The following is a 112918-nucleotide window of genomic DNA, read 5'->3' on the forward strand; positions in this document are numbered from 1 at the left end:
GACGCCGGAAAAACCGCGGCCCCGGTCGCGTACCCGGGCGGGTACGGCCGGGGCCGTCGAACACCGTGCGACGGTATGAGACCGCCTCACTCAGATGATGGATCACGCGTGGGCCGAATGATCCATAAGGAACTGGATCAACGAACTGGATCAGCTCACCGCAGTGGATCGGGATCAGGCGAGGGCGACCAGGTCCCGGTAGTCCGGGCCCCACAGGTCCTCGACCCCGTCCGGCAGCAGGATGATCCGCTCCGGCTCCAGGGCCTCCACCGCGCCCTCGTCGTGCGTGACGAGGATGACGGCGCCCTTGTACGTGCGCAGCGCGCCCAGGATCTCCTCGCGGCTGGCCGGGTCGAGGTTGTTCGTGGGCTCGTCGAGCAGCAGCACGTTCGCCGAGGAGACGACCAGCGTGGCCAGGGCCAGCCGGGTCTTCTCGCCGCCGGAGAGCACGCCCGCGGGCTTGTCCACGTCGTCCCCGGAGAACAGGAAGGAGCCGAGGGTCTTGCGTACGGCGACCAGGTCCAGGTCGGGGGCCGAGGAGCGCATGTTCTCCAGGACCGTGCGCTCCGGGTCGAGGGTCTCGTGCTCCTGGGCGTAGTAGCCGAGCTTGAGGCCGTGGCCGGGGACGACCGTGCCGGTGTCCGGCTTCTCGGTGCCCGAGAGCAGCCGCAGCAGGGTGGTCTTGCCGGCACCGTTGAGGCCGAGGATGACGACGCGGGAGCCCTTGTCGATGGCCAGGTCGACGTCGGTGAAGATCTCCAGCGAGCCGTACGACTTCGACAGGCCCTCGGCGGTCAGCGGGGTCTTGCCGCAGGGCGCCGGGTCCGGGAAGCGCAGCTTGGCGACCTTGTCGGAGACGCGGACGGCCTCCAGGCCGGCGAGCAGCCGGTCGGCGCGCTTGGCCATGTTCTGGGCGGCGACGGTCTTGGTCGCCTTGGCACGCATCTTGTCGGCCTGCGAGTTCAGGGCCGCGGCCTTCTTCTCGGCGTTCTGGCGCTCGCGCTTGCGGCGCTTCTCGTCGGCCTCGCGCTGCTGCTGGTAGAGCTTCCAGCCCATGTTGTAGACGTCGATCTGGGCGCGGTTGGCGTCCAGGTAGAAGACCTTGTTGACGACGGTCTCGACCAGGTCGACATCGTGGGAGATCACGATGAAGCCGCCGCGGTAGTTCTTCAGGTAGTCACGCAGCCAGACGATGGAGTCGGCGTCGAGGTGGTTGGTGGGCTCGTCGAGGAGCAGGGTGTCGGCGTCCGAGAAGAGGATCCGGGCGAGCTCCACGCGGCGGCGCTGACCGCCGGAGAGGGTGTGCAGCGGCTGGCCGAGCACCCGGTCGGGCAGGCCGAGGGCGGCCGAGATGGTCGCGGCCTCGGCCTCGGCGGCGTACCCGCCCTTGGTCAGGAACTCCGTCTCCTGGCGCTCGTACTGCTTCATCGCCTTGTCGCGGGTGCCCCCGGAGCCGGTGGCGATGCGCTCCTCGTTGGCGCGCATCTTCTTGATCAGTACGTCGAGACCGCGCGCGGAGAGGATCCGGTCGCGGGCGAGCACGTCGAGGTCGCCGGTGCGCGGGTCCTGCGGCAGGTAGCCGACCTCACCGGATCGGGCGATGGAGCCGGCGGCGGGCTGACCCTCGCCCGCGAGGCACTTGGTGAGCGTGGTCTTGCCCGCTCCGTTGCGGCCGACCAGGCCGATGCGGTCGCCCTTGGCGACGCGGAAGGAGGCGGACTCGATGAGGACGCGGGCGCCGGCGCGCAGCTCGACGCCGGTGGCGGTGATCACGGAAATACTCCAGGGCGGTGGGGACGGCGGAAGGGGGGCAGGACGCGCGAAGCTTCGACGCCGCTAATCCGCGAGGAGATTTGCCATGAAGACATTCTAACGGGGGTGCGCAACTACTTTTGGGGCCGCCCGGGATGGATCACCACGGGGGCGTGCCCCTGACGCGCGTCCCCCGTTCGGCTCACGGATCACGTCGCCGGCCCGGGGCACGTATCAGGATGAAGGGGTTGATGCCCGCCGCGGGTGGGGAGGCGCGGCTCCGGATGGCTCCCCTGGTTCCACGACGAGAGGGCGGTGCGGGATGCAGTTCGACGACGACGCCAACCTGGACACTTCCGAGGTCCAGGACGTTCGCGGCAGCCGCATCCCGGGCGGGAGGGCCACGGTCGGCGGCGGCATCGTCGGTTTCATCGCGCTGCTCCTGGGGCTGTTCTTCGGTGTGGGTCCCGAGCAGCTCGGGCTGTCCGACGGGAGCCCCGAGCCGGCTTCCACCGTCTCGTCCGCGGCCCAGGTGCAGCAGACCTGCAAGACGGGCCAGGACGCCAATGCCCGCGAGGACTGCCGGCTCGTCGCCGTGGTGAACAGCACCCAGGACTTCTGGAAGCAGGAGTTCCAGAAGCGTGGGGGCCAGTACAGCCCGGCGTCGACGGTGTTCTTCACCGGCCGGGTGGGGACCGCCTGCGGGGCGGCCAGCGCGGCGGTCGGCCCCTTCTACTGCCCCAGCGACCGGAAGGTCTACCTCGACCTGAGCTTCTTCAACGAGCTGCGGAGGCAGTTCGGCGCGAGCGGGGGCCCCTTCGCCCAGGCGTACGTCGTCGCCCACGAGTACGGGCACCACATCCAGAACCTGACCGGTACCCTCCAGCGGGCCCAGGACGGCCGGCAGGGCGCGGACAGCAACGCGGTGAAGGTGGAGCTCCAGGCGGACTGCTACGCCGGGGTGTGGGCGCACAACGCGACGAGGACCCCGGACAGGTCCACCGGGCGCCCGCTGATCACCAGCCTGACCGACGCGGACATCGAGGACGGCCTGAACGCGGCGGCCGCGGTGGGCGACGACCGGATCCAGGAGAAGCTCCAGGGCCGGGTCACTCCCGAGGCGTGGACGCACGGCAGCGCGGAGCAGCGCCAGCAGTGGTTCTACCAGGGCTACCGCACCGGCGACATGGCCCAGTGCAACACCTTCCGCTGACTGTCAGTGACGCCTGCCATGCTGTGGTGCGGGTCACAAGCCCGTACACGCACACAGGCGCACTGCACGAGAGGGAGTGATCGTCATGGCAGGTGTTCCGTCCATCTATCCGACTCTGCTCTACCGCGATGCCAAGGCCGCGATCCGGCTGCTGACGGAAGCGTTCGGGTTCACGCAGGTCGCGGTGTACGAGGGTGAGGACGGCGCCGTGATGCATGCGGAGCTGTCCTACGGCAACGGCGCGGTGATGCTCGGCAGCAAGGGCCGCGGCGGATCCTTCGACCAGGCGATGGCGGACAGCGGGCCGGGCGGGGTGTACGTGGTGGTCGACGATGTGGACGCCCACCACCTCAGAGCCGCCGAGCACGGGGTGGAGATCCTGATGGCCCCCACCGACCAGGACTACGGCTCGCGCGACTACATGGCCCGCGACGCGGAGGGCAACGTCTGGAGCTTCGGGACGTACGCGCCGCAGTTCTGACGCTGCGGCGCGTCCGCTCGTACGGGGCCTTCCCCGGGCGTACGGGGCTACGCGCCGCCGGTGTGGACCTGGAAGGCGGCCCGCCGGACCGCCTTGGCCAGGGCCGGGTCGGGGTGGGCCGCGGCCAGCGCGACCAGCACCTGCACGGTGCGCGGGTGGCCGACCGCGCGGACCTCGTCCAGCAGCCGCGGGACGGTGGTCCGGACGGCCGAGTCCAGGTGGCGGGCGAGCAGCTCGGCCTCGCCGTGGTCCGCGATGGCCGCCGCGGTGTCCACCCAGAGCCAGGTCGACTCCTCGGGGGTGAGCACGTCCTGGGCCTCGTCCGGGTCGACCCCGTCGTGCTCGGCGAGCCACAGCAGGGCGTAGGGGCGCAGCGCGGGATCCCGTACGGCGGCGCGCACCTCGGGCTCGGCGGGGGCGCCGACCACGCGCAGCGCCTCGAAGGCGAGCCCGCGCAGCAGGGCGTCCTCGCCCCGGGCGGCCTGGAGGAGCTCGCTGACGGCGTGGCCGACGGGCCGGGCGGCGAGCCAGGCCTGGTACTCGGCGCGGGCGGGGCCGGGGGTGAGTCTGGCGCAGCCGTGCAGCATCGCGGCGGCGGACTGCTCGATGTTCCCGGCGGGGCTCTGCGCGGCGACGCAGATCTGCTCCAGCTTGACCCAGACGGCCCAGCTGCCGAGCGGGGTGAGGGTGGCCTGCGCGGGGCCGAGGGTGATGGCGTCGACGGCGCCGAGTCCGCCGAGGGCCCAGCGCAGCAGCCGGGCGAGCGGGACGGGCTGCGCCGGGACGGCCGCCTGCGCGGTGGCGGTCAGTGCTGTGGCCGCCTGTGCGGTGGCGGTCTGTGCGATGGCCGCCTGCGCGGTGGCTGCGGTCGTCTGCTGGTCCGGGCCGCCGTTCGCGCAGGCCTCGTACGGGACTTCGCACCGCTCGTCGCGCAGTTCGGTGACGCGCTGGCCGAGCAGGTCCAGCAGGTCCGGCACGGTCACGGGACCGGCGGACAGCTGGAGCAGCGACAGGAGTTGGGGCATGGCCTCGACCACCTCGGCGACGACCGCGGGGGCGATGTCGGCCGGGGCGGGGTGGACGAGCGACCAGGCGTCGAAGAGGGCGACCCAGCCGCGCAGCACGGCGGTGTCGTCGCGGTCCCAGGCGCGCAGCCGCCAGCCGGGCCGGGCATGTCCGCCGTGCACCTCGACGAGGCCGGAGAGCCGGGCGCGGTCCCAGCCGACCCGGATCTGGCCGTGTGTCAGCTTCAGTTCGGCGGCGGCCCGTTCGACATCGGCGGCGGGCAGGGCGCCCGCCGGGGCGGGCCGGCCGCCGTCGCCGGCTCCCAGGTGCAGCTCGGCCCAGCGGGCCAGCCGTACCGCGTCGGAGAGCGAGGCGCGGGCCCGGTTCGCCAGGTCGGCCGGGGCGGGTGTGCCCGCCGGAGGCCGGGGAGCGGGTCGGGTTCGCCGGTCGGTCACCGCCTTGCGCGCCGCGGCGACGGAGCGCGGGGAGACGAGTCGGAGTCTGGAGTCGCGAGCCAACTGCTCATCAGGCTTTCGGGACGTCACGGAAGCAGTCTCGCCCGTCACTGGCCGAAAGCCCAAACGGAACTGGTCATTACCACTGGTCACCGGGCGGACAGACCCCAACAAACCACCCTCCGCGCCCCGTCCGGCACACGCCCTTCACATAAGAGGGGTCAGGAAGCGCCGCAGCGCCTCCTCGTATCCGGCGGGATCGGCGTTCCACATCGCCCCGTGCGGGGCGTCGGGGACGGTGTGCAGGGTGACGAGGTCGGGCCGGGCCGCGGCGAGCCGGCGGGAGGGCTCCCAGGGGGCGAGCGCGTCGTCCGGGCCGTGGAAGATCAGGACGGGGACGCGCAGGGCGCCGGGGTCCGCTCCCGGGGGCCGCCGGTCGGCGCGCAGTCCGGCGCGCCCCTCGGCGGCCCGGACCGCGAGCGGGATCAGCGGCGCGGGGGTGTGGCGGGCGGCGGCGAGGGCGCGCAGGGTGGTGTGCCAGTCCAGCACCGGCGAGTCGAGCACCAGCCCGGAGATCCGGCCGGCCAGCGCGGAGCGCTCGACGGCGTGCAGGGCCATGGCGGCTCCGGTGGACCATCCGTGCAGGATCACGCGGCGGGCTCCGTAGCGGACGGCGTAGCGGATGGCGGCGTCCAGGTCCCGCCATTCCGATTCGCCGAGGTGGCTGAGGCCGTCCGGGGAGGCGGGTGCTCCGAGGTCGCCGCGGTAGGCGAGGTCGAGCACCGGGAGGCGGTGGTGGTGCAGGAAGGGCATGACCACCATCGGGTGCTCGCGGCTGGCGCCGAGCCCGTGCACGGTGATCACCCAGGTGTCCCGGGCTGCGGGGACGAACCAGGCGGGCAGCGGGCCGAGCTCCCCGGGAACGTCCACGTCGGCGTGGTCGAGGCCGAGGGCGGTGCGCGGGTTGCCCAGGTGCACCTGCGGGGTGAGGGTGACCCGGCTTCCGGGGTGGAGGCTGCCGTGGGTGACCGCGAGGAGCCGGCGCACGACGGTGTCCGGGCCGTGCGGGACGTCGGTGAGGACGGGGCCGACCACGGCGTGCACACCGGGGGCGTCGAGTCCGTACGTGCCGGGGCGCAGGGAGCCCAGTGAGCGGGTCAGGGTGACCTGGTCGGCGGTGGTGGAGTGGACGCTGAGCCGGGGCCCACCGGGCAGGGGCCGGCCGGGCTGGGACCGCAGGGCCGCGTCGGCGGCGTACCGGCCGGCCGCGACGGCGGCTGCTCCGGCACCGATCAGGGTCGTGGTGACGGCCGCTGCCGTCGTGGCGGTACGCACCGCTCCAGTCTCGGGGCGCGCGGGCGCGGGGGCCACCGGAGGGGACCGTTCCGGCCGCGGCGGGGACGCGGTGGGGACGCGGTGGGGCGTTTCGGCCAGGCGACAACCGGAACCGGAAGGGCAGCGGTGGCGGGCGTGCGCCCGGAGCGGCGGCCGGGGAGTGATCTAAGTCTCTTCGGGACCCGCGCGAGGGGTGGCGGATGAGCCCGAGGCCCTGCGGGAAACGGCTCGTTCACCCGGCTTTGACGTGCATTAATCGATATATCTACGACGGAATCAGGACGAAGGTCCCGATCGCGGGCCGCGCCAGGACACTACTCGGCCCCGTCCAGTTCATCTTCCGTTCATCCAGGTTGCCTACGGTCGCCGAACCACTGACGTCAAACAGAAGCCTGGGTAAATGGAGCACATAACGCTTCTCCTCGGGATCGTGATCATCACCGCTCTCGTGTTCGACTTCACGAACGGTTTCCACGACACGGCCAACGCGATGGCCACCACCATCTCGACCGGCGCCCTCAAGCCCAAGACGGCGGTGGCCATGTCCGCCGTACTGAACCTGGTCGGCGCGTTCATGTCCGTGGAGGTCGCCAAGACGATCTCCAAGGGCCTGGTCAACGAAGAGGGCATCCAGCCCGAAGTGATCTTCGCCGCCCTGGTCGGTGCGATCCTCTGGAACCTCGTCACCTGGCTCGTCGGTCTCCCCTCCAGCTCCTCCCACGCTCTGATGGGCGGCCTGATCGGTGCCGCGGTCGCCTCCGCCGGCCTCGACGCCGTCAACGGCAGCGTCGTCGTCACCAAGGTGCTCCTCCCCGCGCTCGCCGCGCCCCTGGTCGCCGGCATCGCCGCGATGCTCGCCGCCAAGGTCACGTACAAGCTCGGCAACAAGGTCGGCGAGAAGACCTCCACCAAGGGCTACCGCGCCGGTCAGATCGCCTCGGCCGGTCTCGTCTCCCTCGCGCACGGCACCAACGACGCGCAGAAGACGATGGGCATCATCACCCTGGCGCTGGTCGCCGGCGGTGCGATCGCCCCCGGCTCCAACCCGCCGGTCTGGGTCATCGTCTCGGCCGGCATGGCCATCGCGATGGGCACCTACCTGGGCGGCTGGCGCATCATCCGCACCATGGGCAGCGGCCTGACCGACCTGCAGCCGCAGCAGGGCTTCGCCGCCCAGACCTCGGCCGCCAGCGTCATCCTGGCCTCCTCCAGCCTCGGCTTCTCCCTCTCCACCACCCACGCCTGCTCCGGCGCGGTCATGGGTGCGGGCCTGGGCCGCAAGGGCGGTGTGGTCCGCTGGTCCACCGCCACCCGCATGTTCATCGCGTGGGGCCTGACCCTGCCGGCCGCGGCCCTGGTCGCCTCCGGTGCCGAGCTGGTCATGCGGACCGGTGACATCGGCGTCGGCGCCGTCGCGGTCTTCCTGGTCGCCTCCTGCTTCGCCATCTGGGTCATCTCCCGCCGCCAGGTCGTCGACCACCACAACGTCAACGACGTGGCGCCGGCCGCCGCCTCCGAGGCCGAGCAGCCCGGTGTGGTCACCACCGCCATGGCCGCCGTCGCCGTCCCGCCGACCGCGGGTACGACCGCCGCGGTGACGGACGAGGACCTCAGGGCAACCATCCCTGCCGCGTCGGCGACCCCCGCGACCCCTGCGGCTCCGGCCGCCGCGGTCTGACCCCGAGAACGACAGAGGAAACGGCAGTATGAAGATCGACTGGGCAGCACTCGGCTCCGTCTTCGGGGTCAGCCTCTCCGCCACCGTCGCGCTCGTGGCCCTCTTCACCCTGGGCCTGGTGGGCCTCTCCAAGCACGAGGCCGCCACCGAGCAGGGCGGCGCCGCCACCCTGGCCCGCAGCGGCGCGTACGCCTGCTTCGCGCTGTGCGCGGCGGCCGTGACGTACGGCATCTACCTGATCATCAGCTGAGGCACCTGCGCACCACGCGTCAAGGCTCCCTCCGGGTTTCTCCCGGGGGGAGCTTTCGCGTACCGGTTCCGCGTACCGGTTTGGCGTACCGCTTTCGCATGCGGGTTTCGCATACCGGTTTCGCATCCCTCGCCGCAGGTCAACGGCAAGTTGACGGGCGTTCGCGGAGCGTGGTGGACTGCCCGAGCCAATACGGCGGCATGGAGAGGAAGTCCGGTGCGAATCCGGCGCGGTCCCGCCACTGTCACCGGAAGGCGCACGCGGCGCGTGCGCCCCGGGAGCCAGGAACTCTCGCCGCCGGACCCGTCGAACCAGGGCGCGGACCCTGAGTGAGGACACAGCTGCCACCATGCGTGCCGACCGCGTTTTCGCGTACGGCGCCACGGCGGGCCTGATCGGCGACCGGATCTTCGGGGATCCGCGCCGCGGGCACCCCGTGGCCGCCTTCGGAAGAGCCGCCGCCGCTGTCGAGCGCGCCCTGTGGCGCGACGACCGCGCCCGTGGCGTCGTCCATGCCCTGGTGTGCGCGGGAGGCGCGGCCGCCGTCGGCGCGCTGGGCGCCCGCGCCGTGCGCTCCCGGCCCGCGGCCGCCCGTATCGCCCTGACCGCCGCGGCCACCTGGGCCGTCGTGGGAGGCACCTCTCTGGGCCGGGAGGCCCGCGCCATCGGCGGGGCGCTCGCCGCGGGGGACACCGAGGTGGCCCGGGAGCGGCTGCCGCACCTGTGCGGGCGCGATCCGCAGGCCCTGGACGATCAGCAGATGGCCCGCGCCGTCGTGGAGTCCGTCGCCGAGAACACCTCCGACGCCGTGGTCGGGGCCCTGTTCTGGGGCGCCGTGGCCGGGGTGCCGGGGCTGCTGGCCTTCCGCGCCGTGAACACCCTGGACGCGATGGTGGGCCACAAGTCGCCCCGCTACCTGCGCTACGGCTGGGCCTCGGCCCGGCTCGACGACGTCGCGGGCTGGCCGGGGGCCCGGCTGACGGCCCTCGCCGCGGTCCTGGCCGGCCCCGACCGGCGGGGAGCCGTACGGGCCTGGCGCGCCGACGCCGCCGCGCACCCCAGCCCGAACGCCGGACCGGTGGAGGCCTCCTTCGCCGGCGCCCTGGGCGTACGGCTGGGCGGGACCCTCGCGTACGGGGGGCGGGTCGAGCACCGGGCCGTCCTCAACGGTGCCGCCGGACGGCCGGTGGAGGTCGCGGACATCGAGCGGGCGGTGCGGCTGTCGCGCCGCGTGACCTGGGTGGCCCTGGCGGCCTGTGCGGCACTGCGGTGTGCGGTGTCGATGCGTGCGGTGCCGAGAAGTGCGGTGTCGCTGCGTTCGGTGTCGATTCGGTTCGGAAAGGGACGCGCATGAGCGGCGCGAAGCGCGGCGGCGGTCTGCTGGTCGCCGGTACGACCTCGGACGCGGGCAAGAGCGTGGTCACGGCGGGCATCTGCCGCTGGCTGGCGCGGCAGGGCGTGAAGGTGGCCCCGTTCAAGGCGCAGAACATGTCGCTGAACTCCTTCGTCACGCGGGAGGGCGCGGAGATCGGCCGGGCCCAGGCTATGCAGGCGCAGGCCGCGTGCGTGGAGCCGACCGCCCTGATGAACCCGGTGCTGCTCAAACCCGGCAGTGACCGCAGCAGCCAGGTCGTGCTGCTGGGCAAGCCGGTGGGCGAGATGAGCGCGCGCGGCTACCACGGGGGGCGCCAGGAGCAGCTCCTGGGGATCGTCACGGACTGCCTTGAGCAGTTGCGGGGCACGTATGACGCCGTGATCTGCGAGGGGGCGGGCAGTCCGGCCGAGATCAACCTGCGCCGGACCGACATCGTGAACATGGGCATCGCGCGGGCCGCGCGCTTCCCGGTGGTCGTGGTCGGGGACATCGACCGGGGCGGGGTCTTCGCGTCGTTCTTCGGCACCACCGCGCTGCTCTCCCCCGAGGACCAGTCGCTGATCGCGGGCTATCTGGTCAACAAGTTCCGCGGTGACGTGTCGCTGCTGGAGCCCGGCATGGAGATGCTGCGCGGGCTGACGGGGCGGGCGACGTACGGGGTGCTCCCCTTCCAGCACGGCCTGGGCATCGACGAGGAGGACGGGCTGCGGGTCTCGCTGCGGGGCGCGGTGCGCGAGTCGGTCGTGGCACCGCCGGTCGGCGAGGACGTGCTGCGGGTCGCGGTGTGCGCGGTGCCGCTGATGTCGAACTTCACGGACGTCGACGCGCTCGCCGCGGAGCCGGGCGTGGTGGTGCGGTTCGTGGACCGGGCCGAGGAGCTGGCCGACGCCGACCTGGTCGTCGTCCCGGGCACGCGCGGCACGGTGAAGGCGCTGGCGTGGCTGCGCGAGCGCGGCCTGGCCGACGCGCTGGCCCGGCGGGCGGCCCAGGGCCGGCCGGTGCTGGGCATCTGCGGCGGGTTCCAGGTGCTGGGCGAGCACATCGAGGACGAGGTGGAGTCCCGGGCGGGGGCGGTCGACGGCCTCGGGCTGCTGCCGGTGCGCGTCCGCTTCGAGCGGGAGAAGACCCTGGCGCGGCCGCAGGGCACGGCGCTCGGCGAGCCGGTCGAGGGGTACGAGATCCACCACGGGGTGGCCGAGGTGCTGGGCGGGACCCCCTTCCTGGACGGCTGCCGGGTCGGCGAGGTGTGGGGCACGCACTGGCACGGCTCGCTGGAGTCGGACGGCTTCCGCCGGGCGTTCCTGCGGGAGGTGGCCGCGGCGGCCGGGCGGCGCTTCGTCCCGGCGCCGGACACCTCCTTCTCCGCGCTGCGGGAGGAACAGCTTGACCTGCTGGGCGACCTGATCGAGGAACACGCCGACACGGCCGGGCTGCTGCGGCTGATCGAGGGCGGCGCCCCGGCGGGCCTCCCCTTCCTCCCTCCGGGTGCGCCGTGACGGCCGGGGCCCTGCGGGGCTCTCCCCCACCCCGTCCTTTCCCGGAACCGGCCGGAGCCCCGGCAGCGGCGCCGCACCCGCGGACCTCGGCGGAGCACCCGGCAGGGGCCCGCACCATCGAAGGAGTGAGCAACGCATGAGCACGCCCTACCCGTTCACCGCAGTGGTCGGCCAGACCGATCTGCGGCTGGCGCTCCTGCTGAACGCCGTGAGCCCAGCGGTCGGCGGCGTGCTCGTGCGCGGTGAGAAGGGGACCGCCAAGTCCACCGCCGTCCGCGCGCTGTCCGCGCTGCTGCCGCAGGTGGACGTCGTGCCCGGCTGCCGGTTCTCGTGCGCGCCCGCCTCGCCCGACCCGGCGTGCCCCGACGGCCCCCACGAGCCCGGTCCCGGCGCCGCGCGCCCGGCGCGGATGGTGGAGCTGCCCGTCGGCGCCTCCGAGGACCGGCTCGTCGGCGCCCTCGACATCGAACGCGCCCTCGCCGAGGGCGTGAAGGCCTTCGAGCCCGGCCTGCTCGCCGACGCGCACCGCGGGATCCTGTACGTCGACGAGGTCAACCTGCTCCACGACCACCTCATCGACCTGCTGCTCGACGCGGCCGCGATGGGCGCCTCGTACGTGGAGCGCGAGGGCGTCTCCGTACGGCACGCCGCCCGGTTCCTGCTCGTCGGCACGATGAACCCCGAGGAGGGCGAGCTTCGCCCGCAGCTCCTCGACCGGTTCGGGCTGACCGTCGAGGTCGCGGCCTCCCGCGAGCCCGCGCAGCGCGTCGAGGTGGTGCGCCGCCGGCTCGCGTACGAGGACGACCCGGCCGGTTTCGCGACCCGCTGGGCGGATGACGAGCACGACGTACGGGCCCGGGTCGTGGCCGCGCGGGCGCTGCTCCCCCGGGTCGTGCTCGGGGACACCTCGCTGCTGCAGATCGCGGCGACCTGCGCGGGCTTCGAGGTCGACGGGATGCGCGCCGACATCGTGATGGCCCGTACGGCCACGGCGCTGGCGGCCTGGGCCGGGCGGACCGACGTGCGCAAGGAGGACGTGCGGCAGGCCGCGCTGCTGGCGCTCCCCCACCGGCGCCGCCGCAACCCCTTCGACGCCCCCGGGCTCGACGAGGACAAGCTGGACGAGATCCTGGACCGGTTCCCCGACGAGGAGCCGGAGCCCGAGCCCGAGCCCGAGGGCCCGAACGACGGCGGTCCGGACGACGGCGGCCCGCAGGACGACGGCCCCGGTGACGACGGGGGCGGCGGGGTGCCGCCGCAGGGCAGCGGCTCCGAGGCCCCGGAGGCGCCCGAGGCCCCCGAGCCGCAGGAGTCCCCGGAGGCGCCGCAGGCCCCCGAGCCGCAGCCCTCGCAGGGTGGCGGGGCGGCCGAACAGGCCGCCGTACGGGCCTCCGAGCCGTTCCGGACCAAGATGCTGAGCGTGCCCGGGCTCGGCGAGGGCGCGTCCGGGCGCCGCTCCCGCGCCCGGACCGCGCACGGCCGGACCACCGGAGCCCAGCGCCCGCGCGGCCACCTGACCAAGCTGCACCTGGCCGCCACCATCCAGGCGGCCGCCCCGCACCAGAAGGCACGCGGCCGCAGCGGGCGCGGGCTGGTGGTACGCAAGGACGATCTGCGGCAGGCGACGAGGGAGGGGCGCGAGGGGAACCTCGTGCTGTTCGTCGTCGACGCCTCCGGCTCGATGGCGGCCCGGCAGCGGATGGGCGCGGTCAAGGGCGCGGTCCTGTCGCTGCTGCTGGACGCCTACCAGCGCCGGGACAAGGTCGGCCTGATCACCTTCCGGGGGGCGGGCGCCGAGCTGGCGCTGCCGCCGACCTCCTCGGTGGACGCGGCCGCGGCCCGGCTGGAGCGGCTGCCGACGGGCGGCCGCACTCCACTGGCCGCCGGGCTGCTGAAGGCCCACGAGGTGCTGCGGATCGAGCGGCTGCGGGATCCGAGCCGCCGGCCGCTGCTGGTGGTCGTCACCGACGGGCGGGCCACTTCGGCCGGCGCCCTGGGCGGGGACGCCCGCGAGCTGTCCGGGCGCAGTGCGCGGCTGCTGGCCGCCGAGGGGGTCGCGTCGGTCGTCGTCGACTGCGAGAGCGGGCCGGTCCGGCTGGGGCTGGCCGGGGCACTGGCCGCCGACCTGGGCGGGCCTGCCGTCAGCCTGGACGGGCTGCGGGCCGACAGCCTGGCAGGGCTCGTGAAGAACGTTCGTACATCCGTGGAATCCCAACGACCGCAGCACAACCACAGCAACAGGAGGGCCGCGTAATGCCGCAGGGACAGCCGACCGTCGTTCCCGACGACGGACTCACGACGCGCCAGCGCCGCAACCGCCCGCTCGTGTTCGTCCACACCGGGCCGGGCAAGGGCAAGTCGACGGCGGCCTTCGGGCTGGCGCTGCGCGCCTGGAACCAGGGCTGGCCGATCGGGGTGTTCCAGTTCGTCAAGTCGGCGAAGTGGAAGGTCGGCGAGGAGAACGCGCTCAAGGTGCTCGGCGCCTCGGGCGAGGGCGGCTCCGTCGTCTGGCACAAGATGGGCGAGGGCTGGTCCTGGGTCCAGCGCGACGCGCAGCTCGACAACGAGCAGGCGGCCAAGGAAGGCTGGGAGCAGGTCAAGCGGGATCTGGCCGCCGAGACGCACAAGCTGTACGTGCTGGACGAGTTCGCGTACCCGATGCACTGGGGCTGGATCGATGTGGACGAGGTGATCGAGGTGCTGCGCAACCGTCCGGGGACCCAGCACGTGGTCATCACGGGCCGCAACGCGCCGGAGAAGCTGGTGGAGTTCGCGGACCTGGTCACGGAGATGACCAAGGTCAAGCACCCGATGGACACCGGCCAGAAGGGCCAGAAGGGCATCGAGTGGTGACCTCGTTCAACGTTCCGCGTCTGGTGATCGCCGCGCCGTCCTCCGGCAGCGGCAAGACCACCGTCGCGACGGGCCTGATGGCGGCCTTCTCGGAGCGCGGCCTCGCCGTGTCCCCGCACAAGGCCGGGCCCGACTACATCGACCCCGGCTACCACGCGCTGGCCACGGGCCGGCCGGGGCGGAACCTGGACGCCTTCATGTGCGGGCCGGAGCTGGTGGCTCCGCTGTTCGCGCACGGGGCGGCGGGCTGCGATCTCGCGGTGGTCGAGGGTGTGATGGGCCTGTACGACGGGGCCGCGGGGCGCGGTGAACTCGCCTCGACGGCGCAGGTCGCGAAGCTGCTGCGGGCTCCGGTGGTGCTGGTCGTGGACGCCTCGTCGCAGTCGCGGTCGGTGGCGGCGCTGGTGCACGGCTTCGCCTCGTTCGACCCGCAGGTGCGGCTGGGGGGCGTGATCCTGAACAAGGTCGGCTCCGACCGGCACGAGGTCATGCTCCGTGAGGCGCTGGAGGAGGCCGGGGTGCCGGTCCTGGGTGTCCTGCGGCGGGCTCCGCAGGTGGCGGCGCCCTCGCGGCACCTGGGTCTGGTGCCGGTCGCCGAGCGGCGCACGGACGCGGTGACCTCGGTCGGGGCGCTCGCGGACCAGGTCCGGGCGGGCTGCGATCTGGACGCCCTGATGGCGCTGGCCCGGACCGCGCCGCCGCTGGACTGCGAGGTGTGGTCGCCCGGCGCGGCCGCGCGGGAGTCGGCGCCGACGTCGGGGTCGGCGTCCGGGGCCTCGGCACCGGCGCGGCGCGGAGGCGGGCGGCCCGTCGTCGCGGTCGCCGGCGGGGCCGCGTTCACGTTCTCCTACGCCGAGCACGCGGAGCTGCTCACCGCCGCCGGGGCCGAGGTCGTCACCTTCGACCCGCTGCGCGACGAGCGGCTGCCCGACGGGACGGCCGGGCTGGTCATCGGCGGCGGGTTCCCCGAGGTGTACGCGCCCGAGCTGTCCGCGAACGAGCCGCTGCGCGGGGCCGTCGCCGCCTTCGCCGCGGCCGGCGGGCCGGTGGCGGCCGAGTGCGCGGGGCTGCTGTACCTCGGGACGTCGCTGGACGGGAAGCCGATGTGCGGGGTGCTCGACGCCGACGCCCGGATGTCGGAGCGCCTGACCCTCGGCTACCGCGAGGCGGTGGCGGTGTCGGACAGCTCCCTCGCCGCGGCCGGGACCCGGCTGCGCGGGCACGAGTTCCACCGGACGGTGATCGAGCCGGGCTCCGGGGCCACGCCCGCCTGGGGGTTCACGCATCCCGAGCGCCGCGTCGAGGGCTTCGTGGCGGGCGGGGTGCACGCGAGCTACCTGCACACGCACTGGGCGGCGGAGCCGTCCGTCGCCGTGCGCTTCACGGAATCCGCCGTGCGCTTCACGGAAGCCGCGGCGCGGGCCCGGTGACCTCAGTCCGCGAGGCCGACCACGAGCCAGATCCCGGCGACCCCGCCCACCGTGCACATCAGCGTGGACAGGGCGGGGTGTCTGTGGTGCGCCTCGGGCAGGATCTCGGCGGCTGCCAGGTACAGCAGGACCCCGCCGAAGAAGCCGAGGTACGCCCCCAGCGGTTCCTCCGGAAGGGTGAACAGCAAAGTGGACGCGGCGCCCACGACCGGCGCCACCGCGTCCGCGAACAGCATCATCAGGGCCTTGCGGCGGGCGTTGCCGTAGAGCGTGGTGAGCGTGTAGGTGTTGAACCCGTCGGCGAAGTCGTGGGTGATGACGGCCAGCGCGACGGCCACCCCCATGCCCCCGCCGACCTGGAAGGCCGCGCCCAGCGCGACGCCGTCGGCGAGGCTGTGGCCGACCATCGCGGCGGCCGCGGTGAGGCCGACCTCGGGGACCCGGCCGCCGTGCTCGCCGCCGCGCCCCTCGCCGTCCTCGGCGCCGTGCGCGGCCTGACGTACGGCCAGCAGGCGTTCCACGACGTGCGCGACGAGGAAGCCGGTGACGAACAGCAGCAGGGCGAGCGGGACGCCGAACAGTTCCCGGCCCGCCGCGTGCATCGCCTCCGGGAGCAGGTCCAGGCCCACCACGCCGAGCATCAGCCCGCCGGCCAGGCCCAGCACGAGGTGGCGGCGGTCGGTGACGCGTTGCGCCGTCCACCCGCCCGCCAGCGTCATCAGGAACGCGCCCAACGCCACGATCACCGCCATGTGCCCCTGGATACCGGCCGGGGGCCGTGCGCGCACTTCCGTGCGCGGGTGGAGGGCGGAAGCGTGTTGACGACAGCGACGGCGAGATCGACGGCGAGATTGACTACGGAGGGAGGCCCCCGGTGGGTGAGTACGTGACGCGGCTGGTGGTCGGGGTGGGCGGACGCGCGGGGGTCTCCGTGGCGGAGGTCTGCGCCCTGGTCGAGGAGACCCTGCGGGGGGCCGGGCTGACCACCGGGGCGGTGACGGCGCTGGCCACGGTGGAGTCGAAGACCGCGGAGGCGGGGATCGCGGGGGCGGCGGAACGTTTCGGCGTGCCGCTGATCGGCTACCCCGCCGAGAAGCTGGCCGCCATCGCGGTACCGCATCCCTCGGACGCGGTGCGCGACGCCGCCGGGACCTCCTCGGTGGCCGAGGCCGCGGCGCTCGCGGGCGGCGGGGAACTCCTCGTACCGAAGCGCCGGTCGGTGGCGGCGACCTGCGCCGTGGCCACCACGCAGGCCCATGACCTGCGCCATCACGGGGACGCGGAGGTGCTGGACGCGGACGGCACGCTGGTGGACCTCGCGGTGAACGTACGGTCGGACACGCCCCCGCAGTGGCTCAGGCAGCGGATCGCCGCCTCCCTGGGGGACCTCGCCGCGTATCCGGACGGCCGCGCGGCCCGCGCGGCGGTGGCGGACCGGCACGGGCTGCCGGTCGAACGGGTGCTGCTGACGGCCGGGGCGGCCGAGGCCTTCGTGCTGATCGCGCGGGCGCTGGGCGCCGTACGGCCCGTCGTGGTGCATCCGCAGTTCACCGAGCCGGAGGCGGCCCTGCGGGACGCCGGTCACCGGGTGGATCGGGTGGTGCTGCGGGCGGCGGACGGCTTCCGGCTGGACCCGGCCGCGGTACCGGAGGACGCGGATCTGGTGGTGATCGGGAACCCGACCAACCCGACGTCGGTGCTGCACCCGGCCGCCGCTCTGGCGGCGCTGGCCCGGCCGGGGCGGACCCTGGTCGTGGACGAGGCCTTCATGGACGCCGTTCCGGGCGAACGGGAGGCCCTGGCCGGGCGGACGGACGTGCCGGGGCTGGTGGTGCTGCGGAGCCTGACCAAGACCTGGGGGCTGGCGGGGCTGCGGATCGGCTACGTGCTGGCCGAGCCCGAGGTGATCGCCAAGCTCGCGGCGGCGCAGCCGCTGTGGCCGGTGTCGACCCCGGCCCTGGTGGCGGCGGAGGCCTGTGTGGCCCCGGCGGCGCTGGCGGAGGCGGAGGCGGCCGCGCGGCAGATCGCGGTGGACCGGGCGCACCTGCTGGCCGGGCTGGCGGAGTTCGACGAGGTCACGGTGGCGGGGGTGGCCGAGGGGCCGTTCGTCCTGATCCGGGTGTCCGGCGCCGCGGAGGTCCGCACCCGCCTGCGCGCGCTCGGCTTCGCGGTCCGCCGCGGGGACACCTTCCCGGGCCTCGACCACTCCTGGCTCCGCCTGGCGGTCCGCGACCGCGCCACGACGGGCCGCCTCCTCCAGGCCCTGGACCACGCCCTGGCCCTGACCGCGCACTGACGGGCCGCGCGCCGCGGGCCGGGCGCTGCCATGGGACCGCGCGGGACCGGCCCCCGGCAGGCCGCGCCTTGACACCGGACTGCGCACTGACCGGCCCCCGGCCCGGGCCGCGCGCCGCCGCCGGGCCTCGCGCTGGACACGCCCCCCGCCCGGGCCGCGCGCCGCCGCCTGGCCGCACGCCGGACCCGCCCCCGGCGCCGGGCCGTTCGCGGGCTCCGGGGCCGGCGGCGCCGGGGGTCCCGTGGCGGGCGGGCTGGGAGTGCGCGAGGATCCACGCATCGACTGCGTGTGACACCGGGGGTCAAGAGGATGAAGGCATACGCCAGGACAGGCGCCGCGCTGGCCGCGCTGGCCGTGGTGGGCGGGGCGGTCTACGTCGTACCGGTCCTGCTGGACAAGGGCAGCGGCGGCGGCCCACCCGCCACCGACCAGCGGCTGGGGGCGAAGCCGGGCACCACGCCCGGCGCCGACGGCGCGGCCGCGCCCGCCGGGAAGCCGTTCACGCTGGTGGCGACGGGCGACATCATCCCGTACCCGTCGATCATCCAGCGGGCGGCGGACGACGCCAAGGGCACCGGGCAGGCCCATGACTTCCGGAAGATACTCGCGGGGGTCAGACCCCTGGTCTCCGCCGCCGACCTGGCGATATGCCACCACGAGATACCGTACGGGCGCCCCGGCGGCCCCTACACGGGCTACCCCGCCTTCAAGGCGCCCCACGAGCTGGCCGACGCCCTCGGGGACGCCGGGTACGACAGCTGCTCCACCGGTTCGAACCACACCCTGGACGACGGCTACGACGGTCTCGTCCGCACCCTCGACCACCTCGACCGGGTCGGCATCAAGCACGTCGGATCGGGCCGCAGCGCGGACGAGGCCAAGGCCCCCGCCGTGCTCCAGGCGGGCGGTGCGAAGGTCGCCCAGCTGGACTACACGTACGGCACCAACGGCATCCCCCTCCCGGCCGGCAAGCCCTGGTCCGTCAACCTCATCGACCAGGCCCGGATCATCTCCGACGCCCGCGCCGCCCGGGCGGCGGGCGCGAACGTCGTCGTCCTCAGCGTCCACTGGGGCACGGAGTGGCAGACCGCCCCCGACCAGCAGCAACGCGATCTGGCCCAGGCGCTGACCGCCTCGCGCGGCCCCGACGGGCTCCCCGACATCGATCTGATCCTCGGCACGCACAACCACGTCCCGCAGCCCTACGAGAAGATCAACGGCACCTGGGTGGTCTTCGGCATGGGCGACCAGGTGGCCAGCTTCTACGAGGCCGACAAGGCGCGCGGCAACATGTCCTCGATCCCCCGCTTCACCTTCTCCCCGGCCGCCGGCCGTCCGGGTCGCTGGGAGGTGGCGAAGGCGGAGTACCTGACGCAGTACTCGGACATGGCGCAGCCGTTCCGGGTCGTCTGCGCCTCCTGTGCCGCCACCGACAGCGCACTGCCCGCCGCCAAGCGGTCGGAGTACGCCCGTGTCGACCAGCAGATCACCGCGGCCGTGACCTCTCGCGGCGCGGGCTCCCAGGGACTGGAGCACGCCACGCGCTGAGCGGGGGCCCGAGGGTTACGAGGCCGCCTTGCCGCGCCGGGTCACGACGAGCGCGCCCGCCCCGATGCCGAGCAGGATCAGCGCGCCGCCCGCCACGTACGGGGTCACCGAACCGGCGCCGGTCTCGGCCAGGTCGGCCCGGGTGGCGGTGGAGGTGACGGCCCCCGTTCCGCTGCCCGTCCCGGCCTGGGGCTTCACGTCCGGCTGCGCGGGGGCGGAGGCGCTGGGCGCCGGCCCGGACGGCGACTCGCAGTGCGCCTCCGCCAGCACGATCTCGCCCTCGACCTGAGCCACGTTCAGGTCGAGCGGGTTCACCGACACCTTCAGGCGGAGCGCGGCCGCGGCGGCCGTGGTGGAGGTGGTCTCCGTGCCGGACAGCTCCAGGCTGACCAGACCGACCTTCGGGACCTCGACCTTGGTGGGCCCGCCCGCCGTCAGGGTGACCTTCTTCCCGAGGACGGTGACCGTCCCGAGCACGTTCGAGCTGGCCACGGGCTTCCTGCCGGCCTCGCACACCGCCTTGGAGGTGACCTTCTCCACCTGGATGAGGGACAACAGCGGCAGTCCGGGCACGTGCACCTTGGCATTGGCCAGCTTCACCTCGGCCTCGGCCCGGTTCTCGTCGGCGGTCGCCTTCGAGGTGGCGACCTCCGCCCGGACCACGCTCACCGGCTTGCCCTGCTCGACCCCGTCGAGGGTCACGCTGAGCACGGTCTTCTCGGCTGCCGCGGGGGCGCTGACCTCGTTGAGCGTGGTCTTCAGCGGTACGTGCACGGCCTTGTTGAGCAGGCCCACGTCCAGTCCGGCCCGCAGGACGACGGCGCCGGCCTTGCCCTCGCTCCCGGCAGCGCCGCCGCCCGTGGCGAAGGCGGGCGGCGCGGTGAGCAGGGCCACCGCTCCCGTGGCGAGCAGGGCGGCCGCGGGCATGCGGAAGGTGTTGCTGTTCAAGGTGGTGGAACCCCCAGGGAGATGGGTGCCGTCGCGCCGCCAATGGGGGACATTGCGCGCGCCGACGGCTTCGACCCTCGGAATCTTTACGCACTGTGAGTGAACGGGCAGCAACCTGACGTGAGTTCACCCCAAAGGGTGGTTTCCACGCATGTATTCGATTTTTCACGCCTCATGAGGAACGCGAGTTCCCTCCCACCCCACGGCCGCCCCGGCTCCGGCGCCGGGCGGGCATGCACAACGACGGGCGGGCCTTCGGCGTCACGCCCGGTCAACCCGCCTCTCAGGCCCGGACCTTGCCGCCCACGACCACCCGCAGCGGCTGCGCCAGCGCCCGTACGTCGGCCCGCGGATCGGAGCCGTAGACCACGAGGTCCGCCGGCGCGCCCTCGGTCAGACCGGGCCGGCCGAGCCACGCGCGGGCCGCCCAGGCCGTCGCCGACAGGGCCTCCAGGGGCGGGATCCCGGCCTTCACGAGCTCCGCGACCTCGGCCGCGACCAGGCCGTGCGGCAGGGAACCGCCCGCGTCCGTGCCCACGTACACCGGGACGCCCGCGTCGTAGGCGGCCCGGACGGTGTCGTAACGGCGCTCGTGGAGCCGGCGCATGTGGGCCGACCAGCGGGGGAACTTGGCGTCGCCGCCGGCCGCCAGCTTCGGGAACGTCGCGATGTTCACGAGGGTCGGGACGATCGCCACCCCGCGTTCCGCGAACAGCGGGATCGTGTCCTCGGTGAGCCCGGTGGCGTGCTCGACGCAGTCGATGCCCGCCTCGACCAGATCGCGCAGCGAGTCCTCCGCGAAGCAGTGCGCCGTGACCCGGGCGCCGAGGCGGTGCGCCTCGGCGATGGCCGCCTCGACCTCGGGGCGCGGCCAGCAGGCCGTCAGGTCGCCGGCGTCGCGGTCGATCCAGTCGCCGACCAGCTTCACCCAGCCGTCGCCGCGCAGCGCCTCGCGGCCCACGTACTCGACGAGGTCGGCGGGCTCGATCTCGTGGGCGTAGTTGCGGATGTAGCGGCGGGTCCGGGCGATGTGCCGGCCCGCCCGGATGATCTTCGGGAGGTCCTCGCGGTCGTCGATCCAGCGGGTGTCGGAGGGGGATCCGGCGTCGCGGATGAGGAGGGTCCCGGCGTCCCGGTCGGTGAGCGCCTGCCGCTCGGCGGTCTGGGCGTCCACCGGCCCGTGGGCGTCGAGGCCCACGTGGCAGTGGGCGTCGACCAGGCCGGGCAGCGCCCACCCGGAGACCTCGGTGACCTCCCGGGCGCCGCGCGGGCGCTCGTACGAGATCCGGCCGCCGACGACCCAGAGCTCGTCGCGTACCTCGTCGGGCCCGACGAGCACCCGCCCCTTCACGTGCAGCACATCGCTCACATCGCTCATGTCGGCACCTTACGTGCGTGCTCGGTAGGCTCGGCCGGTAACCCCTGACGAGGAGAAAACCGCCGTGACCCACCCCCTGCTGGACCTTCCGCCGCTCACCGCGGAGCGCTTCGCGTCGATCGAGCGGGGGGTGGCGGAGCTCCTCGGCACCCGGCAGGACGTGGTGATCACCCAGGGCGAGGCGCTGCTGCCGCTGGAGGGATGCATCCGGTCGGGGGCGCGGCCGGGTTCCACCGCGCTGAACATCGTGACCGGGCCGTACGGGACCACGTTCGGCAACTGGCTGCGCGACTGCGGGGCGACCGTGGTGGACCTGGCGGTGCCGTACGACACGGCGGTGACAGCGGCCCAGGTGGCCGAGGCGCTGGCCGCGCACCCGGAGATCGACTTCGTCTCGCTGGTGCACGCCGAGGCGGCGACCGGCAACACCAACCCGGTCGCGGAGATCGGTGAGGTCGTACGGGCCCACGGCGCGCTGTTCATGCTGGACGCGGTGGCTTCGGTGGGCGCGGAGGCGCTGCTCCCGGACGAGTGGGGCGTGGACCTGTGCGTGATCGGCGCGCAGAAGGCGATGGGCGGCCCGGCGGGCGTCTCGATGGTGTCGGTGTCGGAGCGGGCGTGGGCCCGGTTCGCGGAGAACCCGGCCGCGCCCAGGCGCTCGTACCTGTCCCTGCTGGACTGGAAGGAGCGTTGGATCGACGGCGGCCGCAAGACGCTGCTGCACGCTCCGGCGCAGCTGGAGATGCTGGCGCTGGAGGCCTGCCTGGACCGGATCGCGGCCGAGGGGCTGCCCGCGCTGACGGCCCGGCACGCGGCCGCGGCGCGGGCCACCCGTGCGGGTGCGGCGGCGCTGGGCGTGGCCCCGTACGTGCCGGTGGCGGCGGAGGCCGCGCCGGTGGCGACCACCCTGCGGGTCCCGGAGGCCTCCCTGGTGGTGGCCAAGGCGCTGAGGGCGGACCCCTCGGTCCCGCTCGCGGCGGGTGGCGGGGCGCTGGCGCAGGAGATGGTCCGGGTCAACCACTACGGGCCGGCCGCGGATCCGGCCGTGGTCCGGGCCGCGCTGACGGCACTGGCCGCGGCGCTGTCGGCGGACCCGGCCGAGGCGCTGGAGGCGGCGGCCGCGGCCTGGTGAACCGCGACCGGCGCCTTCGGGGCGAACTCGCCCCCAGGGCGCGGGGCTCGGACGCCGCCCGGGCGGTGGGGCCGCGACCCGACGCCACCGCCCGAGGAGTGCTTACGCCTGGGGGGGGCGGCGCAGGCCCCGCCGCCCGAGGAGTGCCTACGCCTGCGGGACGGCGCAGGCCCCGCCGGGCTCGCAGGCCTCGGCTTCGGCCGCTCCGGCGACGGGCTCGATGACCGCGCGGCCGGCCCAGGCCTGCTCCAGCGCCTGGGTGAACACCTCGGCGGGCTGGCCGCCGGAGATTCCGTAGCGGCGGTCGAGGACGAAGAAGGGCACGGCGTTGGCGCCCAGTTCGGCGGCCTCGCGCTCGTCGGCCCGCACCTCCTCGGCGTAGTCGGACGGGTCGGCGAGGACCGTACGGGCCTCGGCCTCGTCCAGCCCGGCCTCGACCGCGAGCGCGATCAGCACCTCCGGGTCGAAGACGCTGCGCTCCTCGCCGAAGTTGGCGCGGTAGGCGAGGTCGAGCAGCTCCTCCTGGCGGCCCCGGGCGGCGGCCAGGTGCAGCAGGCGGTGGATGTCGAAGGTGTTGCCGTGGTCGCGTCCCTCGACCCGGTACGTCAGCCCTTCGGCGCGTGCGCTGGCCGCGACGTGCTCCTCCATGCCGCGCGCCTCGTCGAGCGTGCGGCCGTACTTCTGGGCCAGCATCTCCACGACGGGCGCGGTGACGCCCTTGGGGCCGTTGGGGTCGAGCTCGAAGGACCGGAAGACGACCTCCACCTCGTCGCGGTGCGCGAACTCGGCCAGCCCCTTCGTGAAACGGGCCTTGCCGATGTAGCACCAGGGGCAGGCGATGTCGCTCCAGATCTCGACGCGCATGTTCGTTCTTCTCTCCGTGTTCGGGGGGAGGGTGTGCCGCGTCCTTCACGACGCGGGCAGTTTCACCTTTCAACCAATCGGCAACCAACCCGAGGGGCGTCTCATTCCCCGGACACCCGGGACGTCCCGGACGGCTCGCGGGGCGGCTCGACGTCCAGCCAGAGCGTGAGGTGCGAGCCGGACCGCTCGGCCCCGGGAGCGCCCCGCCAGCCGAGGGAGGCGTAGAAGGCCTGGGCGCGCAGGTTGTGCTCGTAGACCTCCAGGCGGACCCGTCGGATCCCGGCGCGCCGCCAGGCGTCGAGGCAGGCGGCGTGCAGGGCGGCGCCGGTGCCGCGCCGCCAGTGGTCGGGGTCGACGTGGAACTGGGTGAGGGTGGTCTCCCCGTCGGCGGTGCGGAAGGCGGCCACCCCGGTGAGCCGCCCGTCCCGCTCGGCGCAGAGCACCCCGCCGTCGGCGCCGGCCCGGGCGACGGCGCGGGACCAGCCCTCGCGGGTGCGCGCGAGTCCGGCTTCGCCGCCGTGGGCCGCCTCCGGGACGCGGCCCCGGTAGTAGGTGGCGCGGGCCCGGGTGTGGAGGGCGGCGATGGCATCGAGATCGGCGGGGAGCGCGGTCCGGATCATGGGAAGGGAAACGCGCCGGGAACCCTGTCGGTTCCCGGCGCGTCGGCCCTGTGTACGAGGCGGCTACTTCTTCAGCCACGCCTCCATCATCTTCTGCGCGATGGGGGCGGCGAGCTTGCCGCCGCCGATCTCGGAACGGTCGGTGTCCGAGTTCTCGATCACGACCGCGACGGCGATCTGCTTGCCGCCCGCCTTGCCGTACGAGGTGAACCAGGCCAGGGGAGGCTTGTTGTTGTTCACGCCGCGCTGGGCGGTACCCGTCTTGCCGCCCACCTCGGCGCCCGCGACCTGGGCGGGCCTGCCGCCGCCCTCGGTGGCGACCGTGCGCATGGCGTCCTGGAGCATCGAGGCGGTCTTGGCGCTCATGACCTGCTCGCTCTTGGCGTCCTTGAGGCTCTCCAGCGCGTTGCCACTCGCGTCGGTGACCTCGGAGACCATGTGCGGGGCGACGAGCTTGCCGCCGTTCTCGATCGCGGCGGTCACCATCGCCATCTGGAGCGGGGTGGCCTGCACGTCGAACTGGCCGATACCCGTCTGCGCCACCTGGTCGACGGACATCTTCTTGGACGGGTACTTGCTCGGCGGATTGGTGCGGACCGGGGTGTCGATCTGCGTGTTGAAGCCGAGCTTCTCGGCCATCGCGCGCATCTTGTCCTGGCCGAGCTTGGACGCGAACTCCGCGAAGACGTTGTTGCACGACAGCCGCAGCGCGGTGCGCGGCGAGACGTTGTTGCACATCTCGTCGGGGACCTCGCTCTTGAGCTTGGTCGTGGTGCCGGGGATCGTGTAGTTGCCCGGGATGGAGGTGTTCTGGTCGATGCTCGTGACCAGCCCGTTCTCGATGGCCGCCGCGAGGGTCACCAGCTTGAAGGTGGAACCGGGCGCCTGGGGCTTGCGCAGCGCCACGTTCTCCATGGCCTTGCCGTTGTCCGCGGACAGCTCGTCCCAGGCCTCCTTGTCGTTGGCTCCGCTGATGCGGCCGGGGTCGAAGGAGGGGTTGTTGACCACGGCGAGGATCTCGCCGGTCGCCGGGTCGATGGCCACGGCGGCGCCCTGCTTGCCCTGGAGCGCGTCGTATCCGGCCTTCTGCACGCCCTTGTCGATGGTGGTGAGCACGTTGCCCGGATCGGCCCGCTTGTTGGTGAGCAGGTCCATCATCGTCTTGAGCCGGTTGTCGGAGCCGTTGAGGACGTTCTTGTAGACACCCTCCAGCATCGACGTGCCGAAGGCCTGCGAGCTGAAGCCGGTGATCGGCGCGTACAGCGGACCGTCGGCATAGGTCCGCTTGTAGCCGAAGTCCTTCCCGGCCGTCTTCACCGAGCCGGTGATCGCCTCCCCGCCCACGATGATGTTGCCCAGCGGGTTCTCGTACTGCCCGATGAGGTTCCGCCGGTTGTGCTCGTCGTCTGCGAGCGCCTGGCCTTGGTACGCCTGCACCCAGGTCACCCGCACCAAGAGGGCAAGCACCAGGAGCAAACAGAAGACCGACGCACGCCTGATCGTCTTGTTCATCCTCAAGAAGGACGCGTCAGCCGCGCCGGTCGTTCCGCTCTGCCCCGATTGTGGCGGGGTTCTCAGGCTTTCTTCATGAGGAAGCCCCCCTCGTAGGCCGCGATGACCGCCTGTGTGCGGTCCCTGGAGCCGGTCTTCGCGAGGACGGCGGCCACGTGCGTCTTGACGGTCTGCGGCCCGACGCCGAGACGCTCGCTCATCTCGTGGTTGGAGAGCCCGGTGGCGATCAGGCGCAGTACGTCGGCCTCCCGGTCGGTGAGCCTGGCCACCCAGGGGGCCACGCCGGGCGGGGCGGCGGCCGAGTGGGCGGCGGCGAGGGAGCGCACGGCCGCCGGGAAGAGCAGCGAGTCGCCGCGGCCCACGAGCCGGACCGCCCCGATCAGCTCCTCGGGGTCGGCCCGCTTCAGCAGGAACCCGGCCGCGCCCGCACGGAGCGCGTCGTAGACGTAGGAGTCGTTCTCGAAGGTGGTGACGACCACGATCCGGGGCGGCTCGGCCATGGTGGCGAGGATCTGCTCGGTGGCCCGGATCCCGTCGATCTCGGGCATCCGGACGTCCATCAGCACCACGTCGGGAGCCAGCGAGCGGACCAGCGGGACCGCCTCCGCGCCGGAGGCGGCCTCGCCGACGACGTCGAGGTCGGGTTCGGCGTCGAGGATGACCCGCAGGGCGGTACGGACCATCCGCTCGTCGTCGGCGATGACGATGCGCAGCGGCGGCCGGGTCATCGCTCGCCCCCGCCCAGTGGCAGGACCGCCCGCAGCCGCCAGTGGCCCTCGTGCGGGCCGGCCCGGACGCTGCCGCCGAGCAGCCCGGCCCGCTCGGCGGCGCCGTGCAGGCCCCGGCCGCCGGTGGTGCGGGGCTCCCGCTCCCGGCCCTCGGCGGGGGCGGACGGATTGGTCATGGTGATCTCCAGTTCGCGGTGCCGGTTCTCTTCGCGCAGGGTGATGCTCAGCTCCACGGGGCCGTCCCCGTGGCGCAGGGCGTTGCTCAGGCCCTCCTGGACGATCCGGTACGCCTCGCGGGAGACGATCGCCGGGAGCTGGGCCCAGTCCCCGGCGGCCCCGGGGTCCTGGTGTGCGGTGATCGGGGTGCCGGCGGCTCTGGAGCGGGCCAGCAGCCCGTCGAGGTCGGCGGCGAGGGTCGGGGCGGGAGCCGCATGCGGCCGGGACGGATCGCCGGCGCCGGCGCCGTCGCCGTCCCGCAGCAGACCGAGGACCGTGTCGAGCTCGCCCACGGTGCGGCGGGTGGTGTCCTCGATCGCGGCCAGCGCCTCCCGTACGAAGCCGGGGTCCGTGTCGAGGACCCGCCGGGCGGCGTTCGCCTGGAGGGTGACGGCGCTCAGGGCGTGCCCGACGGCATCGTGCAGCTCCCGGGCGAGCCGGTTGCGCACGGCCAGGTCGGCGGCCCGCTCCTCGGCCGCCGCCAGCCGGTCCGCCGCGGTGGGCCCGAGCAGTACGGGTGCCAGCCGGGCCAGGAGCGCACCGGCCCCGGCGATGCACAGCGCGAGTCCGCCCAGCAGGGCCGCCCCGAGCAGGGGGGCCACGTACGGCCGGGCCTCGGTGCTGAACCAGCCGAGGCCCAGTCCGGCCTCCCGCAGCGGGCTCACGAACGGCAGCGCGAGCAGCACCACCGCCATGGGCGGCACGGCGAGGCTCATCCCGCTGACCGCCGCGCCGATCCCCAGGTGGAGGGTCCACCAGGCCGAGGCCCGCCCCCGCGCCGCCCAGGACCGGGCCGGCCCCTCGGCCAGCCGCTCCCCCGGCACCCCGCACATGGCCCGTACGGCGCCCACCGACATCGGCCGGACCAGCCCGAACACCCCCGTCACGGCGACCAGCGGCAGGGCTGCCCCGTAGGCGGCGAGGGTCAGCCCGATGGAGGCGAAGACCCTGGTACCTCCCGAGGCGATGCCCACGCCCACCTGCGCCACGAGGAAGTACGGCATCAGCAGCGCCCCACCGAGGATCAGGTGCACCCAGCGCAACCGCGCCCGCGCCCCGAAGACGCGCTGGAGCCCGCCCCGCCGGTCCCGCCGGTCCTGCCGAGGCGAGCCGCCGCCCGGCTGGCCCCGGCGGTCCGGGCTGCCCTGGCGACCCGGGCTGCCCGGACCGTCCAGCTGGGCCGGGCCGGGCGGGGCTGCGTTCGTGTGGCCGCGTTCCGCCCGGGCCGGGCCTTCGGCGCCCCGCGTCATCGGGCCCTCGCTTCAGGCCGTGCGGCGGGCGGCGAGGAACCGCGTGATGACGGTGGCGGCGAGCAGTCCGGTGATCATCTGGCCAGCGTAGATCAGGAAGCTTGCCGCGGTGGGCAGTTCGTCCGCACCGTTGCCGGTGCCCAGCAGGGCGGTCGTCATCCACATCCCCCAACTCAGCATCTCGGCCGCTCCGATCCACGCGACGGCCAGCGGCCACCGCGCCCGCATGGCCCCGCCCCGGGCCAGCAGCACCGCCCCCACCCCGGCGGCCAGGGCGCATATCGCGTGGACGGCCGACACCACGGCGGCGTCCGAGGAGTACTGGGCTATCTGCGCCGGGAGCTGACCGGCCGTGCCGCCGAAGGCCCAGTACGCGTGCCCCGCTCCCACCGCCAGGGCCGTCACCGCCGCGGCTCCCGCCACCACCCCCGTGGGAGACGGGAGCCGCGCGCCCAGGCCGCCCTGCCAGCGCCGGCCCCAGCGCTCCCGCGCATAGGGCACGAACAGCCCGGCCAGGGCTATCGCCTGCGCGATGAACCCCGGGTACACCACGTCGAACACCCAGGGCTCGAGGAAGGGTTCCTTCGCCGCCCGCACCGCTTCGTCCGGCCCCGAACCCAGGGCCCTTGCGAGGAGCTGGCCGGGGAATCCGAGGGCGATCGGGGTGAGCAGCCCGGTGGCCAGGAAGACCGGAACGGTCAGCAGCCAGGACGGCACCCGCATGCCCCAGGGCCGGGTGAGTATCAGGACCAGCAGGATCACGCTCGAATCCATGACCATGGAAAGGGCGTTGAGCACGGGGAAGAACACCCCGCCCTTTTCGAGCAGGACACTGCCCTCCGGTATCCCCAGGTCGCTCCCGGCCAGCCAGGCGGACTTCAGCGTCAGATACGGCACGGTGGCGACGATCGCCACCGCACGCAGGATCCGCCTCCCGGTCCCCAGGGCGGGGGCCGGCGGCTGCGAACGGTCCGTACGTCGCGGTGTGGGCAGGGCTCGTGTGGTCATGGCTCAACGGTCCCGCGCACACCGCCGCGCCACCTCCCCCTTGAAGGGGAGCCGTCTCCCCCACGTGGGGGAGGCTCCGTCGATCCCACCCGTCGGACCGACCGCCGCGGCGACCCACCCCGCCACCGGCCGACCCCGCCGCGTCACATCCGCCGCGTCACCACCGACAGCCGGTCCCGCGCCTCGAAGAGCGCCGCCTTGATCACCTGTTCGTGCCCCTCCGTCAGCCGCGCCACCGGCACCGAGCAGCTCACCGCGTCCCGCGCCGGCGTCCGGTACGGCACCGCCACCCCGAAGCAGCGCAGCCCGAGCGTGTTCTCCTCCCGGTCCACCGCGTAGCCCTGCTCCCGCACCAGTGCCAGCTCGTCGACGAGCCGGTCCCGGTCCGTGATGGTGTGCTCGGTGACCGCCTCCAGCCGCCGCGGCAGGAGGCGGCGTACCTCCTCGTCGGTGTGCGTGGCCAGCAGCGCCTTGCCGAGCGCCGTCGAGTGCACGGGCAGCCGCCGCCCGACCCGGGTGAACGGCCGCAGGTAGTGCTGGGACTGCCGGGTTGCGAGGTAGACCACGCTCGTCCCGTCCAGCCGGGCCAGGTGGATGGTCTCCGTGGTGTCGTCGGAGAGCCGGTCCAGGGTGGGCCGGGCCGCCGCGACCACCTCGTCGCCGTCGATGTACGAGCTGCCGACGAGCAGCGCCCGTACGCCGATCCCGTACCGGGTGCCGGTGGCGTCCGTTTCCACCCAGCCCAGGTTCACCAGGGTGCGCAGCAGCATGTAGAGGCTGGACTTGGGCAGCGAGAGGTCGTGCTGGATGTCGGCCAGGCTGTGCAGCCCCGGCCGCGCCGCGAAGTGCTCCAGCAACAGCACCGTGCGCACCGCCGACTTGACGGCCGCGGGAGCACCCGGACCTCCTGGCTCCGCACCCCCTGGCTCCGCGGACTCAGCTGTGGTCATTCGCCTTCGTGCCCCTCTTGTCTCTTGTCAACCCGGAAGACGCGGAAATAGAGTCCACGGTGGATATGATCATTCATCCACCGGAACGGCGTTCAGGGTACTGAACGCCGCCGCGCGGGTCAGCGTAGATCCAGGAGGCAGTGCGCCATGGCAGCAACACCAGTCTGGAGTGTGGACCCCCGCACCGGGAAGCAGCGCGAAGAGGTTGCGGTGGAGGCCACACCCGGTGAGGTGGACGAAGCCGTACGCGCGGCCCACGCCGCCCGGGCCGCCCTCGCCGACCGCACCGCCCGCGCCGCCTTCCTGCGGGCCGCCGCCGCGCTGCTCGACGAGTCGGCCGCCCACGTCATCGAGGCCGCCGACGCCGAGACCGCGCTGGGTCCGGGCCGTCTCACCGGCGAGCTCGCCCGCACCACCGGCCAGCTGCGGGCCTTCGCGGACGCCGTCGACGAGGGCGCGTTCCTCGACGTGCGCATCGACCACGCCGACCCGTCGCTGAGCCCGCCGCGCCCCGAACTGCGCCGGTACAAGGTCCCGCTGGGCGTGGTCGCCGTGTACGCCGCCTCCAACTTCCCGCTCGCCTTCTCCGTCCCCGGCGGGGACACCGCGAGCGCGCTGGCCGCCGGCTGCCCGGTGGTGGTCAAGGCGCACCCCGACCACCCGGCCACCTCCGAGCTGTGCGCCTCGCTGCTGCGCCGGGCCGCGGTCCTGGCCGGGCTGCCGGCCGAAGTGGTCGCGCTGGTGCACGGCTTCGAGGCGGGGCTGGAGCTGGTCCGCCACCCGCTCGTGGCCGCCGCCGGGTTCACCGGTTCCATCCGGGGCGGGCGGGCGCTGTTCGACGCGGCCGCCGCCCGGCCCATGCCGATCCCCTTCCACGGCGAACTCGGCTCCCTCAACCCCGTCGTGGTCACCCCGGCCGCGGCCGCCGAGCGCGCCGAGGAGATCGGAGCCGGGCTGGCGGGCTCCGTCACCCTCGGCACGGGCCAGTTCTGCGTCAAGCCCGGCCTGGTCCTCGTCCCCGAGGGCGGGGACGGCGACCGGCTCACCGGTGCGCTCACGAAGGCGCTCGGCGAGACCGAGCCGGGGGTGCTGCTGGACCACCGGATGCGGGAGAACTTCGTCTCCGGGGTCCGCGAACGGGCCGCCCTGCCCGGAGTCACCGCGCCCGTCACCCCGGGTTCCGGCGGGGAGCACACCGTCGGCGCCGGGTACCTGACGGTGGACGCCGCGAAGCTCCTCGAAGGGGGCCCGTACGAGCTGCTGCTGGAGGAGTGCTTCGGTCCGGTCACCGTCGTCGTGCGGTACTCCGGCCGGCAGGAGGCCGCTGCGGTGCTGGGCCGGCTCGGCGGGAACCTGAGCGCCACCCTGCAGCTGTCGGCCGCCGAGTCCGAGGGCGCGCCCGGCCCGGCCGCCGAGCTGATCGGGCAGGTGACGGAGCTGGCGGGCCGGATCGTGGTCAACGGCTGGCCGACCGGGGTCGCGGTGGCCCCCGCCCAGCACCACGGCGGCCCGTACCCGGCGGCGACCTCGCACTCCACCTCGGTCGGCGGCACCGCCGTCGAGCGCTGGCTGCGGCCGGTGGCCTACCAGTCGGTGCCGGACGCCCTCCTGCCGGCGGAGCTGCGCGAGGCGAACCCGCTGGGGCTGCCGCGCCAGGTCACGGGGGGCTGAGGGCCGAGTCCGGGGCCGGGGGCCGAGGCTGAGGGCCGGGGGCCGGGGGCCGGGACTGAGGGCCGCGGCCGAGGGCCGGGGCCGAGACCCCAGGCTCGGGCGCCAGCGGGCCCGCGGGCTGGGGCGGAGGCCCGCGGGCTGGGGCGGAGGCCGCCGGGCGGCGGGCGGGTGCGGGCACCCGCGGCGGGGCCCGGGCGGGCGCTCGGAGGCCGCATAATCCGTTGCCCCCTCCGCGCCGGGCGGGGCAGGCTGCGCATCATGCCGAAGCCGCACGGGTTCACGTACGAGAGACAGGGCGACGCCGTCGTCATCACGCACCGGGGCCGCCCCGCGGGCACCCTGCGGGGCGGGCGCGCCCAGAAGTTCCTCGCGGAGGTGGAGTCCGGCGACGCCCAGCTGGTGATGGCCCGCTGGACGGGCGCCTACAAGTTCGGCAACGAGCGGATGGCCAAGGATCACCCGCGCAACCGCCGCTGAGCCCAGGGAGCCCGCTGAGCCCGCTGAGCCCGCTGAGCCCGCTGAGCCCGCTGAGCCGAACGGGAAATTGCCCGCGAGGGTAAGGGAACGGCAAAGCGCCTCCGGTCGTTCACCGGGCATGACCGCTATGACCCCTGGTTCCAATCTGCCGCTCAACACCGTCCGGGTGACGGTGGACGTGGCTGCTCCGGTGCGGCTCGACGTATCGGGACTCCTCCTCGCCGCGGACGGCAAGGTGCGTTCGGACGCCGACTTCATCTTCTACAACCAGCCGTCCGGGCCCGGTGTCAGCTACCGGTCCGGGGGCGGGGCGGCGCCCGACTCGATCACCGTGGACACCGGCGCCGTGCCGCCGGGCATCGAGCGGATCGTGGTCACCGCCAGCCCGGACGCCGCCGGGCAGACCTTCCAGGGCATCGAGCCCACCGCCACCGTGCGGGACGCGGTCGGCGGTGCGGTGATCGCGACGTTCACCCCGCCGCGGCTCGGCTCCGAGACCGCCCTCGTCGTCGTCGAGGTCTACCTGCGCGGCGGCGTGTGGAAGGTGCGCGCGGTCGGCCAGGGGTACGCCGACGGCCTCGCCGGCATCGCCACCGACTTCGGGGTCTCCGTGGACGAGGAGCCGCCCCCGGCCGCCGCAGCCCCCGCCGCGCCGCCCATGCCGCCGGCGCCGCCCTCCGCACCGCCCGCGCCGCCGGCCCAGTACCCGGCCTCCCCCTGGCTCGGGGGTCCGACGCCCGCCTCCGCTCCCGCCCCGGCCTGGGGCGCGCAGGCGCCCACGCCTCCCCCCGCCGCCCCGCCGGCTGCCGCACCCGCCGCTCCCGGCGCCGGGAAGATCAACCTCGACAAGGGCCGGGTCAACCTCCAGAAGAACCAGACGGTCTCCCTGGTCAAGGGAGGCCGCCCGCTGCTGTCCCAGGTCAAGATGGGCCTCGGCTGGGAGCCGGCGTTCGGCGGCCGGGACATCGACCTCGACGCGTCCGTCATCGCGTACGGCCCCCAGCGCAACCACATCGACAGCTGCTACTTCGGCAAGCTGTCGATCCTGAACGGCGCCATCAAGCACTCCGGCGACAATCTGACCGGTGAGGGCGCCGGGGACGACGAGGTGATCGTCGTGGACCTCGGCCGACTGCCCGCCGAGGCGACCGGCCTGGTCTTCACGGTCAATTCCTTCTCCGGGCAGAAGTTCACCGAGGTGGCCAAGGCCTACTGCCGGCTCATCGACGCGGCGAGCGGCGAGGAGCTGGTGCGCTTCGACCTCACCGGCGCCGAGCCGCAGACCGGCGTGATGATGGCGAAGCTGATCAAGCAGTTCACCGGTGAGTGGGAGATGACGGCCATGGGCGACTTTGTGAAGTCCCGCACAGTGCGCGGCATGGTCAAACCCGCCTCGCAGGCACTCTGAGCAGGTGGGCGGGCACATGGCGCTACCGAATGCCGTTTCGGGTGAGCGATTCCACGCTTGAATGCGCAGGAGGCTGTCAGTGCCCGCCCGTAGCCTTGAACCCATGCAGAAGACACTCCAGCCCGCGGGTCCGGCCCGCCCGTCCGCCTCAGAGGCGAACGAGGCGATCCGGCATCTCGTCGAGACCCGGGTGGATGGCCAGTGGCCCGCCGATGCGTACGAGTTCCTGCTCGAGGAGTGGGCCGCGGCCTCCCGCGCGGAGACCGCGACCCAGTAGGCGGCCCAGCAGGCGGCCCAGCAGGCGGTCTTCCGGCCTCAGGTGCCGGCCGGCGTCAGATGCCGGCCCGCCTCACGGCCGGTCCTCCGGCCTCACGGCCCGCCGGCCGCCGGCTCGGCCGCCGGCTCAGTGGGCGCGCCGCCACGGGCCGGTGATGGCCAGCATGATGCCCGGATCCTGGATGTTGGCGTACAGGGTCCGCCCGTCCGGTGAGAAGCAGACCCCGGTGAACTCCGAGTACTCCGGCTCCTGCTCCGTACCCAGGTTCAGCTCGTTGCGCGCCAGCGGGTACGTGCGCCCCGACTCGGTCGCGCCGAACAGGTGCTGGAGGCCCGAGCCGTCCTCCGCGATGACCAGGCCCCCGTACGGGGACACGGTGATGTTGTCCGGGCCGTCGTAGCCGCCGTCCTTCGACGGGTCGGCGTTCACCCCGATGAGGACGGTGAGGCGGACGGTGCGCCGCTTCGGGTCGTAGAACCACACCTGGCCGTCGTGCGCGGCGCCCGGGCTCTCCTCGCGGGCGTACGAGGAGACGAAGTACGCGCCGCCGTCGGCCCACCACATGCCCTCCAGCTTGCGCGCCCGGGTCACGGCGCCCTCCGCGAACTGCTTGCGGACCGGTGTCTTCCGCGCGTCGCGGTCCGGCACCTCCGCCCAGTCGACCCCGTACACGGTGCCGATCTTCGTGGCGCGCGAGAGGTCGTCCACGAACCGGCCCGCGCTGTCGAAGCACTTGGCGGCCGCGAGCACGCCCGCGTCGGCCGCGAGGCCGCGGAGCTTGCCGCGCCCGTGCCGGAAGCCACGCGGCGGGGTCCAGCGGTACAGCAGCCCGTTGGGGCCCGAGGCGTCCTCGGTCAGGTACGCGTGCCCCTGGCGCGGGTCGATGACCACGGCCTCGTGCGCGTACCGGCCGAAGGCCTTGACGGGCCGGGGGCCGCGGTTGGCGCGGCGGTCGTGCGGGTCGACCTCGAAGACGTAGCCGTGGTCCTTGGTCATGCCGTTCTTGCCGGCCAGGTCCTCGTTCTCCTCGCAGGTCAGCCAGGTGTCCCAGGGGGTGGCCCCGCCCGCGCAGTTGGTCGACGTACCCGCGACGCCGACCCATTCGGCGACCTCTCCGCCGCGCCGGACCTCGACGACCGTGCAGCCGCCGGCGGCGGCCGGGTCGTAGACGAGGCCCTCGGTGAGCGGGACGGGGTGCGTCCAGCCGGCGCGCGGGCCCTTCAGCTCGTGGTTGTTGACGAGGAGGGTGACTCCCCGGTGGCCCTCGAAGGCGGCCGTGCCGTCGTGGTTGGACGGGGTGCTCTCGCCGGAGTCGAGCCTGGTGACTCCGCTGTGGGTGATCACGCGGTAGGTGAAGCCCGCGGGGAGGGCCAGGATTCCGGCCGGGTCGGGTACGAGCGGGCCGTAGCCGGGGCCGTGCGGGCGGCCGTGCTCGTCGTGCCGCGTGCTGTCGTCGGCCGCCAGTGCCCCGGGGGCGGTGGCGAGTGCGCCGACGGTCCCGGTGAGGGCGACTCCGGCACCGGCGATCACGGTGCGGGCGGTGAAGTCTCTACGGCTGAGCGGCATCGGGGCTCCTGGGGTGGGGAGGTGGTGCGCCTGTCGTGCGGTCGTCGGCGCACACGCTCCCGCCCGCACGTGAACGGCGGCTGAACTACCCCGGAATACGATCCGTCCCCTTGCCGGTGTCCGGAATGGCGAACTCCGGCCCAGGATCGGCGCGTTGTGCACGGTGCCCGGGGGCGGGGCCCGGGGCGGATCTCGGGGCCGGGTCCCGGGGCCAGGTCCGGCGGCCGGATCCAGGGGCCGGGTCCGGGGGCCGGGTCCAGGGGCCGGGTCCGGGGTCCGGGGTCCAGGTCCGGGGGGCCGGGTCCGGGGTCCAGGTCCAGGGGCCAAGTCCCGGGGCCGGATCCCGGGGGCAAGTCCCGGGGCCGGATCCCGGGGCCCGATCCCGGACCGGGCCCCGCCGCCCCGCCGATCCCAGGGCCGGCCGGCGCCGGCCCGTCAGGACTGCTTGGACCGGGCCTTGAAGGCGGCCTTGCGGGCTTCCTTCGCCGCCTTCTTGTCCGGGTGCAGCCGCCCCATCGCCTCCAGCACGTACGCCGTGGCGGGGTGCTCCACCCGCCACGCCTGCTCGAAGAACCCGGCGTGGTGTGCCGTCAGCGTCTCCATCAGCAGCGGGAGCTCATCCGTCTCCCCGTCGGCCGCCAGCTGCGCCGCGATCGTGTCGACGGTCAGCCAGAACACCATCGCCGCGTCCGGCGCCGGTACGTCGCCGGCCCCGCGCTCCGCCAGCCAGACGCGGGCGAGCCCGCCGAGCTCGGGGTCGTCCAGCACCGCCCGGACCGCCGCTTCGGACTCCGGCCCGGCCGGGGCGAGGGCCTGCTGGCAGCGCAGCCGGCGCAGTGGCGCGCCCTCGTCGTCGCCGCGGGCCGCGGCCAGCAGTTCGGCCACGGCCTCGGCCGGCTCTCGATCGGCCAGCCAGCGCTCCATCTCGGCCTGCGCCGCGCGCTCCGGGTAGAAGGAGACCGCGTCGAGCAGCGCGTCCGCGCCCTTGTCGGCCAGTTCCCCGATCGCGGGGGCCTCGACCCCGGCCTCCAGCATCCGGGCGCGGATTCCGTACAGGCCGAGCGCGGTCAGCCGTACCATCCCGTACCGGGCCACGTCCTCCTCGGCGTACGCGGTCTGGCCGGCCAGGAACTCCTCGTCGTCCGCCTCCGCCATCAGCTCCTCGTCGACGGGCCGGAACTCGACCAGCCCGATCGGCTCCAGCTGCCGGAACTGGTCGTCGAGGCGCATCATCGCGTCCGAGACCTGTTCCAGTACGGCGTCGGTGGGCTCCCCCATGTCGTCGGGGACGACCATCGAGGCGGCGAGCACGGGCAGCGGCACCGGGCTGTCGCCGGCTCCGCCTTCGGCGACAGTGAGCAGGTAGAGGTTGGCGAGCACCCCGTCGAGGAAGTCCGCCTCGCGCTGCGGGTTCCAGTCGAGCTGGTCGAAGTCGATCTCGCCGCCCGTGTCCAACGCGTCGACGAGGTCGTCCAGATCGGGCACGGCGGCGTCCGCGAGGACGGTGTCCAGGGCGGCCAGCCACAGGTCGAGTACGTCGCCGGGCGCACCGCCCGCGATCAGCGCCAGGTCCTCGCCGGGCTCGGCGGTGCCGTACCGCGCCTCGCCGCCGTCGGCGTCGCCGCGGTCAGCGTCGGCGGCAGCGGTATCGGGGGCGGCAGCGGCGGTCTCGGCGCCGTCCGCGCCCTTCCCCCCGTCCTCCGCCGGCTCGGTCACGTCGACCAGGCCGGTGTCCACGGCCACCCGCCAGGCCTGGCTCGCGTACATCGGGCCGTCCTCGTCGGCGGCTTCGAAGCCCAGCACGCCGGCGGCCTCAAGCAGCTGCTCGGCGGCGAGTTCACCGCCGACGTCCACCCGCGTGTCGGGTCCGGCCCAGCGGGCGAGGCGTACGGCGCGGGCGAAGAGCGGTGAGACCAGGGCGTCGCGGGCCAGTTCCGCATCGGAGTGCAGCCGTACCGGCGGCAGTGTGGGGTGCGGTTCTGCGGACATGGGGTGCCTCTCCTCGCGGACTTGGTGGGGCCGTTGGGTCGTACGGCGACCACCCAGCGTAGACGCATTTCGGGCACCCCCGAGGGGCCATCGCCTTTGGTTCATCCCACAGTCAGCTCCCGTATCCCCTGGAGACCTTGACAACTTCACACCTCACACAGGAAATTGACGCGCGTAGATGTACCGAGCAGTACAGGAACCCCGGAAGCCCCGGGGTTCCCCCCCACCCTCACACCGGAGTTCCTGCCCATGCGCTCCTCGCATCCCCGTTCCGCCGCCGTCGCGGCCCTCGTCGCCACCGCGCTGGCCACCGGCCTGCTCGCGGGCTCCGCCGACGCGGCCGAAGGCGCCGCGTCCGCCGATCCGATACGCATCCACGACATCCAGGGCACCACGCGGATATCCCCGCTCAACGGCAAGCAGGTCTCCGACGTCGAGGGCATCGTCACCGGTGTGCGGACGTACGGCTCGCGCGGTTTCTGGATCCAGGACCCGGACGCCGACGACAACGACGCCACCAGCGAGGGCGTCTTCATCTTCACCAGCTCGGTCCCGACCGTCGCCGTCGGTGACGCGGTCAAGGTCACCGGCACCGTGGGCGAGTACGTCCCCGGCGGCCTGAACTCCGGCAACCAGTCGGTCACCCAGATCAGCAAGCCGACCGTGACCGTGGTCTCCTCCGGCAACGCGCTTCCCGCCGCCACCGCGGTCAACGAGTACACGGTCCCCGCCGAGTACTCCCCGGCCGGCGACCCCGCCGCCGGCGGCAGCGTCAACGGCCTGCCCCTGGAGCCCTCGCGCTACGCGCTGGACTACTACGAGTCCCTCGAGGGCATGAACGTCAAGATCGGCACCTCCCGCGTGGTCGGCGCCACCGACCCGTACGCGGAGCTGTGGGTCACGGTCAAGGGCTGGGAGAACACCGCCAAGCGCGGCGGCACGATCTACGGCTCGTACGAGTCCCAGAACACCGGCCGCCTCCAGATCCAGCAGCTCGCGCCCCTCGCGCAGCAGCCCTTCCCGGTGGCCAACGTCGGCGACAAGCTGACCGGCACGACCGAAGGCCCGCTGGACTTCAACCAGTTCGGCGGCTACACCCTGGTGGCCCGCACCCTCGGCACGGTCAAGGCGGGCACCCTCGCCCCCGAGAAGACCAAGGCGCAGGCGGCCAACGAGCTCGCGGTGGCCACGTACAACGTCGAGAACCTCGACCCGACCGACCCGCAGGAGAAGTTCGACAACCTGGCGAAGGCCGTCGTCGAGAACCTCGCCTCCCCCGACATCGTGGCCCTGGAGGAGATCCAGGACGACAACGGCGCCAAGAACGACGGCACCGTCTCGGCCGAGCAGACGCTGACGAAGTTCACGGCGGCGATCACGGCCGCGGGCGGCCCGGCGTACCAGTGGCGGACCGTCAACCCGGAGAACAACAAGGACGGCGGCGAGCCCGGCGGCAACATCCGCCAGGTGTTCCTCTTCAACCCCGCCCGGGTCTCCTTCACCGAGCGCGCCCCGGGCGACGCGGCGACGGCCACCGGTGTCGTCAAGGAGCAGGGCAAGGCCGCCCTGACCCACTCCCCCGGCCGGATCGACCCCGCGAACCCGGCATGGGCGGACAGCCGCAAGCCGCTGGCCGGCGAGTTCGTCTTCCGCGGCAAGACGGTCTTCGTCATCGCCAACCACTTCGGCTCCAAGGGCGGCGACGAGGGTCTGACCTCGCACCACCAGCCGCCGGTCCGCTCCTCGGAAGCCAAGCGGCTGCTCCAGGCGCAGGCCGTGAACGGCTTCGTCAAGGAGATCCTCGCGGCCGACAAGAACGCGAACGTGATCGCCCTCGGCGACATCAACGACTTCGAGTTCTCGGCGACGGCGAACGCGCTGGCGGACGGCGGGGCGCTGTACCCGGCGATCAAGTCGCTGCCGAAGGCGGAACGTTACTCGTACGTGTACCAGGGCAACGCGCAGGTACTGGACCAGATCCTGACCAGCCCGGCGATCAAGACCTTCACGTACGACAGCGTCCACATCAACGCGGAGTTCGCGAACCAGAACAGCGACCACGACCCGCAGGTGCTGCGCTTCCGCCCGTAGTCACGGGCGGATCGGGGGGGTCCGGACGCCGTCCCGTCCGGACCCCTGCCACACTCCTGCCACACTCCTGCCATGATCTTCCGCAACGCCACCCGCGAAGACCTGCCCGCCGTACTCGCCCTGCTGGCCGACGACGGCACGGAGCGGGCCGAGGTGACCGCGGCCCACGAGCGCGCCTTCGCCGCCATCGAGACGGACCCGCGCAACGAGATGTTCGTCCTGTCCGAAGGCTCCGTGATCCTCGGCTGCCTCCAGCTGACGTACATCCCGGGACTGGGCCAGGGCGGCCGGGAGCGGGCGCTGGTGGAGGCCGTACGGATCCGCGCGGACCGGCGGGGCGGCGGCCTGGGCGCGCAGCTGATGGAGCTGGCCGTGGTGCGGGCCCGCGAGCAGGGCTGCGCCCTGGTCCAGCTGACCAGCAACAAGCGGCGCTCCGCCGCGCACGGCTTCTACGAGCGGCTGGGTTTCGTACGCAGCCACGAGGGCTTCAGGCTGCACCTGCCGGACTGAGGAGCCCTTCCCGGCAGCCTTCCCGGACCCCATGCCGGACCCCATGCCCGCCCCCCCTTCCCGGACCCCATGCCGGGAGCCCTCCCGGACCCCTCCCAGGGGCCGTTTCCGGACAAGATGGGGACTTTCGGCCCTGGCGTGACACTCGACACACCCCTGTCCAATTCGGCCATTCTGGTGTTGAGTGTCTGCACGCCCGATCTTGCACGGCGACAACCGAAGCGCAGCAGCCCGAACCGCCCGCACTCCCTGGAGGACCCGCGTGTTCCCCTCCATCTCCCTCGTCCAGGAAATCGGCCTCGCCGTCCTGCTCGTGGCCGCTCTGGTCTGGGTCGTAGTCCTCGGCCACATGCTGTGGGACAGCCGCTTCCACCACCCGGAGCCGGGCGCCCACGAGGGCCTGCCGATGATCCCGACCCAGCGCGGCCCCGCCGCGCACCCGCTGGAGTCGGTCGAGCTCACCGAGGCGGAGCAGCAGGCCTTCGCGGGCCTGGTCCGCACCATCCCCCTGCACTGACCGGCGGCCGCGCCCCCTCCCCCGCTCGGGGCGGGAGGGGCCGCGCCCGCCGGCGTCCACTCGGGACGCACGAACGCCCTTCCACCCCGGCCGGGGTGGAAGGGCGTTCGCGGCATCCGGCCCGCGAGGGGTCAGTTGTGGCTGTGCAGGACCTCGTTCAGGCCGCCCCAGGCCGCCTTGTACGGGCGGGCCTCGACGGCGCCGGTGACCGAGTTGCGGCGGAAGAGGATGTTGTCGGCGCCGGAGAGCTCCAGGGCCTTGACGATCTGGCCGTCCGGGAGGGTGACCCGGGTGCCGGCGGTGACGTAGAGGCCGGCCTCGACCACGCACTCGTTGCCCAGCGCGATGCCGATGCCCGCCTCGGCGCCGACCAGGGTGCGCTCGCCGATCGAGATGATCTGCTTGCCGCCGCCCGAGAGGGTGCCCATGGTGGAGGCGCCGCCGCCGATGTCGGAGCCGTCGCCGACCACGACGCCGGCCGAGATGCGGCCCTCGACCATGGAGGTGCCCAGGGTGCCGGCGTTGAAGTTGACGAAGCCCTCGTGCATGACGGTGGTGCCCTCGGCGAGGTGCGCGCCGAGGCGGACGCGGTCCGCGTCGGCGATGCGCACGCCCTTGGGGGCGACGTAGTCGGTCATGCGGGGGAACTTGTCGATCGAGGTGACCTGGAGGTGCAGGCCCTCGGCGCGGGCGTTGAGGCGGACCGTCTCGACCTGGTCGACGGCGACGGGGCCCAGCGAGGTCCAGGCGACGTTGGCCAGCAGGCCGAAGACGCCGTCCAGGCTCTGGCCGTGCGGCTTGACCAGGCGGTGGCTCAGCAGGTGCAGGCGCAGGTACGCGTCGTGCGCGTCCAGCGGCTTGTCCTCGAGGGACGCGATGGCGGTGCGGACGGCTACGACCTCGACCCCGCGGACCGCGTCCGAGCGGATGGCCTTGGCCGCGGCGGCGCCGAGGAGCTCCACGGCCTGCTCGGCGGTCAGGCGCTCGGTGCCGGCCGGGCCGGACTCGGCGACCAGCTGGGGGGCGGGGAACCAGGTGTCGAGGACGGTGCCGTCGGCGGCGATGGTGGCAAGTCCGGCGGCGACGGCGCCGGTGGTACGCGTAGCAGTCATGCCCGAAACCTAACCGGCGACGGCCTGAGGTTGCGAACCGGTCTCATGTGACGGTCGCGCCTCGTGTCCCGCCCCGGGTCGCGTCTCGTGCCCCGCCCCGGGTCCCGCCCCGGGCCCCGTCTCGTGTCCCGCCCCGGGTCCCACCTCGTCTCCCGCCCCCGCCCCCGGCCCCGGCTCCCGCCGCGCGGGCCGCACGGGCCGCGCCGGCCGCCGGGACATCCACAGCACCGCCGCTCCCGCACCGCCCGCCAGCGCCGCGCACACCGGCCACAGCAGCCCGGGCGCGGCGGAGTACAGCGCCCCACCGAGCGGAGCGCCGAGGACGACGCCGCTGACCGAGACCCCCGCGTACAGGCTCTGGAACCGCCCGGCCGCGTGCTCCGGTGCCTGGTCGGCGACGTACGCGGTGGCGGTGGTCTTGTAGAGGATCTCCCCGAGGCTCAGCAGCACCATCATCACGACGGCGGGCATGACCCCCGCGCCGGCCAGCAGCGCCGCGTACCCGGCTCCCACCAGGACGAGCCCGGTGCCGATGATCGCCAGCGGCGGGCGGTCGCGCAGCGCGACGGCGGCCGGCAGCTCCAGCAGCAGGATGACCGCGCCGTTGAGCGCGATGACGAGTCCGAAGGCGCGGACGTCGAAGCCGTGGTCGGCGAGGAAGACGGGGAAGGTGGAGTACTGCTGCCGGTAGACGAGGTCCACGACGAAGACGGCCGCCAGCAGGACCGGCACGGCGGGCCGCGCCCGCAGCTCTTCCCGGATGCCGCGGCCGCGGCCCCCGCCCCGAGCCGCGCCCGGGCCGCGGGAGGCTCCGCGGGCCGGGACGACCCGTGCGGTCCAGCAGGCGAAGACGAGGGTGCCGACCCCGTCGGCGAGGAACAGCCAGTCGTACGAGAACCCGGCCGCGACCAGGGCCCCGAGGGGCGGGCCGAGGGTGAAGCCGCCGTTGGAGACGCACCGCACGACGGCGAAGGCCTGCCGGCGCGCGCCCTCGGGGACGGTGACGGCGACGAGCGCGGCGTTGGCGGCGCGGATCACGCCGGAGGCGTACTGGGCCAGCGGCAGGGCGCCGAACAGCAGCGGGGTGGAGAGCAGCGGAAGGGTCATCAGGGCGAGGCCGCCGAGGGTGGCCGCCGCGAGCAGCACCCGGCGGTGGCCGAAGCGGTCGCCGTACCAGCCGCCGGTGAAGTTGCCGGCGACCATGCCGATGCCGCCGATGCCCACGGCCAGTCCCGCCTGGGCGGTTCCGAGGCCGCGCGGTCCGGTCAGGTACACGAAGACGAACACGAAGGTGAAGCTGACGAGGGCGTTGACGAACACCCCGGCCGCCAGCAGCCACACCACCCTCGGTACGTCCTTGAACCCCTTCAGCACGGCTGCCCGCCCCCCGCTCCCACCAGTAAGTTCCTTTTGGGAACTGACTATGTCAGCATGGCAGCCTTGGGTCAACGGACAAAGGAGTGCCCATGGCCCAGCGCACGCCCCTCGGCGACGCGGACTGCTCCATCGCCCAGGCCCTCGACGTCGTGGGGGACTGGTGGACGCTGCTGATCGTGCGCGACGCCGCGCGCGGCCTGCACCGCTTCGAGGAGTTCCAGCGCGAGCTCGGTGTCTCCCGCAAGGTGCTCACCGAGCGGCTGAAGCTGCTCGTCGAAGCCGGGGTGCTGTCGCGCGAGCCGTACCAGGAGCGTCCGGTACGGCACGCATACCGGCTGACCCCGCGCGGGCGGGGGCTGCTGCCGGTCCTGGTGGCCCTCCAGGACTGGGGTGACACCTGGGTCCTGGGAGAGGGAGAGATGACGGCTACGACCGAGGAATCCTCGACGGAGGCGGTACGGGTCCACGCGCTGCGCGGCACCGCGGTCCCGGAGCTGCTGCTGCCGGACCGGTTCGGGGAGCCGCGCGACCCGGTGGCGGACACGCCGTTCACGGTCCTGTACTGCTTCCCCGGGGCGTACGCCCGGGCCGAGTCCTATCCGCCGGGGTGGGCGGGGATCCCCGGGGCGAAGGGCTGCACGTTCGAGTCCTGCACCTACCGCGACCAGCTGGCCGAGTTCACGGCGGCGGGCGCCACGGTGCACGGGGTCTCCACCCAACGGACCGACGAGCAGCGGGAGTTCGCGGAGTCGGAGGGGCTGCGCTTCCCGCTCCTCTCGGACGCGGAGCTCACCTTGACGGCGGCGCTCCGGCTGCCGACGCTCCGGGTCGCGGGGACGAGCCGGCTCAAGCGGCTGACGCTGGTGGTGGACCGGGACCGGACGGTGCGCGAGGTCATCTACCCGATCACGGACATCGAGGCCAGCGTCCGCAGGGCCCTGACGGTGGTCCGCGAGGCCTCGGCCTCCTGACCCGGCTCCGCCCCGCCGCCGCCCCGTTCCGGATTCGCCCCGCCCCGGCCCCGCCCGCGCCCGCGGCGCCGCCCCCCGGGCAGGGCGGCGCCGCGCGGGATCACGCCCCCGCCAGGACCCGGCCCAGGATGTCCCGCGCGTACGACTCGTCGTACTCGGCGTCCGTCAGCAGCACTTGCAGGCTGATCCCGTCCATCACGGCCACCAGCGCCCGCGCCGTCACCGGGTCGGTCCGGCCGCCCAGCGCCGATGCCACCGCCTCGCACCACTCGGCCGCGACCGGCCGCAGGGCCGGGCGCCGCAGTGCCGCCAGGTAGAGCTCGTACTCCAGCTCAACCCGGCCCCGGTCGCGGTCCGCCGCCAGGAACTCGCCCAGCAACCGCGCCAGCGCCCCCGCGAGGTCGGCCCCCGGGGCGGGCAGCGCCGGGGCGAAGGCTTCGTTCGCCTGGCGCAGCGCCGCCACCAGCAGGTCGTCCAGGGTCTTGAAGTGGTAGGTCGTCGACCCCAGCGGCACGTCCGCCTCCGCCGCCACGCTGCGGTGGCTCAGGCCCGCGATGCCCTTGGCCGCCACCACCCGGATCGCCGCGTCGATGATCCGCTGCCGCCGCTCGGGGTCGTAGCGGCGGACCGCTCCGGCCGCCATCAGTGCGCCGCCCCGCCGAGGTTCAGCAGGACCACCCCGCCGATGATCAGCGCGATCCCGGCGATCTTGGCGGCGGTCGCGGCCTCCCCCATGAACACCATGCCGATGGCGGCGATGGCGGCCGTGCCGACGCCGGCCCAGATCGCGTACGCGGTGCCCACCGACATCGACTTCAGCGTCTGGGCGAGCAGCGTGAAGGCTATGGCGTAGCCCAGCAGCGTGCCCAGCGAGGGCCACAGCTTCGTGAAGCCGTCGCTGAACTTCATGGCGGTGGTTCCGGCGACCTCGGCGGCGATGGCCGCGGCAAGCAGTACGTAGGGCATGTGTACAAGGGTACACATCGTTGCGTACGCCCGTACACATCTCTGCCCGAGACAGGGTTCGGGCTCAGTCCAGCGTGAACCAGGCCGCCCGCGCCTTCTTCCACTCCGGGTGCGTCAGGTCCTTGGCCTCGGTCCCGTCCCCGTACAGGTCGGCGGAGCCGCTGTCGGTGATCAGCTGCACCCGCCCGCCCGCCACGGACAGGGCCGGCACCTCCACGATGGCCTCCCAGCCCCCCGGGTCGGCGGTCGGCAGATCGGCCCGCTTGACCGGGGCGTGCCCGGGGACCCCGTCCCACTGGTAGAGCGCGTACGGGTCGGAGTTGTCGTCGGCGGCCCAGGAGCCCGCCAGGATCAGGTACTGGCCGGCCGCGCTCCTGCGCATGTCCCGGACGGCCAGCCCGCCGAGGTCGAGCTCGATGCCCGCCCCGAAGACGGCCTTCGCGCCGCTGGAGAGCACCTTGTCGAAGTTGGTCACCGGCACGACCAGCGCCTTGCCGCCGGGTACGGCCGGGGCCAGCGGGGCGCGGAAGCCCAGGTAGGCCGTGGTGGTGGAGCCGGGGGCGAACTCCAGCCCCTCCACGTTGAAGCCGTCGATCTGCTTCGGCACCTCGCCGGCCGCCGTGCCCGCCGCGAACCCGTAGCGGTTCCCGTTCGCCTTGTCCCAGGCCACCAGGTCGTCGCGGAGCTTCTTGTACGACTTCCCGTACGCGAGCTGTGTGGTCGCCCCGGAGCCGCTGACCGTGGTGGTGAACACCGTGTTCCGGGGCGCCTTGTACTCGCCGTCCTTGTTGTTGCCGAGCGAGCCAGTCCAGTAGACGGTGTCGCCGATGCGGGTCGCCCCCTCGATGTCCACCTCCTTGGAGACGCCGAGCTGCGAGCTGAAGTCCCAGATCCGCAGCGGGGCGGCGGAGCGGGAACGGTCGTACAGCCGCAGCACGTTGGACTCGTCGTCGGCGACCACGGTGTAGCCGCCGCCCACGTCCACGGCGGCCGAGGAGTCCGAGGCCCCGGTGAAGTACCGCGCGTCGGCCGGGTTCTGCACGGCGGCCGAAGCGGCGTAGGACAGGGTCTTGGTGGCGCTCTTGCCGCCCAGGCCGGCCACCTTGACGGTCAGGTTCGTGTAGCCGCGGCCCCGCGCGGTGACGGCCAGCTGCCGTACCGCCCCGGCCCCGGTGACGGTGACGTCCCCCGTTCCGGCGACCGAGGCCTTGCTGGAGGCGGTCGCGCTGACGGTCAGCGCGGACGCGTCGGCGCCGCTCTGCCCGACCGTCACGTCCACGACGGGATCCCCGGCCCCGCCGACGGCGCCGGACAGGTACGACGCGGAGAACGCGATGGTCGGCGTCCCGTAACCCACCGCCTGGGCCGGCGCGTTCGTCCCGGCGAGCAGCAGCGCCGCCAGACCCGCTATGCCCAGCTGCGTCTTCATCTGCTTCATCGGTGTCCCCCACGAGTCGGGCCGAGCGTGAACCATGCGGACCGGGCCTTCTGCCACTCCGGGTGGTCGAGGTCCTTGGCCTCCTTGCCGTCCCCGTACAGGTCGGCTGAGCCGCTGTCGGTGATCAGCTGGACGCGGGCGCCGGGCGCCCGCAGGTCGGGTACGGCCACCACGGCCTCCCACCCGCCGGGACCGGTGGTGGGCAGGTCCGCGCGCTTGCGCGGGGCGTGCCCGGGGACCCCGTCCCACTGGTAGAGCGCGTACGGGTCGGAGTTGTCGTCGGCGGCGTACGAACCGGCCAGGATCAGGTACTGGCCGGCCGCGTTCCTGCGGATGTCGCGGACGGCGAGCCCCCCGAGGTCCAGTTCGAGCGGCTCGCCGAAGACGGGCCGGGCCCCCGCCGCGACGACCCGGTCGATGTGGGTGACGGGCACGATCAGCGCCTTGCCGCCGGGCACCGCGGGCGCCAGCGGGGCGCGGAACCCCAGGTAGGCGGTGGTGGAGGAGCCTGGGGCGAACTCCAGCCCCTCGATGTTGAACCCGTCGATCTGCTTGGGGACCTGGCCGTTCGCCGTTCCGGCCGCGAAGCCGTAGCGGTTGCCGTGGGCGGTGTCCCAGGCGACCAGGTCCTCGCGCAGGCCCTTGTAGGCGCTGCCGAGGCGGACCTCGGTCCCGGCACCCGAGCCGGTGACCTTCGTGGTGAAGACGGTGTTGCGCTCCGCCTTGTACGTGCCGTCCTTTTTGTTGCCCAGCGAGCCCGTCCAGTAGACGGTGTCGCCGACCCGGGCGGCCGCCTCGATGTCGGCCTCCTTCTTCAGGCCGAGGGCGGCGCCGAGGTCCCAGGCCTTCACCGGTGCGCCGGATCGGGAGCGGTCGTACAGCCGCAGCACGTTCGACTCGTCGTCAGCGACCAGCGCGTAGCCGCCGCCGACGTCCACGGCGGCCGAGGCGTCCGAGGAGCCGGTGAGGTAGCGGGTGCCGTGCGCGGAGTCGACCCGGGCGGAAGCCGCGTAGGAGAGGACGGCCGTGGCGGTCTTCCCGCCGCGCCCGGTGACCTGGAGGGTCAGGTCGGTGTACCCCTGGCCGCGGGCCCGGACCGTCAGCTTCCGGTCGCCGTCCGGCGTGCGCTCCTGCCGAACGTCGCCCACGGCGGCCACGGCCGGATTGCTGGAGGCGGTCACCTGGAGCCGCAGGAATCCGGCCGGGACGCCCGCCTGCTCGACGTCGACCGTGACGGTCGGGTCGCCGGTGGCGCCCACCGCACCGCTGAGGTGGGTCGCGGACAGCGTGAGCGTCACGGGTGCGTATCCCGTCTCCGCGTACGCGGGCCCGGTGAGCCCCGCGAGGAGCAGGGCCGCGACCCCTGCGGCGCCCACGGCACCGCAGCGGCGGGCCGGTGTGAGGCGAACGGTCACATCTGGTCCTCTCGTGTGCGCCGTCACTGTGTGACGGCCGTCGAGAAGATTCGGCCACCGTGGCCAACGCCCGGTGCACTTCACTTGTCGGCCCGGAGAACAGCGACCCGGAAAACAGCGACCCGGACAGCGGCCCGGACGGCAGCCAAGCCGGCAACCCGGTCCGCCGCCCGGAAAACAGGGAGGGCCCCCGGCACGACCGTGCCGGGGGCCCTCACGAGCGGGCGTCGCTCAGACGTTGAAACCGAGCGCGCGCAGCTGCTCACGGCCATCGTCCGTGATCTTGTCCGGGCCCCACGGGGGCATCCAGACCCAGTTGATCCGAAGCTCGTTGACGATCCCGTCCGTCGCCGACTTCGCCTGGTCCTCGATGACGTCCGTCAGCGGGCAGGCCGCCGAGGTGAGCGTCATGTCGAGGGTGGCGATGTTCGCGTCGTCGATGTGGATGCCGTAGATCAGGCCCAGGTTGACGACGTCGATGCCCAGCTCGGGGTCGACCACGTCGTAGAGGGCCTCACGGACCTCTTCCTCGGTGGCCGGCTTGATCGACGCCTCGGGCGTCGCGTTCTCGGTCATGCCGTCTTCCTCTCCGCGTCGCCCAGCACCTGGGCGGTCGCGTCCTTCCACGCCATCCAGCTCAGCAGAGCACATTTCACGCGCGCCGGATACTTGGAGACGCCGACGAACGCGACCGCGTCCTCCAGCACCTCCTCCATCTCCTCGTCCGGCTCGATCTTGCCCTTGGACTGCATCAGCTCCAGGAACACGCCCTGGATCTTCTGCGCCTCGGACAGCTGCTTGCCGACGAGCAGCTCGTTCAGCACGGACGCGCTGGCCTGGCTGATGGAGCAGCCCTGGCCCTCGTACGAGACATCCGTCAGCGTCTCGCCGTCGTACTTCACGCGCAGCGTGATCTCGTCACCGCACGTCGGATTGACGTGGTGCACCTCGGCGTCGCCTTCGCGCAGGCCACGCCCGTGCGGGTGCTTGTAGTGGTCCAGGATCAGTTCCTGGTACATCGAATCCAGCTTCACAGCGTCCCCGTCGTCAGCCGAAGAAGTTCCGTACGTGCTCCAGCCCGTCGATCAGCGCGTCGACCTCGGCGGGAGAGGAGTACAGGTAGAAAGACGCTCGCGTCGTCGCGGGAATTCCGTAGCGCAGGCAGACCGGGCGTGCGCAGTGGTGTCCCACGCGGACCGCGATGCCCTGCTCGTCCAGCACCTGACCCACGTCGTGCGGGTGGATGTCACCCAGCGTGAAGGAGATCGCGGCGCCGCGGTCCTCGGCCGTGGTGGGGCCGATGATCCGCAGGTCGGGGACCTCCAGCAGGCGCTTGACCGCATATTCCGTGATCGCGTGCTCGTGCGCGGCGATCTTGTCCATGCCGATCGCGGACAGGTAGTCCACGGCCGCGCCGAGGCCGACGGCCTGGGCGATCGGGGGCGTACCGGCCTCGAACTTGTGCGGCGCCGGGGCGTAGGTCGAGGCGTGCATCGACACGGTCTCGATCATCTCGCCGCCACCGAGGAACGGCGGCAGGTCCTCCAGCAGCTCCTGGCGGCCCCAGAGAACGCCGATGCCGGTCGGGCCGCACATCTTGTGGCCGGTGAAGGCCACGAAGTCGGCGCCGAGCGCCTGTACGTCCAGCGGCATGTGCGGAGCGGCCTGGGAGGCGTCGATCAGCACGAGGGCGCCGACGTCCTGGGCGCGCCGGACGATCGCCTCGACGGGGTTGACCGTGCCCATGATGTTGGAGACCAGCGTGAAGGAGACGATCTTCGTCTTCTCCGTGATGACCTCTTCGATGTTGGACAGGTCGAGCCGGCCGTCGTCGGTGAGGCCGAACCACTTCAGCTTCGCGCCGGTGCGCTGCGAGAGCAGCTGCCACGGCACGATGTTGGAGTGGTGCTCCATCTCCGTGATGGCGATCTCGGTCTCGCGGTCGACCCGGTAGGGCTCGTCCGCCCAGCCGAGCATGTTCGCGACCAGGTTGAGCGACTCCGAGGCGTTCTTGGTGAAGATCACCTCGTCGCGGCTCGGTGCGTTGATGAAGGCGGCGACCTTGTCGCGGGCGCCCTCGTACAGCGCCGTGGCCTCCTCGGCGAGCACGTGCACGCCGCGGTGGACGTTGGCGTTGTGCTGCTCGTAGTACTCGTTCAGCGCATCGAGCACCTGGCGCGGCTTCTGCGAGGTCGCCGCGTTGTCCAGGTAAACGATCTTCTTCCCGTCGTGGACCACACGATCCAGCAGGGGGAAGTCCTTGCGGATCGCCTCGATGTCGAGGAGGCCAGGCAGCTGTGTCACGCGGTCGCGCCACCCTTCACGTACTTGTCGTAGCCCTCGGCCTCCAGCTGGTCCGCCAGCTCGGCGCCACCGGACTCGGCGATACGACCGTTCGCGAACACGTGCACGAAGTCGGGCTTGATGTAGCGCAGGATGCGCGTGTAGTGCGTGATCAGCAGGGTGCCGACCTCACCGGTCTCGCGGACGCGGTTGACGCCTTCCGAGACGATGCGCAGCGCGTCGACGTCGAGGCCGGAGTCGGTCTCGTCGAGGATCGCGATCTTCGGCTTGAGGAGCTCCAGCTGGAGGATCTCGTGGCGCTTCTTCTCACCGCCGGAGAAGCCCTCGTTGACGTTGCGCTCGGCGAAGGCCGGGTCCATCTGGAGCTGCTCCATCGCGGACTTGACCTCCTTCACCCAGGTGCGCAGCTTGGGGGCCTCGCCGCGGATGGCCGTGGCCGAGGTCCGCAGGAAGTTGGAGACCGAGACGCCGGGGACCTCGACCGGGTACTGCATGGCGAGGAAGACGCCGGCGCGGGCGCGCTCGTCGACGGTCATCTCCAGGACGTCTTCGCCGTCGAGGGTCACGGTGCCACCGGTGATGGTGTACTTCGGGTGACCGGCCAGCGAGTACGCCAGCGTGGACTTGCCGGAGCCGTTCGGACCCATGATTGCGTGCGTCTCACCCTGCTTGACGGTGAGGTCGACGCCCTTGAGGATCTCGCGGGCGCCGTTCTCGGCCTCGACGGAGACGTGCAGGTCGTGGATTTCAAGCGTTGCCATGGATACCTCAGGACTCCTGGGTGAGGGAGACGAGCACGTCGTCCCCTTCGATCTTTACGGGGTATACGGGTACGGGGCGCGTCGCGGGCAGGCCGGACGGCTTGCCGGTGCGCAGGTCGAAGGCCGATCCGTGCAGCCAGCACTCGATCATGCAGTCCTCGACCTCGCCCTCCGAGAGCGAGACGTTCGCGTGCGAGCAGATGTCGTTGATCGCGAACACCTCCCCCTCGGTGGAGACGATGGACACCGGCGTGCCGTCGAGCTCCACCCGCTTGGGGGTGTTCTCCTCCAGCTCGCTCAGCGCACAGGCCTTGACGTAATTCATCAGACGGAACCCTGGAGCTCGGTCTCGATCTTGGTGAGCAGGCGCTCTTCGATGTCGTCGACACCGATCTGCTGGACGAGCTCGGCGAAGAAGCCGCGCACGACCAGACGGCGGGCCTCGTCGGCCGGGATGCCGCGGGCCTGGAGGTAGAAAAGCTGCTCGTCGTCGAAGCGGCCGGTCGCGGAGGCGTGGCCGGCACCGACGATCTCGCCGGTCTCGATCTCCAGGTTCGGCACCGAGTCGACCCGCGCGCCGTCCGTGAGGACGAGGTTGCGGTTCATCTCGTAGGTGTCGGTGCCCTCGGCGGTCTTCTCGATGAGCACGTCACCGATCCAGACGGCGTGGGCGTCCTGGCCCTGGAGCGCGCCCTTGTAGACCACGTTCGACTTGCAGTGCGGGGCGCTGTGGTCGACCAGGAGGCGGTGCTCCTGGTGCTGGCCGGCGTCCGTGAAGTACAGGCCGAAGAGCTCCGCCTCGCCGCCGGGGCCGGCGTAGGTCACGCGCGGGTGGAGGCGTACGAGGTCGCCGCCGAAGGTGACCACGATCGACTTGAAGGTCGCGTCGCGGCCGACCAGCGCGTTGTGCTGGGAGACGTGGACGGCGGTGTCGTCCCAGTCCTGCACCGAGACGACGGTGAGCTTGGCGCCGTCGCCGATCAGGAAGTCGACGTTCGCGGCGCGCACGCCGTCACCGGTGTGGTCGATGACGATGACGGCCTCGGCGAACGCCTGCACGTCGAAGACGGTGTGGCCGAAGGTGGTGCCACCCTCGCCGTGCAGCGTGACGCGCACGGGCTCGGTCAGGACGGCCTCCTTGGGCACGGTGACGACCGTGGCCTTGGCGAAGGACGAGAACGCCTGCGCGGCGACCCGGTCCACCGGGGTGCCGGCCTTGCCGATGCGCGCGTCGCCGCGTTCCACCGACTCGATCGTGACGCCCTCGGGCGCGTCGATCTGGGCCTTCATGGTGCCGTCGGCGACCGCGGTGCCGTCGTGCAGGCCCTTGAGGCGGGCGAGCGGGGTGAACCGCCACTCCTCCTCGCGGCCGTTGGGGACCGGGAAGTCCGCCACGTCGAAGGACGGGGGCGCGCTCATCCGGGTGGCGACGGTGGACTCGGCGGCCACCGCGATCGAGCCGGCGGTGGTCGAGCCCGCCGGAATGTTCTGAGCCTCAGCCATGGCTGTCGTGTTGCTCGCTCTCTTAAAAAGCACTGCCTGCGTCAAAGAATGTGCTGCGGGGATTGCGGGACGGCCGGGACTAGCCGACCGAGCCCTCCATCTGCAGCTCGATCAGCCGGTTCAGCTCCAGCGCGTACTCCATGGGCAGCTCACGCGCGATGGGCTCGACGAAGCCGCGCACGATCATGGCCATGGCCTCGAACTCGGTCAGACCGCGGCTCATCAGGTAGAAGAGCTGGTCGTCGGAGACCTTGGAGACGGTGGCCTCGTGACCCATGGAGACGTCGTCCTCGCGGACGTCCACGTAGGGGTACGTGTCCGAGCGGGAGATCGTGTCGACCAGGAGCGCGTCGCACAGCACGTTCGACTTGGAGCCGTGGGCGCCCTCGCCGATCTCGACCAGGCCTCGGTACGAGGTACGGCCGCCGCCTCGCGCCACCGACTTGGAGACGATGTTCGAGGAGGTGTTCGGCGCCATGTGGACCATCTTGGAGCCGGCGTCCTGGTGCTGGCCCTCGCCCGCGAAGGCGATGGACAGGGTCTCGCCCTTGGCGTGCTCGCCCATCAGGTAGACGGCCGGGTACTTCATGGTGACCTTGGAACCGATGTTGCCGTCGACCCACTCCATGGTCGCGCCCTCGTACGCCACGGCGCGCTTGGTGACCAGGTTGTAGACGTTGTTCGACCAGTTCTGGATCGTCGTGTAGCGGCAGCGGCCGCCCTTCTTCACGATGATCTCGACCACGGCGCTGTGCAGCGAGTCCGAGGAGTAGATCGGGGCGGTGCAGCCCTCGACGTAGTGGACGTACGCGTCCTCGTCGACGATGATCAGCGTCCGCTCGAACTGGCCCATGTTCTCCGTGTTGATACGGAAGTAGGCCTGGAGCGGGATGTCGACCTTGACGCCCTTGGGCACGTAGATGAACGAGCCGCCCGACCACACGGCGGTGTTCAGCGACGCGAACTTGTTGTCGCCGACCGGGATGACCGTGCCGAAGTACTCCTGGAAGAGCTCCGGGTGCTCCTTGAGCGCGGTGTCCGTGTCGAGGAAGATGACGCCCTGCTCCTCCAGGTCCTCGCGGATCTGGTGGTAGACGACCTCGGACTCGTACTGCGCCGCGACACCGGCGACGAGGCGCTGCTTCTCCGCCTCCGGGATGCCGAGCTTGTCGTACGTGTTCTTGATGTCCTCCGGCAGGTCCTCCCACGAAGCGGCCTGCTTCTCGGTGGAGCGCACGAAGTACTTGATGTTGTCGAAGTCGATGCCCGAGAGGTCGGAGCCCCAGTTCGGCATGGGCTTCTTGTCGAACAGCTTCAGGCCCTTGAGGCGGAGGTTGAGCATCCACTCCGGCTCGGACTTCTTCGCCGAGATGTCGCGGACGACCTCCTCGGACAGACCCCGCTTGGCAGCGGCACCGGCCGCGTCGGAGTCGGCCCAGCCGTATTCGTAGGTGCCCAGGCCATCGAGCTCAGGGTGAGCAGTCTCCGTGGTCATGCGGGGTTCCTCCCGGCCGTACTTGCAGATACTGATGTGTCGGTCTGTGTGGCGCCCGTGGCGCCGGCGCTTCCGCTGCGCGGAATGAACGTCGTGCACACCCCGTCGCCGTGGGCGATCGTGGCGAGTCGCTGCACGTGTGTCCCGAGCAGGCGGGAGAAGACCTCGGTCTCCGCCTCGCAGAGCTGCGGGAACTGCTCGGCCACATGGGCGACCGGGCAGTGGTGCTGGCAGAGCTGTTCACCGCTGTGCGGACCGGGAGCGCTCTTCGCCGTAGCAGCGTACCCGTCGGCCGTCAACGCCTTGGCAAGGGCCTCGGTGCGGTCCGCGGGGTCCGCGGCGTCCACCGCTTCCCGGTAGGTCTCGGCCTGTGCGGCCATCCGCGCCCTGGCGAAGGCCGCCACCGCCGCCTCGCCCTGGTCGCCGCCGCCGGCGGACTGCGCGATCCAGCGCAGGGCCTCCACGGCGAGCGAGTCGTAGGACTGGTCGAAGGCGTCGCGGCCGCAGTCGGTGAGCGCGAAGACCTTGGCGGGCCGGCCCCGGGTGCGTGCGCCGTACACACGCTGCTCCCGGGCTTCGACGACGTCGTCCGCGACGAGTGCGTCGAGGTGCCGGCGGACGGCGGCCTGGGTGAGGCCGAGACGCTGGGCAAGGTCGGCGACGGTGGACGGACCGTGGTCCAGGATGGAGCGCGCGACCCGGTTGCGGGTGGACCGCTCCCCGGTCACGAGTTCCCCCTGGGGGGTCTCGATCATCCGTTCGCCGTATTTCACAACGCCATTGTTGCGTAATTAACCGAGCATCGACAAGCCGTGATGGAGGCCACTCCGGGTGGCCTCCATCACTAAGGGTTACCTAATTTATCGACGCAGAGTTATTCGGAGGCCTGCATTCCGTACTCTCCGCGGGCCCGCCGGTGAACGGGTAAGCGGCTCCCACCAGCAATCCTTGGCCCATGACGGTCCCGGAGCGGTGAATATCAGGTTCCCGAAAAGATCACCGAAACCGACTGGGCCATCCAGGATCACCCGACCGAAAAGAGCCGTGTTCGCGACCCGGTGTTCGAATCCGACCGCGACAAAACCCGCCACGAGGTCACCGATGGCCGGGCCCGTGACCCCCGGCCCCCGGGACCGAAGGCCCCCTCGGGCCCTCCGTAGACTCACCCGCATGAGCAACGACCCCGCCGTGGAGATCCGCGGACTGGTGAAGCGGTACGGCGCGAAGACCGCGGTGGACGGACTGGACCTCACCGTCCCCGGCGCCTCCGTCACCGCGGTACTAGGTCCCAACGGCGCGGGCAAGACGACCACGGTGGAAACCTGCGAGGGCTACCGCCGCCCCGACGCCGGCACCGTCCGCGTCCTCGGCCTCGACCCGGTCGCCCAGGCCGAGGCCCTGCGCCCGCGGATCGGCGTGATGCTCCAGTCCGGCGGGGTCTACTCCGGCGCCCGCGCCGTCGAGATGCTGCGCCACATGGCCGGGCTGTACGCCGACCCGCTCGACGTGGACACCCTGGTGGAACGCCTCGGCCTCGGCGGCTGCGGCCGCACCACCTACCGCCGGCTCTCCGGCGGCCAGCAGCAGCGCCTGGCCCTCGCCATGGCCGTCGTGGGCCGCCCCGAGCTGGTCTTCCTGGACGAGCCGACCGCCGGCCTCGACCCGCAGGCCCGCCGCGCGACCTGGGACCTCGTACGGGAACTGCGCGCCGACGGGGTCACCGTCGTCCTCACCACCCACCACATGGACGAGGCCGAGCAGCTCGCGGACGAGGTGGCCATCGTCGACGCGGGCAAGGTCATCGCCCACGGCAGCCCCGAGCAGCTGTGCCGGGGCGGCGCCGAGAACACCCTGCGCTTCACCGGCCGCCCCTCCCTCGACCTCGCCTCCCTCCTGAAGGCACTGCCCGACGGAACCGGGGCCGCCGAGCTCAGCGCGGGCGTCTACCGGGTGCACGGCGCCGTGGACCCGCAGCTGCTGGCCACCGTCGCGTCCTGGTGCGCGCAGCACGGGGTGATGCCGGACAGCCTCGCGGTCGAGCGGCACACCCTCGAAGACGTCTTCCTCGAGCTCACGGGCAAGGAGCTGCGCGCATGAGCGCCGGTACGTTCACCCCCAACCCGGGGGCCGCCCCCGTCTCCCGGATGATCTGGGCGCAGACCGCGCTGGAGACCCGGATGCTGCTGCGCAACGGGGAGCAGCTGCTGCTGACCGTGATCATCCCGGCGCTCCTGCTGGTGCTGTTCTCCGCCGTCGACATCATCACCGTGCCCGTCCGGGAGGGCAGCGGCCAGAAGTCGGTGGACTTCCTCGCGCCCGGCATCCTGGCCCTGGCCGTGATGTCCACCGCCTTCACCGGCCAGGCCATCGCCACCGGCTTCGACCGCCGCTACGGGGTCCTCAAGCGGCTCGGCGCCTCGCCGCTGCCGCGCTGGGCGCTGATGGCCGCCAAGACCCTGTCCGTCCTGGTCACCGAGGTGCTCCAGATCGCCCTGCTGACGGTGATCGCCTTCGCCCTGGGCTGGTCCCCGCAGGGGGACCCGCTGTCGGTCGCCGCGCTCGTCCTGCTGGGCACCGCCGCCTTCTCCGGGCTGGGGCTGCTGATGGCGGGCACCCTCAGGGCCGAGGCGACCCTGGCCGCCGCCAACCTCGTCTTCCTGCTGCTGCTGGTCGGCGGCGGGGTGATCGTGCCGATGGAGAAGTTCCCGGACGCGGTGCAGTCCGTCCTGGGCCTGCTGCCGATCTCCGCGCTGTCCGACGGGCTGCGCGAGGTGCTCCAGCACGGGGCCGCGCTGCCCTGGGGCGACGCCGCGATCCTGGCCGGCTGGGCGGTGCTGGGCCTGGGCGCCGCCGCGAGGTTCTTCCGCTGGGAGTGAATCCCTTCCCCCGGACGTTGGCATGGCAGGAGGATGAGCGCCTCCACACATCAGCGACGACGCCGGGGGGCGGGCATGGCGCAGCGGGAGGCCGTTCTGCGGCTGGACGAGCAGTGGGCGAGGATCCGGTCGGGCGCCGCGCAGGCGGATCCCGGCGAGAGCGACCGGCTGCTGGCTGAGCTGATCGGCGCCCTGCGCGAGCCCGCCAGGACGGACGCCGAGTGCGCCGCCCGGCTGGGGCTGCGCCTGGGCGACCTCGCGGCCCGCCGGTTCGCGGCCGGGGACCGCGCCGGGGCCCTGTCGGCGATCGAGGAGGGGCTGCGGCACGCGCAGGAGGCGGCCGGGCACGCCCCGGAGTACGCCCGCTGGTACGCCCGGGGTCTGATCAACCAGGGCGTCTGGCTGGCCTGGCCCCTCAGCGACGAAGCCCGGCTGCCCCGCCACCCGCTCGGCCCCGCCTCCGAGAGCGGCCCCAGCGCCATGGAGCGTGCGGCCGGCGAGCGCGCCCGGGACCTGACCCGTACCGCGGTCGAGGTGTGGGCCTCCCTGGACCAGGACGACCCGGTCAACCGCCGGGGTCTGGCCCAGGCCAAGGTGTTCCTCGGGGACCGGCTCGCCGAGCTCGGCCTCGCCGAGGACGCGGTGGGCTGGGCGGTGGACGCCGAGGCCGGCTTCCGCCGGCTGCTGCTCTCGGCGCCCGGCTCCGAGGAGGCCCAGGAGGCCGAGGAGGCGCTGGACCACATCGGCCGCCAGCTGGAACTGCGGCTGCGCTACCTGAGCTTCGATTCCCTGGTGAGCCTGCGCGCGCGGGGCCTGCTGCCCGAACGCCTGCTCCCCCAGGCCGTGGTGGCCGCGCGGATCCAGGGGGTGGAGGAGCCCGGGATCGCCGCCCGGCTGCGGCTGGACGCCGAAGCGGTGCGCACGATGCTGGAGGTCACGCCATGGCTCGCGGTGTGGCGCATCGAGGTGCGGGGCGCGGACGGACTGTGGAACGTACAGGGACATCCATGGCACAGCATTACAGAGGTGAGGAACAGGACAGCCGAGGATGTAGCGGCTGAATTGGTGCGCGGTTTCATGGAGTCGGCGGACTACCCCGGGGACAACGGCCTTTGGCGCATCCGGCTGTGGTGGCAGGAGGAGGGCGACCCGGCCGGAGCCAGGTTCCGGCTGGTCGTGGGCCCCGACTCACCACCCGGCACCCCCTCGTGAAAGTTTGCACAAGGGTCGGCATACGATAGGGCCCGTGTTGACCCCCCTCGCTTACATCGCCAGCCGCTGGACTCCGTCACCCCGGACCGTCCGGCGGGCCGCGTTCGCCGCGCTCGTCATGAGCGTGGTCATCGTCGTCACCGGCGGCGCGGTGCGGCTGACCGGATCCGGTCTCGGCTGCGACACCTGGCCCAAGTGCACCGACGAGAGCCTCGTCGCGACGCAGGCCCAGGGCATTCACGGCGCCATCGAGTTCACGAACCGCATGCTGACGTACGTGCTGTGCGCGGCCGTCGGCTGGACGATCGTCGCGGCCCGCTCGGCCAAGCCCTGGCGCCGCTCGCTGACCCGGCTGGGCTGGCTCCAGTTCGCAGTCGTGATGGGCAACGCCGTGCTGGGCGGCATCACCGTGCTGACCGGTCTCAACCCGTACAGCGTGGCGGGGCACTTCCTGCTCGCCACCTCGCTGGTCACCGTGACGACCCTCACCTGGCAGCGCACCCGCGAGGGCGACACCGCCCCCAGGCCGCGCGTGCCGGGCCCGGTGCGCAAGCTGTCGTGGGCGCTGCTGGCCACGGCCTTCACGCTGATCGCGGCGGGCACGGTGGTCACCGGTTCCGGTCCGCACGCCGGCGACAAGAGCGAGATCAAGCGGATGCCGTTCGACTGGGCGCTGACCGCGCACGTGCACGCGATCGCCGCCTGGGCGGTGTGCGCGCTCGCCGTCGCGATGTGGCTGGTGCTGCGGGTGGTGGACGCCCCCGTCGACACCCGGGCGCGCGCCCGGGACCTGCTGGTCGTGCTGCTCGCGCAGGGCGCGGTCGGCTACGTCCAGTTCGTCACGGACCTGCCCGAGATCCTGGTGGGCCTGCACATGCTGGGTTCCTGCCTGGTGTGGATCTGCGTGCTCCGCCTCGCGCTGAGCCTGCGCGAGCGGACCGCGGACCGGGCCGACATCCCGGCCCAGGGCGACCCGCTGCTCTCCTCCGTCTGAGGGCCCTTCAGCGCGGCTGCCGCCCCTTCGGCGCCGGAGCCGCCCCATCGGCACCGCCGCCGCCTCTTCAGCGCCGTGCCGGCCTTCCGGCGCCGCTCAGGACCGCCCGTCCAGCCGGTAGACGCGGCGGGCGTTGCCCGCCGCGATCATCGCCGCGACCCGGTCCGCGTCCCGCCAGGACCAGGCGCCGTCGGCGACCCAGCCGCCCAGCACCCGGCCCAGCGCCTCCCGGAAGACCAGGGCGCCGACCGCGTGCAGTTCGGGCAGTTGCCGCCCGCCGCTGGAGAACAGCAGCTTCCCGAAGGGGGCCAGCTCCAGCAGCTCGGCCAGCACCGCCGCCGCCCGCGCCCCCGTCTGCGCGAGGGCCGGGCCCAGATCGGCGTGGACGTGGGGGAAGAGCGCCGCCAGCCGCGCGGCGTGCCGGTGGTACGGATAGCCGCCGAGCAGGACCAGCTGGGTCCCGAGGCCCGCGGTCGCCCGTACGAAGTCCGTCAGCAGGGCCGGATCGGCCCGCTCCGGCCGCTCCCCCGGCTCCCCCGGGCCCGTGTGCAACTGGACGGGCAGCCCGGACGCCACCGCGCTCCACAGCAGGTGCCGCAGGAGTACGGGGTCCCGTACGGTCCCGCCCTTGGCCCGGCGGGCCAGCCACCGCCCGGCCGCCCCGTGCACCTCGCCGGGACCGGGCGGCTCGGGTGCGAAGGCCAGGGCGACGGGGTATCCGGCGTCGGCCCCGCAGGTGAACGCGACGGCGCCGGCGGCGGCGTGGTGGAGGGCCTCGGCGAGGTTGGCCAGGAAGGCGGTCGCGGTCCCGGAGGTGTCGGCGACCTGTTCGGCCAGCGACTCCAGCCGGACCAGCTCGAAGACCTCGGCGTCGGCGGCCAGGGCCAGCTCCTTGGGGCCGGTGAGGTCCCCCGCCGCCCCGGTGTCGACCAGGCGGGCGCCGGTCCCGCAGCCCCGCAGCAGCAGCCGCGCCGACTCGGCGACCCCGAGCTCGCGCCGCCGGGCGAGGTACCGGGCGGGCGCGCAGTGCGGTTCCAGGCCCAGCAGGGGCGGGCACCAGCGGCGCACGGCGAAGCCGGTCTGGGTGTCGAAGAAGGTGGTCCCGGCGGCGGGCGGGCCGGCCGAGCGGATCAGCTGGGCCTCGAAGGTGGCGAGGCCCAGCTCCGTACGGAGCACTCCGTGGCAGTACTGGTCCACCAGGGGCGGCGTTTCGATCATCCGGGCATCCCGTTTGCGGACGTGAGGAAGGGGCTTCCACACGTCCTAACGGGTGAGCGGGGTGTCAGGTGTTGCTCGCGCTGTTGACCGAGGACCCACCGGCGGGCGAAGCGGCCCCGGGGTCAGGGGTTCGCGGGGCCGCCGAGCTGGATACCGGCCATCCGGGTCCACTCGTAGGGGCCGGTGCGCACGCGCGCGGCGAACTCCCCGTCGAACTCCTCGTGGAGGGTCAGCGCGGCCTTCTCGGCGGCCAGCTGGGCCACGGCGTAGGTCGGGGCCACCAGGTCGCCCCAGCCCCCGTCCGTACCGACGAGCACGATCCGGGTGCCGGCCTGCCCGATGTGGGCCAGCTGGCCCTCGGCGCCGCCGTGCTGCTTGGCGAAGGCGCCGATCTGCCGGGCCAGCTTGGCGGCGGTGCGGTCCTGCTTCTTGTCCGGCGTGCCCGGCGTGGCCTGGGCGTCTGCGGTGTCTGCCATGGACGGCATGCTACCGGTGAGTAATCAGCGGAGGAAGGGATCCACGGCGACGGCGACGAAGAGCAGCGACACATAGGTGATCGACCAGTGGAACAGCCGCATCTCCTTGAGCTTCGCGCCCGTCACGCCCGCCTTGGCCCGCGAGTGCAGCGCGTGCGCCTCCCACAGCCACCAGCCGCCCGCCACCAGCGCGACGGAGGTGTAGAACCAGCCGGTGTACCCCAGCGGGGTGAGCAGCAGCGAGACGCCCACCATCACCCAGCTGTAGAGGACGATCTGCCGCGCCACGACCCTGTTGCCCGCGACGACCGGCAGCATCGGCACGCCGACCCGCGCGTAGTCGTCCTTCACCTTCATCGACAGCGGCCAGTAGTGCGGCGGCGTCCAGAAGAAGATGACGAGGAAGAGGATGACCGCGGCCCAGGAGACCTCGTTCTTCACCGCCGACCAGCCGATGAGCACCGGCAGGCAGCCGGCGATGCCGCCCCAGACGATGTTCTGCGCGGTGCGCCGCTTCAGCAGCATCGTGTAGACGACGACGTAGAAGAGGAGCGCGCCGAGCGAGAGCGCGGCCGAGAGCCAGTTGATCAGCAGGCCGAAGAACAGGGTGGAGATCACCCCGAGCGACACGCCGAAGACCAGGCACTCGCGCGGGCTCACCATGCCGGTCACCAGCGGCCGCTGGGACGTGCGGTCCATCAGCGCGTCGATGTCGCGGTCGATGTACATGTTCAGCGCGTTCGCGCCGCCCGCCGACAGGTATCCGCCGAAGCAGGTCGCGAGAACCAGCCAGAGCGACGGCACGCCCTGCTCGGCCAGGAACATCACCGGCACTGTGGTGATCAGCAGAAGTTCGATGATCCGCGGCTTGGTCAAAGCCACGAAAGCCATGGCCCGGGCCCCGAACGGCCGGTGACCGGGGCTCGTCCCGAGCACCCCCGCTGGACGGGATTCGACGGCCGTCACGCACACCCCTGACAGAGAATCCAGCAAGCTCCGGCTCACACTCTTCAGGCATGAAAGTCCGGTGAAGACTTGCGCGTACCACGCCACTCTAGACGTTGCACTTACGTCGCCCCGCCCGGGGGTCGCCTCGTGTTGGGCCGATCGGCCGGAGCCCAGGTGAACACCAGTGGCCAAGCAGGCGACGCACTACCGGCACTCGAATAGCCGCACGCCCCGGCGGGGGTAGGCTCGGAATCGCGCCGGTGCACCGTTCGTCACCGGGAAACGACATGTGGAGAGGAGCCCTGACCAACGGTGAGCACCAAGCCGACCACCACAGAGCTCGAGTGGACCGAACTGGACCAGCGGGCCGTCGACACCGCCCGCATTCTGGCCGCGGACGCGGTCCAGAAGGTCGGGAACGGCCACCCCGGTACGGCGATGAGCCTGGCCCCCGCCGCGTACACCCTGTTCCAGAAGGTCATGCGGCACGACCCGGCGGACCCCGAGTGGGTCGGCCGTGACCGCTTCGTGCTCTCCGCGGGGCACTCGTCCCTCACCCTTTACACCCAGCTCTACCTGGCCGGCTTCGGCCTGGACCTGGACGACCTCAAGTCGTTCCGCACCTGGGGCTCCAAGACCCCCGGTCACCCGGAGTACGGGCACACCAAGGGTGTCGAGACCACCACCGGCCCGCTGGGCCAGGGTGTGGCCAACGCGGTGGGCATGGCCATGGCCGCCCGCTACGAGCGCGGTCTGTTCGACCCGGAGGCCGCCCAGGGCGCCTCCCCGTTCGACCACATGATCTACGCGATCGCCGGTGACGGCTGCCTCCAGGAGGGCATCTCCCACGAGGCGTCCTCGCTCGCGGGCCACCAGAAGCTCGGCAACCTCGTACTGCTGTGGGACGACAACCACATCTCCATCGAGGGCGACACCGAGACGGCCGTCTCCGAGGACACCCTCAAGCGGTACGAGGCCTACGGCTGGCACGTCCAGCGCGTCGCGCCGCAGGCCAGCGGCGACCTCGACCCGAAGGCCCTGTTCGCCGCGATCGAGGCCGCCAAGGCCGAGACCGAGCGCCCGTCCTTCATCGCGATGCGCTCGATCATCGCCTGGCCGGCCCCGCACGCCCAGAACACCGAGGCCGCGCACGGCTCGGCGCTCGGCAACGACGAGGTCGCCGCCACCAAGCGCGTCCTCGGCTTCGACCCGGAGCAGACCTTCGAGGTCTCCGACGAGGTCATCGCGCACACCCGCAAGGCGCTCGACCGGGGCCGCGAGGCCAAGGCCGCGTGGGAGAAGGACTTCTCCGCCTGGCGCACCGCCAACCCGGAGCGCGCCGCCGAGTTCGACCGCATCAACGCCAACGAGCTGCCCGCGGGCTGGGTGGACACCCTCCCCGTCTTCGAGACCGGCAAGAGCGTCGCCACCCGCGCCGCCTCCGGCAAGGTCCTCGAGGCGCTCGGCGCGGTCCTCCCGGAGCTGTGGGGCGGCTCGGCCGACCTGGCCGGCTCCAACAACACGACCATCGACAAGAACTCCTCGTTCCTGCCGGTGGGCAACCCGCTGCCGGGTGCGGAGCCCTACGGCCGCACCATCCACTTCGGCATCCGCGAGCACTCCATGGCCGCTGCCATGAACGGCATCGCCCTGCACGGCCACACCCGCGTCTACGGCGGCACCTTCCTGGTGTTCTCCGACTACATGCGCAACGCCGTACGCCTGTCCGCGCTGATGCACCTCCCGGTGACGTACGTGTGGACGCACGACTCCATCGGCCTCGGCGAGGACGGCCCGACGCACCAGCCGGTCGAGCACCTCGCCTCGCTGCGCGCCATCCCGGGCCTGAACGTGGTCCGTCCGGCCGACGCGAACGAGACCGCCATCGCCTGGCGCGAGATCCAGCAGCGCCACACCAAGGTGTTCGGCAAGGGCGCCCCGCACGGCCTGGCGCTGACCCGCCAGGGCGTGCCGACGTACGAGCGCAACGAGAACGCCGCCAAGGGCGGGTACGTGCTCTTCGAGGCCGAGGGCGGTCCCGCCCAGGTCGTCCTGATCGGCACCGGCTCCGAGGTCCAGCTCGCCGTCGCCGCCCGCGAGGCGCTGCAGGCCGAGGGCGTTCCGGCCCGCGTGGTCTCGATGCCGTCCGTCGAGTGGTTCGAGGAGCAGGACCAGGCGTACAAGGACAGCGTCCTGCCCCCCTCCGTCAAGGCGCGAGTAGCGGTCGAGGCCGGCATCGGTCTGACCTGGCACCGTTACGTCGGCGACGCGGGCCGGATCGTGTCGCTGGAGCACTTCGGTGCCTCCGCCGACGGCGCCGTGCTGTACCGCGAGTTCGGCCTGACGGCCGAGGCCGTGACCGCGGCCGCGAAGGAATCCCTCACCGCCGCCGCGCGCTGACGCCGGTACAAGAACCAGTAGGAGATGCAATTCCCATGACAGACGCACTCAAGCGCCTCTCCGACGAGGGCGTGGCGATCTGGCTGGACGACCTGTCCCGCAAGCGCATCACGTCCGGCAACCTCGCCGAGCTGATCGACCAGCAGCACGTGGTCGGTGTCACCACCAACCCGGCGATCTTCCAGAAGGCGATCAGCGGCGGAGAGGGCTACGAGCAGCAGCTCACCGACCTCGCGACCCGCAAGGTCACCGTGGACGAGGCCATCCGCATGATCACGACGGCGGACGTCCGCGACGCCGCCGACATCCTGCGCCCGGTGTACGACACCACGGACGGCCAGGACGGCCGGGTCTCGATCGAGGTCGACCCCCGTCTGGCGCACAACACCGAGGCGACCATCGCCGAGGCCAAGCAGCTCGCCTGGCTGGTGGACCGGCCGAACACGCTCATCAAGATCCCGGCGACGAAGGCCGGCCTGCCGGCGATCACCGAGGTCATCGGCAAGGGCATCAGCGTCAACGTCACGCTGATCTTCTCGCTGGAGCGCTACCGCGAGGTCATGGACGCGTACCTGGCGGGTCTGGAGAAGGCCAAGGCCGCCGGCCTGGACCTCTCCAAGATCCACTCGGTCGCCTCCTTCTTCGTGTCCCGCGTGGACAGCGAGATCGACAAGCGCCTGGACGCCATCGGCACCGACGAGGCGAAGGCCCTGAAGGGCAAGGCGGCCCTCGCCAACGCCCGTCTGGCCTACGAGGCCTTCGAGGAAGTCTTCGGCAGCGAGCGCTGGGCCGCCCTGGACAAGGCGCAGGCCAACAAGCAGCGTCCGCTGTGGGCCTCGACCGGCGTCAAGGACCCCGCGTACAAGGACACCCTGTACGTGGTGGACCTGGTCGCCCCCGGCACCGTGAACACCATGCCCGAGGGCACCCTGGAGGCCACCGCCGACCACGGCGAGGTCACCGGCGACACCATCCGCGGCACCTACGAGCAGTCGCGCGCCGAGCTCGACGCGGTCGCGAAGCTGGGCATCTCGTACGACGATGTCGTTCAGCTGCTCGAAGACGAAGGCGTCGAGAAGTTCGCGGCGTCCTGGAACGACCTGCTGAAGTCGACCGAGGCGGAGCTTGAGCGCCTTGCCCCCACGGAGGCCTGAACACCTTGTCTGTAAACGGAGCGAACCCGCTTCGTGACGCACAGGACCGGCGGCTCCCGCGTATCGCGGGGCCGTCCGGCCTGGTCATTTTCGGCGTTACGGGTGACCTGTCGCGCAAGAAGCTGATGCCTGCCGTCTACGACCTGGCCAACCGCGGTCTGCTCCCGCCGGGCTTCTCGCTCATCGGGTTCGCCCGTCGCGAGTGGCAGGACGAGGACTTCGCCCAGGAGGTCCACGACGCGGTCAAGGAGCACTCCCGCACGCCCTTCCGCGAGGAGGTCTGGCAGCAGCTGGTCCAGGGCTGCCGCTTCGTCCAGGGCGACTTCGACGACGACGCCGCCTTCGAGACGCTGAAGGCGACCATAGAGGAGCTGGACAAGGCGCAGGGTACGGGCGGCAACTTCGCCTTCTACCTGTCGGTCCCGCCGAAGTTCTTCCCCAAGGTGGTCCAGCAGCTCAAGGACCACGGCCTGGCGCAGAAGGAGGGCTCCTGGCGGCGTGCCGTCATCGAGAAGCCCTTCGGCCACGACCTGAAGAGCGCCGAGGAGCTCAACAAGGTCGTCCACGAGGTGTTCCCCCGTGACGAGGTCTTCCGGATCGACCACTACCTCGGCAAGGAGACCGTCCAGAACATCCTGGCGCTCCGCTTCGCCAACACCATGTTCGAGCCGATCTGGAACCGGTCGTACGTCGACCACGTGCAGATCACCATGGCCGAGGACATCGGCATCGGCGGCCGGGCCGGTTACTACGACGGCATCGGCGCCGCCCGTGACGTCATCCAGAACCACCTGCTCCAGCTGCTCGCGCTGACCGCGATGGAGGAGCCCGGCTCCTTCCACCCGAAGGCGCTGGTGGCGGAGAAGCTCAAGGTGCTGACCGCCGTGGAGCTGCCCGAAGACCTGGGCAAGCACACCGTGCGCGGCCAGTACTCGGCTGCCTGGCAGGGCGGCGAGAAGGTCGTCGGGTACCTCGAAGAGGACGGCATCGACCCCAAGTCGAAGACCGACACCTACGCGGCCATCCGCCTGGAGATCAACAACCGCCGCTGGGCGGGCGTCCCGTTCTACCTGCGGACCGGCAAGCGCCTGGGCCGTCGGGTGACCGAGATCGCGGTGGTCTTCAAGCGCGCTCCGTACCTCCCGTTCGAGTCGGGCGCGACCGAGGAGCTGGGACAGAACGCCCTGGTCATCCGGGTCCAGCCGGACGAGGGCGTGACGGTCCGCTTCGGCTCCAAGGTGCCCGGCACCTCCATGGAGGTCCGGGACGTCACGATGGACTTCGCCTACGGCGAGTCCTTCACGGAGTCCAGCCCCGAGGCGTACGAGCGGCTGATCCTGGACGTTCTGCTGGGTGACGCGAACCTCTTCCCGCGCCACCAGGAGGTCGAGCTCTCCTGGAACATCCTCGACCCGATCGAGGAGTACTGGGACAAGCACGGCAAGCCCGCGCAGTACCCGGCGGGCACCTGGGGGCCGGTCGAGGCGGACGAGATGCTCGCACGAGACGGACGGAGCTGGCGCCGGCCATGAAGATCGACCTTACGGAGACCACCTCCAGCAAGATCAACGCCGCGTTGGTGCAGGCGCGCCGGGACATCGGCACGCCGGCCATCGGCATGGTCCTCACGCTGGTGATCGTGACCGACGAGGAGAACGCGTACGACGCGCTCAAATCGGCGAACGACGCATCCCACGAACACCCTTCGCGGATCATCGTCGTGGTCAAGCGGGTCAGCCGCTCGCCGCGCAGCCGCCGCGACGCCCGTCTCGACGCGGAGATCCGCGTCGGGGCCGACGCCGGCACGGGTGAGACGGTGGTGCTGCGCCTGCACGGTGAACTGGTAGACCACGCCCAGTCGGTGGTTCTCCCGCTCCTGCTGCCCGACGCCCCCGTGGTCGTCTGGTGGCCGGAGGGCGCTCCGACGGACCTGGCGGGCGACCCGCTGGGCTCGCTCGGCCAGCGCCGGATCACGGACACGTACTCCTGCGAGAACCCGGCCGCCGCTCTCGGCAACCGGGCGGAGGCGTACGCGCCGGGTGACACGGACCTGTCCTGGACCCGGATCACTCCGTGGCGCTCGATGCTGGCGGCCGCGCTCGACCAGCAGAGCCGCGTCTCCGTCCTCTCGGCGACCGTCGAGGGCGAGGACGAGAACCCGAGCTGCGAGCTGCTGGCCATGTGGCTGGCGGACCGCCTCGGGGTCCCGGTCAAGCGCACCATGTCGGCGGGCCCCGGCCTCACGGCCGTGCGCATGCAGACCAAGGACGGGGAGATCGTCCTGGACCGCGCGGACGGTGCGCTGGCGACGCTGTGCATGCCGGGTCAGCCCGACCGTGCGGTGGCGCTCAAGCGCCGCGACACGGCCGAGCTGCTGGCGGAGGAGCTGCGCCGGCTGGACCCGGACAACACCTACGAGGCCTCGCTGAAGTTCGGCGTGGCCCGGCTGGACGCGACGACGGCGGCCCCGGCCGCCGAGGCCGCCGATCCGGCGGCCGCTGCCGCCCCGGCGGCGAAGCCCGCCGCCAAGGCCGCTGCCAAGAAGGCCACGGCCAAGCAGTGAACCGACACGGCCGCCGGCCGGACTCCCTCGCGGGGGTCCGGCCGGCGGCCGAGCCATTTCCCCGCAGGAACGAGCAAGAAGGCGGCAAGAACATGGGTATGACGACTCCCCAGGTCGTCGTCCACCGGGACAAGGAGCTGATGGCGCAGGCCGCGGCGGCCCGGCTCATCACGAAGATCGTGGACGCGCAGGCGGCCCGCGGCAGCGCCTCGGTGGTGCTGACCGGCGGCCGCAACGGCAACGGTCTGCTCGCGGCGCTGGCCGCCGCCCCGGCCCGGGACGCGATCGACTGGTCCCGCCTGGACCTGTGGTGGGGCGACGAGCGCTACGTCCCCGCCGACGACCCCGAGCGCAACCACACCCAGGCCCGTGCGGCCCTCCTGGACGCCGTCCCGGTGGACCCGGCGCGCGTCCACGTCATGCCGGCCTCGGACGGCCCGTACGGGGCGGACGTGGACGCGGCGGCCGCCTCGTACGCGGCGGAACTCGCGAAGGCGGCGGGCCCGGAGGACCACGGCCCGGTCCCCCGCTTCGACGTGCTGATGCTGGGCGTCGGCCCGGACACCCACGTGGCGTCCCTGTTCCCGGAGCACCCGGCGTCCCGCGAGAGCGAGCGCACCGTGGTCGGCGTCCACGGAGCCCCGAAGCCCCCGCCGACCCGGATCACCCTCACCCTCCCGGCGATCCGGGCGGCCCGTGAGGTCTGGCTGCTGGCGGCCGGCGAGGACAAGGCCGGCGCGGTGTCCCTCGCCCTCGGCGGCGCGGGCGGGGTCCAGGCCCCGGCGGCCGCCGCCTACGGCCGCAGCCGCACCCTGTGGCTCCTCGACCGAGCCGCCGCCGCCAGGCTCCCCTCGGACATGTACCCCCCGTCCTCCTCCTGACGGCCCGGGGGTGCGGGGCCCTCGCCCCGCACCCCCGGCCGGATCAGGCGCGGCCGCGCAGCGAGCGGTACGTGGAGACCAGCGCCCGCGTCGACGGGTCCAGGCTCTCCACGTGCGACCCGTCGATCAGCGCCGGCTCCACCCGCTTCGCGAGCACCTTGCCGAGCTCGACGCCCCACTGGTCGAACGAGTCGATGTTCCACACCGCGCCCTGGACGAACACCTTGTGCTCGTAGAGGGCGATCAGCTGGCCCAGCACCGCCGGCGTCAGCTCGGCCGCGAGGATCGTCGTCGTCGGGTGGTTGCCCGCGAACGTCTTGTGCGGGACCAGCGCCTCGTCGACGCCCTCGTCCCGCACCTCCTGCGCCGTCTTGCCGAAGGCCAGCGCCTGCGTCTGCGCGAAGAAGTTCGCCATCAGCAGGTCGTGCTGGGCCTCCAGCGAGGGCTCCAGCTCCGCCACCGGCCGGGCGAACCCGATGAAGTCCGCCGGGATCATCCGCGTTCCCTGGTGGAGCAGCTGGTAGTAGGCGTGCTGCCCGTTCGTGCCGGGCGTGCCCCACACCACCGGGCCGGTCTGCCAGTCCACCGGATTGCCGTCCCGGTCCACGGACTTGCCGTTGGACTCCATGTCCAGCTGCTGCAAGTACGCGGTGAACCGCGACAGGTAGTGGCTGTAGGGGAGCACCGCGTGCGACTGGGCGTCGAAGAACCCGCCGTACCAGACCCCCAGCATGCCCAGCAGCAGCGGCGCGTTCTCCTGCGGCGGCGCGGTCCGGAAGTGCTGGTCCATGGCCGCGAAACCACCGAGCATCTCCCGGAAGGAGTCCGGCCCGATCGCGACCATCAGGGAGAGCCCGATCGCGGAGTCGAAGGAGTAGCGTCCGCCGACCCAGTCCCAGAACTCGAACATGTTGTCCGGGTCGATGCCGAAGTCCGTGACCTTCTCGGCGTTGGTGGACAGCGCCACGAAGTGCCGCGCCACGGCGCTCTGGTCACCGCCCAGCCCCGCCAGCAGCCACTCCCGCGCGGAGGTCGCGTTGGTGATGGTCTCGATCGTGGTGAAGGTCTTCGACGCGATGATGAACAGCGTCTCGGCCGGGTCGAGTTCCCGCACCGCCTCGTGCAGGTCCGCGCCGTCCACGTTGGAGACGAAACGCAGCGTCAGCCCGCGGTCGGTGAAGGACCGCAGGGCCTCGTACGCCATCGCCGGGCCCAGGTCCGAGCCGCCGATGCCGATGTTGACCACGTTCTTGATGCGCTTGCCCGTGAACCCGGTCCACTCCCCCGACCTGACCTGGTCGGAGAAGGCGGCCATCTTGTCGAGGACGGCGTGCACCGCGGGGACGACGTTCTCGCCGTCCACCTCGATCACCGCGTCCTTCGGCGCGCGCAGGGCGGTGTGCAGGACCGCCCGGTCCTCGGTCGTGTTGATCTTCTCGCCGCGGAACATCGCGTCCCGCAGCTGTGCCACACCGGTCGCCGAGGCCAGCTCGCGGAGCAGCGCGAGCGTCTCGTCGGTCACGAGGTGCTTCGAGTAGTCGATGTGCAGGTCGCCGACCTGCAGGGTGTAGCCGGTACCCCGGCCCGGATCCGTCTCGAACAGCTCACGCAGATGCGTCTGCCCCAGCGCTTCCCGGTGCTTGCCGAGTGCCAGCCACTCGGGCGTCCGGTTGAGCCTCGTACGGCTGTCTGCGTTCATCTCGGACATCAACCCACTTCTTCCGTCCTGTTGTGCCCCGCCACGCTCCAACCTAAGGGATACGAAGGGGGCCAACGCGCACAAAGGGGCCCGGCCCGCGGGATTGTGTCTCCCGCGGGCCGGGCCCCAAGTCACTCTTGAGCGCGAACCCGGCGCAGGCCGAGGCTCGGAAGGCTCAGATCTCGCCCCGGAGTTTGGCCAGGGCTTCCGCAAGGATCGCCTCGCCGTCGGCATCGGTACGCCGCTCCCGTACGTACGCCAGGTGCGTCTTGTACGGTTCGGTGCGCGGCGGAGCCGGCGGGCTGTCCCGGTCCTGGCCGGCCGGGAACCCGCAGCGCGGGCAGTCCCAAGTGTCCGGCACCTGCGCGTCGCTGGCGAAGCTGGGCTGCGTCTCGTGCCCGTTCGAGCACCAGAAGGAGATGCGCAGACGGGGCGCGGATTCACCGCGCTCGGCCTCGCCCATCGGCCCCGCCCCGACCCGACTGCCACGGATCGCGTTGCCACTTGCCACGGTCGTAACTCCCTGCGTGATGGTGCCGCGGAGTGTGAGGGATTTCCGCTGCGGGCGCTCAAGTCTACGTAAGACCGAGCGACCGTCCAGTAACTGGAAGGAACGCCCCCGCAAAGGCCCATGATAGGCCGGGGAGAGCCTGCCGGACCGCCGTAATGGCCGGAACGGTCAGCTGCTGGACTTCATCAGCAGACCGAGCGCGAGGATGCACCCGAACCAGAGCAGACCGATCACCACGGTGATGCGGTCCAGGTTGCGCTCGGCGACCGAAGAACCGCCGACCGACGACTGCATGCCGCCGCCGAACATGTCGGAAAGGCCGCCGCCCTTGCCCTTGTGCATCAGCACGAGCAGCATCAGCAGGGCGCTGAAGACGATCAGGGCGATCGAGAACCCCATAATCACGGCTGATTCCTACTTTCTGGCTTTTCCGGGTCTTCGGTTGTCAGCTGCGGCCGGCCATCCGGTCCCGCTGGGACGTGCACGGGGGCCAGTGGCTGGTGGTTCAGCCTCCTGGCCCCCGCAAGGGTACGACGGATCCGCCCTACCGCATACTCGCTGCGATGTTCACACCGGTCACTGGTCGCGGAAGCGGACGATCTTGACGAACTCGTCCACGTCCAGTGCCGCGCCGCCGATCAGGGCGCCGTCCACATCCGGCTGCGCCATGATCGCGGCGATGTTGCCGGACTTCACGGAGCCGCCGTACTGGATGCGGACCTTGTCGGCCAGCTCCTGGGAGTACAGCTCGGCGAGGCGGCCGCGGATCGCCCCGCAGACCTCCTGGGCGTCCTCGGGGGTGGCGACCTCGCCCGTCCCGATCGCCCATACGGGCTCGTACGCGATCACGATGGACTCGACCTGCTCGGCCGGGATGTCCTTGAGCCCGCCGTCGACCTGGGCCAGCGTGTAGGGAACCTGCTCGCCGGCCTTGCGGACGTCGAGGCCCTCGCCGACGCACAGGATCGGGGTGAGCCCGTGCCGGTAGGCCGCCTTGACCTTGGCGTTGCAGAGCTCGTCGGTCTCGTTGTGGTACTGGCGGCGCTCGCTGTGGCCGACGGCCACGAACGTGCACTTCAGCTTCGACAGCATCGAGCCGGAGATCTCACCGGTGTAGGCACCGGCGTCCTGGGCCGAGAGGTCCTGGGCGCCGTACTTGATCTTCAGCTTGTCGCCGTCGACCAGGGTCTGGACCGAGCGCAGGTCGACGAAGGGCGGGAGCACCGCCACCTCGACCGCGTCGTAGTCCTTGTCCGCCAGGGCGAAGGCGAGCTTCTGGACGTGCGCGATGGCCTCGAGGTGGTTGAGGTTCATCTTCCAGTTGCCCGCCATCAGCGGGGTACGGCCGTTTTCGGAAGGAGCAGTCATTGAGGGTCAGACCTCCAGTGCGGCGAGGCCGGGGAGCGTCTTGCCCTCGAGGTATTCGAGGGAGGCGCCGCCACCGGTAGAGATGTGGCCGAAAGCGTTCTCGTCGAAGCCGAGCGTGCGCACGGCGGCGGCGGAGTCTCCGCCGCCGACCACGGTGAACGCGTCGCTGTCGACGAGGGCCTGCGCGATGGCGCGGGTGCCTCCGGCGTAGTCGGGGTGCTCGAAGACGCCCACGGGCCCGTTCCAGAAGACGGTCTCCGCGTCGGCGATCTTCGAGGCGTACAGCTCACGGGTCTTGGGACCGATGTCCAGACCCTCCTTGTCGGCGGGGATCTTGTCCGCGTCGACGGTGATGAACTCGGCCGGCGTCTTGCCCTTGAGGTCGGGGAAGTCCGCCGAGGCCAGGATGTCGACCGGGAGGACCAGCTCGACGCCGTTCTTCTCGGCGCGCGCCATGTACTCCTTGACGACGTCCACCTGGTCCTTCTGGAGCAGGGAGATGCCGACCTCGTAGCCCTTGGCGTAGAGGAAGGTGTAGGCCATGCCGCCGCCGATGAGGAGGCGGTCGGCCTTGCCGAGCAGCTGGTCGATGACGGCCAGCTTGTCGGAGACCTTGGCGCCGCCGAGGATCACCACGTACGGGCGCTTGACCTCGGCGGTCAGCTTCTTCAGGACGCCGACCTCGGTGGCGATGAGGTAGCCGGCCGCGTGCGGCAGGCGCGCGGGGAGGTCGAAGACCGAGGCGTGCTTGCGGTGGACGGCGCCGAAGCCGTCGCCGACGTAGAGGTCGGCCAGCTCGGCGAGCTGGTCCGCGAAGGCGCCGCGCTCGGCGTCGTCCTTCGAGGTCTCACCCGCGTTGAAGCGCAGGTTCTCGATGACGGCGACCTGGCCGTCGGTGAGGGCCGCGACGGTCTCCTTGGCGGAGGCGCCGACGGTGTCGGTCGCGAACGCGACGTCGGTGCCGAGCAGCTCACCGAGCCGCGCGGCGGCCGGGGCGAGCGAGAAGGCCGGGTCGGGGGCGCCCTTCGGGCGGCCCAGGTGCGAGGCCACGACCACGCGGGCGCCGGCTTCGGCGAGCTTCGCGATGGTCGGCTGGACGGCGCGGATGCGGCCGTCGTCGGTGATCTTGCCTTCGGCGAGCGGTACGTTGAGGTCGGCCCGGACGAAGACCCGCTTGCCGGAGACCCCTTCGGCGAGAAGTTCGTCGATCGTCTTCATGTGTTTCTACTCCTTGATTCCCACGCAGGGCCTTGTGACCGTACTGGGCGAGAGGACGGGGCAAGCAACAGGGCCCGCACAGCGCTTCATCGCGCTGCCCGAGCCCTGTGCCTACATCGTGGTGCCTTGCCCTGAGATCTGGCGGTGTTTAGAGCTGACCACCGACGAAGACGGTCAGGTCGACGAGGCGGTTGGAGTAGCCCCACTCGTTGTCGTACCAGCCGATGACCTTGACCTGCTTGCCCTGGACCATCGTCAGGCTGGAGTCGAAGGTGCAGGAGTACGGCCAGTTCACGATGTCGGAAGAGACGATCGCGTCCTCGGTGTAGTCCAGGATGCCCTTGAGCTGACCCTCGGAGGCCTTCTGGAACGCGGCGTTGACCTCGTCCTTGGTGACCTCGCGCTCCAGCTCGATGACCAGGTCGGTCACGGAACCGGTGGGGACCGGGACGCGCATCGCGATGCCGTCGAGCTTGCCGGCCAGCTCCGGGATCACCAGCGCGGTGGCCTTGGCGGCACCGGTGGTGGTCGGGATGATGTTCTCGGCGGCGGCGCGGGCGCGGCGCAGGTCCGAGTGCGGGAAGTCCAGGATGCGCTGGTCGTTCGTGTACGCGTGGACCGTCGTCATCATGCCCTTGACGATGCCGAAGTTCTCCAGGAGGACCTTGGCCATCGGCGCCACGCAGTTGGTGGTGCAGGAGGCGTTGGAGATGACGTGGTGGCTGGCCGCGTCGTACTTGTCCTGGTTGACGCCCATCACGATGGTGATGTCCTCGTCCTTGGCCGGAGCCGAGATGAGGACCTTCTTCGCACCGGCCGCGATGTGCTTGGCGGCGTCGGCCTTCTTCGTGAAGATGCCGGTCGACTCGATGACGATGTCGGCGCCCAGCTCGCCCCAGGGGAGGTTCGCGGGGTCGCGCTCGGCGAAGGTCTTGAAGGTGTTGCCACCGACGGTGATGGTGTCCTCGGTGTGGCTGACCTCTGCCTTGAGACGACCCAGGATGGTGTCGTACTTGAGCAGGTGCACCAGGGTGGCGTTATCAGTCAGGTCGTTGACACCGACGATCTCGATGTCCGCTCCCTGCTCAAGGAGCGCCCGGAAGTAGTTGCGGCCAATTCGGCCAAAACCGTTGATGCCTACGCGGATCGTCACGAACCGATCTCCTCGTTGGTGCGCCGGTAAGTGCGCCGGCGAGCTGTATGGGATGTCCCCGACCGCTTACGACCCTACCTCTCCGTGAGCTTCGGAGTGACATCGGCCGGGCACTGACACACCCCCGACCGCCGGGGAGACCCCGTGCCGGAAGGGCCGGCGCGGGGTCCCCGGGACCTTGTCCTCCGTTACTCAAAGTTACTGGTGGGAGGGTCGTCGATCAGTGGTCGAGCGAACGCAGGGCCTTACCGACGAGTACGGCACGGTCCGCCGCGGCCGGCACGTGCTCCAGGCCGAAACCGAGGAGGACGGTGTCACGCGTAGTGATCGCGGCATAGGACTTGAAGAGCTCCCCGGACCGGGACCAATCGCCCGGAACAGCGGGACTTCCGGCGGGTGCGGGCTGGGCGCTCCAGCCCCCGAGCGAGGCCTCGAAGCCCTCGACGGCCTGGTCGGCTCCGGCGACGTTCAGCCGGGCCTCGTCCGCGAAGACACCGCGGCCGCCCGATCCCGGGTCGGTGACGTAGGAGAGCGAGACCTCGACCGTCCTGCCCGCGTAGGCGCTCAGGTCGAAGGAGACCTGCTTCCAGCCGCCGGAGGATCCGGTGAAGCTGTTCCAGGCCCCGCTGGTGCCGTTCGGGGTGCAGGCGCCGTCGGCGAGCGTGAGGTAACGGCGCAGGAACGGGTGGCCGTTCAGGAAGAATCCGGCCTCGCAGTCCGCCGGGACCGTGGCGCTGCTCTGGCCGCCCGCGTCGGGCAGCGTGGTCCAGTCGTCCCCGCCGGCCGTACGGGCCTCCAGGGCGGCGTGGTCGTAGCCCTCCTCGGTGTTCCAGTTCAGGGCCATCTTGAGCTGCGGCTTGTCGGCGGCGCTGACCTTGGTGAGGTCGATGGTGCGGGTGAGGCGCTTCCAGTCGTCGTCGACGTGGAAGGCCGAGGCCATCCCGGTCCCGGCGTAGGGGGCGTACGGATTCACGACCCCGGCGTACTGGCCCGCCTGCGCGCTCCTGAACTGCGGGAACTGCGCGGCGGGGAGGGTCTCGGAGGTCACGGTGTAGGAGCCGGGGGCGTTGAGCGGGTTGCCCGCCGCGTCCCCGAGGCCGCCCTTGCCCCCGGCCAGGGCGCCCGCGCCGGTGAAGCCGGTGGGGGCGCTGACGGAGGCCCGGCCGTACGCGCCGAGCCAGTACTGGCTGAAGTCGTCGGTCACGGCGCGCCCGACCTGGGCGTTGCCGCCGGCCAGTTCACCGGCCTCGATCAGCTTGCCGCCCTCGTTGAGGAAGTCGCGGACCGCCAGCTGGGTGTCGCCTCCGGGGGTCTTGGCCCCCGTGTAGTGCACGGCGGTGCGGAAGTGCGCGAGCACTCCGAGGTGGTGCGGGGCGCCCTGGGTGGCGACGTCCCAGACGGCCGCGGACCTGCCGTTGGCGCGCAGCGCGTCGACGTAGGCCTGGGCGTGCCGGGCCTTGGCGCCCTCCTCGGCGACGACCAGCACGTCCGCGCGCGGCCGCTCGGCCACGGTGTAGGTGAAGTGCTCGCTGGAGACCTGCTTGCCGGAGCGGTCGCGGCCGGTGAACCAGACCTCGACCTTGTCGCCCGGCTTGGCGCCGTCGACCTTGGCCCGGTACTCGTCGAACCAGTTGTTGTCCTCGCCGCCGTAGGCCTCGCCGCCCTTCCAGGCCTTGAGCTCCTCGTCGTGGGTGCGGCCGCCGTTGATCTTGAAGTTGAGTTCCTTGTCCTTCAGCGCCTTGCGGGCGGTGACGGCGACCGTCTGGTCCTCGCCCTTGGCCACGTAGGAGGTGGTGAAGGGGTCCGGGGTGAAGTCCGCGGCGTGCAGGCCGACGGGGGAGGCCGGCTGGTCCGGGTGCGCGGCGCTCTCGCCGACGGCCAGCGCGAAGGGCACGTTCTTGGCGAACTCGGCCTGGATCAGCTTCTCGTCGTCCGGGAAGTTGAAGCCGGAGGCACAGTCCTCGGGCTTCCAGCGGTCGTTGGGATCGGCCGCGGAGGCCGTCTGGCAGGTGGTCATCTCCGGCGTGAACATCATGACGCCGTTGCTGTTGGCCGCGTGCCCGTCGGCTTCTCCGTTGGTGGTGTACAGCTCGGAGGAGAGCTGCGGGTAGTAGCCGGGGACGCCCGGGTTCTCCGGGGTGCCCGCGAGCGCCTTGTAGGCCACGTCGTCCGGGGTCGGAGTGGCCACCTGCCAGCCCACTCCGTAGAGCAGCAGCTCGGAGGCGGAGTGGTAGTTGATGGCGTACTCGAAGCCGATGCGCTTCTCGAACCTGTCGAGGGCGACGGTCTCCGGCTCGGAGGAGGCCTTGGGGCCGCGGTAGGTCTCGCTCGACTGGTTCGGGGAGGAACCCTCGTTGTCGTAGCCCCACTTGTAGGCGAAGTTGCGGTTGAGGTCGACCCCGTCGCCGGTGGTGATCTTGCCGTCGCCGTTGTTGTCGCGCATGTTCTTGCGCCACAGCCGCGCGCTGTCGGCGGTGAAGGTGTGGTCGTACCCGTCCGGGTTGGCCGAAAGCAGGAACCACAGCTCGGTGGAGTCCACGAGCTTGGTGATCCGGGTGTCCTTGCCGTAGCCGTCGAGGGTCTGGTGCATCAGCCGCCGGGTCATCTCGGGGGTGATCCACTCGCGGGCGTGCTGGTTGGACATGTACAGGACGGCGGGCTTGTCGCCGTCCTTGGTCTTCTTGGCGTTCTTGGTGACCTTGAGGGCGAGGATGTCCTTGCCCTGGACGGTCTTGCCGATGGAGACGACCTTGGTGAGGCCCGGGTTCTCCTGCGCGGTCCGCAGGATCTCCTCCTGGAGTCCGCCCTTGCCGCTGTAGGGCCGGAAGACCCCGTCGCCGGCCGCGGCCTTCGCACGGGCGGCCGGCTTGGCGGCGACCTGGCGCTCCGCCAGTTTGACGCCCTGGGCGGCGAGTTCCCCGGCCTGCCCGGCGGTCAGGAAGAGCTCGACCTTGGCGGTCCCCTGCTCGGGGGCGCGCTCGGTGAGCTCGTGGGCGTCCTGGCCGGCGGCGAGGACGAGCGGTACCTGCTCGCGGGTGATGTCGGCGTCGTAGACCCGCACCTCGTCGGAGGCGGCGGAGCCGGTGCCTGTGGCGGGCTGGGACTGGGCCGCCGCGGGTAGCGCGGCCAGTGTGGTTCCGAAGACGAGTGCGCTTGCGGCGAGGATCGATCTCGCGCGGTGCCTCATGTGCCCCCCTGGGCGTCGTCTGCCACGAAAGCGTTCGGACGACAGGCTCACGACCAGTCCATGGGCATGTCAATGGGGCGTGCCGAAAGGTGCCCGCACGATCACTCGTGCGGGCACCTTCGATCCTGCTGCGCGGCGGTACGCCGCGACCGGTGGGACTTCGCCGACAGGGCTAGCCGGCCATGTTGTCGGCGAGTTCCTCGCTGAGGTCCAGGTTCGACTCGGTGCCCGGGATCCCGAGGTCCTGGGCCCGCTTGTCGGCCATCGCCAGCAGGCGGCGGATCCGGCCCGCGACCGCGTCCTTGGTCAGCGGCGGGTCGGCGAGCGCGCCCAGCTCCTCCAGGGAGGCCTGCTTGTGCTCCATGCGCAGCCGGCCGGCCGCCGCGAGGTGCTCGGGGACCTCCTCGCCCAGGATCTCCAGCGCGCGCTGCACCCTGGCTCCGGCGGCCACCGCGGCCCGGGCCGAGCGGCGCAGGTTGGCGTCGTCGAAGTTGGCGAGCCGGTTGGCGGTGGCGCGGACCTCGCGCCGCATCCGGCGCTCCTCCCAGGCCAGCACCGACTCGTGGGCGCCGAGCCGGGTCAGCAGGGCGCCGATCGCGTCGCCGTCGCGGACGACGACCCGGTCGACCCCGCGCACCTCGCGCGCCTTGGCGGCGATGGAGAGCCTGCGGGCGGCGCCCACCAGGGCCAGGGCGGCCTCCGGACCGGGGCAGGTGACCTCCAGGGAGGAGGACCTGCCCGGCTCGGTGAGGGAGCCGTGGGCCAGGAAGGCACCGCGCCAGGCCGCCTCCGCGTCACAGGTGGCCCCGGAGACCACCTGCGGGGGCAGGCCCCGGATCGGGCGGCCGCGACCGTCCACGAGGCCCGTCTGGCGTGCCAGCTGGTCCCCGCCCGCCACCACGCGCACGACGAACCGGCTGCCGCGGCGCAGCCCGCCCGGAGCCATCACGACCAGGTCCGAGGAGTGCCCGAAGATCTCCAGGATGTCCTTGCGGAGTCTTCTCGCGGCGATCCCCGTGTCCAGCTCCGCCTCGATGACGATGCGGCCGCTCACCAGGTGCAGCCCGCCCGCGAACCGAAGAATCGCCGAGACCTCGGCCTTCCTGCAGCAGGTCCGGGTGACGGGAAGGCGAGAGATCTCGTCCTTCACCGCGGGCGTCATCGCCATGGGCCGATCCTTCCATGCATCCGAAAAATACGGTCGTACGCGGCGGCCAGCAGCTCCGGATCGTGCTTCGGAGAGCCGTCCTGCCTGGCCACCGGGGCCAGCTCGACCGCGGCACCGAACCGTTTTGCGGCATCGGCGAGGGACTCGCGGTCGGGCACGGCGGCCTCGTCGGCCAGCACCACGTCCAGGGCGAGTTTAGGGGCGTGTCGGGCCAAAACCTCCAAATGACGCTGCGGAGAGAAGCCTTCTGTTTCCCCGGGCTGCGGCGCGAGGTTCAAGGAGAGCACCCGGCGGGCCTTCGTCTCGATGAGCGCGTCGAGCAGTTCCGGCACCAGCAGGTGCGGGATCACGGAGGAGAACCAGGATCCCGGGCCGAGCACCACCCAGTCCGCGTCGAGCACCGCCGCGACCGCCTCCGGCACGGCCGGCGGGTCGCCGGGCACGACCTGTACGGAGAGCACCTCACCGGGGGTGAGGGCCACCGTGGCCTGGCCGCGGACGGTGTCCACGTCCTCCGGCCTGGCCGGATCGTGGCCCTTGACGAGCGCCTGGAGCTCCAGCGGGACCGCCGACATCGGCAGCACCCTGCCCTGCGCCCCCAGCAGCTTCCCGACCAGGTCGAGGGCCTGGACGGGATCCCCGAGCTGCTCCCACAGGGCGACGATCAGCAGGTTGCCGACCGCGTGCCCGTGCAGGTCGCCCTGGGACTGGAAGCGGTGCTGGATGACCCGGGCCCAGGTCTGGCCCCAGTCGTCGTCCCCGCACAGCGCGGCCAGCGCCTTGCGCAGGTCGCCGGGCGGGAGCACGCCGAGCTCTTCCCGGAGCCGGCCGCTGGAGCCTCCGTCGTCGGCGACGGTGACCACGGCGGTCAGGTCGCCGGTGATCCGGCGCAGGGCGGCGAGGGAGGCCGACAGGCCCTGGCCGCCGCCGAGGGCGACCACCTTGGGCGCCGCGCCGCGGCGGCGGCCGGCGCGGCCGGCGCCGTCCTCGCCCCGGTCGGGGGTGAGGCGGCGCAGGCGGCGCAGCCGCAAGGCACGTCCCGTCACTCGCGCCCCATGTCCCGGTGGACTACGACGGTCTCGACTCCCTCGGAGGCGAGGCGGGCGGCGAGCTTCTCGGACATGGCCACACTGCGGTGCTTGCCGCCCGTGCAGCCGACCGCGATGGTCACGTACCGCTTGCCCTCGCGGCGGTAGCCGGTGGCGATGAGCTGGAGGAGCTCGGTGTACCGGTCCAGGAACTCCTTGGCGCCGGGCTGACTGAAGACGTAGCCCGACACCTCCTCGTTGAGCCCGGTGAAGGGGCGCAGCTCGGGGACCCAGTGCGGGTTGGGGATGAAGCGGCAGTCGACGACGAGGTCGGCGTCGACGGGGAGGCCGTACTTGTAGCCGAAGGACATGACGGTGGCCCGCAGCTCGGGCTCCTCGTCGCCGGCGAACTGGGCGTCCATCTTCGCGCGCAGCTCGTGCACGTTCAGGCTGGAGGTGTCGATGACCAGGTCGGCGTCGCCGCGCAGCTCGCGCAGCAGGTCGCGCTCGGCGGCGATGCCGTCGGTGATGCGGCCGTCGCCCTGGAGGGGGTGCGGGCGGCGGACCGACTCGAAGCGGCGGACCAGCGCGTCGTCGGAGGACTCCAGGAAGACGATCCGCCGGGTGACGCCGCGGCTGTCGAGATCGGCGAGGGACTCGCGCAGGGCGTCGAAGAACTGGCGGCCGCGGACGTCGACGACGACGGCGATGCGCGCCACGTTGCCCTGCGAGCGGGCGCCGAGCTCCACCATGGTGGGGATCAGCGCCGGCGGGAGGTTGTCGACGACGAACCAGCCGAGGTCCTCCAGACACTTCGCCGCGGTGCTGCGGCCGGCCCCGGACATCCCGGAGATGATCACCAGCTCGGGGATGGCCGCCTCGGCGGTATCGCCGGGCTCCACTGTCGTGCCCGTACTCACCTGTGCTCCGTCTCGGTCGTGCGTGGTCTCGTGCTCGGTCATTGCTCGGTCCCCCGTTCGGACGATGCTCCCGCTGGCGCGGGGCGCTCATCCTCAATGATCTCTCCTGTCGCCATGTTGACGGCAGGACCGGCCGGGACCGCCTGGGCGAGGGCCGCGGCCACGGTCTCGGCCGTCTTGCGGCCTATGCCCGGGACCTCGCAGATCTGGTCGATTGTCGCCTGTCTCAGCTTTTTCACCGAACCGAAGTGCTTGAGGAGGGCCAGTTTGCGGCTCTCGCCGAGCCCGGGAACCTCGTCGAGCGGGCCCGTCCTGATGCGCTTGCCGCGCTTGTTCCGCTGGTACTGGATGGCGAAGCGGTGGGCTTCGTCACGTACCCGCTGGAGCAGGTACAGGCCCTCGCTGGTGCGGGGCAGCACGACCGGGTCGTCCTCCCCGGGCACCCAGACCTCCTCCAGCCGCTTGGCCAGCCCGCACACGGCCACGTCGTCGACCCCGAGCTCCTCCAGGGCCCGCTTGGCGGCGGCGACCTGCGGCTGCCCGCCGTCGACCACGACGAGCTGCGGCGGGTACGCGAACCGCTTCGGCCGCCCGTCGTCCTCCGCGAGCGGGTCCTCACCGTCGGCGCCGTCCTCGGGCGACCACTCCCCCGTCTTCAGCTTCTCCTGGAGGTAGCGGCGGAAGCGCCGGGAGACCACCTCGTGCATGGAGCGGACGTCGTCCTGCCCCTCGAAGGACTTGATCTGGAAGCGCCGGTACTCGCTCTTGCGGGCCAGACCGTCCTCGAAGACGACCATCGAGGCCACCACGTCGTCGCCCTGGAGGTGCGAGATGTCGAAGCACTCGATGCGCAGCGGCGCGCTGTCCAGCTCCAGGGCCTCGGCGATCTCCTCCAGGGCCCGGGAGCGGGTGGTGAGGTCGCTGGCGCGCTTGGTCTTGTGCAGGGCGAGGGACTGCTGCGCGTTGCGGTGGACGGTCTCCATCAGGGCCTTCTTGTCCCCGCGCTGCGGGATGCGCAGGCTGACCTGGGAACCGCGCCGCCCGGCCAGCCACTCGGCCAGTGCCGGGGTGTCCTCGGGGAGCGCCGGGACCAGCACCTCCTTGGGGACGGCCTCGCCCTTCTCCTCCCCGTAGAGCTGCTGCAGGGCGTGCTCGACGAGCCCGGCGGTGTCGACGGCCTCGACCTTGTCGGTGACCCAGCCGCGCTGGCCGCGGACCCGGCCGCCGCGTACGTGGAAGATCTGCACGGCGGCTTCCAGCTCGTCCTCCGCGACGGCGACGAGGTCGGCGTCGGTGGCGTCGGCGAGCACGACGGCGTTCTTCTCCATGGCCCGGCGCAGGGCCCCTATGTCGTCGCGCAGCCGGGCGGCCTTCTCGTACTCCATCTCCTCGGCGGCCTCGTGCATCTGCTGTTCGAGGCGGGTGAGGTAGGTGCCGGTGCGGCCGGCCATGAAGTCGCAGAAGTCCTCGGCCAGTTCCCGGTGTTCCTCGGGAGTGACGCGGCCGACGCAGGGAGCGGAGCACTTGCCGATGTAGCCGAGCAGGCAGGGCCGGCCGATCTGCGCGGACCGCTTGAACACCCCGGCCGAGCAGGTGCGGACGGGGAAGACGCGCAGCATCAGGTCGACGGTCTCGCGGATGGCCCAGGCGTGCCCGTACGGACCGAAGTAGCGCACGCCCTTCTTCTTGGGCCCGCGCATGACCTGGACCCGGGGGTACTCCTCGTTCATGGTGACGGCGAGGGAAGGGTAGCTCTTGTCGTCCCGGTACTTCACGTTGAACCGGGGGTCGAACTCCTTGATCCAGGAGTACTCGAGCTGGAGCGCCTCGACCTCGGTGGACACCACGGTCCACTCGACGGAGGCGGCGGTGGTGACCATGGTCGCGGTACGCGGGTGCAGGCCCGCGAGGTCCTGGAAGTAGCTGGCCAGGCGTTGGCGCAGGCTCTTGGCCTTCCCGACGTAGATCACCCGGCGGTGCTCGTCGCGGAACTTGTAGACCCCCGGGGAGTCGGGGATCTGCCCCGGCTTGGGGCGGTAGCTGGAAGGGTCGGCCATGCCAACCACCCTACTGGCGGGGGCCGACAACAGTCCCCCGCCCTGCCCGCGCCCGGGGCGCCGACCCCGCCGCCCGGGACGTCGGCGCGGGGCCGGGGACGTCGGCGCAGGCCCGGGACGTCGGCGCAGGGCCCGGTGTCGGCGCAGGCCCCGGGTGCGGGCGCAGGGATGGGTGCGGGCGCAGGGCCCGGCCGGCGCACGGCCCGGTGCCGTAGCAGGGCCCGGCCGTCTGGCGGGCGGCCGGGCCCTGCTGTGGGCGACGCCTACGGGCGGACCGTCCGGCGGCGGCGCAGGAGCAGGATCCCGGCGCCGCCCAGCGCGAGCGCCCCGGCGGCGCCGGCCGTCAGGGCGGTCGGCCCCCCGGCCTGCGGAGCCCCGGCCTGCGGGCTTCCGGCCGGCCGGCTTCCGGGTTGCGCGGCCCCGGCCTGCGGAGCCCCCGGCTCGGCGAAGCCGCCGGCCCTGCCCGCCTCGGCGTAGGCGGAGCCCGGCAGCTTGTCCCCGTACGCCTTCACCACACGGGCCCGATAGTCGGCGAGGCTCGTCCCCCCGGCGCCCACCGCCCGCACCGCGTCCTCGTCCAGCGGCAGCACCCTGCTGCCCTGGGCCACGTACCACGCATCGATCTGCGGCTCGCGGAACACCGTCCCGCCCGGCAGTTTCTCCGCTCCGAGCCGCGCGTAGCGGAACTCGTCGTCGCCGGTGGCGATGTTCACCACCTGCCACCCGGCCGCGGTCCGGGCGGTCCAGAGGGCGGCCTGCTGGCCGTCCGAGGAGACGGCCTTGCTGGCGAGGAACTCCAGGCGGGCGACGGGCGCCCCGGCCTTGCCCGCGACGAAGTCCGGGGAGAGGTGGTTCACCGGGATCGTCTCGCCCTCGATGCGGGGCTGCGCGGCGGTCAGGGCGACCTTGCCCTCCCGGGAGAAGAACCGGGAGAGGGTGGCCAGCGTGTCGGGCGCGGTGGCGGCCTGCCGCGCCGCCTCCCGGGTCTCGGCGGTGGCGGACCAGGGCTGCGGCACCGGGGCCGCCTGGGCCTGCGGGGACAGGGCCAGGCAGGCGGTGGCGAGGACCGCGACGGCGGCGGCGCGCAGGGGGATGGCGGTCACGGCGTCACGCTCCGATCCGGTAGAGCGAGTGGGTCCAGGAGAAGGTGTTGTTGTCCACGTACCAGGCGTGGGAGGCCCAGTTGTAGCGGTCGCTGGAGGGCCACGGGTCGCCCCAGTAGACCCAGCTGTTGGCGGTGTCGTAGCCGTAGACGACGTGCATGTGGCCGCCGCCGTTGGACCACTGGATCCGCGTTTCGACGGGCCGGTTGGCGTTGATCTCGGTCTGGACGGTGGAGTACTGGAGCCAGCCGGTCACGTAGGAGCCGGAGTTGATGCCCGCCCAGCGCAGGGCGGTCTGGACGTTGCCCAGGGTGGCCTGGTTGTTGGGGCATTCGGTGCCCTGCTGGCGGTTGAAGGCGGCGTTGCAGAACTGGTTCTGGCTGTAGGCGCGGCCGAACCAGGTGGCTATGGTGTTGCCGCCCGCGGCCCAGCACCAGTTGGTCTTCTGCTGGGCCTGCATGGTGATGTTCAGGCGCTTGGAGGCGAGAGCGGATCCGTTGCCGGCATCGGCGGCGGTGGCGGTGCCGGCGGACAGGACGAAGAGCACGGCGGTGATGAAGGCGGCGAGGGTGAGCCGCCGGTGGGGGTTGCGCATCGCGTTCCTCCCGAGGTGGGGAGTGGGGGTGGAGGAGCGCGTCCGGACGCTGTGGAGGAGCATCAGGGTGTTGTCGTGATCTGGTCAACACGCTTCAATACGCGGTGACATTGCAGTGTGAACGGTGGAATCGGAATGTGAACGGCCGCCATCCGTTCACCCGTACTCACCAGGGCTCACCTGAACCCCGGGCGCCTCCGACGCGGTCCCCCGCCCCGTCGCACGTGAACGTTCACAGGAGGTTTGCGCCATGCGGCCGACCGCGGACAGCGCACCGGACCTGCCGCAGCTGCTGCGCGCCGGGCCCTTCCACCTCGCGCTGCGCGCCGCCCTCACCGCCCGCGGACTGCCCCTGCACCGGGTGCAGCACCGGCTCGCGGCCCGGGGCATCAAGCTCGGGGTGACCAGCCTCAGTTACTGGCAGCAGGGCGCCCGCAGGCCGCGCCGCGCCGAGTCCCTGAAGGCCGTACGGGCCCTGGAGGAGATCCTGGAGCTCCCGGAGGGAACCCTGTTACGGCTGCTGGCCACGCCGGACGGAGGTCCGGAGGAAACGATTCGCCCGCCGACCCGCTCCTACCGGTCCCTGGTCAGCGTGGGCGCTGCGGTGGAGGAACTGCTGGCCGGGATGGAGCTGCCCTCCGACGGCGGCCTGCACACGGTGGGCCACCACGAGCGGGTGCGGGTGGGACCCGGCGGCGAGCTGCTGGGCCGCGAGTCGCAGCACGTCGTACGGGCCCACCGCGACGGGGTCGACCGCTACCTCGCCGTCCACCACGGCGACCCGGGGTGCGACCCGGCGCGGATCCGGGTCCGGGCCGAGGAGAACTGCCGTACCGGCCGGGTCCGGTGGCACCGGAAGGCCGAGGTGGTGGTCGCCGAGCTGCTCTTCGACGCCCGGCTGCGCGCGGGCGACACGTACGTCTTCGGCTACGGCTTCGAGGACGGCACGGGCGGCCGCTGCACCGAGTACGTACGGGGGTTCAGCTACACCGGCGGGCAGTACGTGCTCCAGGTCCGCTTCGACGAGGCGGCCCTGCCGGTGCGCTGCCGGCGCTTCACCCGGAGCGGCCCGGGCGCGCCGCGCACCGGCCTGGCGGACCTGACCCCGAGCGGGCGGCACCGGGCGGTGCACCTGGTGGAGGAGGGGATCCGGCGCGGGATCCTCGGGATCGCCTGGGACTGGGATTAGCCGGTCCGGGGGCCGGGGCCGGGCCGAGGCCGGGACCCGCACGGGACCGGGGCCGGGACGGGACCGAGGCCGGCACGGGACCGGGGCCGGGACGGGACCGAGGCCGGCACGGGACCGAGGCCGGCACGGGACCGGGGCCGGGACCCGCACGGGACCGAGGCCGGGACCCGCACGGGACCGGGAACCAGCACGGGGATCTGCACGGGACCGGGGCCGGGACCGGCACGGGGACGGGACCGGCACGGGACCGGGAACCAGCACGGGGACCTGCACGGGACCGGGGCCGGGACCGGCACGGGGACGGACCGGCACGGGGACGGACCGGCACGGGGACGGACCGGGACCGGGACGGACCGGGCGACGGGGGCGGGACGGCCCGGGCGACGGGGGCGGGACGGCCCGGGCGACGGGGGCCGGACCGCGGGGCGCCGGATCGCGGGGGTCAGCCCGCGATGAGCTTGCCGCCCTCCGCCCGCACCGGCACGGCCGGCAGCGGCTCGCTCGCCGGGCCGCGCAGCACCTTGCCGGTCGTCACGTCGAAGCGGCTGCCGTGGCAGGGGCAGTTCCCCTCACCCTCGACGATCTTGTCGAGCACGCAGCCGGCATGCGTGCACTGCGCGCTGAACGCCTTGTACTCGCCCTCCGCCGGGCAGCTGACGACGACCTTCCGCTCCCGGAACAGCTTCGCGCCGCCGACCGGCACATCGGCCGCGGCACCCAGCTCCACCGGCTCCGCCGGAACCGCCGGGCCGCCCGAGCCGCTGTTGCTCTCGGTGGAGCAGGCCGCCAGGCCGAGGCCCGCACCTGCGGCACCTGCGAGGGCGGCCGCGCCCTTGAGGACGGTTCTGCGGGCGGCGGACTGCGACGCGGGCATGGAGGTCTCCTGGATTCGTGCACGTGGGCCGGTCCACCCGACGATACCGCCGCCCGATGGGATAACTTCCCCCGCGTGATCGTCGTCGGTGGAGAAGCCCTGATCGACCTGGTGCCCGTCGCGGAACCGCCGGGCGCGCTGCTGCCCCGGCCGGGCGGCGGACCGTACAACACCGCGCTGGCGCTGGGCCGGCTCGGGGCGGAGGTCGCCTTCTGCTCCCGGGTTTCGGCGGACGGCTTCGGCGCCTCGCTGCTGGCCGGGCTGCGGGCCGCCGGGGTGGACCTCTCGCTGGTCCAGCGCGGGCCGGAGCCGACCACGCTCGCCGTGCCCTCACTGGCCCCGGACGGCTCCGCGGCGTACGGCTTCTACACCGAGGGCACCGCCGACCGGCTCTTCACCCTGCCGCCCGCGCTGCCGCCCGGCGTACGGGCCCTCGCGCTCGGCACGTGCTCGCTGGTGCTGGAGCCGGGCGCGAGCGCCTACGAGGCCCTGCTGCGCCGGGAGTCGGAGCGCGGGGTGCTGACCCTGCTGGACCCCAACATCCGCCCGGCGCTGATCGCGGACCCGGCGGCCTACCGGGACCGCTTCCTGGGCTGGCTCCCGTACGTCTCGGTCCTCAAGCTCTCGGAGGAGGACGCGCTCTGGCTGGGCGGCCGGCTCTCCGACTGGCTGGCGGCGGGCCCGTCCGCGGTGGTGCTCACCCGGGGCGCGGCGGGGCTGACGGTGCGGACGCGGGAGGGCGCGGAGCACTCCGTACCCGCGGTGCGGGTGGCCGTGGCCGACACGATCGGCGCGGGCGACACGGTCAACGCGGCCCTGCTGCACCGGCTCGCCGGGCGGCCGGGGCCGGTGGACTGGCCGGAGGTGCTGTCCTACGCCGCCCGCGCGGCCGCGGTGACCTGTACGCGTGCGGGCGCGGAGCCCCCGTACGCGGCGGAGCTCTGACGGCTCAGCGCAACGCCGCCCAGAGGGTCCGGGCCACGGCCGGGGCGAACTCCTCGACCGGCTGGACCACGTCGGGGCCGGAGAAGTGCAGGAAGAACGCCCGCTGGAAGCAGGCCCCGAGGAGCAGCGCGGCGGCGGCGAGCGGATCGGCGTCGGCGCGCAGCCTCCCGCGGGCCTGCTCGCGCCGCAGCTTCCCGGCCAGGGCCTCCAGGACCACGTGCGGCCCGGTGCCGATCTGCTGGACGCCCTCGCGGTGGCGGGTGAGCAGGGCGGGCTCGGCGAAGAGCGAGGCGGCCATCGGCATGGCGTCGGCGTAGAAGAGCGAGGCGTGCCGGGCGATCCCGGTCAGCGTCTCCTCGACGCCGCCCTCCTCCGCGTCCCCGCCCTCCTCCGCGTCCCCGTGCTCCCCGCGCTCCCCGGCCAGGGCGGACATCAGCGGGCCGGCGTTGGGGGTGCGCTCCATCAGCACGCGCACGAACAGCTCCTCCTTGTTCGCGAAGTGCTTGTAGAGCGCGGCCTCCGAGCAGCCGGCCTCGCGCGCGATGGCCTTGGTGGTCGCGTTGGCCAGTCCACTGGTGCGCATCAGGTGCTCGGCGGCGTCCAGCAGGCGCTCGGGGGTGGGACGGCTTGACTTTGGGGTGAGCATTCACTCACCCTAGCGTAAGCAGGGGTGAGTGAATGCTCACCCACCCACGGGTTCGGGAGCCAGGAATGAAACTCACGGTGTTCGGAGCCACGGGCGGGGTCGGCCACGAGGTCGTCCGCCAGGCGCTCGCGGCGGGCCACGAGGTGACGGCGGTCGTCCGCGACCCGGCCCGGCTGGACGTACCCGCGCACGACCGGCTCCAGGTGGCGGTGGTGCGGGACCTGACCGACGAAGAGGCCCTGCTCCCGGTCCTGGCCGGGCGGGAGGCGGTGGTCTCGGCCCTCGGCGCCGCGAACAACAAGCAGGCCCGGCTCACCCCGGTCGCGGGCCCGGCCCTGCGGTCGATCCTCTCGGCTATGGACCGGGCGGGGGTGCGGAGGCTGTCGGCGGTCAGCGCCGCCCCGCTGGGGCCGCAGACCCCCGGGGACGGCGCGCTGACCCGGGTGGTGGTCTACCCGATCCTGCGGCGGGCCCTGCGGGACCTGTACGCGGACCTCGCGGTCATGGAGGCGGCCATCAGCGCGAGCAGCGCCGAGTGGACGGTGATCCGCCCGCCGCGCCTGCTGAACCGGCCCCGTACGGGCGCCTACCGCCGCGCCGTCGACGGCAATGTCCCGGGCGGCAAGGTCATCGCCCGCGCGGACGTCGCGGACGCCCTGCTGACGACCCTGACCGACGCCGCCACGGCCGGCCACGCGATCGGCGTCGCCGCCTGACCCCGGCCCGCGCCCCGCGGCCGAACCCCGGCCGCGGAAACCGGCGGGCGCGCCGCCCGCACCCCGACCACCCCCGGCGGGGCAGACCCCAGCGCCACGCCCGGGTGCACGGGGCGGACCCCAGCGCCCCACCCGGATCCGCAGGACAGACCCCTGCGCCCCGCCCAGGTGCGCGGGGCAGACCCCGGTCCCACACCCAGATCCGCAGGACAGACACCCCGGCGCTCCACCCAGGCGCGCAGGCGGGCAGACCCCTGCTCCACGCCCAAGTGCGCAGGCGCGGACCCTGGCGCCACACCCAGGTGCGCGGGGCAGACCCCGGCCCACACCCGGATCCGCAGGACAGACACCCCGGCGCGGCACCCAGGCGCGCCCGGCGCCGCCCGGGTCCGCAGGGACCAGGCTCCGCCGGGCAGACAGCGGCGCCGCCCGGGTGCGGCGAGGGGCCCCGGCCATCGGCCGGGGCCCCTCGTCTCGTCCGTCCCGCTCAGCGCAGCGACTACGCCTTGCGGGCCCGCGTCGTCTTCTTCGCCGGAGCCGCCGTCTTCTTGGCGGCCGCCGCCTTCTTCGCCGGGGCGGCCTTCTTCGCGGCCGCCGCCTTCTTCCTCGGCGCGGGCACCGAAGCCGACCCGGCGTCGGAGACCCGGTCCGCCCCCAGGATGTCCCTCAGGAACTTGCCCGTGTGGCTCGCCCCGACCGAGGCCACCTGCTCCGGGGTGCCCTCGGCCACCACGAGGCCGCCGCCGTAACCGCCTTCGGGACCCATGTCGATGACCCAGTCCGCGGTCTTGATGACGTCGAGGTTGTGCTCGATGACGATCACCGAGTTGCCCTTGTCCACGAGCCCCGACAGGACCTTGATCAGCTTCGAGATGTCCTCGAAGTGCAGACCCGTCGTCGGCTCGTCCAGTACGTACACCGTCCGGCCCGTCGAGCGCTTCTGCAGCTCGGAGGCCAGCTTCACGCGCTGCGCCTCACCGCCCGACAGGGTCGGCGCGGACTGGCCGAGCCGGACGTATCCCAGCCCCACCTCGTTCAGCGTCCGCAGGTGCCGCGCGATGGTCGGCACCGCCTCGAAGAAGTCCAGCGCCTCCTCGATCGGCATGTTCAGGACCTCGGCGATGGACTTGCCCTTGTAGTGGACCTCCAGCGTCTCCCGGTTGTACCGGTCGCCGTGGCACACCTCGCACGGGACGTACACGTCCGGCAGGAAGTTCATCTCGATCTTGATCGTGCCGTCGCCGGAGCAGTTCTCGCACCGGCCGCCCTTGACGTTGAAGGAGAAGCGGCCCGGCAGGTAGCCGCGCACCTTCGCCTCCATGGTCTCCGCGAAGAGCTTGCGCACGTGGTCGAAGACGCCCGTGTACGTGGCCGGGTTCGACCTCGGCGTCCTGCCGATCGGGGACTGGTCCACATGCACGACCTTGTCGACGAGGTCGTCCCCGTCCACCCGGGTGTGCCGGCCCGGCACGGACCGGGCGCCGTTGAGCTCGCGGGCCAGGTGGGTGTACAGGATGTCGTTGACCAGCGTGGACTTGCCGGAGCCGGACACGCCCGTGACCGCTGTGAGCACGCCCAGCGGGAAGGACACGTCGATGTCCCGCAGGTTGTTCTCCTTGGCGCCGTGGACGGTCAGCCTGCGCTCCCCGTTCACGGGACGGCGTACGTCCGGCAGCGGGATGGACCGCTTGCCCGACAGGTACTGCCCGGTCATCGACTCGGTGTTCTTCAGCAGGTCCTTGAGGGAACCGCTGTGCACCACCTTGCCGCCGTGCTCGCCGGCGCCCGGGCCGATGTCCACGACCCAGTCCGCCACCTTGATGGTGTCCTCGTCGTGCTCGACGACGATCAGGGTGTTGCCCATGTCCCGCAGCCGTACCAGCGTCTCGATGAGCCGGTGGTTGTCCCGCTGGTGCAGGCCGATGGACGGCTCGTCCAGGACGTACAGCACGCCCACCAGACCGGAGCCGATCTGGGTCGCCAGCCGGATGCGCTGGGCCTCGCCGCCCGACAGGGTGCCGGCGGCGCGGTTCAGCGAGAGGTAGTCCAGGCCGACGTCGACGAGGAAGCGCAGCCGCTCGTTGACCTCCTTCAGGACCCGCTCGGCGATCTTCTTGTCGCGGGCGTCGAGCCGCAGCCGGCCCAGGAAGTCCGCGCACTCGCTGATCGACATCGCGGCGACCTGGGCGATGGACCTGTCCATCACCGTCACCGCGAGCACGATCGGCTTGAGCCTGGTGCCCTCACAGGTCGGGCAGGGCACCTCGCGCATGTAGCCCTCGAAGCGCTCGCGGCTGGCGTCGCTCTCGGACTCGGAGTGCCGCCGCTTGACGAACGGCACGGCTCCCTCGAAGGCCGTGGTGTACGCCCGCTCGCGCCCGTACCGGTTGCGGTAGCGGACCTCGATCTGGGTCTTGTGGCCGTACAGCAGGGCCTTCTTCGCCCGCAGCGGCAGTCCGGCCCACGGGATGTCGGTCCGGAAGCCCAGCTCCCCGGCGAGCGCGCCGATCAGCCGCTGGAAGTAGTCCTTGGTGTGACCGAGGGACCACGGCGAGACCGCGCCCTCGTCCAGGGACTTCTCCTCGTCCGGGATGATCAGGTCCGGGTCCACCTCCATGCGGGTACCGATGCCGGTGCACTCGGGGCAGGCGCCGAAGGGGGAGTTGAAGGAGAAGGAGCGCGGCTCCAGCTCCTCGAAGGACAGGTCGTCGTACGGACAGTAGAGGTGCTCGGAGTACATCCGCTCACGCTCGGGGTCGTCCTCGGGGAGGTCGACGAAGTCCAGGATCACCATGCCGCCGGAGAGGCCCAGGGCCGTCTCCACGGAGTCGGTGAGCCGGCGCTTGGCACTGTCCTTCACGGTGAGGCGGTCGATGACCACCTCGATCGTGTGCTTCTCCTGCTTCTTGAGCGTGGGCGGCTCGGAGAGCTGGATCGTCTCCCCGTCCACCCGCGCGCGGCTGTAGCCCTTGGTCTGGAGGTCCGCGAAGAGGTCGACGAACTCGCCCTTGCGCTCGCGCACCAGCGGGGAGAGCACCTGGAAGCGGCTGCCCTCGGGCAGGGCGAGCACCTTGTCGACGATCGCCTGCGGAGACTGCCGCGAGATCGGCCGGCGGCACTCGGGGCAGTGCGGCTTGCCGATGCGGGCGAAGAGCAGGCGGAGGTAGTCGTAGACCTCGGTGATGGTGCCCACGGTCGAGCGCGGGTTGCGCGAGGTCGACTTCTGGTCGATCGAGACGGCCGGGGAGAGGCCCTCGATGAAGTCGACGTCGGGCTTGTCCATCTGCCCGAGGAACTGGCGGGCGTACGACGAGAGCGACTCGACGTAGCGGCGCTGGCCCTCGGCGAAGATCGTGTCGAAGGCCAGGGAGGACTTGCCCGACCCGGAGAGTCCGGTGAAGACGATGAGTGAGTCGCGGGGCAGGTCGAGCGAGACGTTCTTCAGGTTGTGCTCGCGAGCGCCACGAACGATGAGACGGTCGGTCACGCCGGTCCGCACCTTTCTTGAGAGAGCGGGGCACGGGGCCCCCGTCCCAGGGTATGGGGGGCGCCTCTGCGATGAGGTTGGTGAGTGGACTTCCGAGCGTATAGCACGCACATTCGATTTACGGCACTCGCGAGACCCGTTCACCCGATCGTGTGGGCGGACGCCGTGAGCACTAGGCTCGTGCCCATGACTGATCATGTGCACGACCTGCGATCTGTACGTGAAGCCACCGACCGACTGCTGACCGCGGTCGCGAAACTGGACAACGCCGCCCTCGCCGAGGAGTCACACCTTCCCGGCTGGACCCGGGGCCACATCCTGGCCCACGTCGCCCGCAACGCCGACGCCCTCGTGAACGTCCTCGAGGGCCGTCCCATGTACGAGAGCGCCACCGCCCGCGACTCGGACATCGAGCGTGATTCCGGTCGGCCCCTGGTGCAACAGCTCGAGGACGTCCGGAATTCCGCGGACGGCTTCCAGGCCGTGGGCGTCGCCCCGCAGGACTGGTCCCGCACCGTCGAACTGCGCAACGGCGTGACCGATCTCGCCTCGAACGTGCCGTTCCGCCGGCTCGTCGAGGTCGAGCTGCACCACGTCGACCTGAACATCGGCTACGGGCTCGCCGACCTGCCGGACGAGTTCGCCGGCCGGGAGATCGCCTTCCTCGCGGACCGCTGGGCCGGGCGCCCGGAGGTGCCGCCCACGGCCCTCGTGGCGGAGGACGGACGGACCTGGCGGACCGGCGCCGCCGGTGACCCGGCCGTCACCGTCTCCGGCCCGGCGGCCGGCCTGCTGGCCTGGCTGGCCGGCCGCACCGACAAGGGCGCCGCCCTGACCGCCACCGGCGGCCCTCTGCCCGCCCTTCCCCCGCTCTAGGCGCCGTCCGAGCTCTAGGATCAACTCATGACGTACAGCGGAGCGGTGAAGGTCGGCGGTCCGGCCGACGTGCATGAACTCTCGGACCTGATGATTTCCAAGGTCGCGGTGGGCTCGATGAACAACAACGCGTACCTGCTGCGCTGCCGGGCCACCGGCGAGCAGCTGCTGATCGACGCGGCCGCCGAGGCGGACACGCTGCTCAGCCTGATCGGCGACGACGGCATCGCGTCCGTGGTCACCACCCACCGGCACGGCGACCACTGGGGCGCGCTCGCCCCCGTGGTCGAGGCGACCGGCGCGCGGACCTACGCGGGTGCCTTCGACGCGGAGGGCATCCCCGTCGGCACGGACGTCCCGGTCCAGGACGGGGACACCATCCGGGTCGGCCGGGTCGAGCTGACCGCCCGCCACCTGGTCGGGCACACCCCCGGCTCGATCGCCCTCGTCTACGACGACCCGCACGGGCACCCGCACGTGTTCACCGGCGACTGCCTCTTCCCGGGCGGCGTCGGCAACACCTGGGGCGACCCGAAGGCCTTCGTGCAGCTGATCGACGACGTCCAGCACAAGCTCTTCGAGCAGCTGCCGGACGAGACCTGGGTCTACCCCGGGCACGGCAACGACACCACGATCGGCGCCGAGCGCCCGCACCTGGCCGAATGGCGCGAGCGCGGCTGGTAGCCGACGCCCATGGCCGGCCGCCTACAGCGGCCGGCCGGTCAACATCGCACAGGGGTGCACTCCTTCCGGTCGATGACGACCGAACGCACGTCCTGGAGGTGTGGGGTGGGGTAGTTGCTGCACCATGCAACAAGACCCCTCCCCCGCCCCGCCGGGTCCCTCGATGCTCCGGCTCGCCTCGGCCTCCCTCGCCGGCACCGCCATCGAGTTCTACGACTTCTTCGTCTACGGCACGGCCGCCGCCCTGGTGCTCGGCCCGCTGTTCTTCCCGTCTTTCTCCCCGCTCGCCGGGACCCTCGCCGCCTTCGGCACCTTCGGCATCGGCTTCCTGGCCCGCCCCCTCGGCTCGGCCGTCTTCGGCCACATCGGCGACCGGTACGGCCGCCGCCCGGTGCTGCTGGGCTCCCTGCTGCTCACCGGCCTCGCCACGGTGGCGGTCGGCTGCGTGCCCTCGTACGCCTCCATCGCCATCGCCGCGCCCCTGCTGCTGCTCCTGCTGCGCTTCCTCCAGGGCCTCGGGCTCGGCGGCGAATGGGGCGGCGCGGTGCTGCTGACCGCCGAGCACGCCCCCGAGCACCGGCGCGGGCTGTGGGCGAGCTTCCCGCAGGCCGGTCCGGCGGTGGGCTTCCTGCTGGCCAACGGCCTGATGCTGACCCTCTCCGCGTCGCTTTCCGAGGCGCAGTTCACCGGCTGGGGCTGGCGGGTGCCGTTCTGGGCGGCCGGGCTGCTGGCGCTGGCCGGGCTCTGGCTGCGGCGGTCGGTGGAGGAGACCCCGGAGTTCCGCGCGCTCGCCGAGACCGGCCGGCGGGCGGAGGCCCCGCTGGCCGAGGTGGTACGGGGCCACTGGCGGCTGCTCCTGCTGACCGGCGGGGCGCTCGCCGTCGGGTACGCGGTCTTCTACGCGGTCACCACCTGGTCCCTCGCGTACGCCACCGGGACGCTGAAGGTGGACCGTACGGTGATGCTGGCCTGCATCATGGCGGCGGTCGCGCTCAAGGGCCTGGCGACGCCGCTGATGGCGGTGCTCGGCGACCGCTGGGGCCGGCGTCCGCTGTGCCTGGCCGGCTGCACGGCGTGCGCGGTGTGGATGTTCCCCTTCGTGGCGCTGCTGCGCACGGCGGACCCGCTGCTGATGACCCTGGGCTGCGTCGTGGGGCTGCTGGGCATGGTGACGATGTTCGCGGTGGTGGGCGCGTACCTGCCCGAGCTGTACGCGCCGCGGATCCGCTGCACGGGGGCGGCGGTCGGCTACAACCTGGGCGGGGTGCTGGGCGGGGCGCTGACCCCGATCGCGGCGACTGCGCTGGCGGACGGCTCGGGGCCGCCGTGGGGGGTTGCCGTGTACCTGACCGCGATCGCCCTGGTCAGCCTGGGCTGCTTCGCGCTGCTGCCGGAGACTAACCCGATGGTCGTCCGGACGCGGGAGGCGAAGGCGGGTACGGGAGCGGGGGCGGCCGAAGCGGCCGCCCCCGCGTGAATCCGTACGCCTCGCTAGGCGTCGATGCTCTGCGAGTCGGCGGCGGCCTCGGCCGCCGCCTGCTTCTTGGAGGCGATCAGGCTGGTGATGGTGGTGATCACCAGGACGCCGCAGATGAAGCCCAGGGAGACCGGGATGGAGATCTGCGGGACGTTCAGCCCGGACTCGTGCAGGGCGTGCAGCACCAGCTTGACGCCGATGAAGCCGAGGATGACGGACAGGCCGTAGCTGAGGTGGACCAGCTTCTTGAGCAGGCCGCCGATGAGGAAGTACAGCTGGCGCAGGCCCATCAGGGCGAAGGCGTTGGCGGTGAAGACGATGTACGGGTCCTGGGTGAGGCCGAAGATCGCGGGGATCGAGTCCAGGGCGAACAGCACGTCGGTGGTGCCGATGGCGAGCATGACGACCATCAGCGGCGTCATGATGCGCTTGCCGTTGCTCCGGATGAAGAGCTTGGTGCCGTGGTACCTGTCGGCGACGCCGAACTTCTTCTCGATGGACTTGAGGAGACGGTTCTCCTCGAACTCCTCGTCCTCCTCGTCCTTGCGGGCTTCCTGGATCAGCTTCCACGCGGTGTAGATCAGGAACGCGCCGAAGATGTAGAAGACCCACGCGAAGGTGGTGATGATCGCGGCGCCCGCGGCGATGAAGATGGCGCGGAGCACCAGGGCGATCAGTACGCCGACCAGCAGTACGCGCTGCTGGAGGTGGGAGGGCACCGAGAACTTCGCCATGATCAGGACGAAGACGAAGAGGTTGTCCACGCTCAGCGACTTCTCGGTGATGAAGCCGGCGAAGAACTCCTGGGAGGCCTGGCCGTTGCCGGAGAACAGCAGGCCGAGGCCGAAGAGTCCGGCGAGGACGATCCAGACGACCGACCAGATGCCGGCTTCCTTCATGGAAACGTCATGGGGTTTGCGGCCGATGAGGAAATCGGCGCCGATGAGGATGCTCAGACCGAGAATGGTCAGCACCCAGAGGTTCAACGAAACGTCCATTGTCTACACGCCTCCGGCGGATGGCTCAGCACTTCGTCAGCGTCATCGCTGCCGGAGGTCTCTTCCACCCGGGGGGCCTGGAGGCCGCGGGCCGACGCCCCGGGACCGATCGCAGTCCGTATTGACGGGAACGCCGCAGCAAGGAATGCAGGAATACTCCCCTCCGCGTGCACCAGGGTACCCGCGAGAGCGGTAAAAGGTAAAGGGAGTCCCAAGAGGCGGTCAGGGGCGGGTCAGCTCCCGGTCATGAACCGGTCTGCGGCCCGCCCCTCCCGGGTCACGGGCGGGCGCCGCGCCGGGCCTGCGCTATCCGGTCGAGTGCCTGGTCGAGGACCCGGCTGCCCTGAGGGGGGAGATCCGGCACGAAGGTCCAGGCGTGATGGACCCAGGGGTCGGCGAGGTGGTTGTCCGGTACCGGCGACAGCCGCATCAGCGAGCGCCACAGGGGGTCCAGCAGCGGCCCGTACGCGGAGGCCTCGTCACGGTCGGCGACCATCAGCAGGTGCACGCCGACCGCCGGGCCCTCGTCGGCGAGGTAGCGCAACCGGGTGACGGAGCGGTCGTCGAAGCCGTGCGGGAAGTCGTGGACGATCAGCAGCTGGTCGGCGGTGTCCACGTCCGGCGGCAGGTCCTCCGGGGCCCCTGCGCGCACGGCCATCTGTACGAGGTCCACCCGCCGGGTCAGCCGGGCCAGGGTCTCGGTGACCCCGGAGGCCCCGGCGGCGGGCGGCGCGGCCAGCACCCCGGACCGGACGAGCGGGGCCAGCGAGGCGGCGCCCGCTCCGGCCGCGTCGACGACGTGGACGGAGAGCCGGTGGGCCGGGTGGACCGCGAGCAGCCGGACGGCGTGGGCGACGGCCATGTCCATGGCGGCCCGGCGCAGCCGGTCGGTGTCCATGGTCATGGCGGCCTCGGAGCCGGTGCGGCCGTTGTCGATCCACAGGCCGCGCTCCAGCGGGACCCGCATCAGCATCGGGATCCGCAGGTCGGGCCGCTCGGGCAGGGACAGGTCGCCCAGGCGCAGCGCCAGCGGGTTCTCCTCGGGCGTGCCGGCGGCGTGCCAGACGGGGTTGTCCCAGCGGGCGTACGCGGCCGGCAGCGCGGGCTCGACCACCTCGGACTCGGCGACCAGCTGGGCGAGGTCCCGGTCGAGGACGGCCTGGGCCTGGGCCACGAGCTCCTCGCGGCGGGCCCGGGCGGTGTCACGGGCGCTGTTGCCGGAGCCGCCGAGGCGGTGGCGCGGGTCGGACAGGGCCTCGTCGAGCTCGCGGTCCATCCGGGAGTCGGCGAACTCGACGGCGCCGCGGTAGGCGGCGACCGTGCGGGCCAGGTCCTCGAACATGCCCCAGACCTGGTTGTAGAGGCGCTCGTCCATGGACCAGCCGCTGGCGTCCCCGGCGACGGGGCGCGGGGCCTGGCCCGGCTGCGGCGGTGCGGCCTGCGGCGCGGGCTCGGGCGGCTCGGTGCTGGTCCGGCGGCGCCGCGGGTGGGCGTAGTCGATGGTCGGCGGGCCACCGGCGGTTCCCCCGGAGCCGGCACCGGCGCCGGTGCCGGGCGTGCCCGCGTACGGGGCGCCGGAGACGGGGATCTGCTCCGGCGGCTCGGGGGCCTGCGGAGCGGGGCCGGGGCCTGCGGGCGCCGCGTCCAGCGGGCCCCGCAGGCCGCGCGGGAGGGTGGGGGCGGCCCCGGTCGGCATCGCGGCGAGGGTGATGTCCCCAGGGGCCACGAGTCCGGTGGCCGCGGCGGCGAGCTCGGCGGCGGCCGGCCCGGACAGCCCGGAGTCGGCCAGCAGGGCGCCCAGCCCGTCGGCGTAGCCCTGGCCGACGGCCCGGACCTTCCAGGCGCCCTGGCGCCGGTACAGCTCCAGGGCCACCACGGCGGTCTCGGACTCCAGCCCCGTCACGGTGTACCCGGCGAGCTCCGCCCCGCCCGGGTCGGCCACGGCCACGTACGAGGCCGGGACGGCACCGAAGCGCGCCGGGCCGCCGGGCGGCAGCACGAGCACGACCCGGATCCGCTGCACGGCTTCCCCGACGGCGTCGAGGTCGACCGCGAAGCGGTGCTGCCCGGCGACCGCCCCCGGCACCTCCAGGCCCGGCAGTGCCCGGGCACCGGGGTGGGCCAGCGCCTGGGGACCGGACAGCCGGCCCTCGTCGTCGCCGGCCGAGGCCAGGGCCAGTACCGGCGTTCCCGCCGAGACCCTGATCTCCACCTGGCTCTTGGACAGGGGGTGGTTCTGCCCCCGGACCAGTTCGGCCGTCATCGTGCAGCCCTCCCCCGTGCCCTGTTCCGCGCTTCTCGTGCGCTTCTTCTGCTGTTGTGGTGCGGTGTTTCCTACAGGTGCGGCAGGATCGCCGGCATCAGGTCCTGGAAGGTCCGGCCGTTGGCCGGGTTCCCGAGGGCCGTCATCTGCCAGCCGCCGCCCACGCGGGACACCTTCGCCATGATCTGCGCGGTGTACGCGCCGCCGCCGTCGAGGGTGTAGCGGGCCAGTTCCTGGCCGTTGGTCTCGTCGACGATGCGGCAGAAGGCGTTCTGCACCTCCTGGAAGGTCTGCCCGGTGAAGGAGTTCACCGTGAAGACGATCTGGTCGATGTGCACCGGCACGCGCTGGAGGTCGACGAGGATCGCCTCGTCGTCCCCGCCCTGGCCGACACCGCCGACGAGGTTGTCGCCGGTGTGCCGGACCGAGCCGTCGTCGCTCTGCAGGTGCCGGAAGAACACGACGTCCACCGGCTGCTTGTCGGCGAACAGTACCGCCGACGCGTCCAGGTCGATCTCCCGGGTCCGCGACCCGAACAGTCCCCGGCGCTTCGCCGCCTGCCAGCCGAGGCCCATCCGGACCGCCGTGAGCGTGCCCCCGTCCGCCTTCTGCAGACTGATGGCCTGACCCTTGGTCATGTTGACCGTCACGCGATGTCCCCTCTCCGTGTCCCGCCCCAATAGCGAGCGCGCAGCGTGTACCTGCGGCTGGGGCCCAACCCTACTGACAGCCCCGACCTCAGGCGAGGCCCGCTTCCCTCATCTGCCGAAGCTCCTTCTTCAGCTCGCTCACCTCGTCGCGGAGCCGGGCCGCGACCTCGAACTGGAGCTCCGCCGCCGCACCCCGCATCCGTTCGGTCATCTGCTCGATCAGCGCGGCGAGTTCGGCGGCGGGACGGTCGGTCGCCACGGCGGCGGCCTTGGCCCCCTTCGCACCCTTTCCGCCCGCCTTGGCCCGGTCCGCCTTGCCGCTCAGCGCGGGCACCGGGGCCTTGGCCCCCTTGCCCTCCTTGGGCTGGCGGTACCCGGTCCCCAGCAGCTCCTCGGTGTCGAGCTCCTCGCGGGCGATGGTGGCGACGATGTCGTTGATCTTCTTGCGCAGCGGCTGCGGGTCGATCCCGTTGGCGGTGTTGTACGCGATCTGCTTCTCGCGGCGGCGGTTGGTCTCGTCGATGGCCTTCTCCATCGCCGGGGTCATCTTGTCCGCGTACATGTGGACCTGGCCGGAGACGTTGCGCGCCGCGCGGCCGATGGTCTGGATCAGGGAGGTCCCGGAGCGCAGGAAGCCCTCCTTGTCCGCGTCGAGGATGGCCACCAGCGACACCTCGGGCAGGTCGAGGCCCTCGCGCAGCAGGTTGATGCCGACGAGGACGTCGTACTCGCCCGCCCGGAGCTCGCGCAGCAGCTCGATGCGGCGCAGGGTGTCCACGTCGCTGTGCAGGTAGCGGACCTGGATGCCGAGCTCCAGGAAGTAGTCCGTGAGGTCCTCGGACATCTTCTTGGTGAGGGTGGTGACCAGGATCCGCTCGTCCTTCTCCACCCGCTGCCGGATCTCGTGGACCAGGTCGTCGATCTGCCCCTCGGTGGGCTTGACCACGACCTCGGGGTCGATGAGGCCGGTGGGGCGGATGATCTGCTCGACGAAGCCGTCGCCGCGGGAGAGCTCGTACTTGCCGGGGGTGGCCGACAGGTAGACGGTCTGGCCGATCCGCTCCTGGAATTCCTCCCACTTCAGCGGCCGGTTGTCGAGCGCCGACGGCAGCCGGAAGCCGTGGTCGACCAGGGTCCGCTTGCGGGAGGCGTCGCCCTCGTACATCGCGCCGATCTGCGGCACCGTGACGTGCGACTCGTCGATGACGAGCAGGAAGTCCTCGGGGAAGTAGTCGATGAGGGTGTTCGGCGCGGAGCCGCGCTCGCGGTCGTCCATGTGCAGCGAGTAGTTCTCGATGCCCGAGCACGACCCGATCTGGCGCATCATCTCCAGGTCGTAGGTGGTGCGCATGCGCAGCCGCTGCGCCTCCAGCATCTTGCCCTGCTTCTCCAGCTCGGCGAGGCGCTCGGCCAGCTCCGCCTCGATCCCGCGGACCGCCTTCTCCATGCGCTCGGGGCCGGCGACGTAGTGGCTGGCGGGGAAGACGTACAGCTCGCGGTCCTCGCTGATGACCTCGCCGGTCAGCGGGTGCAGGGTCGACAGGGCCTCGATCTCGTCGCCGAACATCTCGATCCGGACGGCCAGTTCCTCGTAGACCGGGAAGATCTCGATGGTGTCGCCGCGCACCCGGAAGGTGCCCCGGGTGAAGGCGACGTCGTTGCGCGTGTACTGGATGTCGACGAAGCGGCGCAGCAGCTGGTCCCGGTCCGTCTCCTCCCCCACCTTGAGGGAGACCATCCGGTCGACGTACTCCTGCGGGGTGCCGAGGCCGTAGATGCAGGACACGGAGGCGACGACGATGACGTCGCGCCGGGTCAGCAGCGAGTTGGTCGCGGAGTGGCGCAGCCGCTCCACCTCCTCGTTGATCGAGGAGTCCTTCTCGATGTAGGTGTCCGACTGCGGTACGTAGGCCTCGGGCTGGTAGTAGTCGTAGTACGAGACGAAGTATTCGACGGCGTTGTTCGGCAGGAGCTCGCGGAACTCGTTCGCCAGCTGGGCGGCGAGGGTCTTGTTCGGCGCCATCACCAGGGTCGGGCGCTGGAGCTTCTCGATCATCCAGGCGGTGGTCGCCGACTTGCCGGTGCCGGTCGCACCCAGCAGTACGACATCCTTCTCACCTGCACGGATGCGCTTCTCCAGCTCGGCGATGGCCGCCGGCTGGTCGCCGCTGGGCTGGTAGGGGCTGACGACCTCGAAAGGCGCCACCGTGCGTTCGATCTTCGATACGGGCCGCATGAGTCAACCGTACGACCCCCCACTGACACTCACGTCCCGCACCGGCTCCCGGCGGTCCGGCGGGTCTGCGCGGTTCTGGTCCGTTTGTCGTAGTTCAGTGGCGGCCCGGTGATCTTCAACCCCATGATCGCCGTGAAACAGATCTCCGTGAAGTGCATCGCCGCAGTGCATCGCCGCAACGTCTGCCGCTCCGCGTCCGTTTGACGCAGGAGCAGGGCTCACGACCCGAGGAGAACGCCCATGTACGTCGTCCGACCCGCCGCAGCGGCAGCCGCCGCCTTCCTGGGCCTCACCCTGACCGTCCTGGGGGCGGCGGCCTCGTCCGCCGCCCCCGGTCCCGCCGCGGGGTCCGGCCGGGCCGGGTCCGCCCCCGTGGTCTACGCCCACCGGGGGGCTTCGGCGTACGCCCCGGAGAACACCCTGGAGTCGATCGACCTCGCCATGCACATGGGCGTCGACTGGGTCGAGAACGACGTCCAGCGCACCAAGGACGGCGTGCTCGTCGTGGTCCACGACGACACGCTGGCCCGCACCACCGATGTCGAGCAGGTCTTCCCCGACCGCAAGCCCTGGCGGGTCAAGGACTTCACGGCGGCCGAGATCGCCCGGCTGGACGCGGGCAGCTGGTTCGGCGAGGAGTACGCGGGCGCCCGCGTGCCGACCCTGCGGGACTACATGAACCGGGTCCAGCGCAACCAGCAGAAGCTGCTGCTGGAGATCAAGAAGCCGGAGCTCTACCCCGGAATCGAGCGGCAGACCCTGGACCTGCTCAACGCCACCGGCTGGCTCGACACGAGCCACGTGACGCGCCGCCTGGTGGTGCAGAGCTTCAGCGCCGACTCCATCCGGATCGTGCACAGCCTGCGTCCGGACCTCCTGACGGCGTTCCTGGGCACCCCGACCGTGGCCGAGCTGCCGGCCTACGCCGCCTTCACCGACCGGATCAACCCGTGGCACACCACCATCTCGTCCGACTGGGTGGCCGCGGTGCACGGCCTGCGCGGCGCCCACGGCACGCCCATGGAGGTGGACACCTGGATCGTGGACGACCCGGCGACGGCGCGGAAGGTCCAGGACATGGGCGTGGACGGGATCATCACCAACGCGCCCGACGTCGTGCGGTCCGCGGTGGGCTGGCTCTGAGCCGTCCGGCATCCGGGCCGGGGGTGCGCTCGTCGCCGTCGCCGTCGCCGCACTCGGCGGCGGCGGCTTGTCGGTAGGGGCGTTTGTCAGTGGGGGCGGCGTTTGCAGGTGGGGGCGGCGTTGCCGGCAGCGGCCGCGTTGTCTGTGGCGGCGTTGTCGGTGCCGGGTCGTACGGTGGACGGGTGGACAGCTCCGAGCGGCCCCGCGGGCCGCACCTCGAATGGACCGTCGTCGCCAGCGACATCGGCCCCCTCCTCCTGGCCGCGACCCCGGAGGGTCTGGTCCGGGTCGAGTTCCATGCCGGGCCGGACCGGGTCGAGCGGATGATCGGCTCGCTGATATCCCGGCTCGGCGCCGACGCCTGGCGGCCGGCACCGGGCCAGGAGGTCCTCCTCGCCGAGCCGATACGCCAGCTGTCCGCGTACTTCGCCGGTTCGCTGCGCCGCTTCGAGCTGCCGCTGGACTGGCGGCTGAGCTCCGGCTTCAACCGCCAGGTGCTGAGGGAACTGGACCGCTCCGTGCCGTACGGCGCCGTCGTCGGCTACGGGGAGCTGGCCGCCCGGGCCGGACAGCCGGGGGCGGCCCAGGCCGTGGGCAACGCCATGGGGTCGAATCCGCTGCCGCTGGTGGTGCCCTGCCACCGGGTCGTGGAGAACGACGGCGGGATCGGGGGCTTCGGCGGCGGAGTGGAGACCAAGCGGATGCTGCTCGCGCTGGAGGGCGTCCTTCCGCAGCCGCTGTTCTGACACGCGGCGGGCGCTACGGGCCCGGGGTGGCCCCGGCCGCCGCAAACCGGGTTCCGCCGCGCGGTAAGGGGTGGCACACTGCCGCGGTGACTACTGCCGCCGCCGCACCCGGCCCCACCGCGTCCGTAAGCACCCCCCGCCCTCGAAGGGGGTGTCCGGCGTGACGGCCGCTCCGGGTACGGAACGCCCCGCTCCCACGGTCACCCCGGAGGACCTCCCCGGGCTGCAGCGGCGGACGTCCGCGGTGCTGATCGCCAGCCAGATGCTGGGCGGCCTGGGCGTGCCCATCAGCATCGCCCTGGCCCCGGTACTGGCCACCGAGGTCAGCGGCACGGAGGCCATGTCGGGCTTCGCCTCCACCGCCGCGGTGATCGGCACCGCCCTCCTCTCGCTGCCGCTCGCCGCCCTGATGACCGCGCGGGGCCGCCGTCCCGGGCTGGTCCTGGCCTACGCGATCGGAGCGGCCGGCGCGGCCCTGGTCGTACTGGCCGCCACGATCAGGAACTTCCCGCTCCTGCTGCTGGGCATGGCCGCGTTCGGCGCCGCCTCCTCCGCCAACCTCCAGGCCCGGTTCGCCGCCGCCGACCTCGCGGCCCCCGACCGCCGGGCCCGGGCGATCTCGGTGGTCGTGTGGGCTTCCACCATCGGCGCGGTGCTCGGCCCGAACCTCTCCGCCCCGGCCAGCCACAGCTTCGCCGGGACCTCCATACCCGAGACGGCGGGCCCCTTCGTGTGGGCCGGCGCCGTCTTCGTCCTCACCGGCACGCTGATCGGCGTACTCCTGCGCCCGGACCCGCTGCTGACGGCCCGGGCGCTGGCCGGGCCCGCGGAGCAGAGCCGTGCGAGCCGCTCCCTGCGCGCCGGGTTCACCGCCGTCAGGGCCTCGCCGCGGGCCCGGCTCGCCCTGCTGGCCGTTGCGGTGTCGCACACCACCATGGTCTCGATCATGGTCATGACCCCGGTCGACCTGGGCCACCACGGCGCCGACCTGAAGCTCGTCGGCCTCGTGATCAGCGGTCACATCGCGGGCATGTTCGCCTTCTCCCCCGTCATGGGCTGGCTCGCCGACCGGATCGGCCGGCTCTCGGTGATCGGGCTGGCGGCCGGGCTGCTGTCGGTCGCCGCGCTGCTCGCCGGTACGGCCGGGCCGAGCCACGGGCAGTCCGCGCTCGGCCTGTTCCTGCTCGGTCTCGGCTGGTCGGCCGGGATGGTGTCCGGCTCGGCGCTGCTGACCGATTCGGTGCCGCAGCCCGCACGGGCCGCCGTACAGGGCCTGAGCGACCTCACGATGAACGCGGCCGCGGGCGTGGGCGGGGCCGCGGCCGGCCTGGTCATGTCCGAGGCGGGCTACGGCTGGCTCAACGCGATCGGCGCCGCCCTGCTGCTGCCGATGGCGGCCCTCGCCCTGTTCACGGCCCGCCGGCACCCCGTGCCGGCGAAGGCCGACGGCAGCCGGGGGGCTAGTAGCTGATGTGGTAGGCCTTGCGCAGCGTCTCGTGGACGGTCCAGGTGGTCCTGTCGCCCTCCCGGAGCACGCAGGCGGAGCCGGGGCCGACCTCCAGCACCGCGCCGCCCTCGACCTCGATCGTCGCGCGGCCGCTGACGACCACGAACAGCTCGTTGGCCTCGGTGTCCGTGACCACGCCCGGGGTGATCTGCCAGATCCCGCGGACCTGCGAGCCGTCCTCGGCCTCCCACAGCACCTTGCCGGTCACGACGGGGTGGCCGGAGACGATCTGGGCGGGGTCGAGTTCCTCCGCCTCCAGTTCGGCGTCCGGGACGTCCGTCACGGAGACGGCGAAGGAGGCGGGGGCTGCGCTGTGGTCACGGGTGCTCATGGCTCGTCAGCCTAATCCGGCCGTCCCGTCGGCCGGGGCGGCCAGAGCGTCCACTGCGGGCGCGCCGGACGAGGCACCCTGTCCAGCTTCGCGCCGCCGTACGCGCGGGGGCGGGAGCGGCAGCGGGGCTGCCCGGGCGCGGCATCCGCCGGGTTTCGGCCAGTGCGGCCGAGGCTGCTCCGGGGGCCTCGTGGCGGTGCGGCCGTGGCGCCCGAACGGCTCGGCGTGGACCGGGCGCGTCCCTGGGGGCGCGGTACTCGGACAGGTTCGCACGGGAGTCCCGGGAGCGCGTTTGGGGGCGCGAATCGCGTGCCATGGATGGGGACATGCCACAGCACAGAGCATCCGCATCCATGTCGTCCGCGCCCGGGGTACCCGTCCTGTCGGAGGAGGTGCGCGAGGCGCTGGCCGAGGGGAAGCCGGTCGTCGCGCTGGAGTCGACGATCATCGCGCACGGCCTGCCGCGTCCCCGGAATCTGGCGGTGGGCGCCGAACTGGAGGCACTGGTCAGGTCGGAAGGCGCCGTTCCGGCCACGGTCGCGGTGGTGGACGGGGTGGCGTACGCGGGCCTCGACAAGGGGCAGCTGGAACGGATCGCGGGCGGCGAGGGCGTACGCAAGCTCGGCCACCGGGATCTGGCGCCCGCCCTCGCGACGGGCGCGACCGGGGCGACGACGGTGTCCGCGACGGCTTTCCTGGCGGCGCGGGCGGGGCTGCGGGTCTTCGCGACGGGCGGGCTGGGAGGCGTGCACCGGGAGTTCGCCCAGACCCAGGACGAGTCGGCGGACCTGTCGCTGCTGGCGCGGACCCGGATCACGGTGGTGTGCGCGGGGGTGAAGTCGATCCTGGACGTACGGGCCACCCTGCAGCGGCTGGAGACCCTGGGGGTGGGGGTGCTCGGGTACGGGACGGACCGCTTCCCCGGGTTCTACCTGTCCAGTTCCGGGGAGCCGGTGGACTGGACCGTGCACCGGCCGGAGGAGGTGGCGGCGGTGATGGCGGCTCAGGACGCGCTCGGCGGGCCGGAGTCCGCGCTGCTGGTGGCCAATCCGGTGGCGGAGGCGGAGCAGCTGGATCCGGCGCTGCACGACCGGGTGCTGGCCGAGGCCCTCGAGGAGTGCCGGGAGCGGGGCATCACGGGACAGGCGGTGACCCCGTTCCTGCTGGGGTTCCTGGTACGGGCGACGGGCGGCGCTTCGCTGGAGGCCAACCTGGCGGCGGTACGGGGCAACGTGCGGCTCGGGGCCCGGATCGCGGCGGCCCGGGCGGCCCGGGCATGACCGGCTCGGGGGCTGCGGCGGCGGGCGGCTCCGCGCAGGGGCCGGGGGCGCTGCTGGTGGTCGGGGACGTGGTGACGGACGTGGTCGCGGTGCATGCGGAGCCGCTGGCTCCGGCCACCGACACGGCGGCCCGGATCCGCACCCTGCCCGGCGGGGCCGGCGGGAACACCGCCTGCTGGGCGGCGCACGCGGGCGCCGCGGAGGTACGCCTGCTCGCGCGGGTGGGTGCGGAATCGGCGCGGTGGCACGAGCGGGCGCTGGTCGACGCGGGGGTGCGGCCGAAGCTGGTGATCGACCGGGAGGTCCCGACGGGGACGGTGGTGGCGCTGGTCGGCAAGGACGCGGAGCGGACCTTCCTGACCGACAGCGGGGCCTCGCTGCGGCTGTGCCCGGCCGACTGGGCGCCGGCGCTGCTGGACGGTGCCGCGCATCTGCACCTGTCGGGGTACCTGTTCTTCGGCGACAGCAGCCGGGAGCTGGCGATGGTGGCGCTACGGGCGGCCCGCACCCGGGGGGTGCCGGTGAGTGTGGACCCGGCCTCGGCGGGGTTCCTGGCCGCGCTGGGGCCGGAGCGCTTCCTGGCGGCGGTGGCGGGGGCCTGCGTACTGCTGCCGAACGAGGACGAGGCGCGGCTGCTGGCCGGGCTCCCGGAGCCGGCCGGGGTGGCCCGGGCGGCGGTGGAGCTGAGCCGGCGGGTGCCGCTGGTGGTGGTCACCCGGGGTGCGGCCGGGGTGCTGATCGCCGAAGGGGGCCGGATCGCCGCCGAGGTGGATGCCGAATGCGCCGAGGCGCTGGACTCCACGGGGGCCGGGGACGCCTTCGCGGGCGGTTTCCTGGCGGCCCGGCTGGCGGGCGCGGAGCCGGCGGAGGCGGCCCGCGCGGGATGCCGGGTGGCCGCGGTGGCGGTCACCCGGCTGGGCGGACGTCCCTGACGGCCGCTACGGAGTGAACTCCTGGTCGAGCTTGTCGATCACGCCCTTGCCGTCGAGGTGGTAGCGGAACACCAGACCCTGGTCGGGGTGGGCGATGAGCCACTCGGTGAGCTCGTGGAGGGTGATCGGCTTGTTCTCCGTGCTCGTCACGATCGGGGTGACGGCCGTGATCTTGGCGGCGTCCGCGATCGGGATGAAGGTCTCCTTGCCGACCGTCTCGAAGGGGGCGCCGTCGGAGTCGGGCTTGGCGCAGCCCCAGTTGCCGTGCTTGACGATGAGGCTGTGGAAGCCGCCCTCGGGGGTGTAGCGGTTGACCGCGATCTCGTCCGGCGAGATCGGCATCTTGTGGTCGCAGGTGGGTGCCGGAGCGGGAGCCTTCGGCTTGCCGGCGGGGGTGGCGGTCGCGCCGGCGGCCGGCTTCGTGGACTTCGCGGGCGCCGGGGGCTTGGCGGCGCCGGCCGGGGCCGGGGAGGCGGCCGGGGTGGCTGGACTCGCGCCGGGGCTCGTACCGCCGGCGCCGCCGCTGCCGACGTCCTCGGTGCCGTTGCCGTTGCAGGCCGTGAGGGCCAGGGTCGCGCACAGGGCGAGGGCGGCGAGCGCCTGCCCCCGGTACCGTCTCGGTCCCTCGACCGTTGCGCCGCGTCCAGCCATTGCCGTCTCCCTCTGCCAAGGCTCGCCACCCGGTGGCGGCCGTCGAAGCGTGACGTCAACGTAGACCGCGGTCTTCGGCCAGGGCGATGGCCGGATCCGGTTCGTCACCGAGCGGGAATCGCGCTGTTGCCGATCCCGGACGTCCGTGACGGGGCGGATGCGGGGGGTGTCAGCCGGGGAGGCCCGTCCAGGCGGGATGGCGGGGGTCGTCGGCCCGGACCAGTACGTCGGCCTGCCCCGCCGGATCGGTCTCGGCCTCGTAGCGGGCGAAGGCGGGCAGGGTCCAGCGCGCGGACTCCTCGGTGCGGCGGGCGAGGGCCTGCGGGGAGAGCCGGACGTGGACGCTGAGGTCGAAGGGGAACCAGTGCCCCAGCAGCAGCGGGCCGTGCACGATCAGGGCGCCGCCCGGCGGGAGCTCGGTGTAGGGGCTGCGGGTGGCCCGGTCGGTCGCCGGGTCCCAGAGGTCGGGCAGCACCCGGCCGGTGCCGCCGGGGTCGGTCGGGCCGAAGACCTCGCGCCAGAGCGCGGCCGTGTCGTACCAGCCGCCGAGGTACGAGTCCACGTCCTCGCGCCCGAACTCGAAGCGGAGGGAGGCGGGCCGCAGGAACCCGTCGGCGGGGACCACCAGCACCGGCCGTCCGCGCTCGCGCAGCGCGTCGGCCAGCCGGCCCGCGAGCACGTCCGTTCCGGCGGCGGGCGCGCCGTCGATGCCCACCCGCTGCCAAGTCTCCCGGCCGGGACCCGTGTTCCGCTCTTCGAGGTGGCCGGCGAGCCGCTCGGCCATCCGCTGCCATGTGATCGCTTCCAGCTGCACGGGCCCATTGTCAGTGGTGGGTCCTAACGTTTTCGACAGGGATCACCGGCGCGAACGGCGTCGTCGGCCCGGCCTTGGGGAGGGGTCTGTCATGGCGCGCGAGACGACGTACATGGAGCTGTCGCAGGACGGCGGCGGGGCGCACAAGTTCTATGAGGTGATCGTGGACGGCACGGCCGTCTCGGTGCGCTACGGGCGCATCGGCGCGGAGGGCCAGCTGCAGAACTCCTCGTTCCCGACGGTGGAGAAGGCCCGGGCGGCCGCCGCGAAGAAGATCGGGGAGAAGGTCCGCAAGGGGTACGCGCCGGCCGTGCGCGGCGGGCGCGCTTCGCGGGCGGTGACCCGCCGTCAGGTGACCTCCACCCCGTCGACGGCGCGCGCGGTGGCCCCGGTGCTGTGGCGTTTCCGTACGGGTTCCTCCGCGTTCGGGATCCATGTGGACGAGGACCGCTGCTGGGTCGGCAACCAGGCGGGGGACGTCCACACCCTGAGCCACGACGGTGAGGTGCTGGCCCGGTACTCGCTGCCGGACGGGGTGAAGTGCCTGGTGGCGGACGAGTTCTGGATATACGCGGGCTGTGACGACGGCACCGTGTACGACCTGTCGTCGAAGGTGCCGTTCGGGGCGTACGACATAGCGGCGGACGTGGACATCTTCTGGCTCGACATCCACGAGGGCGTGCTGAGCGTGTCCGACCGCAGCGGCGGGCTGACGGTCATCGACCACGAGGACGAGTTCCAGTGGTCGCGGCGGTCGTCGGGGTCCACCGCCTGGATGGTGCGGGCGGACGAGCGGGCGGTCTACCACGGGCACAGCAAGGGGGTGACGGCCTACGCCCAGGACGGCGGAGGGGAGTTGTGGCACACGGCGACGGACGGCTCGGTGCTGTTCGGCTGGCAGGAGGACCTCGCGGTGTACGCGGGGACGGGGCGCAACACCGTGCAGCGGCTGTCGAAGGCGACGGGCGCGGTGGAGGCCTCCTACCGGTGCGATGCGGCGGTGTACTCGTGCGCGACCTCACCGGACGGACGGCACGTGTTCGCCGGTGACCTGGCCTCCTCGGTGTACTGCTTCGACGCGTCCGGGCAGCGGCTGTGGAAGCTGGGCACGGGCAGCGGGGCCGCGCTGTCCATGCAGTACCTGGACGAGCGGCTGTACCTGGTGACCACGGACGGCTCGCTGGTGTGCGTGGACGCGAGCAGGGCGGCGATCGAGGCGGCCCAGCAGGGTTCGGTGCCGGCGGCGGTGGATGTGAAGTCGGCCGCGGCCCTGCCGGTGTTCACCCCGGCTGCTTCGGCTTCGGCGATGGCGACGGTCTCGGTGGCCTCGGCGCCGGCGGGAGGCGTGGTGGTGGAGTGCGTGCAGCAGGGCAGCCGGACCCGGGTGCAGGTGGTGTCGGAAGGCTTCGATTCCGGCTGGAACGTCCAGTTCCCGCGCGGGATACGGGAGGCGGGCGCCCGGTACGTGGTGGACGGGCTGCATGCGGCGTCGGGGGGCTTCTACCGGGTGCGCGGAGAGATACGCCGACTGGTCTGAGCCGGTCACCGGGGGTGCCCGGGGCAGGGGCAGCGCGTCGCGTCCGGCGGGGCCGGGGTGAGTACGGACCAGGGGGCGCCGTCGGGGAGGGCGCAGGTCACGTGGAGGACGACCGGTTCGCTGCCGAGGTTGCGGCCGAGGTGGATGTGGTCGGGGCCGGCGGGCTCGACGAAGGTGGTGCCGGCCGTGTGCACCTCGACGGTGCGGTCGTACAGGAACCGGGTCAGTGTCCCGGATCTGACCACCGCCATCAGCGGCACCTCGTGGTAGTGCCAGCCCGTGCACTCCCCGGGCCCGATGACCAGCTCCCGGCCCGCGAGGTCCGAGGCCCCGGTCGACCTGGGGCGCCGCGCCGTCGCTGTCGCCGTCGCCGTCCGTACTGCCATGTGCCCTCCTCCATGGGTCCGCCGTGGGTCCCGCCGCGGCCCCATCGGGGTCACGCTAGGAGGACTTCATGACGTCCAGGGGGAGTTGATGAAAGTACAACGACCCAGCTCTACAAGGTGATATACGCACCGGAGGGCGGTATCAATCCGTCATGAGTCTGGTCGTATTCGAGTCGCTCAAGCAGATCAGCTGCGCCGAGTGCCGGCAGGGCCCGCTCCGGCTCCTCGTCCGCGAGGCGGGCGTGCCCCGCTGCCTGGACTGCGCCGACCTCGGGCACCTGGTCTACCTGCCACGAGGCGACGCCGCGCTCACCCGGCGGGCCAGGGAGGCCAGTTCGCTCTCCGCCGTCGTGGTGCGCCGGCACAAGCGCCGCCGCCGCTACGAACGCCAGGGCCTGCTGGTCGAGGACACCGCGCTGGCCCGCGCCGAGCGGGCCTGTCTCGCGGACGCCGAGGCGCGGGCCCGCCGCCGGGACCGGGCCCGGGTGCGGCGCGCGGCCGAGGACGTCCGCTTCACGGCGGCCTTCGCCGCCGAGATCCGGCGGTTGTTCCCCGGATGCCCGGAAGACCGCGCCCAGGCCATCGCGGCCCACGCGTCGGTGCGCGGCAGCGGCCGGGTGGGCCGCACCGCGGCCGGCCGGGCCCTCGACGAGCAGGCGGTGTCGGTGGCGGTACGGGCGGCCGTGCGGCACACCGACACCGAGTACGACGCCCTGCTCATGGCGGGCGTCCCCCGCTTCGCCGCCCGGGCCCGGCTGGCCGCGCAGATCGACGCGGTCCTGGACGCCTGGCGCCCCGGACCCCCGGACCGGGCCCGGGACGGCGGCCCCGAAGACGCCGGCGTGACCCCGGCGCCCCCGGCGTAGCGGGCGCGAGCACCCCACCGCCGGGCAGGGCGGGGCGGGCGCGGCGCCGCTGCCGACGGGCTGGGCAGGCGCTACCAGCCGGCGCGGCGGCCACTGCCGGCAGCGGCGGCGGGCACGACCCGGCGGCCGCACTTGGCCGCTGCCGGCAAGCGCGGCAGGCGCTACCCGGCGGCCGCAATGGCCGCTGCCGGCGAGCGGGGCGAGCGCTGCCAGGGGGCGCAACGGCCACTGCCGGCAGGCACGGCGGGCGCTGCCGGCAGGCGATGCCTGCCCCGGCGGACGGGGCCTGGCTGCCGGGGCATCGCATGAGCCCCTCGTACGGCTCAGGCGCGGGCCGGCCGTCTCATTCGGATCTCGTCGGCCGAGCCCGCGTTGTCAGGTGCCGTGGATCGTGAGGCGGAGGGGCGCCCCTGTACCGCGCGTACTCGGCCGCCCCGACAACGCGGCGGGGCGCGGTGCCGGGCAGTGCGGGCCCGGCAAGGTCCGAACGAGACCGCCTAGTTGAGGCGGAAGCGCCGGTACAGGAGTGCTCCGCCGAGCAGCAGCACCCCGCTTCCGGGGACCAGGTAGCCGAGGCCGTCGGACCCGGTGTGGGCGAGGGCCTCGGAGTGCCGCGGCGGGGCGGGCGAGACCTGCGGCGCGGGCGCGACCGGCGGGGCCGGCGGGGTGACGGGCTGCTCCACGACCGGCGGGGTGACGGGCTGCTCCACGACGGGCGGCTGGACGGGCTTGCCGCCGCTGGGCCGGCCGGCGTTGACGGAGGTGTTGCCGCTGGAGGTGTTGCCGACCCCGGCGACGCTCACGGAGTTGCCGCTGATGTTGAGCGGGAGGTCGACGGGGAGCTGGATGCCGTTGCCCGACAGCAGCCCCGGGGAACCCGTTGCGCTTCCGTCGGCAACGGCTCCGCCGCCGTTGGCGGTCCCCGACTTCGAGGTGTGTGAGGCCTGCCCCTGTGAGGACTGACCGTGTGAGGACTGACCCTGATGACCGCCGCCACCGCCGGGCGCGCCGTTGGCACAGCGGTTGCCGGCCGCGGGGTTGAGGAGCCCGACCACGCTCACCGTGTTCCCGCAGACGTTCACCGGGGTGTGCACGGGCAGCTGGAGCAGGTTCCCGGAGAGCAGTCCGGGAGAGCCCGCCGCCTTCCCGGCCGCGTCCGCATCGGCGTAAGCGAGGCCGCCCACCCCCGCGACCGCCAGTCCACCTCCCGCAACCACCGCCGTGATCAAGCCATTTCTACGACTGTGACGCATGAGCTTTCCCGCCTTCCGGAGGAGTTCACGGGCATTGCGCCCGCACCGGAAACAACGCCGTAACCCCATTCGGGTTATAGC

Annotated in this window: 99 protein-coding genes and 1 riboswitch; of the genes, 42 read left to right on the forward strand and 57 right to left on the reverse strand. The window is 72.6% G+C overall.

Annotation, left to right across the window (positions count from 1 at the left end; all coding sequences use genetic code 11):
- Nucleotides 1-174 precede the first annotated feature (174 nt).
- A complete protein-coding gene (locus ACZ4TG_RS29995; protein WP_468168484.1) occupies nt 175-1773 on the reverse strand; it encodes an ABC-F family ATP-binding cassette domain-containing protein in 1599 nt (532 codons plus the stop codon).
- Nucleotides 1774-2074: 301 nt separating this feature from the next.
- Between ACZ4TG_RS29995 and ypfJ the strand changes: the two genes are divergently transcribed.
- Both ypfJ and ACZ4TG_RS30005 read left to right on the forward strand, forming a co-directional pair.
- Nucleotides 2075-2965, forward strand: a complete 891-nt coding sequence (gene ypfJ, locus ACZ4TG_RS30000; protein ID WP_468168487.1) for a KPN_02809 family neutral zinc metallopeptidase — start codon at nt 2075-2077, stop codon at nt 2963-2965.
- Between the two features lie 85 nt (nt 2966-3050).
- On the forward strand, nt 3051-3446 hold the full coding sequence (locus tag ACZ4TG_RS30005) for a VOC family protein (RefSeq protein ID WP_468168490.1): 396 nt from the start codon (nt 3051-3053) through the stop codon (nt 3444-3446).
- A gap of 47 nt (nt 3447-3493) precedes the next feature.
- Here the strand turns inward: ACZ4TG_RS30005 and ACZ4TG_RS30010 are convergent, their stop codons facing one another.
- Nucleotides 3494-4996 (reverse strand): hypothetical protein, encoded by a 1503-nt coding sequence (locus tag ACZ4TG_RS30010; RefSeq protein ID WP_468168493.1) that lies wholly within the window; start codon nt 4994-4996, stop codon nt 3494-3496.
- A 117-nt stretch (nt 4997-5113) separates the two neighbouring features.
- Entirely contained in the window at nt 5114-6241 is a 1128-nt protein-coding gene (locus ACZ4TG_RS30015; protein ID WP_468168496.1) for an alpha/beta hydrolase, read from the reverse strand.
- Between the two features lie 400 nt (nt 6242-6641).
- On the opposite strand from ACZ4TG_RS30015, the gene ACZ4TG_RS30020 reads away from it, so the two are divergent.
- The 7 genes from ACZ4TG_RS30020 to ACZ4TG_RS30050 all read left to right on the forward strand — a co-directional run bounded on the left by ACZ4TG_RS30020 (nt 6642) and on the right by ACZ4TG_RS30050 (nt 15323).
- Nucleotides 6642-7919 (forward strand): inorganic phosphate transporter, encoded by a 1278-nt coding sequence (locus tag ACZ4TG_RS30020; protein ID WP_468168499.1) that lies wholly within the window; start codon nt 6642-6644, stop codon nt 7917-7919.
- Between the two features lie 28 nt (nt 7920-7947).
- A complete protein-coding gene (locus ACZ4TG_RS30025; protein ID WP_468168502.1) occupies nt 7948-8169 on the forward strand; it encodes a hypothetical protein in 222 nt (73 codons plus the stop codon).
- Nucleotides 8170-8374: 205 nt separating this feature from the next.
- Nucleotides 8375-8460, forward strand: a riboswitch (cobalamin riboswitch).
- Nucleotides 8461-8518: 58 nt separating this feature from the next.
- A complete protein-coding gene (locus ACZ4TG_RS30030; RefSeq protein WP_468168505.1) occupies nt 8519-9523 on the forward strand; it encodes a cobalamin biosynthesis protein in 1005 nt (334 codons plus the stop codon).
- Nucleotides 9520-11040, forward strand: coding sequence for a cobyric acid synthase (locus tag ACZ4TG_RS30035; protein ID WP_468168508.1), 1521 nt, complete (start codon nt 9520-9522; stop codon nt 11038-11040). The genes ACZ4TG_RS30030 and ACZ4TG_RS30035 overlap by 4 nt, the downstream gene beginning before the upstream one ends.
- Before the next feature lie 136 nt (nt 11041-11176).
- Nucleotides 11177-13294: a putative cobaltochelatase gene (locus ACZ4TG_RS30040; RefSeq protein ID WP_468168511.1), complete on the forward strand. Its 2118-nt coding sequence runs from the start codon at nt 11177-11179 to the stop codon at nt 13292-13294.
- Entirely contained in the window at nt 13294-13893 is a 600-nt protein-coding gene (gene cobO / locus ACZ4TG_RS30045) for a cob(I)yrinic acid a,c-diamide adenosyltransferase (RefSeq protein WP_468168514.1), read from the forward strand. The genes ACZ4TG_RS30040 and cobO overlap by 1 nt, the downstream gene beginning before the upstream one ends.
- A complete protein-coding gene (locus ACZ4TG_RS30050) occupies nt 13887-15323 on the forward strand; it encodes a cobyrinate a,c-diamide synthase (RefSeq protein ID WP_468168516.1) in 1437 nt (478 codons plus the stop codon). Before cobO ends, ACZ4TG_RS30050 begins: the two co-directional genes overlap by 7 nt.
- Before the next feature lie 2 nt (nt 15324-15325).
- Here ACZ4TG_RS30050 and ACZ4TG_RS30055 read toward each other — a convergent pair whose 3' ends face one another.
- Complete coding sequence (locus tag ACZ4TG_RS30055; protein ID WP_468168519.1) at nt 15326-16075, reverse strand: ZIP family metal transporter; 750 nt, start codon at nt 16073-16075, stop codon at nt 15326-15328.
- 134 nt (nt 16076-16209) lie between these two features.
- On the opposite strand from ACZ4TG_RS30055, the gene cobC reads away from it, so the two are divergent.
- Both cobC and ACZ4TG_RS30065 read left to right on the forward strand, forming a co-directional pair.
- Nucleotides 16210-17619: an Rv2231c family pyridoxal phosphate-dependent protein CobC gene (cobC, locus tag ACZ4TG_RS30060; protein ID WP_468168882.1), complete on the forward strand. Its 1410-nt coding sequence runs from the start codon at nt 16210-16212 to the stop codon at nt 17617-17619.
- 309 nt (nt 17620-17928) lie between these two features.
- A complete protein-coding gene (locus tag ACZ4TG_RS30065) occupies nt 17929-19167 on the forward strand; it encodes a CapA family protein (RefSeq protein ID WP_468168522.1) in 1239 nt (412 codons plus the stop codon).
- A gap of 15 nt (nt 19168-19182) precedes the next feature.
- Here ACZ4TG_RS30065 and ACZ4TG_RS30070 read toward each other — a convergent pair whose 3' ends face one another.
- Entirely contained in the window at nt 19183-20115 is a 933-nt protein-coding gene (locus ACZ4TG_RS30070; RefSeq protein ID WP_468168525.1) for an SCO1860 family LAETG-anchored protein, read from the reverse strand.
- 283 nt (nt 20116-20398) lie between these two features.
- A complete protein-coding gene (locus ACZ4TG_RS30075) occupies nt 20399-21493 on the reverse strand; it encodes an amidohydrolase family protein (protein ID WP_468168528.1) in 1095 nt (364 codons plus the stop codon).
- Nucleotides 21494-21557: 64 nt separating this feature from the next.
- Here ACZ4TG_RS30075 and ACZ4TG_RS30080 point away from each other — a divergent pair, with 64 nt between their 5' ends.
- Nucleotides 21558-22625 (forward strand): aminotransferase class V-fold PLP-dependent enzyme, encoded by a 1068-nt coding sequence (locus tag ACZ4TG_RS30080; protein WP_468168531.1) that lies wholly within the window; start codon nt 21558-21560, stop codon nt 22623-22625.
- 147 nt (nt 22626-22772) lie between these two features.
- Here the strand turns inward: ACZ4TG_RS30080 and ACZ4TG_RS30085 are convergent, their stop codons facing one another.
- The 7 genes from ACZ4TG_RS30085 to ACZ4TG_RS30115 all read right to left on the reverse strand — a co-directional run bounded on the left by ACZ4TG_RS30085 (nt 22773) and on the right by ACZ4TG_RS30115 (nt 29773).
- Complete coding sequence (locus ACZ4TG_RS30085) at nt 22773-23489, reverse strand: DsbA family oxidoreductase (RefSeq protein ID WP_468168534.1); 717 nt, start codon at nt 23487-23489, stop codon at nt 22773-22775.
- A 101-nt stretch (nt 23490-23590) separates the two neighbouring features.
- Complete coding sequence (locus tag ACZ4TG_RS30090; RefSeq protein ID WP_468168537.1) at nt 23591-24109, reverse strand: GNAT family N-acetyltransferase; 519 nt, start codon at nt 24107-24109, stop codon at nt 23591-23593.
- 63 nt (nt 24110-24172) lie between these two features.
- Nucleotides 24173-25621: a peptidoglycan D,D-transpeptidase FtsI family protein gene (locus ACZ4TG_RS30095; RefSeq protein ID WP_468168540.1), complete on the reverse strand. Its 1449-nt coding sequence runs from the start codon at nt 25619-25621 to the stop codon at nt 24173-24175.
- 62 nt (nt 25622-25683) lie between these two features.
- Entirely contained in the window at nt 25684-26349 is a 666-nt protein-coding gene (locus tag ACZ4TG_RS30100) for a response regulator transcription factor (RefSeq protein WP_468168543.1), read from the reverse strand.
- Nucleotides 26346-27815, reverse strand: a complete 1470-nt coding sequence (locus ACZ4TG_RS30105; RefSeq protein ID WP_468168546.1) for a sensor histidine kinase — start codon at nt 27813-27815, stop codon at nt 26346-26348. The genes ACZ4TG_RS30100 and ACZ4TG_RS30105 overlap by 4 nt, the downstream gene beginning before the upstream one ends.
- Nucleotides 27816-27827: 12 nt before the next feature.
- Nucleotides 27828-28823, reverse strand: a complete 996-nt coding sequence (locus tag ACZ4TG_RS30110) for a hypothetical protein (protein ID WP_468168549.1) — start codon at nt 28821-28823, stop codon at nt 27828-27830.
- Nucleotides 28824-28966: 143 nt separating this feature from the next.
- On the reverse strand, nt 28967-29773 hold the full coding sequence (locus ACZ4TG_RS30115; protein ID WP_468168552.1) for an IclR family transcriptional regulator: 807 nt from the start codon (nt 29771-29773) through the stop codon (nt 28967-28969).
- Nucleotides 29774-29920: 147 nt separating this feature from the next.
- Here ACZ4TG_RS30115 and ACZ4TG_RS30120 point away from each other — a divergent pair, with 147 nt between their 5' ends.
- From ACZ4TG_RS30120 to ACZ4TG_RS30135, 4 genes are all read left to right on the forward strand, one after another.
- Nucleotides 29921-31444, forward strand: a complete 1524-nt coding sequence (locus ACZ4TG_RS30120) for an aldehyde dehydrogenase (NADP(+)) (RefSeq protein WP_468168555.1) — start codon at nt 29921-29923, stop codon at nt 31442-31444.
- 258 nt (nt 31445-31702) lie between these two features.
- A complete protein-coding gene (locus ACZ4TG_RS30125; protein WP_468168558.1) occupies nt 31703-31921 on the forward strand; it encodes a hypothetical protein in 219 nt (72 codons plus the stop codon).
- Between the two features lie 127 nt (nt 31922-32048).
- Nucleotides 32049-33329, forward strand: a complete 1281-nt coding sequence (locus ACZ4TG_RS30130) for a TerD family protein (protein ID WP_468168561.1) — start codon at nt 32049-32051, stop codon at nt 33327-33329.
- Nucleotides 33330-33432: 103 nt separating this feature from the next.
- Nucleotides 33433-33606 carry a hypothetical protein gene (locus ACZ4TG_RS30135; RefSeq protein WP_468168564.1) on the forward strand — a complete coding sequence of 58 codons (174 nt, stop codon included), beginning with the start codon at nt 33433-33435 and terminating at the stop codon, nt 33604-33606.
- Nucleotides 33607-33732: 126 nt separating this feature from the next.
- Here ACZ4TG_RS30135 and ACZ4TG_RS30140 read toward each other — a convergent pair whose 3' ends face one another.
- Both ACZ4TG_RS30140 and ACZ4TG_RS30145 read right to left on the reverse strand, forming a co-directional pair.
- The gene (locus ACZ4TG_RS30140; protein WP_468168567.1) at nt 33733-35172 is read right to left on the reverse strand and encodes an alkaline phosphatase PhoX; all 1440 of its coding nucleotides are present in this window, start codon (nt 35170-35172) and stop codon (nt 33733-33735) included.
- 435 nt (nt 35173-35607) lie between these two features.
- Entirely contained in the window at nt 35608-37161 is a 1554-nt protein-coding gene (locus ACZ4TG_RS30145; RefSeq protein ID WP_468168570.1) for a hypothetical protein, read from the reverse strand.
- A 249-nt stretch (nt 37162-37410) separates the two neighbouring features.
- On the opposite strand from ACZ4TG_RS30145, the gene ACZ4TG_RS30150 reads away from it, so the two are divergent.
- The 3 genes from ACZ4TG_RS30150 to ACZ4TG_RS30160 all read left to right on the forward strand — a co-directional run bounded on the left by ACZ4TG_RS30150 (nt 37411) and on the right by ACZ4TG_RS30160 (nt 40279).
- Complete coding sequence (locus tag ACZ4TG_RS30150; RefSeq protein ID WP_468168573.1) at nt 37411-39252, forward strand: endonuclease/exonuclease/phosphatase family protein; 1842 nt, start codon at nt 37411-37413, stop codon at nt 39250-39252.
- 72 nt (nt 39253-39324) lie between these two features.
- The gene (locus ACZ4TG_RS30155; RefSeq protein ID WP_468168576.1) at nt 39325-39762 is read left to right on the forward strand and encodes a GNAT family N-acetyltransferase; all 438 of its coding nucleotides are present in this window, start codon (nt 39325-39327) and stop codon (nt 39760-39762) included.
- A gap of 262 nt (nt 39763-40024) precedes the next feature.
- A complete protein-coding gene (locus ACZ4TG_RS30160) occupies nt 40025-40279 on the forward strand; it encodes a hypothetical protein (RefSeq protein WP_468168579.1) in 255 nt (84 codons plus the stop codon).
- Between the two features lie 131 nt (nt 40280-40410).
- Here ACZ4TG_RS30160 and dapD read toward each other — a convergent pair whose 3' ends face one another.
- On the reverse strand, nt 40411-41391 hold the full coding sequence (dapD, locus tag ACZ4TG_RS30165) for a 2,3,4,5-tetrahydropyridine-2,6-dicarboxylate N-succinyltransferase (protein WP_468168582.1): 981 nt from the start codon (nt 41389-41391) through the stop codon (nt 40411-40413).
- A gap of 9 nt (nt 41392-41400) precedes the next feature.
- Nucleotides 41401-42762, reverse strand: a complete 1362-nt coding sequence (locus ACZ4TG_RS30170; protein WP_468168885.1) for an MFS transporter — start codon at nt 42760-42762, stop codon at nt 41401-41403.
- Between the two features lie 95 nt (nt 42763-42857).
- Here ACZ4TG_RS30170 and ACZ4TG_RS30175 point away from each other — a divergent pair, with 95 nt between their 5' ends.
- Complete coding sequence (locus ACZ4TG_RS30175) at nt 42858-43739, forward strand: winged helix-turn-helix transcriptional regulator (RefSeq protein WP_468168585.1); 882 nt, start codon at nt 42858-42860, stop codon at nt 43737-43739.
- A 100-nt stretch (nt 43740-43839) separates the two neighbouring features.
- Here ACZ4TG_RS30175 and ACZ4TG_RS30180 read toward each other — a convergent pair whose 3' ends face one another.
- The 12 genes from ACZ4TG_RS30180 to ACZ4TG_RS30235 form a co-directional block, all read right to left on the reverse strand.
- The gene (locus ACZ4TG_RS30180; protein WP_468168588.1) at nt 43840-44382 is read right to left on the reverse strand and encodes a TetR/AcrR family transcriptional regulator; all 543 of its coding nucleotides are present in this window, start codon (nt 44380-44382) and stop codon (nt 43840-43842) included.
- Nucleotides 44382-44705: a DMT family transporter gene (locus ACZ4TG_RS30185; protein ID WP_468168591.1), complete on the reverse strand. Its 324-nt coding sequence runs from the start codon at nt 44703-44705 to the stop codon at nt 44382-44384. The genes ACZ4TG_RS30180 and ACZ4TG_RS30185 overlap by 1 nt, the downstream gene beginning before the upstream one ends.
- Before the next feature lie 64 nt (nt 44706-44769).
- Entirely contained in the window at nt 44770-46134 is a 1365-nt protein-coding gene (locus ACZ4TG_RS30190) for a hypothetical protein (RefSeq protein ID WP_468168888.1), read from the reverse strand.
- A 5-nt stretch (nt 46135-46139) separates the two neighbouring features.
- A complete protein-coding gene (locus ACZ4TG_RS30195; protein ID WP_468168594.1) occupies nt 46140-47558 on the reverse strand; it encodes a hypothetical protein in 1419 nt (472 codons plus the stop codon).
- A 231-nt stretch (nt 47559-47789) separates the two neighbouring features.
- Nucleotides 47790-48134, reverse strand: a complete 345-nt coding sequence (locus ACZ4TG_RS30200) for a metal-sulfur cluster assembly factor (RefSeq protein WP_030388904.1) — start codon at nt 48132-48134, stop codon at nt 47790-47792.
- Nucleotides 48131-48592 (reverse strand): Fe-S cluster assembly sulfur transfer protein SufU, encoded by a 462-nt coding sequence (gene sufU, locus ACZ4TG_RS30205; RefSeq protein WP_468168597.1) that lies wholly within the window; start codon nt 48590-48592, stop codon nt 48131-48133. The genes ACZ4TG_RS30200 and sufU overlap by 4 nt, the downstream gene beginning before the upstream one ends.
- Before the next feature lie 13 nt (nt 48593-48605).
- Complete coding sequence (locus ACZ4TG_RS30210) at nt 48606-49862, reverse strand: cysteine desulfurase (protein ID WP_468168600.1); 1257 nt, start codon at nt 49860-49862, stop codon at nt 48606-48608.
- Nucleotides 49859-50623 carry a Fe-S cluster assembly ATPase SufC gene (gene sufC / locus ACZ4TG_RS30215; protein WP_393829293.1) on the reverse strand — a complete coding sequence of 255 codons (765 nt, stop codon included), beginning with the start codon at nt 50621-50623 and terminating at the stop codon, nt 49859-49861. The genes ACZ4TG_RS30210 and sufC overlap by 4 nt, the downstream gene beginning before the upstream one ends.
- Before the next feature lie 7 nt (nt 50624-50630).
- Nucleotides 50631-50948, reverse strand: a complete 318-nt coding sequence (locus ACZ4TG_RS30220) for a bifunctional 3-phenylpropionate/cinnamic acid dioxygenase ferredoxin subunit (RefSeq protein WP_030009135.1) — start codon at nt 50946-50948, stop codon at nt 50631-50633.
- Entirely contained in the window at nt 50948-52126 is a 1179-nt protein-coding gene (gene sufD, locus ACZ4TG_RS30225; protein ID WP_468168604.1) for a Fe-S cluster assembly protein SufD, read from the reverse strand. Before sufD ends, ACZ4TG_RS30220 begins: the two co-directional genes overlap by 1 nt.
- A 79-nt stretch (nt 52127-52205) precedes the next feature.
- Nucleotides 52206-53621 (reverse strand): Fe-S cluster assembly protein SufB, encoded by a 1416-nt coding sequence (gene sufB, locus ACZ4TG_RS30230; protein WP_468168607.1) that lies wholly within the window; start codon nt 53619-53621, stop codon nt 52206-52208.
- Complete coding sequence (locus tag ACZ4TG_RS30235) at nt 53618-54376, reverse strand: helix-turn-helix transcriptional regulator (RefSeq protein WP_468168610.1); 759 nt, start codon at nt 54374-54376, stop codon at nt 53618-53620. The genes sufB and ACZ4TG_RS30235 overlap by 4 nt, the downstream gene beginning before the upstream one ends.
- A gap of 415 nt (nt 54377-54791) precedes the next feature.
- On the opposite strand from ACZ4TG_RS30235, the gene ACZ4TG_RS30240 reads away from it, so the two are divergent.
- The 4 genes from ACZ4TG_RS30240 to ACZ4TG_RS30255 all read left to right on the forward strand — a co-directional run bounded on the left by ACZ4TG_RS30240 (nt 54792) and on the right by ACZ4TG_RS30255 (nt 58703).
- Nucleotides 54792-55718, forward strand: coding sequence for an ABC transporter ATP-binding protein (locus ACZ4TG_RS30240; RefSeq protein ID WP_468168613.1), 927 nt, complete (start codon nt 54792-54794; stop codon nt 55716-55718).
- Nucleotides 55715-56497, forward strand: a complete 783-nt coding sequence (locus ACZ4TG_RS30245) for an ABC transporter permease (protein ID WP_468168616.1) — start codon at nt 55715-55717, stop codon at nt 56495-56497. The genes ACZ4TG_RS30240 and ACZ4TG_RS30245 overlap by 4 nt, the downstream gene beginning before the upstream one ends.
- A gap of 75 nt (nt 56498-56572) precedes the next feature.
- Complete coding sequence (locus ACZ4TG_RS30250) at nt 56573-57709, forward strand: hypothetical protein (RefSeq protein WP_468168619.1); 1137 nt, start codon at nt 56573-56575, stop codon at nt 57707-57709.
- Between the two features lie 25 nt (nt 57710-57734).
- Complete coding sequence (locus ACZ4TG_RS30255; RefSeq protein WP_468168891.1) at nt 57735-58703, forward strand: COX15/CtaA family protein; 969 nt, start codon at nt 57735-57737, stop codon at nt 58701-58703.
- A 96-nt stretch (nt 58704-58799) separates the two neighbouring features.
- Here the strand turns inward: ACZ4TG_RS30255 and ACZ4TG_RS30260 are convergent, their stop codons facing one another.
- From ACZ4TG_RS30260 to ACZ4TG_RS30270, 3 genes are all read right to left on the reverse strand, one after another.
- A complete protein-coding gene (locus ACZ4TG_RS30260) occupies nt 58800-59921 on the reverse strand; it encodes an amidohydrolase family protein (protein WP_468168622.1) in 1122 nt (373 codons plus the stop codon).
- A gap of 122 nt (nt 59922-60043) precedes the next feature.
- Nucleotides 60044-60397, reverse strand: coding sequence for a hypothetical protein (locus ACZ4TG_RS30265; protein ID WP_468168625.1), 354 nt, complete (start codon nt 60395-60397; stop codon nt 60044-60046).
- Between the two features lie 24 nt (nt 60398-60421).
- A complete protein-coding gene (locus ACZ4TG_RS30270) occupies nt 60422-61369 on the reverse strand; it encodes a heme o synthase (protein WP_468168894.1) in 948 nt (315 codons plus the stop codon).
- Between the two features lie 288 nt (nt 61370-61657).
- Between ACZ4TG_RS30270 and tkt the strand changes: the two genes are divergently transcribed.
- From tkt to pgl, 5 genes are all read left to right on the forward strand, one after another.
- The gene (gene tkt / locus ACZ4TG_RS30275; protein WP_468168628.1) at nt 61658-63745 is read left to right on the forward strand and encodes a transketolase; all 2088 of its coding nucleotides are present in this window, start codon (nt 61658-61660) and stop codon (nt 63743-63745) included.
- 35 nt (nt 63746-63780) lie between these two features.
- Complete coding sequence (tal, locus tag ACZ4TG_RS30280) at nt 63781-64899, forward strand: transaldolase (protein WP_468168631.1); 1119 nt, start codon at nt 63781-63783, stop codon at nt 64897-64899.
- A 5-nt stretch (nt 64900-64904) separates the two neighbouring features.
- Nucleotides 64905-66431 carry a glucose-6-phosphate dehydrogenase gene (zwf, locus tag ACZ4TG_RS30285; protein WP_468168634.1) on the forward strand — a complete coding sequence of 509 codons (1527 nt, stop codon included), beginning with the start codon at nt 64905-64907 and terminating at the stop codon, nt 66429-66431.
- On the forward strand, nt 66428-67462 hold the full coding sequence (gene opcA, locus ACZ4TG_RS30290) for a glucose-6-phosphate dehydrogenase assembly protein OpcA (RefSeq protein WP_468168637.1): 1035 nt from the start codon (nt 66428-66430) through the stop codon (nt 67460-67462). The genes zwf and opcA overlap by 4 nt, the downstream gene beginning before the upstream one ends.
- A gap of 98 nt (nt 67463-67560) precedes the next feature.
- Nucleotides 67561-68343: a 6-phosphogluconolactonase gene (gene pgl / locus ACZ4TG_RS30295; RefSeq protein ID WP_468168640.1), complete on the forward strand. Its 783-nt coding sequence runs from the start codon at nt 67561-67563 to the stop codon at nt 68341-68343.
- A 43-nt stretch (nt 68344-68386) separates the two neighbouring features.
- On the opposite strand, the gene pgi is transcribed toward pgl, so the two are convergent.
- The 13 genes from pgi to ACZ4TG_RS30360 form a co-directional block, all read right to left on the reverse strand.
- Nucleotides 68387-70042: a glucose-6-phosphate isomerase gene (gene pgi / locus ACZ4TG_RS30300; RefSeq protein ID WP_468168897.1), complete on the reverse strand. Its 1656-nt coding sequence runs from the start codon at nt 70040-70042 to the stop codon at nt 68387-68389.
- A 175-nt stretch (nt 70043-70217) separates the two neighbouring features.
- Nucleotides 70218-70553, reverse strand: a complete 336-nt coding sequence (locus tag ACZ4TG_RS30305; RefSeq protein WP_008741068.1) for an RNA polymerase-binding protein RbpA — start codon at nt 70551-70553, stop codon at nt 70218-70220.
- Nucleotides 70554-70721: 168 nt separating this feature from the next.
- Complete coding sequence (gene secG / locus ACZ4TG_RS30310; protein ID WP_468168900.1) at nt 70722-70952, reverse strand: preprotein translocase subunit SecG; 231 nt, start codon at nt 70950-70952, stop codon at nt 70722-70724.
- 177 nt (nt 70953-71129) lie between these two features.
- Nucleotides 71130-71921, reverse strand: coding sequence for a triose-phosphate isomerase (gene tpiA / locus ACZ4TG_RS30315; protein WP_468168643.1), 792 nt, complete (start codon nt 71919-71921; stop codon nt 71130-71132).
- A gap of 6 nt (nt 71922-71927) precedes the next feature.
- Nucleotides 71928-73139 carry a phosphoglycerate kinase gene (locus ACZ4TG_RS30320; RefSeq protein WP_468168646.1) on the reverse strand — a complete coding sequence of 404 codons (1212 nt, stop codon included), beginning with the start codon at nt 73137-73139 and terminating at the stop codon, nt 71928-71930.
- Nucleotides 73140-73287: 148 nt separating this feature from the next.
- Nucleotides 73288-74292 (reverse strand): type I glyceraldehyde-3-phosphate dehydrogenase, encoded by a 1005-nt coding sequence (gap, locus tag ACZ4TG_RS30325; RefSeq protein ID WP_468168649.1) that lies wholly within the window; start codon nt 74290-74292, stop codon nt 73288-73290.
- A 220-nt stretch (nt 74293-74512) separates the two neighbouring features.
- Nucleotides 74513-77479, reverse strand: coding sequence for a M14 family metallopeptidase (locus tag ACZ4TG_RS30330; RefSeq protein ID WP_468168652.1), 2967 nt, complete (start codon nt 77477-77479; stop codon nt 74513-74515).
- Nucleotides 77480-77651: 172 nt separating this feature from the next.
- Nucleotides 77652-78647, reverse strand: coding sequence for a DNA-binding protein WhiA (gene whiA / locus ACZ4TG_RS30335; protein ID WP_030237199.1), 996 nt, complete (start codon nt 78645-78647; stop codon nt 77652-77654).
- A complete protein-coding gene (locus tag ACZ4TG_RS30340; RefSeq protein WP_468168655.1) occupies nt 78638-79693 on the reverse strand; it encodes a gluconeogenesis factor YvcK family protein in 1056 nt (351 codons plus the stop codon). The genes whiA and ACZ4TG_RS30340 overlap by 10 nt, the downstream gene beginning before the upstream one ends.
- Nucleotides 79690-80637, reverse strand: coding sequence for an RNase adapter RapZ (gene rapZ, locus ACZ4TG_RS30345; protein ID WP_355410487.1), 948 nt, complete (start codon nt 80635-80637; stop codon nt 79690-79692). Before rapZ ends, ACZ4TG_RS30340 begins: the two co-directional genes overlap by 4 nt.
- Nucleotides 80634-82652 (reverse strand): excinuclease ABC subunit UvrC, encoded by a 2019-nt coding sequence (gene uvrC, locus ACZ4TG_RS30350; RefSeq protein WP_468168658.1) that lies wholly within the window; start codon nt 82650-82652, stop codon nt 80634-80636. Before uvrC ends, rapZ begins: the two co-directional genes overlap by 4 nt.
- Before the next feature lie 263 nt (nt 82653-82915).
- Nucleotides 82916-83755 (reverse strand): hypothetical protein, encoded by an 840-nt coding sequence (locus tag ACZ4TG_RS30355; protein WP_468168661.1) that lies wholly within the window; start codon nt 83753-83755, stop codon nt 82916-82918.
- A 4-nt stretch (nt 83756-83759) separates the two neighbouring features.
- A complete protein-coding gene (locus ACZ4TG_RS30360) occupies nt 83760-84350 on the reverse strand; it encodes a papain-like cysteine protease family protein (protein ID WP_468168664.1) in 591 nt (196 codons plus the stop codon).
- Nucleotides 84351-84600: 250 nt separating this feature from the next.
- Between ACZ4TG_RS30360 and ACZ4TG_RS30365 the strand changes: the two genes are divergently transcribed.
- Nucleotides 84601-85539 (forward strand): hypothetical protein, encoded by a 939-nt coding sequence (locus tag ACZ4TG_RS30365; RefSeq protein ID WP_468168667.1) that lies wholly within the window; start codon nt 84601-84603, stop codon nt 85537-85539.
- 442 nt (nt 85540-85981) lie between these two features.
- Here the strand turns inward: ACZ4TG_RS30365 and ACZ4TG_RS30370 are convergent, their stop codons facing one another.
- Nucleotides 85982-86413, reverse strand: coding sequence for a Rieske (2Fe-2S) protein (locus ACZ4TG_RS30370; protein ID WP_468168670.1), 432 nt, complete (start codon nt 86411-86413; stop codon nt 85982-85984).
- Nucleotides 86414-86488: 75 nt separating this feature from the next.
- Here ACZ4TG_RS30370 and ACZ4TG_RS30375 point away from each other — a divergent pair, with 75 nt between their 5' ends.
- On the forward strand, nt 86489-87358 hold the full coding sequence (locus ACZ4TG_RS30375) for a carbohydrate kinase family protein (RefSeq protein ID WP_468168673.1): 870 nt from the start codon (nt 86489-86491) through the stop codon (nt 87356-87358).
- 4 nt (nt 87359-87362) lie between these two features.
- Here the strand turns inward: ACZ4TG_RS30375 and ACZ4TG_RS30380 are convergent, their stop codons facing one another.
- On the reverse strand, nt 87363-88004 hold the full coding sequence (locus ACZ4TG_RS30380) for a TetR/AcrR family transcriptional regulator (RefSeq protein WP_468168675.1): 642 nt from the start codon (nt 88002-88004) through the stop codon (nt 87363-87365).
- A gap of 65 nt (nt 88005-88069) precedes the next feature.
- On the opposite strand from ACZ4TG_RS30380, the gene ACZ4TG_RS30385 reads away from it, so the two are divergent.
- Nucleotides 88070-88720: an NAD(P)-dependent oxidoreductase gene (locus ACZ4TG_RS30385; protein WP_468168678.1), complete on the forward strand. Its 651-nt coding sequence runs from the start codon at nt 88070-88072 to the stop codon at nt 88718-88720.
- 499 nt (nt 88721-89219) lie between these two features.
- Here the strand turns inward: ACZ4TG_RS30385 and uvrA are convergent, their stop codons facing one another.
- The gene (gene uvrA, locus ACZ4TG_RS30390; RefSeq protein ID WP_468168681.1) at nt 89220-92207 is read right to left on the reverse strand and encodes an excinuclease ABC subunit UvrA; all 2988 of its coding nucleotides are present in this window, start codon (nt 92205-92207) and stop codon (nt 89220-89222) included.
- A 186-nt stretch (nt 92208-92393) separates the two neighbouring features.
- Between uvrA and ACZ4TG_RS30395 the strand changes: the two genes are divergently transcribed.
- From ACZ4TG_RS30395 to ACZ4TG_RS30405, 3 genes are all read left to right on the forward strand, one after another.
- Entirely contained in the window at nt 92394-93083 is a 690-nt protein-coding gene (locus ACZ4TG_RS30395) for a maleylpyruvate isomerase family mycothiol-dependent enzyme (RefSeq protein ID WP_468168684.1), read from the forward strand.
- 27 nt (nt 93084-93110) lie between these two features.
- Nucleotides 93111-93767, forward strand: coding sequence for an MBL fold metallo-hydrolase (locus ACZ4TG_RS30400; protein WP_468168687.1), 657 nt, complete (start codon nt 93111-93113; stop codon nt 93765-93767).
- A gap of 163 nt (nt 93768-93930) precedes the next feature.
- Nucleotides 93931-95244: an MFS transporter gene (locus ACZ4TG_RS30405; RefSeq protein ID WP_468168903.1), complete on the forward strand. Its 1314-nt coding sequence runs from the start codon at nt 93931-93933 to the stop codon at nt 95242-95244.
- Nucleotides 95245-95258: 14 nt separating this feature from the next.
- Here ACZ4TG_RS30405 and ACZ4TG_RS30410 read toward each other — a convergent pair whose 3' ends face one another.
- From ACZ4TG_RS30410 to uvrB, 4 genes are all read right to left on the reverse strand, one after another.
- Nucleotides 95259-96242 (reverse strand): TerC/Alx family metal homeostasis membrane protein, encoded by a 984-nt coding sequence (locus ACZ4TG_RS30410; RefSeq protein ID WP_468168690.1) that lies wholly within the window; start codon nt 96240-96242, stop codon nt 95259-95261.
- A gap of 277 nt (nt 96243-96519) precedes the next feature.
- A complete protein-coding gene (locus ACZ4TG_RS30415; protein ID WP_468168694.1) occupies nt 96520-98505 on the reverse strand; it encodes a TerD family protein in 1986 nt (661 codons plus the stop codon).
- Between the two features lie 71 nt (nt 98506-98576).
- The gene (locus ACZ4TG_RS30420) at nt 98577-99155 is read right to left on the reverse strand and encodes a TerD family protein (RefSeq protein WP_366679759.1); all 579 of its coding nucleotides are present in this window, start codon (nt 99153-99155) and stop codon (nt 98577-98579) included.
- 88 nt (nt 99156-99243) lie between these two features.
- On the reverse strand, nt 99244-101391 hold the full coding sequence (gene uvrB, locus ACZ4TG_RS30425) for an excinuclease ABC subunit UvrB (RefSeq protein WP_468168697.1): 2148 nt from the start codon (nt 101389-101391) through the stop codon (nt 99244-99246).
- 240 nt (nt 101392-101631) lie between these two features.
- Between uvrB and ACZ4TG_RS30430 the strand changes: the two genes are divergently transcribed.
- The 3 genes from ACZ4TG_RS30430 to ACZ4TG_RS30440 all read left to right on the forward strand — a co-directional run bounded on the left by ACZ4TG_RS30430 (nt 101632) and on the right by ACZ4TG_RS30440 (nt 104751).
- Nucleotides 101632-102534 (forward strand): glycerophosphodiester phosphodiesterase, encoded by a 903-nt coding sequence (locus ACZ4TG_RS30430; RefSeq protein ID WP_468168702.1) that lies wholly within the window; start codon nt 101632-101634, stop codon nt 102532-102534.
- A gap of 182 nt (nt 102535-102716) precedes the next feature.
- Entirely contained in the window at nt 102717-103280 is a 564-nt protein-coding gene (locus ACZ4TG_RS30435) for a methylated-DNA--[protein]-cysteine S-methyltransferase (RefSeq protein ID WP_468168705.1), read from the forward strand.
- Nucleotides 103281-103440: 160 nt separating this feature from the next.
- A complete protein-coding gene (locus ACZ4TG_RS30440) occupies nt 103441-104751 on the forward strand; it encodes an MFS transporter (RefSeq protein WP_468168707.1) in 1311 nt (436 codons plus the stop codon).
- Here ACZ4TG_RS30440 and ACZ4TG_RS30445 read toward each other — a convergent pair.
- On the reverse strand, nt 104741-105118 hold the full coding sequence (locus tag ACZ4TG_RS30445; protein ID WP_468168710.1) for a cupin domain-containing protein: 378 nt from the start codon (nt 105116-105118) through the stop codon (nt 104741-104743). The two genes, ACZ4TG_RS30440 and ACZ4TG_RS30445, sit on opposite strands and share 11 nt — an antisense overlap.
- Before the next feature lie 353 nt (nt 105119-105471).
- Here ACZ4TG_RS30445 and ACZ4TG_RS30450 point away from each other — a divergent pair, with 353 nt between their 5' ends.
- Together ACZ4TG_RS30450 and ACZ4TG_RS30455 are read left to right on the forward strand one after the other, a co-directional pair.
- Complete coding sequence (locus tag ACZ4TG_RS30450) at nt 105472-106398, forward strand: pseudouridine-5'-phosphate glycosidase (RefSeq protein WP_468168713.1); 927 nt, start codon at nt 105472-105474, stop codon at nt 106396-106398.
- Nucleotides 106395-107330: a carbohydrate kinase family protein gene (locus tag ACZ4TG_RS30455; protein WP_468168716.1), complete on the forward strand. Its 936-nt coding sequence runs from the start codon at nt 106395-106397 to the stop codon at nt 107328-107330. Before ACZ4TG_RS30450 ends, ACZ4TG_RS30455 begins: the two co-directional genes overlap by 4 nt.
- A gap of 6 nt (nt 107331-107336) precedes the next feature.
- On the opposite strand, the gene ACZ4TG_RS30460 is transcribed toward ACZ4TG_RS30455, so the two are convergent.
- Nucleotides 107337-107981 carry a hypothetical protein gene (locus ACZ4TG_RS30460; protein WP_468168719.1) on the reverse strand — a complete coding sequence of 215 codons (645 nt, stop codon included), beginning with the start codon at nt 107979-107981 and terminating at the stop codon, nt 107337-107339.
- Nucleotides 107982-108150: 169 nt separating this feature from the next.
- Complete coding sequence (locus ACZ4TG_RS30465) at nt 108151-108795, reverse strand: nucleoside/nucleotide kinase family protein (protein ID WP_468168721.1); 645 nt, start codon at nt 108793-108795, stop codon at nt 108151-108153.
- A gap of 91 nt (nt 108796-108886) precedes the next feature.
- On the opposite strand from ACZ4TG_RS30465, the gene ACZ4TG_RS30470 reads away from it, so the two are divergent.
- On the forward strand, nt 108887-110332 hold the full coding sequence (locus tag ACZ4TG_RS30470) for a WGR domain-containing protein (RefSeq protein WP_468168724.1): 1446 nt from the start codon (nt 108887-108889) through the stop codon (nt 110330-110332).
- Between the two features lie 5 nt (nt 110333-110337).
- Here ACZ4TG_RS30470 and ACZ4TG_RS30475 read toward each other — a convergent pair whose 3' ends face one another.
- The gene (locus tag ACZ4TG_RS30475; RefSeq protein WP_468168726.1) at nt 110338-110718 is read right to left on the reverse strand and encodes a cupin domain-containing protein; all 381 of its coding nucleotides are present in this window, start codon (nt 110716-110718) and stop codon (nt 110338-110340) included.
- 152 nt (nt 110719-110870) lie between these two features.
- Between ACZ4TG_RS30475 and ACZ4TG_RS30480 the strand changes: the two genes are divergently transcribed.
- Nucleotides 110871-111584 (forward strand): DUF2293 domain-containing protein, encoded by a 714-nt coding sequence (locus tag ACZ4TG_RS30480; protein ID WP_468168729.1) that lies wholly within the window; start codon nt 110871-110873, stop codon nt 111582-111584.
- Between the two features lie 497 nt (nt 111585-112081).
- Here the strand turns inward: ACZ4TG_RS30480 and ACZ4TG_RS30485 are convergent, their stop codons facing one another.
- A complete protein-coding gene (locus ACZ4TG_RS30485; protein WP_468168732.1) occupies nt 112082-112801 on the reverse strand; it encodes a chaplin in 720 nt (239 codons plus the stop codon).
- Between the last annotated feature and the right edge of the window lie 117 nt (nt 112802-112918).

The organism is Streptomyces sp. NPDC028314 (genome assembly GCF_055565795.1).

Bases quoted from the DNA above. Each gene is read 5' to 3' on its own strand.
- ACZ4TG_RS30410 (WP_468168690.1), bottom strand. From the start codon at position 96,242: ATGGACGTTTCGTTGAACCTCTGGGTGCTGACCATTCTCGGTCTGAGC.
- ypfJ (WP_468168487.1), top strand. From the start codon at position 2,075: ATGCAGTTCGACGACGACGCCAACCTGGACACTTCCGAGGTCCAGGAC.
- ACZ4TG_RS30320 (WP_468168646.1), bottom strand. From the start codon at position 73,139: ATGAAGACGATCGACGAACTTCTCGCCGAAGGGGTCTCCGGCAAGCGG.
- ACZ4TG_RS30125 (WP_468168558.1), top strand. From the start codon at position 31,703: ATGCCGAAGCCGCACGGGTTCACGTACGAGAGACAGGGCGACGCCGTC.
- ACZ4TG_RS30450 (WP_468168713.1), top strand. From the start codon at position 105,472: ATGTCGTCCGCGCCCGGGGTACCCGTCCTGTCGGAGGAGGTGCGCGAG.
- ACZ4TG_RS30220 (WP_030009135.1), bottom strand. From the start codon at position 50,948: ATGAATTACGTCAAGGCCTGTGCGCTGAGCGAGCTGGAGGAGAACACC.
- whiA (WP_030237199.1), bottom strand. From the start codon at position 78,647: ATGGCGATGACGCCCGCGGTGAAGGACGAGATCTCTCGCCTTCCCGTC.
- ACZ4TG_RS30245 (WP_468168616.1), top strand. From the start codon at position 55,715: ATGAGCGCCGGTACGTTCACCCCCAACCCGGGGGCCGCCCCCGTCTCC.
- ACZ4TG_RS30040 (WP_468168511.1), top strand. From the start codon at position 11,177: ATGAGCACGCCCTACCCGTTCACCGCAGTGGTCGGCCAGACCGATCTG.
- ACZ4TG_RS30380 (WP_468168675.1), bottom strand. From the start codon at position 88,004: ATGCTCACCCCAAAGTCAAGCCGTCCCACCCCCGAGCGCCTGCTGGAC.
- tal (WP_468168631.1), top strand. From the start codon at position 63,781: ATGACAGACGCACTCAAGCGCCTCTCCGACGAGGGCGTGGCGATCTGG.
- ACZ4TG_RS30185 (WP_468168591.1), bottom strand. From the start codon at position 44,705: ATGCCCTACGTACTGCTTGCCGCGGCCATCGCCGCCGAGGTCGCCGGA.
- ACZ4TG_RS30005 (WP_468168490.1), top strand. From the start codon at position 3,051: ATGGCAGGTGTTCCGTCCATCTATCCGACTCTGCTCTACCGCGATGCC.
- opcA (WP_468168637.1), top strand. From the start codon at position 66,428: ATGAAGATCGACCTTACGGAGACCACCTCCAGCAAGATCAACGCCGCG.
- uvrC (WP_468168658.1), bottom strand. From the start codon at position 82,652: ATGGCCGACCCTTCCAGCTACCGCCCCAAGCCGGGGCAGATCCCCGAC.
- ACZ4TG_RS30175 (WP_468168585.1), top strand. From the start codon at position 42,858: ATGGCCCAGCGCACGCCCCTCGGCGACGCGGACTGCTCCATCGCCCAG.
- ACZ4TG_RS30360 (WP_468168664.1), bottom strand. From the start codon at position 84,350: ATGCGCAACCCCCACCGGCGGCTCACCCTCGCCGCCTTCATCACCGCC.
- ACZ4TG_RS30385 (WP_468168678.1), top strand. From the start codon at position 88,070: ATGAAACTCACGGTGTTCGGAGCCACGGGCGGGGTCGGCCACGAGGTC.
- ACZ4TG_RS30095 (WP_468168540.1), bottom strand. From the start codon at position 25,621: ATGAACAAGACGATCAGGCGTGCGTCGGTCTTCTGTTTGCTCCTGGTG.
- ACZ4TG_RS30250 (WP_468168619.1), top strand. From the start codon at position 56,573: ATGGCGCAGCGGGAGGCCGTTCTGCGGCTGGACGAGCAGTGGGCGAGG.
- ACZ4TG_RS30085 (WP_468168534.1), bottom strand. From the start codon at position 23,489: ATGCGCGTCGAGATCTGGAGCGACATCGCCTGCCCCTGGTGCTACATC.
- ACZ4TG_RS30445 (WP_468168710.1), bottom strand. From the start codon at position 105,118: ATGAGCACCCGTGACCACAGCGCAGCCCCCGCCTCCTTCGCCGTCTCC.
- ACZ4TG_RS30145 (WP_468168570.1), bottom strand. From the start codon at position 37,161: ATGTCCGCAGAACCGCACCCCACACTGCCGCCGGTACGGCTGCACTCC.
- ACZ4TG_RS30035 (WP_468168508.1), top strand. From the start codon at position 9,520: ATGAGCGGCGCGAAGCGCGGCGGCGGTCTGCTGGTCGCCGGTACGACC.
- pgl (WP_468168640.1), top strand. From the start codon at position 67,561: ATGACGACTCCCCAGGTCGTCGTCCACCGGGACAAGGAGCTGATGGCG.
- ACZ4TG_RS30330 (WP_468168652.1), bottom strand. From the start codon at position 77,479: ATGAGGCACCGCGCGAGATCGATCCTCGCCGCAAGCGCACTCGTCTTC.
- ACZ4TG_RS30110 (WP_468168549.1), bottom strand. From the start codon at position 28,823: ATGACCACACGAGCCCTGCCCACACCGCGACGTACGGACCGTTCGCAG.
- ACZ4TG_RS30105 (WP_468168546.1), bottom strand. From the start codon at position 27,815: ATGACGCGGGGCGCCGAAGGCCCGGCCCGGGCGGAACGCGGCCACACG.
- ACZ4TG_RS30405 (WP_468168903.1), top strand. From the start codon at position 93,931: ATGCTCCGGCTCGCCTCGGCCTCCCTCGCCGGCACCGCCATCGAGTTC.
- ACZ4TG_RS30460 (WP_468168719.1), bottom strand. From the start codon at position 107,981: ATGGCTGGACGCGGCGCAACGGTCGAGGGACCGAGACGGTACCGGGGG.
- sufC (WP_393829293.1), bottom strand. From the start codon at position 50,623: ATGGCAACGCTTGAAATCCACGACCTGCACGTCTCCGTCGAGGCCGAG.
- ACZ4TG_RS30190 (WP_468168888.1), bottom strand. From the start codon at position 46,134: ATGAAGACGCAGCTGGGCATAGCGGGTCTGGCGGCGCTGCTGCTCGCC.
- ACZ4TG_RS30120 (WP_468168555.1), top strand. From the start codon at position 29,921: ATGGCAGCAACACCAGTCTGGAGTGTGGACCCCCGCACCGGGAAGCAG.
- ACZ4TG_RS30480 (WP_468168729.1), top strand. From the start codon at position 110,871: ATGAGTCTGGTCGTATTCGAGTCGCTCAAGCAGATCAGCTGCGCCGAG.
- sufD (WP_468168604.1), bottom strand. From the start codon at position 52,126: ATGGCTGAGGCTCAGAACATTCCGGCGGGCTCGACCACCGCCGGCTCG.
- dapD (WP_468168582.1), bottom strand. From the start codon at position 41,391: ATGACTGCTACGCGTACCACCGGCGCCGTCGCCGCCGGACTTGCCACC.
- ACZ4TG_RS30415 (WP_468168694.1), bottom strand. From the start codon at position 98,505: ATGACGGCCGAACTGGTCCGGGGGCAGAACCACCCCCTGTCCAAGAGC.
- ACZ4TG_RS30430 (WP_468168702.1), top strand. From the start codon at position 101,632: ATGTACGTCGTCCGACCCGCCGCAGCGGCAGCCGCCGCCTTCCTGGGC.
- ACZ4TG_RS30030 (WP_468168505.1), top strand. From the start codon at position 8,519: ATGCGTGCCGACCGCGTTTTCGCGTACGGCGCCACGGCGGGCCTGATC.
- ACZ4TG_RS30140 (WP_468168567.1), bottom strand. From the start codon at position 35,172: ATGCCGCTCAGCCGTAGAGACTTCACCGCCCGCACCGTGATCGCCGGT.
- tpiA (WP_468168643.1), bottom strand. From the start codon at position 71,921: ATGACTGCTCCTTCCGAAAACGGCCGTACCCCGCTGATGGCGGGCAAC.
- ACZ4TG_RS30065 (WP_468168522.1), top strand. From the start codon at position 17,929: ATGAAGGCATACGCCAGGACAGGCGCCGCGCTGGCCGCGCTGGCCGTG.
- ACZ4TG_RS30130 (WP_468168561.1), top strand. From the start codon at position 32,049: ATGACCCCTGGTTCCAATCTGCCGCTCAACACCGTCCGGGTGACGGTG.
- ACZ4TG_RS30075 (WP_468168528.1), bottom strand. From the start codon at position 21,493: ATGAGCGATGTGAGCGATGTGCTGCACGTGAAGGGGCGGGTGCTCGTC.
- ACZ4TG_RS30365 (WP_468168667.1), top strand. From the start codon at position 84,601: ATGCGGCCGACCGCGGACAGCGCACCGGACCTGCCGCAGCTGCTGCGC.
- ACZ4TG_RS30135 (WP_468168564.1), top strand. From the start codon at position 33,433: ATGCAGAAGACACTCCAGCCCGCGGGTCCGGCCCGCCCGTCCGCCTCA.
- cobO (WP_468168514.1), top strand. From the start codon at position 13,294: ATGCCGCAGGGACAGCCGACCGTCGTTCCCGACGACGGACTCACGACG.
- ACZ4TG_RS30150 (WP_468168573.1), top strand. From the start codon at position 37,411: ATGCGCTCCTCGCATCCCCGTTCCGCCGCCGTCGCGGCCCTCGTCGCC.
- ACZ4TG_RS30025 (WP_468168502.1), top strand. From the start codon at position 7,948: ATGAAGATCGACTGGGCAGCACTCGGCTCCGTCTTCGGGGTCAGCCTC.
- secG (WP_468168900.1), bottom strand. From the start codon at position 70,952: ATGGGGTTCTCGATCGCCCTGATCGTCTTCAGCGCCCTGCTGATGCTG.
- ACZ4TG_RS30240 (WP_468168613.1), top strand. From the start codon at position 54,792: ATGAGCAACGACCCCGCCGTGGAGATCCGCGGACTGGTGAAGCGGTAC.
- ACZ4TG_RS30260 (WP_468168622.1), bottom strand. From the start codon at position 59,921: ATGATCGAAACGCCGCCCCTGGTGGACCAGTACTGCCACGGAGTGCTC.
- ACZ4TG_RS30455 (WP_468168716.1), top strand. From the start codon at position 106,395: ATGACCGGCTCGGGGGCTGCGGCGGCGGGCGGCTCCGCGCAGGGGCCG.
- pgi (WP_468168897.1), bottom strand. From the start codon at position 70,042: ATGAACGCAGACAGCCGTACGAGGCTCAACCGGACGCCCGAGTGGCTG.
- ACZ4TG_RS30395 (WP_468168684.1), top strand. From the start codon at position 92,394: ATGACTGATCATGTGCACGACCTGCGATCTGTACGTGAAGCCACCGAC.
- ACZ4TG_RS30180 (WP_468168588.1), bottom strand. From the start codon at position 44,382: ATGGCGGCCGGAGCGGTCCGCCGCTACGACCCCGAGCGGCGGCAGCGG.
- ACZ4TG_RS30400 (WP_468168687.1), top strand. From the start codon at position 93,111: ATGACGTACAGCGGAGCGGTGAAGGTCGGCGGTCCGGCCGACGTGCAT.
- uvrB (WP_468168697.1), bottom strand. From the start codon at position 101,391: ATGCGGCCCGTATCGAAGATCGAACGCACGGTGGCGCCTTTCGAGGTC.
- rapZ (WP_355410487.1), bottom strand. From the start codon at position 80,637: ATGACCGAGCACGAGACCACGCACGACCGAGACGGAGCACAGGTGAGT.
- ACZ4TG_RS30090 (WP_468168537.1), bottom strand. From the start codon at position 24,109: ATGATCCGGACCGCGCTCCCCGCCGATCTCGATGCCATCGCCGCCCTC.
- ACZ4TG_RS30100 (WP_468168543.1), bottom strand. From the start codon at position 26,349: ATGACCCGGCCGCCGCTGCGCATCGTCATCGCCGACGACGAGCGGATG.
- ACZ4TG_RS30265 (WP_468168625.1), bottom strand. From the start codon at position 60,397: ATGGCAGACACCGCAGACGCCCAGGCCACGCCGGGCACGCCGGACAAG.
- ACZ4TG_RS30470 (WP_468168724.1), top strand. From the start codon at position 108,887: ATGGCGCGCGAGACGACGTACATGGAGCTGTCGCAGGACGGCGGCGGG.
- ACZ4TG_RS30155 (WP_468168576.1), top strand. From the start codon at position 39,325: ATGATCTTCCGCAACGCCACCCGCGAAGACCTGCCCGCCGTACTCGCC.
- ACZ4TG_RS30200 (WP_030388904.1), bottom strand. From the start codon at position 48,134: ATGACCGAGAACGCGACGCCCGAGGCGTCGATCAAGCCGGCCACCGAG.
- ACZ4TG_RS30235 (WP_468168610.1), bottom strand. From the start codon at position 54,376: ATGATCGAGACCCCCCAGGGGGAACTCGTGACCGGGGAGCGGTCCACC.
- ACZ4TG_RS30475 (WP_468168726.1), bottom strand. From the start codon at position 110,718: ATGGCAGTACGGACGGCGACGGCGACAGCGACGGCGCGGCGCCCCAGG.
- ACZ4TG_RS30115 (WP_468168552.1), bottom strand. From the start codon at position 29,773: ATGACCACAGCTGAGTCCGCGGAGCCAGGGGGTGCGGAGCCAGGAGGT.
- ACZ4TG_RS30370 (WP_468168670.1), bottom strand. From the start codon at position 86,413: ATGCCCGCGTCGCAGTCCGCCGCCCGCAGAACCGTCCTCAAGGGCGCG.
- ACZ4TG_RS30020 (WP_468168499.1), top strand. From the start codon at position 6,642: ATGGAGCACATAACGCTTCTCCTCGGGATCGTGATCATCACCGCTCTC.
- ACZ4TG_RS30055 (WP_468168519.1), bottom strand. From the start codon at position 16,075: ATGGCGGTGATCGTGGCGTTGGGCGCGTTCCTGATGACGCTGGCGGGC.
- sufB (WP_468168607.1), bottom strand. From the start codon at position 53,621: ATGACCACGGAGACTGCTCACCCTGAGCTCGATGGCCTGGGCACCTAC.